The organism is Pseudomonas sp. LS2P72, assembly GCF_054897865.1.
In genome coordinates this window covers 397,724-511,842 of the sequence record NZ_CM142708.1, presented here as the reverse complement: position 1 = coordinate 511,842, position 114,119 = coordinate 397,724, and the positions used below count along the sequence as shown (strand labels likewise).

General features: G+C 58.5%; 97 protein-coding genes, 2 tRNA genes, 4 rRNA genes and 2 pseudogenes (2 of these 105 running past the window's edge). 44 read left to right on the top strand and 61 right to left on the bottom strand.

The features are described 5' to 3' along the window. A protein-coding gene (gene betC, locus ACYZUA_RS02265; RefSeq protein WP_461961925.1) for a choline-sulfatase crosses the window boundary here: on the bottom strand, positions 1-1,389 show its 5' portion. It extends 126 nt beyond the left edge of the window; the window shows 1,389 of its 1,515 coding nt (coding positions 1-1,389); the start codon lies at positions 1,387-1,389; its stop codon lies off the left edge, out of view. Positions 1,390-1,503: 114 nt separating this feature from the next. Between betC and ACYZUA_RS02260 the strand changes: the two genes are divergently transcribed. Then, positions 1,504-2,454, top strand: coding sequence for a choline sulfate utilization transcriptional regulator (locus ACYZUA_RS02260; RefSeq protein ID WP_461961924.1), 951 nt, complete (start codon positions 1,504-1,506; stop codon positions 2,452-2,454). Here ACYZUA_RS02260 and ACYZUA_RS02255 read toward each other — a convergent pair. Further along, complete coding sequence (locus ACYZUA_RS02255) at positions 2,441-3,112, bottom strand: NAD(P)-dependent oxidoreductase (RefSeq protein WP_461961923.1); 672 nt, start codon at positions 3,110-3,112, stop codon at positions 2,441-2,443. The genes ACYZUA_RS02260 and ACYZUA_RS02255 overlap by 14 nt on opposite strands. A gap of 82 nt (positions 3,113-3,194) precedes the next feature. Between ACYZUA_RS02255 and ACYZUA_RS02250 the strand changes: the two genes are divergently transcribed. After that, positions 3,195-3,521 carry a DOPA 4,5-dioxygenase family protein gene (locus ACYZUA_RS02250; RefSeq protein WP_461961922.1) on the top strand — a complete coding sequence of 109 codons (327 nt, stop codon included), beginning with the start codon at positions 3,195-3,197 and terminating at the stop codon, positions 3,519-3,521. A gap of 5 nt (positions 3,522-3,526) precedes the next feature. Here ACYZUA_RS02250 and ACYZUA_RS02245 read toward each other — a convergent pair whose 3' ends face one another. Then, positions 3,527-3,928: a GFA family protein gene (locus ACYZUA_RS02245; RefSeq protein ID WP_461961921.1), complete on the bottom strand. Its 402-nt coding sequence runs from the start codon at positions 3,926-3,928 to the stop codon at positions 3,527-3,529. A 318-nt stretch (positions 3,929-4,246) separates the two neighbouring features. Here ACYZUA_RS02245 and ACYZUA_RS02240 point away from each other — a divergent pair, with 318 nt between their 5' ends. Both ACYZUA_RS02240 and ACYZUA_RS02235 read left to right on the top strand, forming a co-directional pair. Beyond that, positions 4,247-5,554 (top strand): CitMHS family transporter, encoded by a 1,308-nt coding sequence (locus ACYZUA_RS02240; RefSeq protein ID WP_461961920.1) that lies wholly within the window; start codon positions 4,247-4,249, stop codon positions 5,552-5,554. Between the two features lie 85 nt (positions 5,555-5,639). Next, a complete protein-coding gene (locus tag ACYZUA_RS02235; RefSeq protein ID WP_461961919.1) occupies positions 5,640-6,407 on the top strand; it encodes a TerC family protein in 768 nt (255 codons plus the stop codon). A gap of 150 nt (positions 6,408-6,557) precedes the next feature. Here ACYZUA_RS02235 and ACYZUA_RS02230 read toward each other — a convergent pair whose 3' ends face one another. Then, positions 6,558-6,806 carry a DUF6124 family protein gene (locus ACYZUA_RS02230; protein ID WP_461961918.1) on the bottom strand — a complete coding sequence of 83 codons (249 nt, stop codon included), beginning with the start codon at positions 6,804-6,806 and terminating at the stop codon, positions 6,558-6,560. Between the two features lie 423 nt (positions 6,807-7,229). Here ACYZUA_RS02230 and ACYZUA_RS02225 point away from each other — a divergent pair. The 4 genes and pseudogenes from ACYZUA_RS02225 to ACYZUA_RS02210 all read left to right on the top strand — a co-directional run. Continuing rightward, a pseudogene (locus ACYZUA_RS02225) lies at positions 7,230-7,343 on the top strand (PAAR domain-containing protein); the annotation flags it as partial. A gap of 303 nt (positions 7,344-7,646) precedes the next feature. Then, positions 7,647-9,305 (top strand): Na/Pi cotransporter family protein, encoded by a 1,659-nt coding sequence (locus tag ACYZUA_RS02220; protein ID WP_461961917.1) that lies wholly within the window; start codon positions 7,647-7,649, stop codon positions 9,303-9,305. Positions 9,306-9,500: 195 nt separating this feature from the next. Next, entirely contained in the window at positions 9,501-10,877 is a 1,377-nt protein-coding gene (locus tag ACYZUA_RS02215) for a M16 family metallopeptidase (protein ID WP_461961916.1), read from the top strand. A gap of 292 nt (positions 10,878-11,169) precedes the next feature. Beyond that, positions 11,170-12,219, top strand: coding sequence for a DUF5924 family protein (locus tag ACYZUA_RS02210; RefSeq protein ID WP_461961915.1), 1,050 nt, complete (start codon positions 11,170-11,172; stop codon positions 12,217-12,219). A gap of 118 nt (positions 12,220-12,337) precedes the next feature. Here ACYZUA_RS02210 and ACYZUA_RS02205 read toward each other — a convergent pair whose 3' ends face one another. From ACYZUA_RS02205 to ACYZUA_RS02190, 4 genes are all read right to left on the bottom strand, one after another. Then, positions 12,338-13,567 carry a nucleoside recognition domain-containing protein gene (locus tag ACYZUA_RS02205; protein WP_461961914.1) on the bottom strand — a complete coding sequence of 410 codons (1,230 nt, stop codon included), beginning with the start codon at positions 13,565-13,567 and terminating at the stop codon, positions 12,338-12,340. A gap of 128 nt (positions 13,568-13,695) precedes the next feature. Further along, positions 13,696-15,027, bottom strand: coding sequence for a glutamate/aspartate:proton symporter GltP (gltP, locus tag ACYZUA_RS02200; protein ID WP_461961913.1), 1,332 nt, complete (start codon positions 15,025-15,027; stop codon positions 13,696-13,698). 779 nt (positions 15,028-15,806) lie between these two features. After that, a complete protein-coding gene (locus ACYZUA_RS02195) occupies positions 15,807-15,971 on the bottom strand; it encodes a DUF1328 domain-containing protein (protein ID WP_150657806.1) in 165 nt (54 codons plus the stop codon). Positions 15,972-16,046: 75 nt separating this feature from the next. Beyond that, the gene (locus ACYZUA_RS02190) at positions 16,047-16,334 is read right to left on the bottom strand and encodes a hypothetical protein (RefSeq protein WP_461961912.1); all 288 of its coding nucleotides are present in this window, start codon (positions 16,332-16,334) and stop codon (positions 16,047-16,049) included. A gap of 436 nt (positions 16,335-16,770) precedes the next feature. Here ACYZUA_RS02190 and algB point away from each other — a divergent pair, with 436 nt between their 5' ends. Beyond that, the gene (gene algB, locus ACYZUA_RS02185; protein ID WP_461961911.1) at positions 16,771-18,117 is read left to right on the top strand and encodes a sigma-54-dependent response regulator transcription factor AlgB; all 1,347 of its coding nucleotides are present in this window, start codon (positions 16,771-16,773) and stop codon (positions 18,115-18,117) included. Positions 18,118-18,127: 10 nt separating this feature from the next. Then, positions 18,128-19,918: an ATP-binding protein gene (locus ACYZUA_RS02180; protein WP_461961910.1), complete on the top strand. Its 1,791-nt coding sequence runs from the start codon at positions 18,128-18,130 to the stop codon at positions 19,916-19,918. A gap of 12 nt (positions 19,919-19,930) precedes the next feature. Here ACYZUA_RS02180 and ACYZUA_RS02175 read toward each other — a convergent pair whose 3' ends face one another. The 7 genes from ACYZUA_RS02175 to ACYZUA_RS02145 all read right to left on the bottom strand — a co-directional run bounded on the left by ACYZUA_RS02175 (position 19,931) and on the right by ACYZUA_RS02145 (position 27,258). Beyond that, complete coding sequence (locus ACYZUA_RS02175; protein WP_461961909.1) at positions 19,931-21,544, bottom strand: EAL domain-containing protein; 1,614 nt, start codon at positions 21,542-21,544, stop codon at positions 19,931-19,933. Positions 21,545-21,618: 74 nt separating this feature from the next. After that, positions 21,619-22,398, bottom strand: a complete 780-nt coding sequence (locus ACYZUA_RS02170) for an N-acetylmuramoyl-L-alanine amidase (RefSeq protein ID WP_461961908.1) — start codon at positions 22,396-22,398, stop codon at positions 21,619-21,621. A gap of 101 nt (positions 22,399-22,499) precedes the next feature. Beyond that, positions 22,500-24,578, bottom strand: a complete 2,079-nt coding sequence (locus ACYZUA_RS02165) for a GGDEF domain-containing protein (RefSeq protein WP_461961907.1) — start codon at positions 24,576-24,578, stop codon at positions 22,500-22,502. Continuing rightward, positions 24,575-25,453 (bottom strand): endonuclease/exonuclease/phosphatase family protein, encoded by an 879-nt coding sequence (locus ACYZUA_RS02160; RefSeq protein ID WP_461961906.1) that lies wholly within the window; start codon positions 25,451-25,453, stop codon positions 24,575-24,577. The genes ACYZUA_RS02165 and ACYZUA_RS02160 overlap by 4 nt, the downstream gene beginning before the upstream one ends. A 14-nt stretch (positions 25,454-25,467) precedes the next feature. Continuing rightward, the gene (locus ACYZUA_RS02155) at positions 25,468-26,109 is read right to left on the bottom strand and encodes a thiol:disulfide interchange protein DsbA/DsbL (RefSeq protein WP_461961905.1); all 642 of its coding nucleotides are present in this window, start codon (positions 26,107-26,109) and stop codon (positions 25,468-25,470) included. Between the two features lie 200 nt (positions 26,110-26,309). Then, positions 26,310-26,921, bottom strand: coding sequence for a c-type cytochrome (locus ACYZUA_RS02150; protein ID WP_074872296.1), 612 nt, complete (start codon positions 26,919-26,921; stop codon positions 26,310-26,312). Positions 26,922-26,967: 46 nt separating this feature from the next. Next, positions 26,968-27,258: a c-type cytochrome gene (locus tag ACYZUA_RS02145; protein ID WP_008156007.1), complete on the bottom strand. Its 291-nt coding sequence runs from the start codon at positions 27,256-27,258 to the stop codon at positions 26,968-26,970. Positions 27,259-27,449: 191 nt separating this feature from the next. Between ACYZUA_RS02145 and yihA the strand changes: the two genes are divergently transcribed. Next, positions 27,450-28,091 (top strand): ribosome biogenesis GTP-binding protein YihA/YsxC, encoded by a 642-nt coding sequence (gene yihA / locus ACYZUA_RS02140; protein WP_046044882.1) that lies wholly within the window; start codon positions 27,450-27,452, stop codon positions 28,089-28,091. A 302-nt stretch (positions 28,092-28,393) separates the two neighbouring features. Here yihA and polA read toward each other — a convergent pair whose 3' ends face one another. Next, on the bottom strand, positions 28,394-31,165 hold the full coding sequence (gene polA, locus ACYZUA_RS02135; RefSeq protein WP_461961904.1) for a DNA polymerase I: 2,772 nt from the start codon (positions 31,163-31,165) through the stop codon (positions 28,394-28,396). Positions 31,166-31,239: 74 nt separating this feature from the next. Between polA and ACYZUA_RS02130 the strand changes: the two genes are divergently transcribed. Further along, entirely contained in the window at positions 31,240-31,530 is a 291-nt protein-coding gene (locus ACYZUA_RS02130; protein ID WP_461961903.1) for a DUF2782 domain-containing protein, read from the top strand. A gap of 58 nt (positions 31,531-31,588) precedes the next feature. Then, on the top strand, positions 31,589-32,539 hold the full coding sequence (locus ACYZUA_RS02125; protein ID WP_461961902.1) for a homoserine kinase: 951 nt from the start codon (positions 31,589-31,591) through the stop codon (positions 32,537-32,539). Between the two features lie 116 nt (positions 32,540-32,655). Here the strand turns inward: ACYZUA_RS02125 and ACYZUA_RS02120 are convergent, their stop codons facing one another. Next, positions 32,656-33,576, bottom strand: coding sequence for a zinc ABC transporter substrate-binding protein (locus ACYZUA_RS02120; protein ID WP_461961901.1), 921 nt, complete (start codon positions 33,574-33,576; stop codon positions 32,656-32,658). Positions 33,577-33,641: 65 nt separating this feature from the next. On the opposite strand from ACYZUA_RS02120, the gene zur reads away from it, so the two are divergent. Genes zur through ACYZUA_RS02100 form a run of 4 tightly spaced genes read left to right on the top strand, consistent with a single transcriptional unit; the run spans position 33,642 to position 36,444 of the window. After that, positions 33,642-34,124, top strand: coding sequence for a zinc uptake transcriptional repressor Zur (gene zur / locus ACYZUA_RS02115; protein WP_461961900.1), 483 nt, complete (start codon positions 33,642-33,644; stop codon positions 34,122-34,124). Then, positions 34,124-34,909 carry a zinc ABC transporter ATP-binding protein ZnuC gene (znuC, locus tag ACYZUA_RS02110; RefSeq protein ID WP_461961899.1) on the top strand — a complete coding sequence of 262 codons (786 nt, stop codon included), beginning with the start codon at positions 34,124-34,126 and terminating at the stop codon, positions 34,907-34,909. Before zur ends, znuC begins: the two co-directional genes overlap by 1 nt. Continuing rightward, a complete protein-coding gene (gene znuB, locus ACYZUA_RS02105) occupies positions 34,902-35,690 on the top strand; it encodes a zinc ABC transporter permease subunit ZnuB (RefSeq protein ID WP_461961898.1) in 789 nt (262 codons plus the stop codon). Before znuC ends, znuB begins: the two co-directional genes overlap by 8 nt. 37 nt (positions 35,691-35,727) lie before the next feature. Beyond that, positions 35,728-36,444, top strand: coding sequence for a PA5502 family lipoprotein (locus tag ACYZUA_RS02100; RefSeq protein WP_461961897.1), 717 nt, complete (start codon positions 35,728-35,730; stop codon positions 36,442-36,444). Positions 36,445-36,566: 122 nt separating this feature from the next. On the opposite strand, the gene katE is transcribed toward ACYZUA_RS02100, so the two are convergent. Continuing rightward, a complete protein-coding gene (katE, locus tag ACYZUA_RS02095; protein ID WP_461961896.1) occupies positions 36,567-38,705 on the bottom strand; it encodes a catalase HPII in 2,139 nt (712 codons plus the stop codon). Positions 38,706-38,968: 263 nt separating this feature from the next. On the opposite strand from katE, the gene ACYZUA_RS02090 reads away from it, so the two are divergent. The 3 genes from ACYZUA_RS02090 to ACYZUA_RS02080 all read left to right on the top strand — a co-directional run bounded on the left by ACYZUA_RS02090 (position 38,969) and on the right by ACYZUA_RS02080 (position 41,503). Beyond that, positions 38,969-39,976 (top strand): methionine ABC transporter ATP-binding protein, encoded by a 1,008-nt coding sequence (locus tag ACYZUA_RS02090; RefSeq protein ID WP_461961895.1) that lies wholly within the window; start codon positions 38,969-38,971, stop codon positions 39,974-39,976. Beyond that, the gene (locus ACYZUA_RS02085) at positions 39,976-40,650 is read left to right on the top strand and encodes a methionine ABC transporter permease (protein WP_461961894.1); all 675 of its coding nucleotides are present in this window, start codon (positions 39,976-39,978) and stop codon (positions 40,648-40,650) included. Before ACYZUA_RS02090 ends, ACYZUA_RS02085 begins: the two co-directional genes overlap by 1 nt. A 79-nt stretch (positions 40,651-40,729) precedes the next feature. Further along, a complete protein-coding gene (locus ACYZUA_RS02080) occupies positions 40,730-41,503 on the top strand; it encodes a MetQ/NlpA family ABC transporter substrate-binding protein (RefSeq protein ID WP_461961893.1) in 774 nt (257 codons plus the stop codon). A gap of 181 nt (positions 41,504-41,684) precedes the next feature. On the opposite strand, the gene ACYZUA_RS02075 is transcribed toward ACYZUA_RS02080, so the two are convergent. The 5 genes from ACYZUA_RS02075 to ACYZUA_RS02055 are packed head-to-tail and all read right to left on the bottom strand — an operon-like array spanning position 41,685 to position 45,593. Then, positions 41,685-42,320, bottom strand: coding sequence for an SCO family protein (locus ACYZUA_RS02075; protein WP_461961892.1), 636 nt, complete (start codon positions 42,318-42,320; stop codon positions 41,685-41,687). After that, complete coding sequence (gene cyoE, locus ACYZUA_RS02070) at positions 42,317-43,216, bottom strand: heme o synthase (protein ID WP_461961891.1); 900 nt, start codon at positions 43,214-43,216, stop codon at positions 42,317-42,319. The genes ACYZUA_RS02075 and cyoE overlap by 4 nt, the downstream gene beginning before the upstream one ends. Beyond that, the gene (locus ACYZUA_RS02065; protein WP_461961890.1) at positions 43,204-44,283 is read right to left on the bottom strand and encodes a COX15/CtaA family protein; all 1,080 of its coding nucleotides are present in this window, start codon (positions 44,281-44,283) and stop codon (positions 43,204-43,206) included. Before ACYZUA_RS02065 ends, cyoE begins: the two co-directional genes overlap by 13 nt. A gap of 10 nt (positions 44,284-44,293) precedes the next feature. Beyond that, on the bottom strand, positions 44,294-44,887 hold the full coding sequence (locus tag ACYZUA_RS02060) for a hypothetical protein (RefSeq protein ID WP_461961889.1): 594 nt from the start codon (positions 44,885-44,887) through the stop codon (positions 44,294-44,296). Next, on the bottom strand, positions 44,853-45,593 hold the full coding sequence (locus tag ACYZUA_RS02055) for an SURF1 family protein (RefSeq protein ID WP_461961888.1): 741 nt from the start codon (positions 45,591-45,593) through the stop codon (positions 44,853-44,855). The genes ACYZUA_RS02060 and ACYZUA_RS02055 overlap by 35 nt, the downstream gene beginning before the upstream one ends. A 71-nt stretch (positions 45,594-45,664) precedes the next feature. Here ACYZUA_RS02055 and ACYZUA_RS02050 point away from each other — a divergent pair, with 71 nt between their 5' ends. Further along, positions 45,665-45,868 carry a twin transmembrane helix small protein gene (locus tag ACYZUA_RS02050; RefSeq protein ID WP_008152470.1) on the top strand — a complete coding sequence of 68 codons (204 nt, stop codon included), beginning with the start codon at positions 45,665-45,667 and terminating at the stop codon, positions 45,866-45,868. Between the two features lie 17 nt (positions 45,869-45,885). Here the strand turns inward: ACYZUA_RS02050 and ACYZUA_RS02045 are convergent, their stop codons facing one another. The 4 genes from ACYZUA_RS02045 to coxB all read right to left on the bottom strand — a co-directional run bounded on the left by ACYZUA_RS02045 (position 45,886) and on the right by coxB (position 50,270). Continuing rightward, positions 45,886-46,773, bottom strand: a complete 888-nt coding sequence (locus tag ACYZUA_RS02045) for a cytochrome c oxidase subunit 3 (RefSeq protein WP_461961887.1) — start codon at positions 46,771-46,773, stop codon at positions 45,886-45,888. A gap of 25 nt (positions 46,774-46,798) precedes the next feature. Continuing rightward, positions 46,799-47,350, bottom strand: coding sequence for a cytochrome c oxidase assembly protein (locus tag ACYZUA_RS02040; RefSeq protein WP_150765455.1), 552 nt, complete (start codon positions 47,348-47,350; stop codon positions 46,799-46,801). A 117-nt stretch (positions 47,351-47,467) separates the two neighbouring features. After that, on the bottom strand, positions 47,468-49,060 hold the full coding sequence (gene ctaD / locus ACYZUA_RS02035; RefSeq protein ID WP_461961886.1) for a cytochrome c oxidase subunit I: 1,593 nt from the start codon (positions 49,058-49,060) through the stop codon (positions 47,468-47,470). Between the two features lie 82 nt (positions 49,061-49,142). Then, entirely contained in the window at positions 49,143-50,270 is a 1,128-nt protein-coding gene (gene coxB / locus ACYZUA_RS02030) for a cytochrome c oxidase subunit II (RefSeq protein WP_461961885.1), read from the bottom strand. Between the two features lie 371 nt (positions 50,271-50,641). On the opposite strand from coxB, the gene ACYZUA_RS02025 reads away from it, so the two are divergent. Next, positions 50,642-51,292, top strand: coding sequence for a hypothetical protein (locus ACYZUA_RS02025; RefSeq protein WP_461961884.1), 651 nt, complete (start codon positions 50,642-50,644; stop codon positions 51,290-51,292). Between the two features lie 120 nt (positions 51,293-51,412). On the opposite strand, the gene ACYZUA_RS02020 is transcribed toward ACYZUA_RS02025, so the two are convergent. From ACYZUA_RS02020 to ACYZUA_RS02010, 3 genes are all read right to left on the bottom strand, one after another. Beyond that, entirely contained in the window at positions 51,413-52,939 is a 1,527-nt protein-coding gene (locus tag ACYZUA_RS02020) for a SulP family inorganic anion transporter (protein ID WP_461961883.1), read from the bottom strand. Positions 52,940-53,185: 246 nt separating this feature from the next. After that, positions 53,186-53,917: a carbonic anhydrase gene (locus ACYZUA_RS02015; RefSeq protein ID WP_347804245.1), complete on the bottom strand. Its 732-nt coding sequence runs from the start codon at positions 53,915-53,917 to the stop codon at positions 53,186-53,188. A 243-nt stretch (positions 53,918-54,160) separates the two neighbouring features. Continuing rightward, positions 54,161-55,219 carry a PA0069 family radical SAM protein gene (locus ACYZUA_RS02010; RefSeq protein ID WP_461961882.1) on the bottom strand — a complete coding sequence of 353 codons (1,059 nt, stop codon included), beginning with the start codon at positions 55,217-55,219 and terminating at the stop codon, positions 54,161-54,163. Positions 55,220-55,445: 226 nt separating this feature from the next. On the opposite strand from ACYZUA_RS02010, the gene ACYZUA_RS02005 reads away from it, so the two are divergent. Further along, on the top strand, positions 55,446-55,751 hold the full coding sequence (locus tag ACYZUA_RS02005) for a hypothetical protein (RefSeq protein WP_461961881.1): 306 nt from the start codon (positions 55,446-55,448) through the stop codon (positions 55,749-55,751). A 100-nt stretch (positions 55,752-55,851) separates the two neighbouring features. On the opposite strand, the gene ACYZUA_RS02000 is transcribed toward ACYZUA_RS02005, so the two are convergent. From ACYZUA_RS02000 to ACYZUA_RS01990, 3 genes are read right to left on the bottom strand one after another with little or no spacing between them, the layout of a single operon-like run. Further along, a complete protein-coding gene (locus ACYZUA_RS02000) occupies positions 55,852-57,153 on the bottom strand; it encodes a c-type cytochrome (RefSeq protein WP_461961880.1) in 1,302 nt (433 codons plus the stop codon). 12 nt (positions 57,154-57,165) lie between these two features. Next, positions 57,166-58,950, bottom strand: coding sequence for a GMC family oxidoreductase (locus tag ACYZUA_RS01995; RefSeq protein ID WP_461961879.1), 1,785 nt, complete (start codon positions 58,948-58,950; stop codon positions 57,166-57,168). A gap of 2 nt (positions 58,951-58,952) precedes the next feature. Then, entirely contained in the window at positions 58,953-59,693 is a 741-nt protein-coding gene (locus tag ACYZUA_RS01990) for a gluconate 2-dehydrogenase subunit 3 family protein (RefSeq protein WP_461961878.1), read from the bottom strand. Between the two features lie 298 nt (positions 59,694-59,991). Between ACYZUA_RS01990 and ACYZUA_RS01985 the strand changes: the two genes are divergently transcribed. Beyond that, the gene (locus tag ACYZUA_RS01985) at positions 59,992-60,636 is read left to right on the top strand and encodes a phosphatase domain-containing protein (RefSeq protein WP_461961877.1); all 645 of its coding nucleotides are present in this window, start codon (positions 59,992-59,994) and stop codon (positions 60,634-60,636) included. A gap of 8 nt (positions 60,637-60,644) precedes the next feature. On the opposite strand, the gene ACYZUA_RS01980 is transcribed toward ACYZUA_RS01985, so the two are convergent. The 3 genes from ACYZUA_RS01980 to prlC all read right to left on the bottom strand — a co-directional run bounded on the left by ACYZUA_RS01980 (position 60,645) and on the right by prlC (position 65,161). Next, positions 60,645-62,687 carry a M3 family metallopeptidase gene (locus tag ACYZUA_RS01980; RefSeq protein ID WP_461961876.1) on the bottom strand — a complete coding sequence of 681 codons (2,043 nt, stop codon included), beginning with the start codon at positions 62,685-62,687 and terminating at the stop codon, positions 60,645-60,647. A 111-nt stretch (positions 62,688-62,798) separates the two neighbouring features. Beyond that, a complete protein-coding gene (locus ACYZUA_RS01975; RefSeq protein ID WP_461961875.1) occupies positions 62,799-63,086 on the bottom strand; it encodes a YheV family putative zinc ribbon protein in 288 nt (95 codons plus the stop codon). Then, on the bottom strand, positions 63,083-65,161 hold the full coding sequence (gene prlC, locus ACYZUA_RS01970) for an oligopeptidase A (protein WP_461961874.1): 2,079 nt from the start codon (positions 65,159-65,161) through the stop codon (positions 63,083-63,085). Before prlC ends, ACYZUA_RS01975 begins: the two co-directional genes overlap by 4 nt. A 62-nt stretch (positions 65,162-65,223) precedes the next feature. Between prlC and ACYZUA_RS01965 the strand changes: the two genes are divergently transcribed. The 3 genes from ACYZUA_RS01965 to ACYZUA_RS01955 all read left to right on the top strand — a co-directional run bounded on the left by ACYZUA_RS01965 (position 65,224) and on the right by ACYZUA_RS01955 (position 67,103). Continuing rightward, positions 65,224-65,769 (top strand): gamma carbonic anhydrase family protein, encoded by a 546-nt coding sequence (locus ACYZUA_RS01965; RefSeq protein ID WP_415758460.1) that lies wholly within the window; start codon positions 65,224-65,226, stop codon positions 65,767-65,769. A gap of 26 nt (positions 65,770-65,795) precedes the next feature. Then, entirely contained in the window at positions 65,796-66,446 is a 651-nt protein-coding gene (locus ACYZUA_RS01960) for an HAD family hydrolase (RefSeq protein WP_461961873.1), read from the top strand. 198 nt (positions 66,447-66,644) lie between these two features. Then, the gene (locus ACYZUA_RS01955; protein WP_461961872.1) at positions 66,645-67,103 is read left to right on the top strand and encodes an REP-associated tyrosine transposase; all 459 of its coding nucleotides are present in this window, start codon (positions 66,645-66,647) and stop codon (positions 67,101-67,103) included. A gap of 119 nt (positions 67,104-67,222) precedes the next feature. Here ACYZUA_RS01955 and ACYZUA_RS01950 read toward each other — a convergent pair whose 3' ends face one another. Next, a complete protein-coding gene (locus ACYZUA_RS01950) occupies positions 67,223-68,311 on the bottom strand; it encodes an aminopeptidase (RefSeq protein ID WP_461961871.1) in 1,089 nt (362 codons plus the stop codon). Between the two features lie 59 nt (positions 68,312-68,370). Here ACYZUA_RS01950 and ACYZUA_RS01945 point away from each other — a divergent pair, with 59 nt between their 5' ends. Beyond that, positions 68,371-68,793 (top strand): PA0061/PA0062 family lipoprotein, encoded by a 423-nt coding sequence (locus tag ACYZUA_RS01945; RefSeq protein ID WP_461961870.1) that lies wholly within the window; start codon positions 68,371-68,373, stop codon positions 68,791-68,793. 40 nt (positions 68,794-68,833) lie between these two features. Then, entirely contained in the window at positions 68,834-69,256 is a 423-nt protein-coding gene (locus ACYZUA_RS01940; protein WP_461961869.1) for a PA0061/PA0062 family lipoprotein, read from the top strand. A gap of 6 nt (positions 69,257-69,262) precedes the next feature. On the opposite strand, the gene ACYZUA_RS01935 is transcribed toward ACYZUA_RS01940, so the two are convergent. Beyond that, the gene (locus ACYZUA_RS01935; protein WP_258698414.1) at positions 69,263-69,496 is read right to left on the bottom strand and encodes a DUF1161 domain-containing protein; all 234 of its coding nucleotides are present in this window, start codon (positions 69,494-69,496) and stop codon (positions 69,263-69,265) included. A 156-nt stretch (positions 69,497-69,652) separates the two neighbouring features. Then, complete coding sequence (locus ACYZUA_RS01930) at positions 69,653-70,084, bottom strand: OsmC family protein (RefSeq protein ID WP_461961868.1); 432 nt, start codon at positions 70,082-70,084, stop codon at positions 69,653-69,655. 241 nt (positions 70,085-70,325) lie between these two features. Here ACYZUA_RS01930 and ACYZUA_RS01925 point away from each other — a divergent pair, with 241 nt between their 5' ends. Further along, positions 70,326-71,327 carry an LLM class flavin-dependent oxidoreductase gene (locus tag ACYZUA_RS01925; RefSeq protein WP_046044846.1) on the top strand — a complete coding sequence of 334 codons (1,002 nt, stop codon included), beginning with the start codon at positions 70,326-70,328 and terminating at the stop codon, positions 71,325-71,327. A 68-nt stretch (positions 71,328-71,395) separates the two neighbouring features. On the opposite strand, the gene ACYZUA_RS01920 is transcribed toward ACYZUA_RS01925, so the two are convergent. Together ACYZUA_RS01920 and ACYZUA_RS01915 are read right to left on the bottom strand one after the other, a co-directional pair. Beyond that, complete coding sequence (locus ACYZUA_RS01920) at positions 71,396-71,617, bottom strand: DUF1161 domain-containing protein (RefSeq protein WP_461961867.1); 222 nt, start codon at positions 71,615-71,617, stop codon at positions 71,396-71,398. 122 nt (positions 71,618-71,739) lie between these two features. After that, entirely contained in the window at positions 71,740-71,955 is a 216-nt protein-coding gene (locus ACYZUA_RS01915; protein WP_008027736.1) for a dodecin, read from the bottom strand. A 155-nt stretch (positions 71,956-72,110) separates the two neighbouring features. On the opposite strand from ACYZUA_RS01915, the gene ACYZUA_RS01910 reads away from it, so the two are divergent. Continuing rightward, on the top strand, positions 72,111-72,437 hold the full coding sequence (locus ACYZUA_RS01910; RefSeq protein WP_074872366.1) for an ElaB/YgaM/YqjD family protein: 327 nt from the start codon (positions 72,111-72,113) through the stop codon (positions 72,435-72,437). On the opposite strand, the gene ACYZUA_RS01905 is transcribed toward ACYZUA_RS01910, so the two are convergent. Beyond that, a complete protein-coding gene (locus ACYZUA_RS01905; RefSeq protein WP_461961866.1) occupies positions 72,434-73,327 on the bottom strand; it encodes a LysR family transcriptional regulator in 894 nt (297 codons plus the stop codon). The two genes, ACYZUA_RS01910 and ACYZUA_RS01905, sit on opposite strands and share 4 nt — an antisense overlap. Positions 73,328-73,453: 126 nt before the next feature. Here ACYZUA_RS01905 and trpB point away from each other — a divergent pair, with 126 nt between their 5' ends. Next, positions 73,454-74,689 carry a tryptophan synthase subunit beta gene (gene trpB / locus ACYZUA_RS01900; RefSeq protein ID WP_461961865.1) on the top strand — a complete coding sequence of 412 codons (1,236 nt, stop codon included), beginning with the start codon at positions 73,454-73,456 and terminating at the stop codon, positions 74,687-74,689. Further along, entirely contained in the window at positions 74,689-75,501 is an 813-nt protein-coding gene (trpA, locus tag ACYZUA_RS01895) for a tryptophan synthase subunit alpha (protein WP_461961864.1), read from the top strand. The genes trpB and trpA overlap by 1 nt, the downstream gene beginning before the upstream one ends. A 182-nt stretch (positions 75,502-75,683) precedes the next feature. Here the strand turns inward: trpA and ACYZUA_RS01890 are convergent, their stop codons facing one another. The 11 genes from ACYZUA_RS01890 to ACYZUA_RS01840 all read right to left on the bottom strand — a co-directional run bounded on the left by ACYZUA_RS01890 (position 75,684) and on the right by ACYZUA_RS01840 (position 85,787). Next, positions 75,684-77,645, bottom strand: coding sequence for a DUF7844 domain-containing protein (locus ACYZUA_RS01890; RefSeq protein ID WP_461961863.1), 1,962 nt, complete (start codon positions 77,643-77,645; stop codon positions 75,684-75,686). Continuing rightward, positions 77,642-77,962: a DUF2388 domain-containing protein gene (locus tag ACYZUA_RS01885; RefSeq protein WP_461961862.1), complete on the bottom strand. Its 321-nt coding sequence runs from the start codon at positions 77,960-77,962 to the stop codon at positions 77,642-77,644. Before ACYZUA_RS01885 ends, ACYZUA_RS01890 begins: the two co-directional genes overlap by 4 nt. Positions 77,963-77,989: 27 nt before the next feature. Then, positions 77,990-78,307, bottom strand: coding sequence for a DUF2388 domain-containing protein (locus tag ACYZUA_RS01880; protein ID WP_461961861.1), 318 nt, complete (start codon positions 78,305-78,307; stop codon positions 77,990-77,992). A 107-nt stretch (positions 78,308-78,414) separates the two neighbouring features. Further along, a complete protein-coding gene (locus tag ACYZUA_RS01875; RefSeq protein WP_461961860.1) occupies positions 78,415-78,732 on the bottom strand; it encodes a DUF2388 domain-containing protein in 318 nt (105 codons plus the stop codon). A gap of 144 nt (positions 78,733-78,876) precedes the next feature. Continuing rightward, positions 78,877-79,086 (bottom strand): DUF1127 domain-containing protein, encoded by a 210-nt coding sequence (locus ACYZUA_RS01870; RefSeq protein WP_461961859.1) that lies wholly within the window; start codon positions 79,084-79,086, stop codon positions 78,877-78,879. A 259-nt stretch (positions 79,087-79,345) separates the two neighbouring features. Next, complete coding sequence (locus ACYZUA_RS01865) at positions 79,346-79,561, bottom strand: DUF1127 domain-containing protein (RefSeq protein WP_008154465.1); 216 nt, start codon at positions 79,559-79,561, stop codon at positions 79,346-79,348. 319 nt (positions 79,562-79,880) lie between these two features. After that, positions 79,881-81,374 carry an acetyl-CoA hydrolase/transferase family protein gene (locus ACYZUA_RS01860; protein ID WP_461961858.1) on the bottom strand — a complete coding sequence of 498 codons (1,494 nt, stop codon included), beginning with the start codon at positions 81,372-81,374 and terminating at the stop codon, positions 79,881-79,883. A 180-nt stretch (positions 81,375-81,554) separates the two neighbouring features. After that, positions 81,555-82,991, bottom strand: coding sequence for an NAD(P)(+) transhydrogenase (Re/Si-specific) subunit beta (locus ACYZUA_RS01855; protein WP_461961857.1), 1,437 nt, complete (start codon positions 82,989-82,991; stop codon positions 81,555-81,557). Next, complete coding sequence (locus ACYZUA_RS01850; protein WP_165888010.1) at positions 82,991-83,314, bottom strand: NAD(P) transhydrogenase subunit alpha part 2; 324 nt, start codon at positions 83,312-83,314, stop codon at positions 82,991-82,993. Before ACYZUA_RS01850 ends, ACYZUA_RS01855 begins: the two co-directional genes overlap by 1 nt. A gap of 15 nt (positions 83,315-83,329) precedes the next feature. Beyond that, positions 83,330-84,451, bottom strand: coding sequence for a Re/Si-specific NAD(P)(+) transhydrogenase subunit alpha (locus tag ACYZUA_RS01845; protein WP_461961856.1), 1,122 nt, complete (start codon positions 84,449-84,451; stop codon positions 83,330-83,332). 436 nt (positions 84,452-84,887) lie between these two features. After that, the gene (locus ACYZUA_RS01840) at positions 84,888-85,787 is read right to left on the bottom strand and encodes a LysR family transcriptional regulator (RefSeq protein WP_461961855.1); all 900 of its coding nucleotides are present in this window, start codon (positions 85,785-85,787) and stop codon (positions 84,888-84,890) included. 157 nt (positions 85,788-85,944) lie between these two features. Between ACYZUA_RS01840 and ACYZUA_RS01835 the strand changes: the two genes are divergently transcribed. The 8 genes from ACYZUA_RS01835 (at position 85,945) to rrf (ACYZUA_RS01800) (ending at position 94,432) form a co-directional block, all read left to right on the top strand. Next, positions 85,945-87,126, top strand: coding sequence for an acyl-CoA dehydrogenase (locus ACYZUA_RS01835; RefSeq protein WP_461961854.1), 1,182 nt, complete (start codon positions 85,945-85,947; stop codon positions 87,124-87,126). Between the two features lie 13 nt (positions 87,127-87,139). Continuing rightward, the gene (locus ACYZUA_RS01830) at positions 87,140-88,360 is read left to right on the top strand and encodes a CaiB/BaiF CoA transferase family protein (RefSeq protein ID WP_461961853.1); all 1,221 of its coding nucleotides are present in this window, start codon (positions 87,140-87,142) and stop codon (positions 88,358-88,360) included. A gap of 641 nt (positions 88,361-89,001) precedes the next feature. Continuing rightward, positions 89,002-90,540, top strand: a 16S ribosomal RNA gene (locus tag ACYZUA_RS01825). An 84-nt stretch (positions 90,541-90,624) separates the two neighbouring features. Further along, positions 90,625-90,701, top strand: a tRNA-Ile gene (locus ACYZUA_RS01820). Positions 90,702-90,728: 27 nt separating this feature from the next. After that, a tRNA-Ala gene (locus ACYZUA_RS01815) sits at positions 90,729-90,804 on the top strand. 249 nt (positions 90,805-91,053) lie between these two features. After that, a 23S ribosomal RNA gene (locus ACYZUA_RS01810) occupies positions 91,054-93,945 on the top strand. 149 nt (positions 93,946-94,094) lie between these two features. Continuing rightward, positions 94,095-94,210, top strand: a 5S ribosomal RNA gene (rrf, locus tag ACYZUA_RS01805). 106 nt (positions 94,211-94,316) lie between these two features. Then, positions 94,317-94,432 (top strand): 5S ribosomal RNA (rrf, locus tag ACYZUA_RS01800). The 16S, 23S and 5S rRNA genes sit together here with 2 tRNA genes alongside, the layout of an rRNA operon. Before the next feature lie 245 nt (positions 94,433-94,677). Here rrf (ACYZUA_RS01800) and ACYZUA_RS01795 read toward each other — a convergent pair. Beyond that, positions 94,678-94,749: pseudogene (locus ACYZUA_RS01795) on the bottom strand (sigma-70 family RNA polymerase sigma factor); the annotation flags it as partial. A gap of 225 nt (positions 94,750-94,974) precedes the next feature. On the opposite strand from ACYZUA_RS01795, the gene ACYZUA_RS01790 reads away from it, so the two are divergent. Further along, complete coding sequence (locus tag ACYZUA_RS01790) at positions 94,975-96,855, top strand: methyl-accepting chemotaxis protein (RefSeq protein WP_461961852.1); 1,881 nt, start codon at positions 94,975-94,977, stop codon at positions 96,853-96,855. 170 nt (positions 96,856-97,025) lie between these two features. Here ACYZUA_RS01790 and ACYZUA_RS01785 read toward each other — a convergent pair whose 3' ends face one another. From ACYZUA_RS01785 to ACYZUA_RS01765, 5 genes are all read right to left on the bottom strand, one after another. Next, complete coding sequence (locus tag ACYZUA_RS01785) at positions 97,026-97,493, bottom strand: SRPBCC family protein (protein WP_461961851.1); 468 nt, start codon at positions 97,491-97,493, stop codon at positions 97,026-97,028. 31 nt (positions 97,494-97,524) lie between these two features. Continuing rightward, positions 97,525-100,941 (bottom strand): amino acid adenylation domain-containing protein, encoded by a 3,417-nt coding sequence (locus ACYZUA_RS01780; RefSeq protein ID WP_461961850.1) that lies wholly within the window; start codon positions 100,939-100,941, stop codon positions 97,525-97,527. Between the two features lie 13 nt (positions 100,942-100,954). Next, on the bottom strand, positions 100,955-101,884 hold the full coding sequence (locus ACYZUA_RS01775; RefSeq protein ID WP_461961849.1) for a diiron oxygenase: 930 nt from the start codon (positions 101,882-101,884) through the stop codon (positions 100,955-100,957). Further along, complete coding sequence (locus ACYZUA_RS01770; protein ID WP_461961848.1) at positions 101,881-102,657, bottom strand: DUF3050 domain-containing protein; 777 nt, start codon at positions 102,655-102,657, stop codon at positions 101,881-101,883. Before ACYZUA_RS01770 ends, ACYZUA_RS01775 begins: the two co-directional genes overlap by 4 nt. A gap of 677 nt (positions 102,658-103,334) precedes the next feature. Beyond that, positions 103,335-104,045 (bottom strand): GntR family transcriptional regulator, encoded by a 711-nt coding sequence (locus ACYZUA_RS01765; RefSeq protein ID WP_461961847.1) that lies wholly within the window; start codon positions 104,043-104,045, stop codon positions 103,335-103,337. Positions 104,046-104,276: 231 nt separating this feature from the next. Between ACYZUA_RS01765 and lapG the strand changes: the two genes are divergently transcribed. Then, positions 104,277-104,969, top strand: a complete 693-nt coding sequence (lapG, locus tag ACYZUA_RS01760) for a cysteine protease LapG (protein WP_461961846.1) — start codon at positions 104,277-104,279, stop codon at positions 104,967-104,969. A gap of 14 nt (positions 104,970-104,983) precedes the next feature. Beyond that, positions 104,984-106,930 carry a cyclic di-GMP receptor LapD gene (gene lapD, locus ACYZUA_RS01755; protein ID WP_461961845.1) on the top strand — a complete coding sequence of 649 codons (1,947 nt, stop codon included), beginning with the start codon at positions 104,984-104,986 and terminating at the stop codon, positions 106,928-106,930. A gap of 146 nt (positions 106,931-107,076) precedes the next feature. Here the strand turns inward: lapD and ACYZUA_RS01750 are convergent, their stop codons facing one another. Beyond that, positions 107,077-107,415 carry a tryptophan synthase subunit beta gene (locus ACYZUA_RS01750; RefSeq protein WP_309675899.1) on the bottom strand — a complete coding sequence of 113 codons (339 nt, stop codon included), beginning with the start codon at positions 107,413-107,415 and terminating at the stop codon, positions 107,077-107,079. A 148-nt stretch (positions 107,416-107,563) separates the two neighbouring features. Continuing rightward, on the bottom strand, positions 107,564-114,119 hold the 3' portion of the coding sequence (locus ACYZUA_RS01745; protein ID WP_461961844.1) for a retention module-containing protein. It continues 5,327 nt past the right edge of the window; 6,556 of the gene's 11,883 nt are visible here — the last part of the coding sequence; its start codon lies off the right edge, out of view; it ends in the stop codon at positions 107,564-107,566.

The window sequence follows — 114,119 nt, the reverse complement described above, 5'->3', positions numbered from 1 at the left end:
GAGGGTTAACGCCTCGGCGACAAAACGTCGGCGCCGTTGGCTGGCGAGCACTTGTTGATGAATCGCCGGGATATCCCATTTGGTCCGGGCTTCAGCGAGAAATTCATCGAAAAGCGGCCGATGTTGTGGCGATTGGCTGAGTTCTTCCAGTTCGCGTGGGTCGTTGTTTACATCGAAGAGTAGGCAAGGGTCGTCTTCGCTGTAGATGAATTTGTAGGCGCCGCGACGAATCATCATCAGCGGGCTGATGGTGCCTTCAGCCATGTACTCGCCGAAGACCTCGTCATGACCGCCCTGCCCTTGCAGGTGCGAGACCAGTGAGCGGCCATCCAGCGGCAATCCAGGCTCCAGTGACCCGCCGGCCAGTTCGACGAAGGTTGGCAACAGATCGGCAGTCGAGACCGCCGCGCTGACCCGGCCTGCCCCGAATTGCCCCGGCGCACTGATCAACAACGGCACGCGGGCGGCCATTTCGTACCAGTGCATTTTGTACCAGAGCCCACGCTCGCCGAGCATGTCGCCGTGGTCGCCGGAGAAAACGATGATGGTGTCATCGATCAGACCGGTTTCCTCGAGTGTTTGCAGGAGTTTGCCGACGTTGCTGTCGATATAGCTGCACGCACCGAAGTACGCCCGGCGCGCATCGCGAATCTTATCCACAGGCAACGGTTTGTCCCATAGGTCGTAAACCTTGAGCAAACGCTGGGAATGCGGATCAAGTTCGGTCTGCGCCGGGGTTTTAGGCAACGGGATGTCGGCGTCGTCGTACATATCCCAGAAAGCCTTGGGAATGGTGTACGGGTCGTGTGGGTGAGTCATCGAAACGGTGAGGCAGAACGGCTGGTCGCCGTCCTCACGGATGTGATCGAACAAGTACTGCTGGGCCTTGAACACCACCTCTTCGTCGAAATCCAGCTGATTGGTGCGCACGCACGGCCCGGCTTGCAGCACTGAAGACATGTTGTGAAACCAGGTTGGACGCACGTCTGGCTCGTCCCAGTTCACAGACCAGCCGTAATCGGCCGGGTAGATGTCGCTGGTCAGGCGTTCTTCATAGCCGTGCAGTTGATCCGGGCCGCAGAAATGCATCTTGCCCGACAGTGCGGTGCGGTAGCCGAGTCGACGCAGGTAGTGGGCATAAGTCGGTACATCGGCGGGGAAATCGGCCGCGTTGTCGTAGGCGCCGATCTTGCTCGGCAACTGACCGCTGACCAGGGTAAAACGCGACGGCGCGCACAGTGGGCTGTTGCAGTACGCGGCGTCGAACACCACGCCATCGGCGGCGAGGCGGCTGAGATTCGGCAGTTTGATGGGCGAAGGGCCGTAGAACGGCAACATTGGCGCAGCCATCTGATCGGCCATGATGAAAAGAATATTCTTGCGCTTCATGTGATCGCGGCATTCCATAGTGAATATTTATGCGAGAGTGCTGCGATCGAGCATGTAGCCCATGCAATTTGTGGTAAAGCCCATGCGCGGCAATGACTAGGATAAGCACAGCTTATGTATGACGCCCTTGGTGATTTGTCTCTGGATTTGCTTCGCGCCTTTGAAGCGGCGGCCCGTCAGCGCAGCTTTACGGCGGCCGCGGTGGAGCTTGGCACCACGCAACCGGCCATCAGCCAGCAGATCAAACGGTTGGAAGAACAACTCGGGACGCGGCTGTTCGACCGGATCTATCGCGGCATCGAACTGACCGAGGCCGGGACGATCCTGTTTGAGCAGGTTCAGCTCGGATTGCAGAACATCGATGCAGGATTGAGCGCTATCAGCGCACAGCACCAGCACGAGGTGTTGCAGGTCGCCACCGATTTCGCTTTTGCCGCGTATTGGCTGATGCCGCGCCTGCACCGCTTTCATGCTGCCAATCCCCAAGTGGACGTCAGCCTGGTCACCAGCGAACGCAGCCTCAACATGCTGCGCACCGATATTGATGTGGCGGTGTTGTTTGGTGATGGCCGATTCAAACAGGGCGAAAGCCATTGGCTGTTCAGCGAAGAAGTCTTTCCGGTGTGCAGCCCGCTGCTGTTGAAGGATCGTCCCCTGCCCTTGCCGGCCCAATCACTGCTCGAGTTCCCGCTGCTGCACCTTCGAGGCGAAAACAGCAGCAACTGGTTCGACTGGAGCGGCGTGTTTCGGGAGTTGGGGATCGCTTCGGCACCTGCGCCCGGGCAATTGCGCTTCGACAATTACACGCTGTTGATTCAAGCGGCGATTGGCGGCCAGGGCGTGGCGATTGGCTGGCGGCACCTTGTGGATAACTTGCTGGCGCAAGGTTTGTTGTGCCGACCGATTGCGCAAACGGTGATTTCCAGGCTCGGCTATTACGTGGTCCTGCCCCAGCGAAAACGGCGTGGTGCGCTGATTCAGCAGTTTGTGGACTGGTTGATGGCTGAGCAGGCCAGCAGTGCGCAATCGTTGAATGGCCTGCCGCTGCCGTCTATCGCGGTGTAGCGTCGGTCGCGACGAAGGTCACGTGCTCACCGACATGCAGGTTCAACCGCAACTCATCGGCGATTCCGACCGCCACCCGGCTCAACCGTTCAAGCGGTTCGGCGAGGCCTGGCTCCAGGCTACTGCTGACGTGGCTGAAATGCTCGATGGTCAGCCCGGGCACCCCGCGCGGCGCATTCACCAGCGTCCAGTGCAAAGTGCTGCTTTGCAGGGCCTCGCGGATTTCTTCGGCGGCGTGGCGTTGCAGTTGATCTTCTATCTCCGGATCGTCCAGTGCCTCGAAATCTCCGACCAGAAACAGCCGGGCAATCCCCGAGTCCTGCATACCATCGATCAGCGCATCCACCGCCAACACTTGCTCCACCGGGCCGGGCACGATGGATTTTTCCACATGCTCGCTGTTCATCGGCAACCCGGGTGCATCCAGCAGACAAATCACCGCCGAACACCCGGCGACGCTCTGCTTGACCCGCTTGGCGTCGAACAAATCGCCGGCCTTGGTCCGCAATCCCGGGCGCGGCGCGAGGGCCGTCAGGTCATCGAGAATCGCGATCACTTCATGTTGGCGCCGTAGCATTTCAGCCATCAGCGCACTGCCCAGGCTACTCATGGCACCATAAAGCACCACTTTCACCACCGGGGTTTCGGCATTTTTCATGGCCGTGCTCCGTTCTTCCTATCTCTATGGCGTGTGACCTGTGGGAAACGGCGCCGGTTCGATTCGGTTCAGAGGGTTTCAAATGCAGCGGATCAAGGGCTATCACGCCCATGTCTACTTCGACGCCAACACCCTTCCCCAGGCGCGAGCCTTGTGTGAGCAGGCGGCGCAATTGTTTCCAGTGAAGATGGGCCGCGTCCATGAACGCCCGGTGGGACCGCACCCGGACTGGAGCTGCCAGTTGGCTTTCGAGCCGCAATACATCGGCGACGTACTGCCCTGGCTTGCGCTCAACCGCAAGGGTTTGGTGGTATTCCTGCACCCGGACACTGGCAATGACCTGCTCGACCACACCGAGCATGCCATCTGGATGGGCGCGATTCGGCCACTGGATCTGTCTATTTTTTGATCAGCTCACAAGTGTTCCTCGGCTTCGCCCGGCAAATGTTCGTCCAGATGCAGCCAAGGCAGCCGGTTGTCAGTCCAGATATGCCTTTCGGCGGGTGCGTGCTCGGGATGATCGAGGGTGGCGATGGTCACGTCGATGCTGTCCGGGCTCAGGTGCGTGACCAGCGCCAGTTGCGCCCCACAGTTTGAACAGAAATACCGCATGCAGGTTGTTGAAGAGTCGTACTGCGCCGGCGTCCCTTTCACCCATTCAAAGGCTGACGCGAGCACGGTGATCCAGGTGGTCACGATTCCGCCGCTGACCCGTCGGCAAATCGAACAATGACAGTGGGCGATGTCGTGCAAAGGCCCGCTGAATTGATAGCGCAGATGTCCGCAATGGCAGCCGCCCGTGTGAATTTCGGCCATGTTTTGTCCTCCTGCCCTGTATTCAGGGGCTTTGAACCCGTCCGACGACCGGTTGCACATCTGGTCAATGCTTTCATCCGCGAAAGCTGGGTGAAAGCTTCCCCGATTAGGATCGCCCCACTTCCGGCAACAGACCGGTCGGCCAATGCCAGTGTTTTATCGCTCGCACAGCCCATTTAACAACAACAATGGTGATCCTGATGTCCTCTTCTACCCGCCGCTTCGCTGTCACTCCGCCCATACGTCTCGTGCTTCCCGTTCTGCGCTGACCCACCCGGTTCGCCCATTCCCTAGCCGCGCTATGCCTGGAGTATTCCCATGCTGACTTTCCTTGGCTTTGCCATGGTCATCACGTTCATGTTCCTGATCATGACCAAGCGCCTTTCCGCGCTGATCGCTCTGATCATCATCCCGATCCTGTTCGCGCTGTTCGGTGGTTTTGCGCCGAAGATCGGCCCGATGATGCTCGAAGGCATCACCAAGCTCGCACCGACCGGTGTGATGCTGATGTTCGCCATTCTGTACTTCGCCCTGATGATCGACTCCGGCCTGTTCGACCCGGCCGTGCGCAAGATCCTCAAACTGGTCAAGGGCGACCCGTTGAAAGTTTCGGTCGGCACCGCCGTACTGGCGCTCGTCGTCTCCCTCGATGGTGACGGCGCGACCACTTACATGATCTGCGTGGCCGCCATGCTGCCGCTCTACGCCCGTATCGGCATGAGCCCGCGAATCATGGCCGGCCTGATCATCCTCGCCGGTGGCGTGATGAACATGACGCCATGGGGCGGCCCCACCGCTCGTGCCGCCAGTGCGCTGCATGTGGACCCGTCCGACATCTTCGTGCCGATGATCCCGGCCATGGCCGCCGGCGTGGTGGCGATCCTGGTTATCGCCTACTTCTACGGCAAGCGTGAGCGTGCGCGTCTGGGTGAACTGCACCTGGTGGGCGATGAAATCGATCACAGCGAAATCAGCGTTTCGCAATTCCCGGATGCCCGTCGTCCGAAGTTGATCTGGTTCAACGGCGCCCTGACCCTGGGCCTGATGTGCACCCTGGTCGCCGGTCTGTTGCCGCTGCCGGTGCTGTTCATGGTGGCGTTCAGTATTGCGATGATCGTCAACTACCCGTGCCTGCAACAGCAGAAGGACCGCGTCGCGGCCCACGCCGGTAGCGTGCTGGCGGTGGTCGGTTTGATCTTTGCGGCCGGCATCTTCACCGGTATCCTGACCGGCACCGGCATGGTCGATGCGATGTCGAAAAGCCTGTTGGCGGTCATCCCGGACTTCCTCGGCCCGTACCTGGCGGTGATCACTGCATTGGTGAGCATGCCGTTCACATTTTTCATGTCGAACGATGCATTTTATTACGGCGTGTTACCGGTACTTGCGGAAGCTGCCAGCCATTACGGTATAACCGCGGTTGAAATGGCACGTGCCTCGATCGTCGGTCAGCCCGTCCACTTGCTGAGCCCGCTGGTACCATCGACCTATCTGTTGGTGGCCCTGGCCGGTATCGACTTCGGTGATCACCAGCGTTTCACCCTGAAGTGGGCAGTGCTGGTTTGCATGTGCATACTGGTCGCCGCCTTGCTGATGGGGATTTTTCCGCTGTTCAGCACTCTATAAGCCCAAGACTTACCATGACGGGTCCAGGCTTTGTTGTTTGAAGCCCGGGCCCTTCGTGGTTTAACACTCGCACAAAGGAATACACATGGAATGGCTGACCAACCCTGAAATCTGGGTTGCCTTCTTCACCCTGACCGCCCTGGAAATCGTCCTGGGTATCGATAACATCATCATGATTTCGATCCTGGTCAGCCGCATGCCCAAGCACATGCAACAGCGCACCCGGATTTTCGGCCTGGCGCTGGCCATGATCACGCGGATCCTGTTGCTGCTGTCGATCACCTGGGTCATGCGCCTTACCGCCGACCTGTTCGAAGTGTTCGGCCAGGGTATTTCCGGGCGTGACCTGATCCTGTTCTTCGGTGGTCTGTTCCTGCTGTGGAAGAGCTCGCAAGAGATGTACCACGCGCTGGAAGGCGAAGATGAGACCCACGAGGAACCGACCGCCAAGGGTGGCAGCTTCCTGTACACCATCATCCAGATTGCGATTATCGACATCGTGTTCTCCCTGGACTCGGTGATCACCGCCGTGGGTATGGTTTCCCATGTGCCGGTCATGGTCGCTGCGATCATCGTCGCCGTACTGGTGATGATGCTGGCGGCTGGCACCATCAGCGAATTCATCGACAAGCACCCGTCGCTGAAAATGCTGGCGCTGTCGTTCCTGTTGCTGGTCGGTACCGTGTTGATTGCCGAGTCCTTCGAAGTGCATTTGCCAAAAGGCTACGTGTACTTCGCCATGGCGTTCTCGCTGGCGGTGGAAGCGATCAACATCAAGATGCGCACCGCAATGATGAAAAAGAAGAAGCAGCAAGACCCAGTGAAACTGCGCAAGGACGTTCCGGGTCAGTAACCCGAAGCTGTGCACTGGCTGGTGTCAGCCAGTGCACAAAACCTGTGGGAGCGAGCCTGCTCGCGATAGCGGCCTGTCAGTCAGCATCAATGTTGAATGTGACGGCCCCATCGCGAGCAGGCTCGCTCCCACATTTTTTTTGCTCTGTGATTACCCTGGCGGATCGAGGTTATCCAGCACTCGATTCACCGCCAATTCCCCCAACATGATGCTTTGCTGAATCCCCAGCAGGGTGTTGCGCTGAGAACCTTCCAGAAAACCGGCAAAATCACTGGCCATGACACTGGCTGACGCCAACGATTCGCAGGCGTGAGCGAGCAGGGTTTCGTTGTCGACCTTGGGGTTGATGAGGAAGATGGTGCTGGGTTTTCGCGGTGGGTTGGGTGTGACTTTGAACATAGGGACTTTCTCCAGTATGGCCGCAACCCGTTCGCTACTAATACGAAAGGGTGGCAGCTGTGCACAGGTTAGTAGACCGGCAAAGTCACCTAAAACACCCGGCGCGCCCGAGGGCGCCCTATGCACAGCCACCATCAAGCGCAGGCGGATACCTGACTGGATGACGCTTGTACAACCGAGATGACTGGCCGGACTACTAAACCCGATCACTGATGGGCAGTGACGGGAGCCAAGTTACCGACGAGCCTCTAGGCGCACAAGCCGGCGGATTCTGGCGTAACCGTAGGCAACGGCGCAAGGCGTTGTAGCCTCCGAGAAGTAACTCTGGGTGTCATTAAACATGTGTCGCAAAGCGCGTGAATCACACCAACGCAATTGAAGAATTAGCCGACAGTTCTTTCCAAAGGTTGACGCACAGGGTTCCCGACCACCTGCCCTCTCCCCGGTCACGGCACCAACCCGATTGCCAGCGGCTCACCCGATGTCTTTTTCAACGGTCTCGCCGCCGCTCGGGGTCGTGAAATCAGACGATGCGGTGTTTCAGGAAGACCGCAAACTCCGATTTTACGACTGCTTCGCAGCCGAACGCAGGCTTCGCCAGCTGCTACAAGGTTTGCGTTGCGGCTGAAATGGTTTAACTGATCGGCATTAGGGCTTGCGAGCCCCTTTTTCCTCGACGCATCAACCTGTTTTCATGACAGTTTTGTTTCAATCGCTTCTTTAGCTGTGCGATGCTGGCGCGCAGACCGTTAGCCAACTACAGCTTAAGTACAGAACGTAGAAGAACGCGCGGCACCGTCAACTTGCCCCTTTGGGGCGCTACCACCACAGGGGGCCTGCATGCTCACCCTGCTCAATTTGTTATCTGCCGTGGCCTTGTTGATTTGGGGCACGCACATCGTCCGAACCGGCATTCTGCGGGTCTACGGTTCCAACCTGCGCCATGTGATTGGCCGGAACATGTCCAAGCGCTGGCTGGCGTTCGTCTCGGGGATCGTCGTGACGGCGATGGTCCAGAGCAGCAACGCCACCGCCATGCTCGTCACCTCCTTTGTCGGTCAGGGTCTGATGGCGCTGACCCCGGCCCTGGCGACCATGCTCGGGGCCGACGTCGGTACCGCGCTGATGGCGCGGGTGCTGACCCTCGACTTGTCGTGGCTGTCGCCTCTGCTGATCTTTCTTGGGGTGATTTTCTTCCTGTCGCGCAAACAGACCCGGGTCGGACAGATGGGCCGGGTCAGTATCGGACTGGGGCTGATCATTCTGGCGCTGCAACTGATCGTCGAATCCGCCGCGCCGATTACTCAGGCACAAGGTGTGAAAGTGATTTTCGCCTCGCTGACCGGCGACATCCTGCTGGATGCCTTGGTCGGCGCGTTGTTCGCAATGGTTTCCTACTCCAGCCTGGCCGCCGTCCTGCTGACCGCGACCCTGGCCGGTGCCGCAGTCATCAGCCTGCCCGTGGCCATCGGCCTGGTGATCGGCGCCAACATCGGCAGCGGCATCCTCGCCTTCCTCAGCACCAGCATGCAGAACGCCGCCGGCCGCCAGGTGGCGTTGGGCAGCTTGCTGTACAAGTTGATCGGCCTGTTGCTGATCATCCCGGTACTCGACCCGTTGGTGCATTGGATCGACAGTCTGGACTTCAGCCCTCAGGAAATGGTCATCGGCTTTCACTTGCTCTACAACACCGCGCGCTGCCTGATCTTGCTGCCAAGTGTCGGACCGATGGCCAGGTTCTGTGCGTGGGTGCTGCCGGAGCGCCCGCAACTCAACGGCACTGCAAAACCGCGGCATCTTGATCCAACAGCGCTGGTCACGCCCAGCCTGGCGCTGGCCAATGCCGCCCGGGAAACCCTGCGCATCGGCGACCTGATCGACAACATGCTCGAGGCCATGCTCGACGTGCTGAACGGCAATCAAACCGCCGTTACCCAGGAAATGCGGCGTCTGACCGATGATGTGGAATCGCTCTACGGTGCGATCAAGCTGTATCTGGCGCAAATGCCCCGCGAAGACCTCAGTGAGCAGGACAGTCGGCGCTGGGCGGAAATCATCGAGCTGGCGATCAACCTCAAGCTCGCCAGCGACCTTATCGAACGCATGCTGCGCAAAGTCCAGCAGCAGAAAACCTCGCAGCGCCGGTCTTTTTCCGAGGTCGGCCTGGAAGAGTTGGCGGGGCTGCACAGTCAGTTGATTTCCAACCTGCGCCTCGGGTTGTCAGTGTTCCTCAGTGCCGACAAGGAAAGTGCCCGCCAGTTACTGCGTGAGAAACGTCGCTTCCGCGCACAGGAACGGCGCCTGGCCCATGCTCACGTCAGCCGATTGCAACGTAAGATCGTGCAGAGTATCGAGACCAGCTCGTTACACCTTGAGTTGATTGCCGACATGAAGCGTCTGAATTCGCTGTTTTGCAGCAGCGCCTATGTGGTGCTGGAAACTTCCGACACCGGCGCGCTGGCGGTCGACGAATTCGCTGACATCACACATTCACCTTGAACGTCTGGCAGAGTGGTCAGTCAGTAACATTGATTCAGCATGAACGCCGCCTTCGCGAGCAGGCTCCCTCCCACAGTGGATCTTCGGTGTAATCGGAAATGGTGTCCGACTCAGATCACCTGTGGGAGCGAGCCTGCTCGCGAAGGCGGCCTGGCTGACGACACGGATCTCCGATTGGTTGCCTGGAAGCTTGCTATGCGTTGTTTGTTGTTCGCTTGTCTGTTGTTTGGCTCATTCCCTTCATTTGCCCTGGATCGCTTTCAGATTGAGGGCTATACGCTGCCCAATGGCCTGCAATTGCTGCTCAAACCCGGCACCGAGCGCGGGCATGTGGCGATTCGTCTGGTGGTCGGCGTCGGCATCGATGATTTCAGTTGCGCCGACAAGGAGCTGCCGCACCTGCTTGAGCACTTGCTGTTCAGCGGCATCGACGCCACTGGCGAGGGCGGGCTGGAAGAACGCATGCAGGCCCTGGGTGGCGAGTGGAACGCTTACACCAGCAATGCCGACACCACGTTCGTCATCGAAGCACCGGCGAAAAACCAGCGCAAGGTCCTCGAGCTGCTGCTGGCGCTGCTGACCCAGACCCGAATCGACGACAACGCCATCAACGCCGCCAAACAAGTGGTCGAGCGCGAAGATGGCGGCCATTACTCGCACCTGCAACGCTGGCTGGATCGCCAGGATCTTGGCCACACGGCGAGTAATCAGCTGGCGGTGGAGCTGGGCCTCAAATGCCCCGAGCGGCCTGAGGTCGATCACCTGACCCGCGAACAAGTGGAGACGGTACGCAAGGCCTGGTACGCGCCCAATAACATGACCCTGATCGTCGTCGGCGACCTCGACCGCTTGCTGCCGGCCTATCTGGAACGGTCTTATGGCGCGCTTGAAGCGGTTGACCCGACCGATCACCTGCCCCTGCCGGCGATCCAGGCCAGTGCTGCGCATGAGCGCACCCTGAGTCACGATTTTGTTGGCGGCAGTGCCAAGTTGCATTGGCTGGTGCCAGAGCCGGTGCTTGAAGATCAGCACGACGAAACCTTCGACTTGCTAAAGGACTATCTGGACTGGGCGCTCTACCGCCAATTGCGCCTGGCCCATGGCTTGTCCTACGGGCCTTCGGCCGAGCGCGAGGTGTTTGGCGGCGTGGGCTTCATGAGTCTGAACGCAGACCTTGAGCGCGACGACGTGCCCGAGGCCGAGCAGGTGCTGGATGATCTGAAGGCCGGGTTGCTCAAGGACGGTCTCAATGCCGACACCTTCAACCGTCTCAAGCAGGTTGCCATCGCTCGCCAGGCCTGGGCCGTGCAAGGCAACAGCGCGTTGGCCGATTATTACTGGAGCGCCCTTGGGGACTACGAGGAAGGCCGTTTCGCCAACCCGACCAAGGAACTGCAAGGGGTGACGCTGGAGGAAGCAAACAAGGCGATGCGTGAATTGCTGATGCAGCCGGGCTACCTGCGGATCGAACAGCCGTTGATCAGTGATGATCAGTTGATGTGGGCGATTGCCGGGGTGTTCGGGTTGCTTGTACTCAGCCTGTTGGCTTGGCGCGTCCATCGCCGAAAGTGAGTTGTCCCTATGGCGAGGGAGCTTTTGTGGTGAGGGGATTTATCCCCGTTCGGCTGCGCAGCAGTCGCAAAACCAGTCGATGCGGTGTGCCAGAAAAAACAGGGTCGCCCATTTTTGGGGCCGCTTCGCAGCCCAACGGGGATAAATCCCCTCGCCACAGAAATCCCCTCACCACAGTAAGATTTCCAATCCGGGTTTTGTGTTTGGCCAAAGTGACCGGCACCCTCGCCACGCCGACCTCTCGGCGGTTACCCTGTCGAGGATTTTTCCCACGACTATTGCGAACCGCCGAATGCCGACTCTGACCCTATACGTTCAGCGCATCCTGGATTTGATGAAGCGCTACCCAGGGGTCATTGCGCTCGGCGGTTTCATTTCCGGGGTCGGCAGCTTCATTCTGGTGGATCGCCAGCAAGGTCTGGCGACCTGGATCACCACCATCATGCTGATCAGCTGGATCTGGCTGATGCTGGAAAACAGCCTCACCAAGCTGTTCGCCAGAATCTTCAAACGCGAAATCCCCAAACCTCTGCTGCGCTACGCCACGCAGATGATCCACCAGGAAAGTCTGTTCTTCGTCTTGCCGTTCTTTTTTATCACCACCACCTGGAACAGCGGCCAGCTGTTCTTCACCGGGCTATTGGGCATTGCCGCACTGATTTCCATCATCGACCCGCTCTACTACAAATGGCTGGCCCCCCGGCGCTGGGCGTTCCTGGCACTGCACACACTGACGCTGTTCGCTGCACTGCTGACTGCCCTGCCCGTCATCCTGCACCTGACCACCGCTCAGAGTTTCAAACTGGCCCTGGGCACCGCCGTCGTGCTGTCGTTCCCGAGTCTGGCGTCGATCTTCCCGATTCGTACCGTGCGCAACGCGCTGGCGATTCTCAGTATTACGCTGGGCATCGGCGCGCTCGGTTGGGTGCTGCGATCCTGGGTGCCGCCGGCGACCCTGTGGATGACCGACGTGGCGATCAGCACGCAAATGCAGGACCGCACACCTGGCAAGAGTCTGGAAGAAGTTAGCGCCGAGCAGATTCGCGGAGGTGGGCTGTACGCGTACACCGCGATCAATGCCCCGCGAGGTCTGGCCGAACGGATTTATCACGTCTGGATGTTCAACGGTAAAGAAGTCGACCGTATCCCGCTGGATATCAACGGGGGGCGCAAGGAAGGCTATCGGGCCTGGACCCACAAGCAGAATTTCCCCGGTAACCCCGCGGGTAAGTGGCAGGTTCGGGTGCTGACCGAAGATGGCCAGGTCATCGGTGTGTTGCGCTTCGTGGTAAAGGACAACAAGCCGGCGGCTGCCGCAAAGTCACCGCCACTGAGGCCTTGAAGACCTACACAAACCCAATGCGGGAGCGAGCCTGCTCGCGATGGCGGTTTAACAGCCAACAGAATTGTTGAATGTGCCGACCTCATCGCGAGCAGGCTCGCTCCCACAGGGTTTTTGGTTAGCCGAAGAACCAGTAACAAACGCCGATCGCGCCGAGAACGCCCGCAAGCTCCGCCAGCAATGCGCAACCCACCGCATGCCGCGCCCGCTGGATCCCCACCGCGCCGAAGTACACTGCCAATACATAGAACGTCGTTTCGGTACTGCCCTGAATCGTCGCCGCCACCAGTGCCGGGAAGCTGTCCACGCCGGACGTTTTCATGGTTTCAATCAGCATCGCCCGGGCGGCACTGCCGGAGAACGGCTTGACCATGGCGGTCGGCAGCGCATCGACGAAGCGCGTGTCCCAACCGGCCCATTCCACCAGATGCCGAATCCCGTCCAGGCCAAAGTCCAGCGCTCCGGATGCCCGCAGCACGCCGACGGCACACAGCATCGCCACCAGATACGGCAGCAGGTTCTTGGCCACGTCGAAGCCTTCTTTGGCGCCTTCGACGAACGCTTCGTACACCTTCACCTTACGCAGCGCGCCGATCACCAGAAACAACATGATCAGCCCGAACAGCGTCACGTTGCCGAGGATCGATGACAGACCGGCCAGAGCGGTCGCTGAGAGCGTCGCCAGCAGCGCCATGAACGCACCGAGGGCGAGGGCACCGGGAATCAGGTACGCGAGCACCACCGGGTCCCACAGGCGCAGACGCTGCATGAACGCCACCGACAGCAGGCCGACCAATGTCGAGCAACTGGTGGCGAGCAGGATTGGCAGGAACACCAGGGTCGGATCGGGCGCACCTTGCTGGGCGCGGTACATGAAGATCGTCACCGGCAGCAGGGTCAGGGAAGAGGCGTTGAGCACCAGAAAGAGGATCTGCGCGTTGCTGGCGATGGTGTCGCTGGGGTTGAGCTCTTGCAGCGCCTTCATGGCTTTAAGGCCGATCGGCGTGGCGGCGTTGTCCAGGCCCAGACCGTTGGCGGCGAAGTTCAGCGTGATCAGGCCGATGGCTGGGTGCCCGGCCGGCACTCCCGGCATCAGCCGCAGGAACAACGGGCCCAGCGCTCTGGCCAGCCACTCGACGATCCCGGCTTTCTCGGCAATCCGCAGAAAGCCCAGCCAGAGCGTCAGGGTGCCGAACAACAGGACCATGACTTCGACCGACAACTTGGCCATGGCGAAAATACTTTCGACCATCGCCGCGAAGATCCCGGCGTTACCGCCGATCAGCCATTGCGCCAGTGCCGAAACGGCAGCCACGATGAAGAAGCTTAGCCACAGGCCGTTGAGCATCAGTTAAATCCCCCAAAGAATGCGGCGAATGATAGCGGGGTAGCCAGAAACGACAAACCCCGGATTTCTCCGGGGTTTGTTTGTGTGGCTTGCTCGGGTCACTGTGGGAGCCAGGCCAGGGTTTTGCATTAGTTGCTGGAAGCTTCACTCACCGGCAATTTTTCCTTGCTGCGCCAGTGCGGCAGGGAGTTCCAGTAGCGCTGGCCCTTGGCGTCGTCGTACATGCCTTCCCAGCGGGAGATGACCAGCACGGCCAAGGCATTGCCGATCACGTTCAGTGCGGTACGGGCCATGTCCATGATGCGGTCGACACCGGCGATGAACGCCAGTCCTTCGAGCGGAATACCCACGCTGCCCAAGGTGGCCAGCAGCACCACAAAGGACACACCCGGTACGCCGGCGATGCCTTTGGAGGTGACCATCAGGGTCAGCACCAGCAGCAATTGCTGGCTGATCGACAGGTCGATGCCGTAGAGCTGGGCAATAAAGATCGCCGCGATGCTCTGGTACAGGGTCGAACCGTCGAGGTTGAACGAGTAGCCGGTCGGTACCACGAAGCTGCAAATGGCTTTCGGCGCGCCGTAGGCTTCCATCTTCTCGATCACGCGCGGCAGCACGGTTTCGGAACTGGCGGTGGAGTAGGCCAGCACCAGCTCATCCTTGAAGATGCGCATCAGCTTGATCACCGAGAAGCCGAACAGGCGAGCGATCAGGCCCAGCACCACGAAGGCGAAGAAGGCGATGGCGACGTAAACCAGGATCACCAGTTTGGCCAGCGGTATCAGAGAGGCGAAGCCGAAGTTGGCTACGGTCACCGCGATCAGTGCGAAAACGCCGATCGGGGCGTAGTTCATGATCATGTGAGTGACTTTGAACATGCTTTCCGACACGCCCTGGAACATCTTCACCAGCGGCTCGCGCAGGTCCGATTGCAGGCTCGACAGACCGAGGCCGAACAATACGGAGAAGAAGATGATCGGCAGCATCTCGCCGCGGGCCATGGCCGCGAAGATGTTCGACGGGATCAGGTTGAGGATGGTTTCGATGAACGCATGTTCATGCTGAACCTCGGCGGCAGTGGCCTGGTACTTGGAAATATCCACGGTACCCAGGGTGCTCATGTCGATGCCGGTGCCCGGATGGAACACGTTGGCCAGCATCAGACCGACCACGATGGCGATGGTGGTGACGATCTCGAAGTAGATGATGGTCTTCAGCCCGATACGCCCGAGCTTCTTCGCGTCGCCGACGCCTGCAATACCGACGATCAAGGAGGAGATCACGATCGGAATCACAATCATCTTGATCAGACGGATAAAGATATCGCCTGCTGGTTGCAGGACGTTGCTGATCCACCAGGCTTTTTCGGCACTGAAATGGTTGAGCAGCGCACCGATTGCAATCCCCAATACCAGACCGATGAGGATCTGCCAGGCGAGGCTAAGCTTTGCCTTCTTCATATCTTTACCCTTACTTGCGTTTGACTCAGGCAGATGCATGCAAGAACTGGAACGCTTGTGGCGAAAAAGTCTTGTGCCTCTACCCCCGTATAAGGTGCCCCGGAGCGCTTGTTATCGGCTCTCTGGCAGGCGAAAAAAGGCGCAACTATTCAGATGCAAGGAAGCGACGTCTAATGCCGTAAACGCCTACCCTATGCCGAATCGGCATGAGCTTTTTTAACTGAAACTCGCGTCCCAAACGGTTCGAATACGACATTTCGGCAGGCATAAGTGCCGTGAACCGGCCATCGCAGAGGAGGTTGGTTGTTTTTTGAGCAAGGGGATATGGGCTAAAACTTGGGAAAAAGCCTACGTTTAAGCGCGAAAATTCTCGGTCTTGGAGCCGCCGTTTTCTCGATATACGGTCACCAAAGAAACACCGCGAAATGGTTTTGCGAGGAATTAATGGAAACGGCGAGCAGAACGCTCTAAGACAACGCTTTGCGCTGAGGAGCACTTCGCAAGTCCGCCGATCCATGAGCGACCGACGAACTTGCGCAGCTTCTGCCTGACCTGGCCCTTGCGCAGGTACTCCCTGTACCCGTAGGTCACTCCGCCCCTGAAACAGGCAGAACGTCCCGGCCCCTTGATCATGCGTCTACCGTCCTCCGGTAGCGCAGTGGAAAGAAGCCATGCTGCTTCTTTCATGTTACGAATTCAGTATCAGTGTGGATCATTCTTGCATGGCACTGCCGCCCGGAAGCAGGGCGGCTGCCAGTGTTTTAACAAAACGCTCATGTTCACCCTCGGCCGCGACGGCTAAAGAAGAAGGAAGCAATGAACATCACCAGGAACACGACAAAGAGAATCTTGGCGATACCCGTGGCGGTGCCCGCGATACCACCGAAGCCCAGTACTGCAGCAATGATGGCAATGATCAAGAATGTGATTGCCCAGCTCAACATGGTGATTCTCCTTACGCTTCTATTTAGAGATGTTGCTTCTTTTCCCGGCGCCTCGAACGCGCCAAGTTCATGTGTTTAGAACACCCAACGTTCCTGGCGAGGCATCTCATCCGCAGGCTGAGCCTGATCGACGTCCACCATTCGCAATGGGGGGCTGTCAGCCTGGTTACTGCTGGCCGCGCTGAAATGGGTTTGGGTCGGGTGTTGAATCGACAAGCGTGGTGCTTCTTGCTGCAGGTTCTGCTCCCAACGCTGAAACTGCTGGCCGGCGATCAAGGTGATCAATAGCGCCAGAACAGCAAACAGACCTTGCTGGATATGCAGTGGCGAGATACGCAACTGGGCGGCACGTTGGCGACTCATCCTGAAGCTCCTCCCACTCTGTGGTGATCTGGTCAGAGGCAACATGCTTGAATGCCCCGGTTAATCAGACCATTGCAGCCTGCATGCCAGCTTTTAATGATAAAAATATCCAATAAAATCAATTGGTTATTGATGCTGTAGAAATCGTTTCGGACGCATCCTGCACGATGGTCGTTTTGAAGTCGTGCGTAATGCACGATGGATTTGTAGGAACTTTCAATATTTTTGAATTGCGAGGAGGGCGTGGATGTCACAAGGGGACACTGGCGAGCGCCTTCGAACCGGCTATCTGATAAAAAAACAACAAAATCAGGCGATTAGCCGTAGGGTGAAGAGAGAGCTACGCTGCTGTAGCTGGAATCGACCAGAATAAACCATGCAACTTGCCCGATTATTCCGGGACTAACCAAGATCATTCTTTAAGGAGCGTAGGAAAATGGAGTCAGCCACTAAGCATCAAGGCCGCATTCTGCTGGTGGACGATGAGTCCGCCATCCTGCGTACTTTCCGTTATTGCCTCGAAGACGAAGGCTATACCGTCGCTACCGCCAACAGTGCCGCCCAGGCTGATGCACTGCTCCAGCGTCAAGTCTTCGACCTGTGCTTTCTCGACTTGCGCCTGGGTGAAGACAATGGCCTCGATGTGCTGGCCCAAATGCGCATTCAGGCGCCGTGGATGAGGGTGGTGATCGTCACCGCTCATTCCGCCGTGGACACGGCGGTCGATGCCATTCAGGCCGGTGCCGCCGACTATCTGGTCAAACCTTGCAGCCCCGACCAATTGCGCCTGGCCACCGCCAAGCAGCTGGAAGTGCGGCAACTGTCGGCACGTCTGGAAGCCCTTGAAGGCGAAGTGCGCAAACCCAAGGATGGCCTGGACTCTCACAGCCCGGCGATGAAAGTCGTGCTCGAAACCGCCCGCCAGGTGGCCAGCACCGATGCCAATATTTTGATTCTCGGCGAGTCCGGTACCGGTAAAGGCGAACTGTCCCAAGCCATCCACGGCTGGAGTAAGCGCGCAAAGAAATCCTGCATCACGATCAACTGCCCGTCCCTGACGGCCGAACTCATGGAAAGCGAACTCTTCGGCCATAGCCGTGGCGCGTTCACCGGGGCCAGCGAAAGTACCCTGGGTCGGGTCAATCAGGCTGACGGAGGGACCCTGTTTCTTGACGAGATCGGCGATTTTCCGTTGGTTTTGCAACCTAAACTGCTGCGTTTCATCCAGGATAAAGAATACGAACGGGTGGGCGACCCGGTCACCCGCCGCGCCGATGTGCGCATCCTCGCGGCCACTAACCAGAACCTCGAAGACATGGTCCGCGATGGCCGTTTCCGCGAAGATTTGCTCTACCGCCTGAACGTGATCACCTTGCACCTGCCACCACTGCGCGAGCGCAGGGAGGACATTCTGACCCTGGCCGATCGCTTTCTGGCCCGTTTTGTCAAGGAATACGCGCGTCCGGCTCGAGGCTTCAGTGACGAAGCACGTGAAGCGCTGCTCAGCTACCGCTGGCCGGGGAACATTCGTGAACTGCGCAACGTTGTGGAGCGGGCAAGCATCATTTGTCCACAGGAGCGGGTCGAGATCAGTCACCTGGGCATGGCTGAAACCCCGGTCAACAACGCGCCTCGCATCGGCGCTGCGCTGAGCCTTGATGAATTGGAAAAAGCCCACATCGGAGCGGTCCTCGCCACTGCAGATACGCTGGACCAGGCTGCCAAGACCTTGGGCATCGATGCCTCGACGTTGTACCGAAAACGCAAGCAGTACAACTTGTGAGCTGTCTCCGATGAGACTGGCGATGAAGTTGCGCACGCGGCTGTTTCTGAGCATTTCTGCACTGATCACCGTGGCGTTGCTTGGGCTGTTGCTCGGGCTGGTCAGCGTGATGCAGATGGCGAGTAGCCAGGAAGCGCTGATTCGCAACAATTTCGTCACGCTCGACCTGGGACTGAAATTGCGTCAGACCTTGGGCGATCAGCTGATGATCATGCTCAGCGAGAAGCCGGATCCTGCAGCGTTCGAGGCGTCCAAGCAGCATTATTTCCAGTTGCTTGACGACGGCATTGTCCATGCCCGGGCTGGCGATGAGCGCCAGTTCGGTTTCGAAAAGGCCAAGACTGACTACCTGAGTTTTCTGCAGGCGTACGACTTGTCAGGTGACTCGACACAGGTGTTGAGTGGCAACAAAGAACTCACCGAAAAATTCAATGTGCTACTCAAAGGTTTGATCGTCGAGCAACAGCGTGCTCTGGATAACATCAATGCCACCGAACGGCAGGTTCGGGAGAGGGCGCTGCTGGTTGCCGGCCTGCTCGGGTTGGTGGGGCTGTCGGTGCTGATCATCGGCTTCATCACCGCCCACGCTATCGCTCGGCGTTTTGGTGAGCCGATCGAGGCCCTGGTCCAAGCGGCGGACAATATCGGCCAAGGCAATTTCGAAGTGACGCTACCGATTTCCTCGGCCGTGGAAATGAACCAACTGACCAAGCGCTTCGGGATCATGGCGGAGGCGCTGCGTGAGCATCAGGCCACCAATATCGATGAACTGCTCGCAGGCCAGCAGCGTTTGCAGGCCGTGCTCGACAGCATCGACGATGGGCTGTTGATGATTGATCGCGATGGCCGTTTGGAACACCTCAACCCGGTGGCGCAGCGTCAGTTGGGGTGGGACAGCGATCGTCTCGGTCAAGGTCTGGGTACGGCGCTTGAGCGTCCCGAACTCGACGATCAACTGCAACTGGTGCTGCGCGGCGGCACCCTGGAGCGGGCGCCTGAGGACCTGAGTATCGAGGTCGACGGTGAGTCGCGGTTGCTGACCTTCAGTCTGACGCCGGTCAGCCATACACAGGGTCATATTCTCGGCGCCGTGATGGTGCTGCATGACGTCACCGAACAGCGGGCGTTCGAGCGGGTGCGTAGCGAGTTCGTGCTGCGCGCCTCCCATGAATTGCGAACGCCGGTTACCGGAATGCATATGGCATTCGGCCTGTTTCGCGAGCGCGCGCACTTTGCCAAGGACTCGCGTGAAGCAGATCTGCTGGACACGGTGAATGAAGAGATGCAGCGCTTGATGCAGTTGATCAACGACCTGCTGAACTTCTCCCGCTACCAGAACGGATTGCAGAAACTCACATTGGCGCCGTGCTCCATCGAGGATTTGCTGGAGCAGGCCCGGGCACGTTTTACCGGGCCAGCAGAAGAGCAGGGCATCGACCTGCAAGTGGAAGTGCAAGGGCCATTGCCGCGATTGCAGGCCGATCAGCCGCAGCTGGACCGGGTGCTCGATAACCTGATCGACAACGCGTTGCGCCACACCGCTTCCGGCGGGCAAATACGTTTGCAGGCTCGACGCCATGGGGAGCGAGTGATTATCAGCGTCGAGGACAACGGCGAAGGTATTGCCTATGGCCAGCAGGGGCGGATTTTCGAACCCTTTGTACAGGTCGGTCGCAAGAAGGGCGGTGCCGGACTCGGTCTGGCACTGTGCAAGGAAATCGTGCAGTTGCACGGCGGTCGGATGGGTGTTTATTCGCGGCCGGGGCAAGGTACTCAGTTTTATATGGCGCTGTCGGTTTAAGCCGCAACAGCTTCAGGCTTCGTCATCGAGGCGTCGGGCAGCCAATCGGCGACCGCGGGTAATCAGCTCGATGAACTGCACCGCACTCAACGCACGGGCGAATAGCCAACCCTGACCGAACTTCACGCCTTCACTGCTCAGAAGCGCCGCCTGGGATTCAAGTTCGATGCCCTCGGCAATCACCTTGAGTTGCAGGGCCTGGGCCATGTGAATGATGTGCGGGGCGACACCGCTACTTGCCGCGTCATGACCCAGTGCATCGATAAACGCCTTGTCGATTTTCAGGCAATCGACTGGCAGGGTTTGCAGATAGGCGAGGCTGCAATAGCCGGTGCCAAAGTCATCAATCAGCACTTGATGCCCGACATCTCGCAAGGCTTGCAGGTTTTCCCGGGCTACCACGACATCAATCAATCCCCGCTCGGTGACTTCAAAGGCAATTTGCTTTGCTGCGACCCGGTGCAAGGTCAGCAGTCGGGCCATTACCTGACCGATACGCGGCACCATGACGTCGCAGGCCGCCAGATTGACCGAGATGTACAGTTGCGGATTGGCCCGTAACAACTGACCCAACTGCTCAAGCAGGCGTTGCAGGACGAAGTCGGTCATCTGGCGGATCTGGCCGGTGTTCTCTGCCATCGGAATAAACAGGTCGGGGCTGGTCAGGGTGCCGTCCGGCCGTCGCCAGCGCAGCAAGGCTTCTGCCCCGACACAGTTGCGGCTGTCGAGGTCAAAGATCGGTTGATACAGCACCTGCAATTCGCCTCGTCGTATGGCGCCACTCAGTTCGGCGTCCAGCGACTGTCGCTGGCGCACCAGTAAAAGCACCAGAAAACCCACGCATAAGGCGAGTGCCAGGCTGGCCGGCAGCAACCACCACCAGACTGCGGGCACATGCATACCGGTTCGCGGGCTGATCAGCACCAATTGGTATTCCGGATTGTTGGTGGGCATGCGGTAAATCAAGCGGGAATGCGTCACTTGTAGCGCGTCGAGGCTTTTCGGGGGCCAGGGTTCGGTGGGTGGCCAGGCCTGCGAGACACCCAGTACCGGAATCGCGCGGGTACCGTGGTCGAGCACCACCAGCAGGCTGCTTCCCGGTGGCAAGTCGACCATGTCGGTCAAATGCCCGCGAGACGTCGCGACACGAAAATTGCCGCGTCCGAGCATCAGCGCGGCGCGGTTTTCATCGGGTTCGGTGGTGGTGTTCAGCCAGTAACTGTAGGTCGGCCCCTCGATGTCTGGCGGCCTTATCATCGACAGCCCTTCCTGGCGGGGGCGGTTGGAACAGATCCGCGAGGCGTCCATATAAGCGGCTTCGTAAACGAAACGGTAATTGAAGCTGACCTGTTGCAAGGTCGCGATCATTTCGTCATCGCAGCCGCGTAACGGCTGGGCTTCCAGGTCGTCGAGACTTTCACGCAACTGTCCAAAAAGTTGCTCCAGACGAGCAAGGAAGCGCTCGCCCTGAGCATTCATTTCTTTGCTTTCGCTTTGCTCGACCTGATGCATGGCCACGAACAGGCTGCCGGCCATTAGAAGTGTCGCGCTCAAGGCAGCAGCCAGCATCGCCAAAAACCAAGGGCGAAAGAACCAACTACGAAGTGTCTCTCGAGCAACAGTCATAGGAATATCCGAAGAATTACCAATGAGTTATAGCTGCTGATTGGAAAAAAGCCCTGACCGTCGGGCGGGCGTCATTATTTTGTCTGGTTCAGGACTTGTAGAAGCGCCGCGGTTTGCGCATCCGGTGTGCCATCGAAACGTGTCGGTCGGAAATGCAGCTGGAAGGCCGCAATCACATGACGTGTCGCAACATCCAGTTCGCCGGTTTGCGGGGTGGGATAACCCGCGCGGGCCAGCTGTGCCTGAAACCAGCTGATGGTTGGCAGTTGTAATTCGAACTGTGCTTGCTGGCGCGTTACGGCCTGCTCGTTCGGCCAGATTCCCAGGCCTTCGGCAGCCAGACGCTTCCAGGGGAACAGCGGTCCCGGATCAAGCTTGCGCATCGGGGCGATGTCGCTGTGGCCGATGATATTGCGGGGGTTGATGGCGTAACGCTTACCGATGTCCTTGAGCAGGACGATCAGGGATTGGACCTGATCTTCGCTATAGGGGTACCAAAGGCGCCCGGTCGGGGTGTCTATAAACCCCGGATTGACGATTTCAATGCCAATGGAGCTGGAGTTCAACCAGGTCCGGCCTTGCCATTCGCTTTCCCCGGCATGCCAGGCTCGAAGGTTTTCATCCATCAACTTATAGATGGTGGCGCCCTTGTCGTCGCCAATCAGGTAATGGCTGCTGACGTCGCCATGGGTCAGCAGTTGCAGCGAGCGCTCCAGTGACGCGGAGGTGTAATGCACCACCACGAACTGAATGCGGCTGTCGTAATTGGCTGAAGGATGACGGGTATCGAACCGGGGACCGCTGGCACAACCGGCCAACAGAATCAGCGAGACGATGAAAGATAGATATTTCATGGCAGGGCAATACACGCAAGACAGTAATGCAACAGTGTAACGTACTGCCTTGCGCTCAGACGGCCCATGCGAAGTTTTAAACAAAATGGAACAATTGACCGTCAGCCCAATACTACTTGGTTACGGCCCGCATGTTTCGCGCGATATAGCGCCTGATCGGCTCTTTTAAGGACCAGATCGCTATGTTCGCCGGGTTTGAATGCGGTCAGGCCCATGGAAATGGTGATGGTGACTGGCTCGCCCTTGAAGTGGAAAGGGCAGGCTTCGATCGAGGCGCGCAGCTTTTCCAGCAGTTTCGCACCAGCAGATGGCACTGTGTCTGGCATCAACAGGACAAACTCCTCACCGCCGAACCGGGCAATGAAATCAGTCCCGCGCAGGCGCTTGCATAACACGCTGGCGATGATTTTCAGTACTTTGTCGCCCGCCAGGTGACCATAGTTATCGTTGATGCGTTTGAAATGGTCGAGGTCAAGCATTGCCAGCAACAGGGTGTTGCCGTGTTGTTGCCATTGGTTGATTTCGTGATCCAGCCGTTCGCTCCAGGCTGCCCGGTTAGGCAGGCCGGTGAGCGGGTCGATCAAGGCTTTCTGACGCTGTTCTTCAAGATGCTCGCGGTAGCCCAGGGCTTCCTGCTCCATGTGCGCAACGCGTTCGGCCAGACCATGAAGGCGTGCTGCGACTTCCTGTTCACGCTCGTTACGCTGCTTCTGGTGCTGGTCCATGGTGCCGAGCAGGCCTTCCAGATGGTTTTCCAGGACGTGCTTGAGATCGTCCAGGTCGGCGGCTTCCTGCATGCTGCTCTGCAAGCCGTCGACCTGCTCGCGGATCTGCGTGTCCATCTCGCGTGCGGCGGAACGGTTGTCGGCGTGGCCTTCGCTGGCGGCTTGCAAGTTGCTTTGGAACGACTCGAGGCGTTCATTCAGCTGTTGCAAGTAGGCTTCGAATTCATGCTGGCCACTGTCGGTGATTGCCAGCATCAAGGTTGCCAGATCGTCGAGGATTGGCAGCAGTTCGTACCAATTCAAACCGTTTTGCAGGCGATCACGCATCGCTTCGGCTTGCGGACGATGACGCTCGGGCAGCGTCAGGTCGTCGAGCAGGCCCAGTAACGTGTCTTCGATGTGCTTGGCCACCGAGCTGTAGGACGGCTCGGGTGAGTCCGGCAGGGAGTAGAGAACATCCGGCTGGGATTGTTCAGTGTCTAAGGCGGCCAACACCTCGGCCATGGCCGGGGGCAACGGCAGGCTGTCGAGATAGACCATCGGGGTCAGTTCGTCGGGATTGATTGCCGGTTGAGCCTGTATTTCTGGCTTGAAGATTGATGGAGTGGGTTCTTCTGGATGTTCTATGTCTGGCTGCGGTTGCGTCTCTGGAGTCTGGGTGCGTGCTCGCTCCGGCTCAAGCACCTGCGGGACAAACGCTACAACTGCAGGAGAAGACGCTGCTGCGGGCGGAGCCTTGATTGTCGGTGGTTCGGAAGCAGTCGCTGGCGCGGTAACGTGTGCGGCCGCCACTTGTGACTTAATGATTTTTGGCGCGAGATCGACGGTTATCTGTGATGTCTCGGCATGAGGCACAACAATCGCTTCGGCATGCTGCAGGGTGGGCGTCGGGACAGCGCCGGAGGCAGCCTGTGATGCCGCTTCATCCGCTTCACGGCTACCAAACAGTCGCTGCAGCAAACCTGGGCGGCCGGGTTCTGCCGGGTTTTCTAGCTGATTCAGGGCTTTGCCTTGCAGACCGCTCAGTTCACTGAGCAACAACGGAATTTCGCGCGCCTGCCCGACCCTTGCATCCAGATGCTTGGCGAAGTTTTTCAGCGGCCGGCTGACTTCGCGGGGCAGCGGTAATGTTTGCAGCTGCGAGACCAGCGCGGTCAATGCAGCGCTGGTCTGATTGACCCGGGTTTCCCGGCGTTGTTCGGAGTCGAGCACGGCTTTTTCCAGCCGCGGAAGCAGGGCGGCCAGGCCGGCGTCCATGTCGTCGGTGCGTACGACTTCACGCATTTCCTTCATGCATTGGTCAACGACGCGGTCGGTGCCCTCGGCGGCCAGCGTGCTGCGCACCAGGCCACGACGCAGCAGGTCGAGCCGGGCGTCCCATCGACGTTCGAGCTTTTCCTGTTGTTCGATGCTTTTGAGGTATTTCTCTTTCCAGCGCTGTGCTTCGTCGCTCATTCATGGGATCCGCGAGGGGCAGGACTCAACGCGGGCAATGCATCGGCCGTGAGCGAACCCGGCAGACGAATCTCTACCGCGACCGGCAGGTGATCGGAAATGGGTTGTGCCAGCACCTCGACCTTTTCAAGGGTCAGGGTGGGGCTCAGCAGAATATGGTCCAGACAGCGCTGCGGGCGCCAGCTAGGGAACGTCGCTTCCAGTTGCGGCGCGAGCAGGCCGAGGTCACGCAACGGGGAGTTTTGCAGCAAATCACTGGCATGGGTATTCATGTCCCCCATCAGCACCTGGTGTTTATAGCCACCGATCAACTCGCGGATGTAAGCCAGTTGCATGCTGCGGGCGCGAGCGCCCAGCGCCAGGTGCATCATGACCACCACCAGCGCCTCAGGACCTTCGCCAAAGCGCACCAGAATAGCTCCGCGACCCTTGGGCCCCGGTAGCGGATGATCTTCAATCGCCCATGGGCGCAGGCGGCTGAGCACACCATTGCTGTGCTGGCCGAGGCGTCCGAGATTGCGATTGAGTTGTTGATACCAGTAGGGGAATGCGCCGAGCTGGGCCAGGTGTTCGACCTGGTTGACGTAGCCTGATCGCAAGCTGCCGCCATCGGCTTCCTGCAAGGCGACCAGATCGAAGTCGCCCAGCAGATTGCCGATCTTTTGCAGATTGTCGGCACGCCCGGTGTGCGGCAACAGATGCTGCCAGCCCCGGGTCAGGTAGTGGTGATAGCGCGCGGTACTGATGCCGACCTGGATATTGAAACTGAGCAAGCGCAGACGACTGTCTGCGGGCAGGCCCGTCGATTCCAGATGATGTTCGTTGACCCGCGGATCATGCAGGCCAACGACGCGTTCAGTGCCCCAGCGGCGCATGGCAGTCGCCGCGCTTAGTTGGCAGCAGCCTTGTTAGCCGCTCGCTCTTTGTCGATCAGCTTGTCGGCCAGTTGCAATGCTTGCTCGGCGCCGCCGGCAGAGCCCACGTCGAAGCGATACTTGCCGTTGACGACCATGGTTGGAACGCCGGAGATTTCATACTTCTTGGCCAGTTCGCGGGCTTTGTTGATTTGGCCCTTGATTGCGAAGGAGTTGTAGGTGGCCAGGAACTTGTCCTTGTCGATGCCCTGGGTGGCGACGAACTCGGCCATCTCTTCAGGCGTGGTCAGGCGCTTTTTTTCGACCTGGATCGCTTCGAACACCGCCGAGTGAACCTTGTTTTCGACGCCCATGGCTTCAAGGGTCAGAAACATCTGACCGTGAAGGTCCCAAGCGCCACCAAACATGGCCGGAATACGCACGAAATTTACATCGGAAGGTAGTTTCTCAACCCATGGATTGATCACGGGCTCGAAAGAGTAGCAGTGCGGGCAGCCGTACCAGAACAGCTCCACCACTTCGATCTTGCCAGGCACAGCTACCGGGACGGGATTGGTCAGTTCGACATAAGGCGCTGCGGGTGTTTCGGCAGCTTGGGCGGTCACGCCGAACAGGCTGGCAGCGACGAGTGCGGCGCTGATGATCAGATTACGCATGCTTTACTCCTGGACAATTTTGGTCGCCTCGCGCGACCTGTTTTTAGACAGGTCCTGGCGGGCTTGAGTTCTGTAGTGTAACGGCAGCGGCCACAAAAAAGGGCGGCCAAAGCCACCCTTTTTATGCTTGCATCGACGGATTAATCGAGCGTTAACATTGCGGGAGGTCTACACCTCGCGCAACGCCCGATTCGTCGGTCTTAGTGCAGACCTTGAATGTAGCTGGACACCGCTGCGATATCTTCGTCGCTCAGCTTTTTGGAGATGCTCTGCATCGGCTTGGTGTCGCCATCGTTGGTGCGGCCGGCTTCTTCCTTGCGGAAGTCGGTCAGTTGCTTGGCGATGTATTGAGCGTGTTGGCCGCCAAGGTGCGGGAAGCCGGCAGCAGCGTTGCCCTTGCCGTCTGGAGAGTGGCAACCGGTGCAGGCTGGCAGGCCTTTGGCCAGATCGCCGCCGCGGAACAGTGCTTCACCGCGAGAAACGACTTTCGGGTCGGCGGCGCCAACGCTGCCTTTCTGGCTGGCGAAGTAGGCGGAGATATCGGCCAGGTCCTGATCGCTCAGGTTGGTCAGCAGGCCGGTCATTTCCAGTACCGTGCGTTTGCCGGACTTGATGTCGTGTAGCTGCTTGTTCAGATAACGCTCGCCCTGGCCTGCCAGTTTCGGAAAGTTAGGCGCCATACTGTTGCCATCCGGGCCATGACAGGCGCCACATACTGCGGCTTTCGCCTGACCAGCAGTCGCATCACCTGCAGCATGGGCAATGCCGGAGATCCCCACGGTCAACAGCAGACTCACGATCAATTTGTTCATCAGCTAATCCAACTACGGCTAAGGGTTAAAGAGTTATGGACCGGGATCACTCGCTCATCCACTGGATGATTGCTTGGTAATCCTCGGCACTGCAGTCCATGCACAAACCACGCGGCGGCATCGCCTTGAAACCCTGGGTCACGTGTTGCACCAGCGTCTCCATACCTTTCGCCAACCTCGGCGTCCAAGCTTCCTGATCGCCCTTTTTGGGCGCCATGGGTAGTTGGCCGGAATGACAGGCACCACAAACACGGTTGTACACAGCTTCCGGATCCTGTGTAGCCTGAGCGCTGTAAAGCGGCATCAAGACACCGGCAGCTAGCAGCCATTTCGTCATAAAACGACCTTTTCAGGGTTGAGAGCGTTCTGCGTTCTAGTGCGCAATCAAGGTCAATCGCTCTCGTGAACTTCATCCTACGCTGGGACAAAGCGCACACAAAATCTGCGGCATTATATACTGGCGTCACTGAAACGGAAACGACACTGCTCGCCGCGTCCATTCCCGGCGCCGCCCACATCGGAAATCCCATGCAACTCAAGAACCCCATCCTCGGCCTGTGCCAACAGTCCACCTTCATGCTCAGCGCTGCCAAAGTCGATCAATGTCCCGACGACGAAGGCTTTGAAGTGGCTTTCGCCGGGCGTTCCAACGCCGGCAAGTCCAGTGCGCTGAACACCCTGACGCACGCCAGCCTTGCGCGGACCTCGAAAACTCCGGGTCGCACACAGCTCTTGAACTTCTTCAAGCTAGACGATGATCGTCGTCTGGTCGACCTGCCGGGGTACGGTTACGCGAAAGTGCCTATCCCGTTGAAGCTGCACTGGCAGCGTCACCTGGAAGCCTATCTGGGTGGTCGGGAGAGTTTGAAGGGGCTGATTTTGATGATGGACATCCGTCATCCAATGACCGACTTCGACCTGCTGATGCTCGACTGGGCTGTCGCCAGCGGCATGCCGATGCACATTTTGCTGACCAAAGCCGACAAGCTGACCTACGGCGCGGCGAAAAACGTCCTGCTCAAGGTTCAGGCAGACATCCGCAAGGGTTGGGGAGATGCGATCAGCATCCAGCTGTTTTCGGCGCCAAAACGCATGGGCCTGGAAGACGCCTACACTGTACTGGCGGGCTGGATGGAACTGGCGGACAAGGGCGCCGAGCTCGCGGAGTAAGCTCATTTACACAAACTGCGGGCAAAAAAAACCCCGGACTTCTTATGGGGAGGGGGAAGTTCCGGGGTTCAAGTTCCGGACCGCTAGGGCGGGGTCCAGATATCTGCCAACACTTAACACAACATTAGGAGCATCGAAGGGCTTCACCACCCATTCAGTAACTCTGAGTGGCGATTCAGGCGATTAGTTCAGAATTTTTTAAAAAGCCTTTGGAATAGGCCTTCGGATTTTCCGAACTATAGAGCCCTTCGGTCTTTCTGCCGCGGCACTATGCCGCAGCAGAAAACGCCTTTTCAGACGGCTCAGTGAGCCTCATCCCAGTTATTTCCTACACCAACCTCGACCAACAGCGGCACATCAAGCTTCGCTGCGTCGCTCATATGCGCGCGAATTTCATCGCGGACCTGGTCGACCAAATCCTCACGCACTTCCAGAACCAGTTCATCGTGCACCTGCAGGATGACTTTGGCGTCGAGGCCTGAGGCTGTCAGCCAGCTATCCACGGCAATCATGGCTTTCTTGATGATGTCCGCCGCGGTGCCTTGCATCGGGGCGTTGATCGCCGTGCGTTCGGCACCTTTGCGCAGGGCCGGGTTTTTCGCGTTGATTTCCGGCAGGTACAGGCGACGACCGAAGATGGTTTCGACGAAACCTTGTTCAGCGGCCTGGGCGCGGGTGCGCTCCATGTATTCCAGCACGCCTGGGTAACGGGCGAAGTAACGGTCGATGTAGGCCTGGGATTGCTTGCGATCAACACCAATCTGTTTGGCCAGGCCAAACGCGCTCATGCCGTAGATCAAACCGAAGTTGATCGCCTTGGCACTGCGCCGTTGGTCAGTGGTGACGTCTGCCAGTTCAACCCCGAAGACTTCGGCAGCGGTGGCTTTGTGCACGTCCAGATCGTTGCGGAACGCGTGCAGCAACCCTTCGTCCTTGGCCAGGTGAGCCATGATCCGCAGTTCGATTTGCGAGTAGTCCGCTGCCAGCAACTTGTAGCCTTTTGGCGCGACGAATGCCTGACGAATCCGACGCCCTTCAGCGGTGCGGATCGGAATGTTCTGCAGGTTTGGATCACTGGACGACAAACGCCCGGTCGCCGCGACAGCCTGATGATAAGAGGTATGAATTCGCCCGGTGCGCGGGTTGATCTGCTCTGGCAGGCGATCGGTGTAGGTGCTTTTCAGCTTGCTCATCGAGCGGTACTGCATCAGCACTTTTGGCAGCGGGAAGTCCTGTTCAGCCAGTTCGGCCAGCACGGCTTCGGCGGTGGACGCCTGGCCCTTGGCGGTTTTGCTGAGGATCGGCAGGCCGAGTTTTTCGTACAGGATCACGCCCAATTGCTTCGGCGAGCCGAGGTTGAATTCTTCTCCGGCGATGGCGAACGCCTCACGCTCGAGGGCGACCATTTTCTCGCCCAGCTCAACGCTCTGAATGCCCAGCAGGTTGGCATCGACCAGCGCGCCTTGGCGTTCGATCCGTGCCAGAACCGGCACCAGCGGCATTTCGATTTCGCTCAGGACCTTGCTCAGGCTCGGGATGGCATCGAGCTTTTCCAGCAGGGTTTGATGCAGGCGCAGCGTCACGTCGGCGTCTTCGGCGGCGTAAGGCCCGGCCAGTTCCAGGGAGATCTGGTCAAATGTCAGCTGTTTGGCACCCTTGCCGGCGATGTCCTGAAAACTGGTAGTGGTGTGGTTCAGGTACTTGAGCGCCAGGCTGTCCATGTCGTGACGGGTTGCGGTGGAGTCCAGCACGTAGGATTCGAGCATCGTGTCGAAGGCGACGCCTTGGACGGTGATGCCGCAGCTCTGATCGCCACCGATGGCGCAGTTGGCCAGAATGTTCATGTCGAACTTGGCGTGCTGGCCAACCTTGAGTTTGCTCGGGTCTTCCAGGATGGGCTTCAACGCGCGCAGCACGGTGTCGCGATCGAGTTGATCCGGCACGCCCATGTAGGAATGGGTCAGCGGGATGTAGGCCGCTTCGTTGGCTTGTACAGCAAAAGACAGGCCCACCAGTTGCGCCTGCTGCGCATCGATGCCAGTGGTTTCGGTATCGAAGGCAATTAGCTTGGCGTCTCTGAGCTTCTTCAGCCACAGGTCGAAATCAGCCTGGGTGAGGATGGTGGTGTACTTGAGTTCGGTGTCGACAGCCGCTTCTTCAGCCACCGGAGCGACGACTTCCTGACCCGAACGCTTGGCGTCGCGCTGGTTCTCTTCGAACCAGCTCTTGAACTCCAGCAGGGTATAGAGCTCGGCGAGTTTGTCGTGATCCGGCTTGCCCATTTGCAGGTCGTCGAGGCCGATATCCAGTGGCACGTCGATCTTGATGGTTGCCAATTGATAGGAGAGAAACGCCATCTCCTTGTGCTCTTCGAGCTTGGCCGGCAGGGTTTTGGCCCCGCGAATCGGCAGGGTCGGGACGATGTCGAGCTGCGCATAGAGCTCGGTCAGGCCACCGTTGACGCCGACCAACAGGCCGGAAGCGGTCTTCGGACCAATGCCCGGAACGCCCGGAATGTTGTCGGAAGAATCGCCCATGAGTGCCAGGTAATCGATGATCTGCTCGGGAGCGACGCCGAATTTCTCCTTCACGCCCTCCACGTCCAGCGCGCTACCGGTCATGGTGTTGACCAAGGTAATGTGGCCGTCGACCAGCTGCGCCATGTCCTTGTCGCCGGTGGAGATCACCACCGGACGGTCGGCCGCCGCACTGCTGCGGGCCAGGGTGCCGATCACGTCATCGGCTTCGACGCCTTCGACGCACAGGAGCGGGAAGCCCAGGGCGATCACGCTCTGGTGCAGCGGCTCGATCTGAACACGCATGTCGTCGGGCATGCTCGGGCGGTTGGCCTTGTATTCGGCAAACATTTCGTCCCGGAATGTCCCGCCCTTGGCGTCGAACACCACGGCGAACGGACTGTCCGGGTACTGCTTGCGCAGACTCTTGAGCATGTTCAGCACGCCTTTGACCGCACCGGTCGGCAGACCTTTGGAGGTGGTCAGCGGCGGAAGGGCGTGAAAGGCGCGGTACAGGTAAGAAGAACCGTCCACCAGGACGAGGGGGGCTTGGCTCATGAGCAGGATCAACCTTTTCGGCGGGTCCGGCGCTAGAATAGCGGGACCGTTGACGACAAAGGGACAAGGTTATCATGCGCACACTAAATCGCTTGCTGCTGGCTGGCCTGTTTGCAATCGCTCCAATAGCCGTCATGGCGGCGGACGATGCACCGTCGTCAGACCCGGACGTCACCATTCGCACGGAAGGGGATAAAACCATCCAGGAGTACCGTCAAAACGGTTTCCTGTATGCGATCAAGGTCACACCGAAGGGCGCCCCGCCGTATTTTCTGGTGCGCGCGGACGGGACCGATGCAAACTTCATCCGCTCGGATCAGCCGGATATGCTGATTCCGTCGTGGAAGATCTTTGAGTGGAAGTAGTTTCTTAATTTCAATCGGCGCTGGCTCAAGCAGCGGCGCCCGTACTGGCAGTTCAAACATGTCTGTGTTCACCCCGCTGGCTCGGCCCGAGCTGGAAACCTTTCTCGCCCCTTACGGGCTCGGCCGCCTGCTTGATTTCCAGGGGATTGCCGCTGGTAGCGAAAACACCAATTTCTTCATCAGCCTGGAGCAGGGCGAATTTGTCCTGACCCTGATTGAGCGTGGCCCGGTTCAGGAAATGCCGTTCTTCATAGAACTGCTCGACGTGCTACACGACGCTGACCTGCCAGTGCCTTATGCCTTGCGCACCACCGACGGCGTCGCCTTGCGCGAACTGGCCGGCAAACCTGCGCTGTTGCAGCCACGTCTGGCCGGCAAGCACATCAAGGAAGCCAATGCGCAGCATTGCGCTCAGGTGGGCGAGTTGCTCGGTCATCTGCACCTTGCGACCCAGGCCAACATGATCAAGCGCAAGACCGATCGCGGCCTGGACTGGATGCTGGAAGAGGGCACGCAGTTGCTGTCGCACCTCAATGCCGAACAAAGCGATCTGCTGCAACGGGCGCTGGACGAAATCACACAGCAGAAGACGAAAATTCTGGCGCTGCCACGAGCCAATATCCACGCCGACCTGTTCCGCGATAACGCGATGTTCGAAGGCACGCACCTGACCGGGTTGATCGACTTCTACAACGCGTGTTCGGGGCCGATGCTCTACGACGTGGCGATTGCCTTGAACGACTGGTGTTCGGACGAGAGCGGGTTGATCGACGGGCCGCGGGCGAGGGCGTTGCTTGGCGCTTATGCAGCGCTGCGACCGTTCACAGCGGCCGAGGCGGAGTTGTGGCCGACCATGTTGCGGGTGGCGTGTGTGCGGTTCTGGTTGTCGCGGTTGATCGCCGCCGAGTCGTTTGCCGGGCAGGACGTGCTGATTCACGATCCGATGGAGTTTCAGCAGCGTCTGGCGCAGCGGCAACACGTCAGTACTCATTTGCCTTTCGCGCTCTAAAAGCTTCGCGAGCAGGCTCGCTCCCACAGGGGATCTTTAGTGGACACAAATCTGTGTTCGCATTGATCAATGTGGGAGCGAGCCTGCTCGCGAATGGAGCGACACAAATGTCCGGGTTACAACGACTCCAGGCATCCCGCCAAATCATTCCCCAACTTCTCCAGCACCTGCTCATACCCCTGAGCGGTCGCTGGTGTGTACCCGCCTAGTGCGTCCAGTTCCGCCAGCTTCACCGGCAGACCGGCTACCAGGGTTTCCGCCAGGCGCGGACGCAGCGGCGGTTCGCTGAATACGCAGGTTTTGCCGACTTCCTGCAAGCGAGTGCGCATCGCCGCGACGTGCTGGGCGCCGGGCTGGACCTCGGCGGCGACGCTGAATACGCCGGCGTGCTTGAGGCCGTAGGCGTCTTCAAAGTAGTCGAAGGCCTCGTGGAACACGAAGTACGGTTTGCCCGCGATGCCGGCCAGACGCGCCTTCAAGCGAAGATCCATGGCATCCAGACGCTCATCGAACGCCTTGAGGTTGCTCTGATAACGCGCGGCATTGGCTGGATCGGCTGCGCTCAGGTCTGCGGCCATTTTTGTGGCGATGACGCGGGCGTTGACCGGCGAAAGCCACAAGTGCGCGTCCACGCTACCGGGGCGGTGATCGTGATCATGTTCGTCGGCTTCTTCAGTGTGAGAGGAGCTATCTTCGGCGAAATGGCGCAGTTTCAGCCCCGGCAAATCCTGCACCGCAACGCTGGGCAGCGTACGCCCATTGAGCACGCGAGGCAGGAAGCCTTCCATGCTCGGACCGATCCAGTACACCAGATCCACCGATTGCACCTTCCGTACGTCGGAGGGGCGCAAGGCATAGTTATGAGGCGAGGCCCCGGGCGGCAGCAAGACTTCCGGAATCGCCACGCCGTCCTGCACCGCAGCGGCGATCAGCTGCAGAGGCTTGATACTGGTGAGGACTTTGACTTCGGCGTGAGCTGAACTGATCAGTAGAAAACTTGCGACAAATGCGACAAAGATAGAAAAAAGTCGGGACACGATGACCACTCGAAGAGGCGAGAACGGGTAACATAATAACGTCTCTCACAAAACTCGTCGCGCTCATGCCTAAAACACCGATTGCCAGCCGTCCCCACGACCACTCTCATTGCGTTCATAGCGCATTGTCAGAGGCTGATGCCTTGTGCGCACGTCAAGGCCTGCGCCTGACCGCCTTGCGCCGGCGGGTGCTGGAACTGGTATGGCAAAGCCACAAACCGTTGGGTGCCTACGACATTCTCGCGGTGCTCAGCGAGCAGGACGGCCGCCGTGCGGCGCCGCCGACCGTGTACCGTGCGCTGGATTTCCTGCTGGAAAACGGCCTGGTGCACCGCATCTCCTCTTTGAACGCCTTCGTCGGCTGTAATCACCCGGAGCACGCGCACCAAGGCCAGTTCCTGATTTGCCGCGAATGCCACGCCGCCATCGAGCTCGAACAGAAATCCATCAGTGACGCGATCATCAATAGCGCCAAGGACGTCGGATTTGTCGTCGAGGGCCAGACCGTTGAAGTGGTCGGCCTCTGCTCGGGTTGCCAGGGGGTTTGATGAGCAACGCGCTGATTCGCCTCGAGCAGGTTGCCGTCACCTTTGCCGGGCAAAACGTGCTGGATAACATCGAGCTGAGTGTCGAACCGGGGCAGATCGTCACCCTGATCGGCCCTAACGGCGCCGGTAAGACCACGCTGGTGCGCGCTGTACTCGGTCTGTTGAAACCGGACAGCGGCAGCGTGTGGCGCAAGCCGAAACTGCGGGTTGGTTACATGCCGCAAAAACTTCACGTCGATCCGACGCTGCCGCTGTCGGTGCTGCGCTTCTTGCGTCTGGTGCCGGGCGTGGACCGCGCCATGGCCTTGGCGGCACTCAAGGAAGTCGGCGCCGAACAGGTGATCGACAGCCCGGTGCAAAGTGTTTCCGGTGGCGAAATGCAGCGGGTGCTGCTGGCCCGGGCATTGCTGCGTGAACCGGAACTGCTGGTGCTCGACGAACCTGTGCAAGGCGTCGATGTGGCCGGTCAAGCCGAACTCTACAGCCTGATCACACGATTGCGCGACCGCCACGGTTGCGGCGTGCTGATGGTGTCCCACGACCTGCATCTGGTGATGAGCACCACCGACCAGGTGGTCTGCCTCAACCGTCACGTCTGCTGCTCCGGGCACCCTGAGCAGGTCAGCGGTGATCCGGCTTTCGTCGAGCTGTTCGGAAAGAACGCACAAAGCCTGGCGATTTATCACCACCATCATGACCACGCCCATGACTTGCATGGCTCGGTGGTCAGCGCGGCCCCGTCGGCCCCTACCCACGTTCACGGAGATGGCTGCAAGCATGGCTGATTTTCTGCTCTACGCCCTGCTTGCAGGTCTGGCCCTGGCATTGGTCGCGGGCCCGCTGGGTTCGTTCGTGGTCTGGCGACGCATGGCCTATTTCGGCGACACCCTTTCGCATGCCGCGCTGCTCGGCGTGGCGCTGGGTTTTTTGCTGGATGTCAGCCCGACCGTTGCGGTCACCGTCGGCTGCCTGCTGTTGGCGGTGTTGCTGGTGACCTTGCAACAGCGCCAACCGCTGGCGTCCGACACGCTGTTGGGAATTCTCGCACCGAGCACGCTCTCTTTGGGTCTGGTCGTACTAAGCTTCATGCACGAAGTGCGGATCGACCTGATGGCTTATCTGTTCGGCGACTTGCTGGCGATCAGCCCGACCGATCTGGCCTGGATACTCGGCGGCAGCGCGGCCGTTCTGGCTTTGTTGGTGGCGTTGTGGCGGCCAATGCTGGCAATCACGGTGCATGAAGAGTTGGCAAGGGTTGAAGGGCTGCCGGTGGCGGCGTTGCGCTTGACCCTGATGTTGCTGATCGCTGTGGTGATCGCGGTGGCGATGAAAATCGTCGGTGTGTTGCTGATTACGTCTTTGCTGATCATCCCGGCGGCTGCGGCACAACGTCACGCCCGCTCACCGGAGCAGATGGCACTGGGCGCGAGCCTGCTGGGTATGCTCGCGGTCTGTGGCGGGCTGGCGCTGTCGTGGTTCAAGGACACCCCGGCGGGCCCATCGATTGTTGTGACGGCCGCCGCACTGTTTTTGCTGAGTTTTGTCCTGCCCCGTCGAGGGGTGTAGACTTGCTCGTTTTTTGCGCAAATAGAGAGTCGCAGGAATGAAGCCGTTCCCCTCACGTTATCTGCTCCTTGTCGCATTTTCGCTGCTACTGGGCGCTTGTCAAAGCACGCCACCGCCGGCCACCGAGGCTACCGGTGCACGGGCCACGGCCATCGCACAGCTGCAACAAAGCCTGGCCAGCAGCGAACTGGCGACTGCCGAAGATCAACTGGCTGCCTTGCAGGCCGAGTCGCCCAACGATCAATCCCTTGAGCAATACCAGCGGCAACTGGCCGAAGCCTATCTGCGCCGCAGCCAGATCGTGTTGCAAAAAGGCGATGTGAATGCCGCTGCGACTGCGCTGAGCCGCGCCCGGGCGTTGATGCCCAAGGCTCCGGCGCTGACCGGTGGGGTCAACAACGCCATCGTTGATGCTCGCAAAGCTGAACTGGATAGAGCCGAAGCTGCGCTCATGGCTGCTGAAGCCAAGCCACAGGCCAAGGTCATTGATCCGACGGCTGAAAGCACCACGGTTGCGTTGAACCTGACTGATATGTCCAAGCTTCGTCGTCAACTGGATGCGATCGCCGCCGATGTGGTGAATTACCAGTGCGACGTGAGCATTCAGGCGCCACGCACCCAGGACTTCCCTTGGTTGACCACGTTGCTGACAAAGCGGGTGAAGAAACTCGATGCGGATTTTGATCTAAATCTGGAGAAGCAGATTCTGCGCAACGTGCCTGCGCAGATGGTTTTGAGCCCTCGCAAGCCTTAAAAAGCATCGCGGGCAAGCCATGCTCCTACAGGGTCGGTGACGTTCATTGATTATGTGAACGACTTAAAACCTGTAGGAGCATGGCTTGCCCGCGATGGCGTCCTCTCTATCTACACAAAACCTTAAGCCGGAATCGCCTTGGCCTTAGGCTCCCTGTCCCACACCCGATGCTGCCCGATCGCGGCAAAAAACGGTTTGATCACACCCGCATCCGCCCCCACGATCAACCCTGCATCAGCCTCCAGTTTCAACACATCCAGCAACTGTTTGGCCTCGCCCTGCAGCGCAATTGCCTTCAAGTGCTTGTACGCCTCCAACAGGTAATGCAGCGCCACACCGTCGGTGCTCAACGCATTGATCGACGCCGCGCCACCGGGCACAAACACCGCATCGAACGCCACCGAAGGCAAGCCTTCCATTGATGCATCGACCGGCAGCGTCTTGCCATCGACGGTGGTCACTGGAGCAGACGTCGGGCCGAGCAGTTTGGCGTGCGCACCTTCGGCCTTTAGCGCGGTCTTCATGGCATCAATCGCTGCGCCATCGACGCCATTGGCTGCCAGGATTGCTACTTTGCGGGTTTTGATATTCGCCGGCAGCAAATTGGCCTGACTCAAGGCCGGCGAGCGGTCCGGAGTGGTATTGGGTACTTCGACCGTCCCGGCTATGGGTGCTGGCAACCCCAGGTTCTGCGCCACGCGTTTAGCCAGTTCCAGATCGATGTTGGCCAGAATCTCATTCACCTGGCGGGCGCGGATAAACTCCCGCTCAACCTTGCCCAGCTCGAAACTGTAAGCCGAGATGATGTGCTCCTGCTCGTGCTTGCTCATGCTGTGGAAAAACAGTCGCGCCTGGGAAAAGTGGTCGCTGAAGGATTCGCTGCGCTGACGGATCTTGTTGGCGTCAATGCGCTCTGGATAACTTTCAAAGCCACCATCCTGGGCTGCCGGCGGCGTTTCTTTCGGCCAGCCGCTATCAATGGAGTTCGGCTCGTAGGACGCGCGACCCTTGTCGATGGTGGTGCGATGCAGCGCATCCCGTTGACCATTATGGAACGGTGCCACCGGGCGGTTGATCGGGATCTCGTGAAAGTTCGGCCCGCCAAGTCGGCTGAGCTGCGTATCGGTGTAGGAAAACAGTCGACCTTGTAGCAATGGATCGTTGGAAAAGTCGATCCCCGGCACGATATGCCCAGGGCAGAAGGCGACTTGTTCGGTTTCGGCGAAGAAGTTGTCGGGGTTGCGGTTGAGGGTCATTTTGCCCAACGGGGTGATCGGCACCAGTTCTTCCGGGATCAGCTTGGTCGGGTCGAGGATGTCGAAGTCGAATTTATGTTCGTTCTCCTCCTCGATGATCTGTACCCCCAGTTCCCACTCCGGGTAGTCGCCCATTTCGATCGATTCCCAGAGATCGCGACGGTGGAAATCCGTGTCTTTACCGGCGAGTTTCTGCGCTTCATCCCACACCAGCGAACAGGTCCCGGCCGTGGGGCGCCAGTGGAACTTGACGAAGCGCGATTTACCTTCGGCGTTGATCAGGCGGAAAGTGTGTACGCCGAAGCCTTGCATGCTGCGCAGGCTTTTCGGGATCGCCCGGTCGGACATCGCCCAGATAACCATGTGCGCTGATTCGGGTTGCAGGGAGACGAAGTCCCAGAACGTGTCATGGGCCGAACCGCCAGTCGGTATCTCATTGTGCGGTTCGGGTTTTACCGCATGCACGAAGTCGGGGAACTTGATCGCATCCTGAATGAAGAACACCGGCATGTTGTTGCCCACCAGGTCGAAGTTGCCTTCGTCGGTGAAAAACTTCACCGCGAAACCTCGTACGTCCCGCACGGTATCGCCCGACCCGCGAGGGCCCTGCACCGTGGAGAAGCGGACGAAGACCGGGGTTTTTTTGCTTGGGTCTTGCAGGAATCCGGCCTTGGTCAGCACGGAATGGGTTTCATAGCTCTGAAAGTAGCCGTGAGCACCAGTGCCGCGGGCGTGGACGATGCGCTCAGGAATGCGTTCATGGTCAAAGTGCGTGATCTTTTCACGCATGATGAAATCTTCCAGCAACGATGGCCCGCGGGCGCCGGCTTTCAACGTGTTCTGGTTGTCCGAGACTTTCACGCCCTGGTTGGTACGCAGGGCCTGTTCTGTGGCGTCGGAGCGAAATTGCTCCAGGCTGTCGAGCTTGGTATTGGTGTTACCGCGGTCCGGGGTATCGGTTCCGGCCAGTGCGCTTTTGGTTGCGGCAGGCTTTTTAGTACTCATCAGACAAAACTCCTCGTTGCGATTCCCGCCGTAGCCAGGACTCTTGAGCAATACCCTTGGCAAGGGCCGAGGGCGTTTTCGAGTTGCCTAATTAGTGACTGATGACGATTTGCGCCGTTCCTTTTTTCTAACCTTTGATCGCGTTATTGCCAAATGGAAGGTTGAATGCGGAATAAATGCTAATAACCTCTATACGGACAGGCTAAAATGCGCGCCCGGCTAACCGCTGATCCTTTTCCAACGCGCCCCACAAGGTTCGCTACGTGATCGAGTTTCAAAACGTCCACAAAACTTACCGCGTCGCCGGTAAGGATGTTCCCGCGCTGCATCCGACCAGTCTGACGATTGAGAACGGTCAGGTCTTCGGTCTGATCGGCCATTCCGGTGCGGGAAAAAGTACCCTGCTGCGTCTGATCAATCGCCTGGAAGAGTCCAGTGGCGGCAAGATATTCGTCGACGGCGAAGAAGTCACCGCGCTCGACGCCAACAGCCTGCGGCGCTTCCGTCAGCAAGTCGGGATGATTTTCCAGCACTTCAACTTGCTGGCCTCCAAGACCGTGGCCGACAACGTCGCGCTGCCACTGACCCTGGCCGGTGAACTGTCGCGCAGCGAGATCGACCGACGTGTGGCCGAATTGCTCAAGCGGGTCGGCCTGTCCGACCACGCCAAGAAGTACCCGGCACAGTTGTCCGGTGGCCAGAAACAGCGCGTCGGCATTGCCCGCGCCCTGGCGACCAAGCCGAAAATCCTGCTGTGCGACGAAGCCACCAGCGCGCTGGACCCGCAGACCACCGCGTCGGTCCTGCAATTGCTGGCCGAGATCAATCGCGAGCTGAAGCTGACCATCGTCTTGATCACCCACGAGATGGACGTGATCCGCCGGGTTTGCGATCAGGTCGCGGTGATGGACGCTGGCATGATCGTCGAGCAAGGTTCGGTGGCCGAGGTGTTCCTGCATCCGAAGCACCCGACCACCAAGCGCTTCGTGCAAGAAGACGAGCAGATCGACGAAAGCGAACAGCGCGACGACTTCGCTCATGTGCCCGGCCGCATCGTGCGTCTGACCTTCCAGGGCGAAGCGACCTACGCACCGCTACTGGGCACCGTCGCTCGCGAAACGGGTGTGGACTACAGCATCCTGGCCGGTCGTATCGACCGCATTAAAGACGTGCCCTACGGGCAGTTGACCCTTGCCGTTACCGGTGGCGACATGGAAGCGGCGTTCGCCCGCTTCACCGCAGCTGACGTTCACATGGAGGTCCTGCGCTAATGGAAGTCCTGGCAAGTTTCTTCGTCAATATCGACTGGTACGAAATCTGGCTGGCCACCGGCGATACCTTTCTGATGCTCTTCGGTTCGCTGTTGTTCACCGTTTTGCTCGGCCTGCCCCTGGGCGTGCTGTTGTTTCTCTGCAGCCCGCGTCAGTTGCTGGAAGCCAAAGGCGTCTACGCGATGCTGTCGCTGATGGTGAACATCCTGCGTTCGCTGCCGTTCATCATTCTGCTGATTGTGATGATTCCGTTCACCGTGTTGATCACCGGTACATCCCTCGGTGTCGCCGGTGCGATTCCGCCGCTGGTGGTGGGTGCTACGCCATTCTTCGCGCGACTGGTGGAAACCGCCCTGCGTGAAGTGGATCGCGGCATCATCGAGGCGACCCAGGCCATGGGCGCGACGACACGGCAGATCATCACCAATGCCTTGCTGCCGGAAGCCCGCCCGGGCATCTTCGCGGCGATTACAGTGACAGCCATTACACTGGTGTCCTACACGGCGATGGCGGGTGTGGTCGGCGCGGGTGGTTTGGGCGACCTGGCGATCCGTTTCGGTTACCAGCGTTTCCAGCCTGATGTGATGGTCGTGACGGTGATGTTGCTGCTGGTGATCGTTCAGGTTCTGCAAACCGTTGGCGACAAGTTGGTTGTGCATTTTTCCAGAAAATAAAGCGTTCACGTCAATAAGTCATGAGCCGGCCATTCGCTGGCAGGCGCCGGAGACCGGCGCCGCACAAGGAGTTAGCTGAATGAAAAAACTACTCGTCGCGTTCGCAGCCGTTGCAGCGTTCTCTGCTCAGGCCAATGAAACCCTGACCGTCGCGGCCACCCCGGTTCCTCACGCAGAAATCCTCGAATTCGTGAAGCCGGCCCTGGCCAAAGAAGGCGTGGACCTGAAGGTCAAAGTCTTCACCGACTACATCCAGCCGAACGTGCAGGTGGCCGAGAAACGTCTGGACGCCAACTTCTTCCAGCACCAACCGTACCTCGATGAATTCAACAAGGCCAAGGGCACTAACCTGGTGGCCGTTGCCGGTGTGCACCTGGAACCGCTGGGCGCTTACTCCAGCAAGTACAAAGCACTGACCGAGTTGCCCGGCGGCGCCAACGTGGTTATCCCGAACGACGCCACCAACGGCGGCCGTGCGCTGTTGCTGCTGGCGAAGGCTGGCCTGATCAAGTTGAAGGATTCGAACAACATCCTCGCGACCATCAAGGACATCACCGAGAACACCAAGGACCTGAAGTTCCGTGAACTGGAAGCCGCGACCATCCCGCGCGTGCTGACCCAGGTCGACCTGGCGCTGATCAACACCAACTACGCGCTGGAAGCCAAGCTTGATCCGTCCAAGGACGCGCTGGTCATCGAAGGCAACGACTCGCCTTACGTGAACATCCTCGTTGCCCGTCCAGACGACAAGGACACCGAAGCGATGAAGAAGCTGATTGCTGCCCTGCACAGCCCGGAAGTGAAAGCCTTCATCCTCGAGAAGTACAAAGGCGCGGTATTGCCGGCGTTCTGATCTGACAGCAATAAAAAAAACGGGGACGCATTGATTGCGTCCCCGTTTTTTTATGCCTGGAATACGGACCACTGTGGGAGCGAGCCTGCTCGCGATTGCGGTGGGTCAGTCAACTTAGATGTCAGGTGTGATGGCCCCATCGCGAGCAGGCTCGCTCCCACAAGGGTTATGCGGTGTTTACTTATTCGCGCTTGAGCATCACCGGCAACTGTGCCACCAGTTTCACGTTGTTCAATGGCGCCCGAATGAACCCTCGCTGCGTACCGTCCGGTCCGATCACCGCCAGGTTGCCGCTGTGGTCGACGGTGTAGTTCGGCTTGCTGGTGTCCGCCGGAATGAACGGAATACTCACCGCGTTAGCCAGTTTCTGAATGTCTTCCACCGACGAAGCCGTCAGCCCTTGGAACTGCGGATCGAAGTAGCCCAGGTACTGCTTGAGCTGTTGGGGCGTGTCGCGATTCGGGTCGACGCTGACCAGAATGATCTGCAACTTGGCCACAGCCTCTGGCGGCAGTTCGCTTTTGATCTGGCGCAACTGGGCGAGGGTGGTCGGGCAGATGTCCGGGCAGAAGGTGTAGCCGAAGAACAGCAGCGACCATTTGTCTTTCAGCTCGTTGACCGCCACTGGTTTGCCGTCCTGGTCGGTCATTGTCACGGCCGGCAGGTTGCGACTTTGCGGTAGCAGAATGATCCCGGCATCGATCAGAGCGGTCGGGTCTCCCTGGCCTTTTCCGGACAGCACTTTGTTGATGGTCAGGCCCAGGACCAGCGCGATCAGGGCAACGAGGATGAAGATGGTTTTCTGGGTTCGAGTCATAGGTTCAACAGTAAGTAGTGGTCTACGAGCAGCGCGATAAACAGCAGGAACAAGTAATAAATAGAGTACTTGAACGTGTTGATCGCCGCGTGCGGCCGAGTGCCACGGTACAGCACGATGGCCCATTGCAGAAACCTCGCGCCAAGTCCCAGCGCGCAAATCAGGTAGAGCACGCCGCTCATGTGGATCACGTACGGCATCAGGCTCACGGCCAGCAGCGCGAAGGTATAAAGCAGGATATGAACTTTGGTGTAGTGCTCGCCATGGGTCACCGGCAGCATCGGGATGTCAGCCTTGGCGTATTCCTCTTTGCGGTGAATGGCCAGCGCCCAGAAGTGCGGCGGGGTCCAGGCGAAGATGATCAGCACCAGCAACAGTGGTTCGGCGCTGACGTGGCCGGTGGCGGCGGTCCAGCCGAGCAGCGGCGGGGCGGCGCCGGCCAGTCCGCCGATGACGATATTTTGCGGCGTCGCGCGTTTCAGGAAACCGGTGTAGACCAGCGCATAGCCGAGCAGCGAGGCCAGGGTCAGCCATGCGGTCAGCGGATTGGTGAAGGCCAGCAGTATGGCTTGCCCAAGCACCGCCAATACCAAGGCAAATGTCAGCGCGGCCGCTGGCGATACTCGGCCTTCGGCCAAGGGACGTTTGTGCGTGCGGGCCATCACCGCATCGATGCGTCGGTCCACCACATGATTAACGGCTGCCGCACCACCGGCACACAAGGCGATCCCCAGATTGCCGAACACCAGCACCGTCCACGGCACCCCGGCGCGGGTCGCGAGGAACATGCCGACCAGCGAGGTGATGAGCATCAGCACCACCACTTTCGGCTTGGTCAGCTCCAGGTAGTCACGCCAGATCGCCTGACTGTGACGTGCGCCGATCAGAGTCGCCATGGCATCTCTCCTTTTATTGTTATGGGCCCGGCTGAGTGTTTACGCGGGCTGAACCGCCAGCGTGCAGGGGGTTGCTGCTTGACCCGAACCAGACTGGTTCGCGCGTGATAATTGACCAGCACCATCGTCAGCAACAGTGCTGCGCCGCCCGCGTTATGCGCGACGGCCACTGGCAGTGGCAGGTGAAACAGCACATTGCTGATGCCGAGGGTGATTTGCGCGGCGAGTGCGATCAGCACCATCCCGGCCAGGCGCGTCATGCCGACGACTTTCAGTTGCCACGCCAACCCGAGCAGTACCAGGGTCACCAGCAAAGCGCCGATGCGGTGAGTCAGATGAATCGCGGTACGGGCATCGCTGTCCAGTTGCCCGCCGAGGTAATTGGGGCCGATGTGTTGGGTCAGGTGAAAGCCGTTGGCGAAGTCCGCGGGCGGCAGCCATTGCCCATGACAGGTCGGGAAGTCGATACAGGCCACCGCCGCGTAGTTGGAACTGACCCAACCACCCAAGGCAATTTGCAGAATCACCAGCAGCAACCCGGCGGTCGCCCAGTACTGCAAACGCCGTGGTACGGTCAGCGCCGGCAACACGCCGGACAATCGCAACGTCAGCAAAAACAGCAGGCTCAACGTCGCAAAGCCGCCGAGCAAATGCCCGGTGACCACTTGCGGCCAGAGCTTGAGCGTCACCGTCCACATGCCAAATGCCGCTTGGGCAATCACCACTGCCAGCAAAAACAACGGCAACTTCACTGGCTGCCCCGGGTGACGACGATGAACCCATGCGCGGCCGGCCAATACCGAGATCAGCAGCCCCAGCGCGCCGGCGAAGTAGCGGTGAACCATCTCGTTCCAGCCCTTATGGGCTTCGACGGGAGCGTCGGGAAAATGCAGTTCGGCATGGGCCAATTGAACTTCGCTTTGCGGCACGCTGATAAAGCCATAGCAACCCGGCCAGTCCGGGCAACCGAGCCCGGCGTGAGTCAGGCGGGTGTAGGCGCCGAGCAACACCACAATCAGTGCCAGCAAGGTGGCAAACAGCGCGAGGCGAAATCCAGGTTTGGCCATGACGATGCCCTTATCCGATGTTCGACAGTTTCAGCAAATGGCGCAGGTCGTTGAGCAGATCCTTACCCTTCACCGTCGGGTCGTAGCGCAGCACCAGATTGCCATGCGGATCGATGATCCACAGCTGTGGCACTGACTGGTCGCCGGCGGTCTTATGGAAGTCGGTCAAATTCAGTGGATAATGCTGCAATTGAGGATACTCGCGCGTCAGCTTGGCGTCGTATTCGCTGCTCAGCGGTTGTGCCGCGGCCAAGGCATGACTGGCGCGCCCGGCATCACGGCCGAGGCCGATCTGGATCTGCCGCGCCAGGTACACCAGTTGCTGGCAGTCCACCGAGCAATCCTTGGGCGCGGTCACCAGTATCTGCCAACGATCCTCCTGCGCCTGCACGCCGAGGTCGGCGCGGGTCTGGCCGTTGCCGATCAGTTCGCCGTGATAGCTGCGACCTTCCGGCACCCAGAACTGCAATTTGTACATGCCGGTGGCGAGGATCATCGGACCGATCACCCCAAGCAGGATCAGCAGCAACTGCAAGCGACCCTTGCGCCGACTCGCGGGCGTTTTCGCCTCAGACATGCTGGGTGGATTCATGGCCGCTCCCATGGTGTTTCTCCTTTGCGTTGTGCCAGCCGAGATAGAGATAGAGGCCGAACAGGGCGATCGACATGGCGAACCACTGCACGGCATAAGCCAGGTGTTTTTCCGGTCCCATGGCGACTACCGGCCAGTCAGCCTGGTAAGTCGCGGGACCGCTTTCTGCGCGTAATTCGTAGGCAAAACCTTCGCGATCCAGCGTCGTCCAGAGCCTGGCCGGTTCGACCGCGGTGATCAGTTGCGGCCAGGTCGTGGTGTTCGGGTCGGCGTGCAACTGGAAAGTGGCGCCGGGGGAGACGTAGACCCAGGCAACGAGGCTCAAGGCCTGAGCCGGTGTGGTGAATTGCGGTGGGGTGCGGCGATCCGGCCACGGCAGCCAGCCGCGATTGACCAGCAGCCAGAGCCCGGTCGCCTGATCCTGAAATGGTTGCAGCAGTTCGACGCCAACCTTGCCGTCGCGCTGACGGTTATCCAGCAACAGGCTGTGTGCGGCATCGAACTGGCCGTGCAGGTGAACCCGGCGGAAGGCCGGATCTGCGGTGTGTTGCAGCTCGGTGCTGGCCATCGGCTCAGCGGCACGGCGCTCGGTGTAGCTTTGCAGCAGCGCGCTTTTCTCTGCGCCCCGGCTCAATTGCCAGAACCCGAGTGACACCAGCATGGGCAACAACATCGCGACCACCAGGGTCGGCACGATGCCCGGCCGGAAACGCTTCATGGCGTCGCCAGAAAGTCGCTAGTCGCGATAGCTATACTCAAGTGCATCGCCTTTCCCCCCGGAGTCTCACCATGCTCAAAGCAGCCATCGTCCTGATGCTGATTGCCACGGTTGTCAGCCTGTTCAGCGGCCTGTTTTTTCTGGTCAAGGACGACAGCAGCTCAAACCGCCTCGTCATTGCCTTGAGTGTTCGTGTTGCGCTGGCCGCCATTACCGTCGGCTTGATTGCCTGGGGATTTTTCAGCGGCCAGTTGGTGTCGCACGTGCCCTGGTAGCTCTTTAAGTCAGAGCCTCAGAGCACGTAGACGAAAACGAATAGCCCGATCCACACCACGTCCACGAAGTGCCAGTACCAACTCGCGGCCTCAAATCCGAATTGGTGATCGGCATCGAAATGCCCGCGCATGACCCGCATCAGCATTACAAACAGGATGATGGTGCCCATGGTCACGTGGGCGCCGTGGAAGCCGGTGAGCATGAAGAAGGTCGCGCCGTAGATCCCGGAACCCAGGGTCAGGCCCAGTTCCTTGTAAGCGTGGATGTACTCTTCGGCCTGGAAGCCGAGGAACGCGCAACCGAGCAATACGGTCAGCGCCAGCCAGATTTTCAGTGCGCCGCGATGGCCCTTTTTCAAGGCGTGGTGGGCGATGGTCACGGTGACGCTGGAACTCACCAGCAGCACGGTATTGAGCAGCGGCAGGCCCCACGGGCTGATGACATCCTTGGGGGCGGGAAAGAGTTTCGGGTCCGGGTTATTCAGCAACGGCCAGGTGAATTCGAACGTCGGCCAGAGCATGTGGGCGAGGCCTTTGGCCCCTTCACCCCCGAGCGCCGGGCCGGAAATGGTTCTCACATAAAACAGCGCGCCGAAGAACGCGATGAAGAACATCACCTCCGAGAAGATGAACCAGCTCATGCCCCAGCGGAACGAGCGATCCATCTGTGCGCTGTACAACCCCTGGCGGCTTTCCTTGATCACCGTACCGAACCAGCCGAACAGCATGTAGGCCAGCAGCAGGCTGCCGACGAAAAAGATCAGCGGGCCGTGGGATTCCGGCCGCGCCGCCTTCAGGTCGTTGAACCAGGTGGCCAGACCGAGCACGGTGACGAACATGCCGACCGTGGCAATGATCGGCCATTTGCTCTGGGCCGGAACGTAATAATGTTCATGAGTTGCCATTTATTGTTCTCCTTATCGGGCACGCTCAGCCGCCAGTATTTACAGCCACCGGTGGATGTCGGGCGGTGATATCGAACAGCGTGTAAGACAGCGTCAGGTGCTTCACATCCTTGGGCATGTCACGGTCAACGATGAAACGTACCGGCATCTCGATCCGTTGACCGGGCTGCAGCACTTGCTGGGTAAAGCAGAAACATTCGGTCTTGTGGAAGTACGCCGCCGCCGCGCTGGGCGCGATGCTCGGAACCGCCTGGGCACTCATCGGGCGATCGGTCGGGTTATGGGCGATGAAAATCATCTCGTTCACCGCCCCCGGATTCGCCGTCAGCTCATCGCTCTTGGGGTAGAAATCCCAGGACATGTCGGCGGAATTGGTCGACAGAAACTGCACGCGGACCTGCCGCGAGGTGTCGACCGTTTGTTCGCCCTCGTACTGCCCGCCGGTCTTGCCGTTGATGCCGAACGCCTTGCACATCACGTCGTAGATCGGCACCAGGGCAAACCCGAAGACAAACATCGCCACCACCACCAACAGCAGACGCGTGACCAGCTTCTTCAACGAAATTGAGTCAGCCACGGTGCAAGCCCTCCACACAAAAACCTGTGGGAGTGAGCCTGCTCGCGATGGCGGTGTGTCTGACACACCGCATCGAACCCATCGCGAGCAGGCTCACTCCCACAAAGGCCAGGCGTTTCATTTCACTTCCGGCGGCGTAGTGAAGGTGTGATACGGCGCCGGTGACGGGATGCTCCATTCCAGACCCTCAGCCCCATCCCACGGTTTGGCCGGTGCTGGCTCGCCGCCGCGGATGGTCTTGATCACGATGAACAGGAAGAAGATCTGCGTGGCGCCGAACATGAACGCGCCGATCGACGACACCATGTTGAAGTCGGCGAATTGCAGGCTGTAGTCGGGAATCCGCCGCGGCATGCCCGCCAGCCCCACGAAGTGCATCGGGAAGAACGCCATGTTCATGCCGATGAACGAGAGCCAGAAGTGCAGCTTGCCGAGGGTTTCGTCGTACATGTGGCCGGTCCATTTCGGCAGCCAGTAGTAGGCCGAGGCGAAGATCCCGAAGATCGCCCCCGGTACCAGTACGTAGTGGAAGTGCGCGACCACAAAGTAGGTGTCCTGGTACTGGAAGTCCGCCGGGGCGATGGCCAGCATCAACCCGGAGAACCCGCCGATGGAAAACAGGATCACGAACGCCACCGCAAACAGCATCGGTGTCTCGAAAGTCAGCGAGCCTTGCCACATGGTGCTGGCCCAGTTGAACACCTTCACTCCGGTCGGCACCGCGATCAGCAACGTGGCGTACATGAAGAACAACTCGCCCACCAACGGAATGCCGACCACGAACATGTGGTGCGCCCAGACGATGAACGACAGGAACGCGATACTCGCCGTCGCATAGACCATCGAGGTGTAGCCGAACAGCGGCTTGCGTGAGAAGGCCGGAATGATCGAGCTGACGGCACCGAAGGCCGGCAGGATCATGATGTACACCTCGGGGTGACCGAAGAACCAGAACACGTGCTGGAACAACACCGGGTCACCGCCACCGGCGGCACTGAAGAAGCTGGTGCCGAAGTGGATGTCCATCAGCATCATCGTCACGCAGCCGGCCAGTACCGGCATCACCGCGATCAGAAGGAACGCGGTAATCAGCCAGGTCCAGACGAACAGTGGCATTTTCATCAGCGTCATGCCGGGGGCGCGCAGGTTGAGGATGGTGGCGATCACGTTGATCGCGCCCATGATCGAACTGATCCCCATCAAGTGGATGGCGAAGATGAAGAACGTCACGCTTTCCGGCGCGTAAGTCGTCGACAGCGGGGCGTAGAACGTCCAGCCGAAGTTCGGTCCACCGCCGGGGGTGAACAGGGTCGATACCAGCAGAATGAACGCCGCCGGCAATAGCCAGAAGCTGAAGTTGTTCATCCGTGGCAAGGCCATGTCCGGCGCGCCGATCATCAACGGGATCATCCAGTTGGCGAGGCCGACGAACGCCGGCATCACCGCACCGAACACCATCACCAGACCGTGCATGGTGGTCATCTGGTTGAAGAACTCCGGCTGGACGATTTGCAGTCCCGGCTGGAACAGCTCGGCACGAATCACCATCGCAAACGAGCCGCCGAGCAAGAACATGGAGAACGCGAACCACAGGTACAGCGTGCCGATATCCTTGTGGTTGGTGGTCAGCACCCAGCGCATCAGGCCTTTGGCGGGGCCGTGGGCGTGGGCGGTGCCGGTATGAACATGGTCATCGACGACAGCAGTCATGTCCTGTCTCCTGCAAACAGATGGGCTGGGCAGGCCGGGGCGCGATGCCCCGACGGGTTCCTTACGTGCGCAATAGACCGGGTCATTTGCTTTCCGCCTGTTTCAGCTCCAGCACTTCTTTAGGGGTGACCATGTCGCCCTTGTTGTTGCCCCAGGCGTTACGTTCGTAGGTCACGACCGCTGCGATATCGACTTCCGAGAGCTGCTTGCCGAATGCCGCCATTGAGGTGCCAGGCTTGCCGTGGAAGACGATGTTCAGGTGATCCTTGATCGGGCCGGTGGCGATTTTCGAACCCTTGAGTGCCGGGAACATCGGCGGCAAGCCCTGACCTTCGGCCTGGTGACAGGCCACGCAGGTGGTTTGATAGACCTTGTCGCCGCGCTCCTTGAGTTCGTCGAGGGTCCATTCCTTGCTGCTCAGCTCTTTGAGCTGCAGGGCTTCAGCCTTGCGCTCGGCCAGCCATTTTTCGTAATCGGCCTTTTCCTTGACCTCGACCACGATCGGCATGAAGCCGTGATCCTTGCCGCACAACTCGGCACACTGGCCACGGTAAATGCCCGGCTTGTCGACGCGGGTCCAGGCTTCGTTGACGAACCCCGGGATCGCATCGCGCTTGACCGCAAAGGCCGGCACCCACCAGGAGTGGATGACGTCGGCGGAGGTCACCAGGAAGCGCACCTTGGCGCCGATCGGCAGCACCAAAGGTTTATCGACCTCAAGCAAGTAGTGCTCGGTCTTCGCTTCCTTGTTGTTGATCTGATCGGCGGGCGTGGTCAGGTTGCTGAAGAACTCAACGTCCTGGCCCAGGTATTTGTAGTGCCACTTCCACTGATAGCCGGTGACCTGGATATCGATATCCGGCTCACTGGCGTCGTACATCTTGATCAGGGTTGCAGTCGCAGGGACCGCCATGGCCACCAGGATCAGGAAGGGCACGATGGTCCAGAGGATTTCAACGGTGGTGCTTTCATGAAATTTTGCGGCCACCTGCCCGGTCGAGCGGCGGTGGAGAATCATCGACCAGAACATGGCGCCGAAGACGATGATGCCGATCACTACACAGATCCAGAAAATGGTCATGTGCAGGTCAAATACTGCGTGACTGATTTCAGTCGCTCCCGGCGCCATATTCACAGCCCATTCGGCGTGTGCCGGACTGAAAATCGACCACAACAGGAGGCCCATCCAGACGTGTGGATGTCGCATCATTGCGGGTTCCCCTTATCGTTCTTTTTATCCCGCCGGCTTTCACCTGCGGCAAGGGAGCGGCTTTTTCAGACTACGAACTTGAATCGCCGAGCCTTGCTGCGTGTGCAGTCGGGCGTCATCAGCTAACTCCATTCCCACCCGAGTATAGACAGCGACTGCCACCTCGCAATGTGAGGGCGTAAATCATCTGAAACAGGTGGGACTTGCGTTCCAGGGCACGAATGGAGAAGGATGCAGGCGAGTGGTGGCAAACCGATATAACTTTGATGTCTCAAGGATGAAATAATTATGACAAATGCGTCTTAGCATTTTTCGTATGCCAGCTAAGTTATGTCTTCCCTATTTCATTGCCTTTGTTCCCTGGAGTTTTCATGAACACCGCCGCATTGCGCGAGCAGATCCAAAAAGCCCAACAACACGAAGCCGAGACCGGCTTGCTGACTCGTCAGTTGGAAACACAACTGCCACACCTTCACTCCGCCATCCAATTGCCGGAGGTCGACGCCAACGGCGTGATGACGCGTTTTGTGGCCGCGTATATAGAGCAAGTGCCGGACCTGCTGGACGCAGCCAATGAAGTCGCCAGGGAAGCGGGTATCGAATCACAGATCAAACCGGTGCTGAAAATCGCCGAGCAGTTCTTTCTCCAGCCGCCGGCGATCATGGCCGGTCACGTTGGTCTGGACAGTCTGCTGGACGAAGCCTATCTGGCGCACCGCCTGGTCGAAGAGGTCAATGACCTGTACATCAAGCATTTTGGCCAGCCATTGATCCCCTTGGACATGACTGTTGCCAACCTGATTGCCCACCAACTGATCGGCGAGGAGTTCGCCAATCAACTGGATGAGGCGGTGCATCACGCCGTGGACGAGATGCTCAATGAAGACAGTTTCGCGCTGGAGTCCGTTGAGGCCTACCGCGAGAAACTCAACAGCCCGGACACCGGCGCTGCGTGGAAGCGCTGGCCGTGCCTGTCACGCCAGCTGGGCGTAGGCCTGGAGCTGGATCAGCCAGCGGCTTGATCCATTGATCAACACAATTCCCCTGTAGGAGCGAGCCTGCTCGCGATGGCAATTGTTCATTCAACATTGATGTTGATTGACACACCGCTATCGCGAGCAGGCTCGCTCCCACAATGTTTTCTATGCAGCCGAACCTACTCCGCTTGTGGTCCGCAATCGTCCTTCCAGCCTGCGTTTCAACCCCCGCGCTTCAATCAACAGTTTTGATCCCTTGGCCGCATTGGCCCGTCCCCATTCCTCCAGCAATTCCAGACACGAGTGATCGATGTAGCTCAGGTTATTGAGCGGCACATGTACCGTCGCGCCTGCTGGAATGGTCCCCAGCACCTGGGTCAGCGCCGGCACTTTGAGAAAGGTTGCTGCACCTATCAATCGCAGCTCCATTTCGCCGTCCTGGGGCAGATCGATCAGGCTGATTTTCAGTCGCGAAGCCTTCCAGGCCAGTTTGGCCAGGGTCAGGCCGAAGCCGATCAGCACGCCGGTCAGCAGGTCGGTGAAGATGATTGCCAGGGCGGTCGCCGCGTAGGTGAACATCGGCATTCGGCCATAACGGCCCAGACCACGGAAGGCCTTGAGGTCGACCAGTTTGAAGCCGGTGTAAACCAGAACGCCCGCCAGGCTCGCCACCGGGATGCTTTGCAGCACGCTGGACAGCAGCAACACGAAAGCCAGCAGCCACAGGCCATGGAAGATCGACGACAGTCGCGTGGTGGCGCCGGCCTGGACGTTGGCCGAACTGCGCACGATCACGCCGGTCATCGGCAGCGCGCCAAGTAAACCGCAGAGCATGTTGCCGACGCCTTGAGCCGACAATTCCCGGTCGAAGTCCGAGCGCTGGCCACTGTGCATGCGGTCGACCGCGGCGGCCGAGAGCAGGGTTTCGGCGCTGGCGATAAACGCCACGGCAAATGCGGCAATGAGCAGGGTCGGGTCAGCCAGGTTGAGCAAATCTGCGGGTTTCAGCCAGTCGATGGCTTCCGCCAGGTTGGCCGGGACTTCCACTCGTTTGACCTGCAAGGCGAGCACCAGACTGGCAACGGTCGTCAGGCCTACACCCAGCAGTGCGCCAGGAATGAAGCGCAGGGAATGGGGGCGGAATTTCTCCCACAACCACATCACAGCAATCGTCGACAACCCGAGCAAACCGGCTTGCCAACCCAAGGACGGCAAGGCCTGCACGACGGCAGCCGGGAAGGCTGCCAGGTTATCCAGCCCGGAAGGCTTGGGCACGGCGTCGAGCATCACATGCACCTGTGACAACACGATCAGCACGCCAATCCCGGCGAGCATGCCGTACACCACGGCCGGCGCCGTGACCCGAAACCAGCAGCCCAGCTTCAAACGCCCGGCCACCAGTTGCAGAAAACCGGCCAGCAGCAGGATAGGCCCGAGCATGTCGATGCCGTGTTGGCGTACCAGTTCGAACACCAGAACAGCCAAACCGGCCGCCGGGCCGCTGACTTGCAATGGCGAACCGGCAAGCCAGCCCACCACCAGGCCACCGATGATCCCGGTGATCAAGCCTTTGGACGGCGGCAGCCCCGAGGCGATGGCGATGCCCATGCACAAGGGCAGGGCGACGAGAAACACAACCACGGAGGCCAGCAACTCCCGTGGCAGAACAGCTTTAAGTTGAGCAGCACGCATGGTGACTCTCCCGAAGTTTTCTTCAGGCGTGGCGAAGCCGGGCTGCTTGATCAGCAGCCTCGGCTAAACCACACAATGATCGGGTGTCCTGTCTCGCAAATACTGTTCATTTTTGACGGCGCCTGTTGCCGTCATGCTGCGTTGCCGCTCCTCGCCATAGCGGGCTATGACTCGTCGCGGCGCCTTGCCTGACGACAACAGTCACTCGTCAAAAAAGAACGTATTTGTGAGACAGGACACTAGGATTTAGAAGCGCGCTTTGGGCGTCGCCACCGGGATCGGATGGCTGCCATCGAGCGGCAGGAAACAACCCTTGTCCGCGTCGTAAGCTCTGATTTCGCTGGTTTCGATGTTGTAGATCCAACCATGGATAAACAACTGACCGTTGGCCATGCGCGAGGCAACCGACGGGTGCGTGCGCAAATGTTGCAGCTGGGCGATCACATTCTCCTCGGTGAGGACGTGCATGCTTTCGTTTTCGTCAGCGCAATGGCAGTTGTCCTGGACCATGGTTTTTGCCACTTCGGCATGACGCAACCAGGCTTTGACCGTTGGCATTTTTTCCAGGCTTTGCGGGTTGAGCACTGCGCGCATCGCGCCACAGTCAGAGTGCCCACAGATGATGATGTGTTGCACGCCGAGGGCCAGAACGGCGTATTCGATTGCCGTGGAAACACCGCCGTTCATTTGCCCATAAGGCGGCACAACGTTGCCGACGTTACGGGTGACGAACAGGTCGCCGGGGGCGCTTTGGGTGATCAGCTCAGGAACGATGCGCGAATCGGCGCAGGCGATGAACATCGCTCTGGGGCTCTGGGCCGTGGCGAGTTTTTTGAAGAGTTCTTCCTGCTGTGGAAAAACCTCGTGATGAAAATGCAAAAAACCGTCAACGATATGCTGCAGCGCTGCATCGGCGGTTTCCGCCTCCGGTTGGGCTGAAGCCGACGCAGCCAACGGCTGTTTATCCTTGTCACTCATGATTCATCCTCTTTGGCGGAGTCAGGGAATTTTCCCGTTTTGTCCGGTGTGAAGCCAGTGGCTGTTTAAAAAACATCCAGGCCGAGAATCTCGACCTATCAGTCACTCGATGAACAAGGTAGCGGCCGAAACTTAACTCAAACTGAATAAAAGGCTCTAGAACGTGTGTTACAGGTCACAAAAAGTGTGACCGGCGTAGTGGCAAAGTGCATTTCACCTTACTCAACCATAGGCCAATTGTCTTCAAATCAACGACATCTGGCGACCCGGCGGACAGAAGGCTTCGCAGTCCAGATTGAAACCTTCCCGACGATTGAGCCCCAGGCGTTTGATGGTTTTGGTAAAACGTTGCGCCAGCAGATCGGCAAACGGCCCTTCGCCACGCATCCTGGCACCGAAGCGACTGTCGTAGAGCTCGCCACCACGGCTCTGACGAATCAGGCTCAACACATGAGCGGCACGCTGAGGATAGTGGGCCGCCAGCCATTCTCCGAACAGCGGTGCAACTTCCAGTGGCAAGCGCAGCATCATGTAGGCCGCACTTTGCGCCCCCGCGGCATGCGCTTCGGTGAGCAGGCTTTCGAGTTCGCTGTCGTTGATCATCGGAATCATCGGCGAGCACAGAACGCCCACCGGAATTCCCGCTTCACGCATCACGCGGATCGCCCGCAACCGAGCCTTGGGTGCAGCAGCGCGCGGTTCGAGGATGCGTTTGAGCTCGTCGTCCAGGGTGGTGAGGCTGACCATCACCGCCACGAGCCTTTGCTCGGCGAGTTCGACCAGCAGGTCCAGATCCCGAAGAATCAGCGAGCCCTTGGTAATAATGGTCACGGGATGGCGATAGCGCAGCAGCACTTCGAGGGTTTTGCGGGTAATTTTGTGTTCGCGTTCGATCGGTTGATAAGGGTCCGTATTGGAACCCAGATTGATCGGCGCACATTGATAGCCGCGCTTGGACAGTTGTTCTTCCAGCACATCGGCGGCGTTAGTCTTGGCGATCAGTTTGGTTTCGAAGTCCAACCCAGGCGACATGTCCCAATAAGCGTGGCTGGGACGCGCGTAGCAATAGATGCAGCCGTGCTCGCAGCCGCGATAGGGATTGATCGAACGATCAAAGGGCAAGTCCGGCGAGTTGTTGCGAGTGATGATGGTTTTCGCCGTTTCGATGCGCACCTCGGTGCCTTGGGTGATCGGCGCTTCCTGATACCAGCCGTCATCCTCGGCCACCGAGCGATTCGGCGCGAAACGGTTGTGCGGGTTGGTTGCGGTGCCGCGACCGCGAGGTGGCAAGGGAGTAGGCATCGAGAAGGTCCTTTAGCTGTATATTCATACAGTACAGGGGCTCGGCGGAATCGACCAGTGCCGTTCGGCGCTTGATCATTCGTAGAACAACTTCGCTGTTTGTTTTACGGTCAGGTTGAATATTCGTCACTATGAGATACATATAACGAGTAGCGGGGTTGTGAGATATCAGTAATATCCGTTGCACACGAAGTTGTCGTGTTCAACTATTAAATGGAATTAATCAATGTCGAATTACAATCAGCGTGGTGTTTTTTTGCAACTGATGCGAGCGTCTGTTGTTAGTCCAAAAGAAGTCCGGGTTTCCATGCAGTTTGCACTAGAGGAAGAGGGTTACGATCCGGAAAACCGTGCGGTCACTTACGCTCTGCTGGATACGAGCACCCGCGAGGCCGTATCGAACGATGGCGGCATGACGTTCACCATGGGGGCCGCCCGTGCTGATGTGGACGGTGATGGTGACATCGACGCACAAGACAAGGCCGTCCTGCTGGCCTTGGCGAGTGCCTATTCGAAGATCGTCAATCCGTAATCTCGATTGAATGCATGCGGTCGGTAACTATTAAATACACGGTAAGTTGTAACTAAACCTAAAAAGCGGTATGGAGTTTCCATGCCGCTTTTTTATTTATTTAATGAGTCGTCGCTTGGCCGATGTCATCATTTGAAGTCGTTTTCATATCGTCTTCCCTTAACGCCATTACATCATTGGCTTTAACAGTGGCCCCTTCATTCCCCCAACTAGTGGCAATGAAACTCACCACATCCGCTACTTCCTGATCCGACAAGCGCCAGGCGAATCCCGGCATGGTAAAGGTCGAAGGGGCCGTGTGAGTCGCAGGCAGCGTACCGCCCTTGAGTACGATGTGAATCAGCGATGTCGGATCCTCCGACTGCAACACCGGGTTGCCCGCCAGTGCCGGGAACACTTTGGTGTAGCCATGGCCATCGGTACGGTGACAGGCCGCGCAGTTGTCGATGTACACCGAAGCGCCGGGCTTGCTGTCGTCCCCGTTCCACAGCGCCTGTGCGACCTGTTTGTCGTACTGGTGCGGCTGATCGTCGGGATCATTCGCCGGCAAGGACTTGAGGTAACGGGCAATCGCGGTCAGATCGTTGTCGGTCATGTATTGCATGCTGTGTGTCACCACATCACTCATGCCACCAAACACCGCGCTGCGATCACTGCGACCGGTCTTGAGGAACTGCACCAGTTGTTCTTCGTTCCAGCTGCCGAGGCCGTCTTTGTGATCGCCGCGCAGACTTTTCGCGATCCAGCCTTCAAGCGGCGCACTGCCTGACAGAAATGCACTGCCTTCACCGGCACTCAGGGCTTTTTCCTGCATGGTCAGGGCACGTGGCGTGTGGCACGCGCCGCAATGTCCGAGTCCTTCCACCAGATAAGCCCCACGACTGACCACCGCATCTTCACCGGGTGCCGCTTTGTAGTCCGCCACGGCCGGGGCGAACATCAAGCGCCAGCCCGCAAGCGGCCAGCGCATGCTCAATGGCCAGGGAATATCGCTGGCCTTGTTCTCCTGAGCGACAGGCGCCACGCCGTGCATGAAGTACGCGTACAAGGCGTTCATGTCGGCCCCGTTGACACTGGCGTAGGACGGATACGGCATGGCCGGGTACAACGTACTACCGTTTTTGGCGACGCCATGCCGGACTGCTTTGTCGAAATCCTCAAAGCTGTAGTCGCCCAGCCCGGTTTTATCCGGCGTGATATTGGTGGAATAGATCGTCCCGATCGGCGTTTCCATCGGCAAACCACCGGCGAACGGCTTGCCGTCCTTGGCGGTGTGGCAGGCCACGCAGTCACCCGCGCGGGCGAGGTACTCGCCTTGTTTGATCAGGTTTTGATCGATTTCAGCGGCGTTGATCGAGCCGCAACCGAGCAGCGCCAGGGTCGCGATAACAAGTGCTTTCATGGTTATCGCTCCTTAAGCCTGAACCAGCGGGCCGGGGTTTTTCAGGTACTGCTCGCGGATCGCCCGGGCAGACCAGTAGGTCAACGCTGCCACCAGGCCGGTAGGGTTGTAGCCCAGGCCTTGTGGGAAAGCTGACGCTCCCGGGACGAAAACGTTGTGTACGTCCCAGCTCTGCAAGTAACGGTTCAGAGCGCTGGTTTTCGGGTCGGTGCCCATGATCGCGCCACCGTTAAGGTGGGTGGTCTGGTAAGACGCGGTGTTGAAGTGATCGCCAACCTTCTTGCCCAGCACGGCGATGGCCTTGGGGCTCATCGCTTCGGCGATCTTGCCCATTTTCTCGACCATGAAGCGGTTCATCTTGATGTCGTTTTCCTGCCAGTCGAAGGTCATCCGCAACAGTGGCAAGCCGTAGGCATCGCGGTACACCGGGTCCAGATCGAGGTAATTACCGCGGTAGGATTGATGCGCGCCGTGGGCATCCATCGACACTTGATGGGTGTAGTAATCGGCGGTGGCACGTTTCCAGGCACTGCCCCAGGCCGGGGTGCCCGGCGGGTTGGAGGTGCCTGCGATCGGTCGGCTGCCTGCCTGGTTGACCCACATCGGCGAGCCGCCGACGAAGCCATGGGGCCCGTGATCGAAGTTGTCGGCGTTAAAGTCATCCACCGCCACGCCGTTACCGCCGGCACCAATAAAGTTATTGGTGTGGGTGTCTTTGTCGAAGTAGGCCTTGATGGTGGCCATGTTCTGGTAGGCGAAGTTCTTGCCGACCACGCCTTCGCCGCTGATCGGGTCGTACGGCTTGCCGATACCCGAAAGCAACATCAGTCGCACATTGTGGAACTGGAAGGCACCGAGGATCACCAGATCTGCCGGCTGCTCGATTTCCCGGCCCTGGCCGTCGATGTAGGTCACGCCTGTCGCCTTGCTCTTGGTGCTGTCGAGATTGACCCGCAGTACGTGGGAGTTGGGCCGCAACTCGAAATTGGGCAGCGGTTTGAGCGCTGGCAGAATGTTTACGTTCGGCGATGCCTTGGAATACATGTAGCAGACATAGCCGCTGCAAAAACCGCAGAAGTTGCACGGGCCCATCTGTGCGCCGTAAGGGTTGGTGTAGGGGCCTGACGTATTGGCCGAGGGCAGGTTGTAGGGGTTGTAACCCACTGCGGTGGCCGCTTTCTGAAACAGCTGTGCGGAAACAGTGTTCTTCTGCGATTCCAGCGGGAAATGATTCGAACGGTCCGGCGCGTACGGGTTACCGCCCTTGCCTTCGCCGACCAGCTGACCCTTCACCGTCCACGCCTGCCCCGACGTGCCGAAGACTTTCTCGGCGTAATCGAAAAACGGTTCCAGCTCTTCATAGCTGACACCGAAGTCCTGGATGGTCATGTCCTTGGGGATGAAGCTTTTGCCGTAGCGTTCTTCGTAGTGGCTGCGCATGCGCAACTCGATCGGGTCGACCCGAAAGTGCACGCCGGACCAGTGCAAACCGGCGCCGCCGACTCCATTGCCGGGCAGGAAGGCGCCCAGTTGGCGGTTCGGCAGCGCGATGTCATTCACGCTATGGCGAATGGTCACGGTCTCTTTGGAAATGTCCTGGAAGAGTTTTTTCCGCACGCTGTAGGTGAGTTCGTCGATCACCTGGGGATAGTTGCCGTCGGGGTAAGTGTCCTGCATCGGCCCGCGCTCCAGCGCCAGCACATTCAGGCCGGCCTCTGTCAGCTCCTTGGCCATGATCGCGCCCGTCCAGCCAAAACCGACGATCACTGCATCGACCTTCTTCATTACCGTTGCCATGCTTACGCCCTCTCGCCGCGAATCGAAACTGCCGGGAAGGGGTATTGCTCGTTGCGTTCCACCCAATCCATGAAATCGGCGCGGGCGCCGGGGAAGCCGATCATGGTCCAGCCGACCATACCTTTGTTGCCACCGTGAATCGGGTCGCAGAAGAACCCTTCTTTGGTGTTTTGCAGCATCAGGTTGAAGAAAATCTTCGCTGGGACACTGTCGAACTGAGGTTTTCCGGCCTCGAGTTGCTTGAGCAAATCGTCTCGGGTAGCGCTGTCTTGCTCAGCAAATACTTTACCGTTGAATGCTTTCGACCAAGCATCCGTGGCGGCGATGCCCAGGCGATAAATCTCTTTGGGCACCAGTTTGCTCTGCCAGCCCATTTCCGGAGCAGCGTCTGCGTTGAACGGTCCCTGCATGAACCACAGCGCACCGGCCGCGTAAGGCGTGTTCATCTGGCGGTCGATGTATTCGGGCACACCGGCTTCCAGGGCGCCTGGCCCTTGGGCATCGCTCGGAATCAGCTGGGCGACAGCCGCCTGGATGAACGTCCATTCTTCGGCGGTGAAGTAGCTGGGTTCATAGGTGCTGGTGATGACCGGCGCTTTGCCGGCATTGGCCGGAGCTGCTTCGGGCGCGGCCATCAGGACCGTGCTGCCCAGACCGGTGCTGGCAATGGTGACCACCGGGATCAAGGTCAGGGATTTGCGCAAAAACTCACGCCGCGGGTTGTCTCGATCTTGATCGGACATAGGGTGGCACCTCATCAGGCATAGCGGTTTTTCAGCCGTCTCGCAGGACGACTTTTCGTTTTGGTACCGATGCAGATCGCCACCAAGTGGGGAGCAAGAGGGCGCATCGGTAATATGAAGAAACAAATGGTAGCAGGCTAAGCATAAAGATGAACCGATTCAGCTAAAAAACCTCGGTTTTGCCACGAGGCGGTCGGTCGATTCACGATTCTTTGACAGACGGGTCACAGGCCTTTGACTGCTCGTGGTTGAAGCTGAGCGTCATCTTCCCGATTCTTTCTGAATGGTCACCCCGAGCATGTCTCTACCGCGTTGTATCCCAGCGATTTGCCTGTCGCTGGCCGCACTTTTGAACCTGACGCTGGCCTTTGCCGACGACAGTGCGTTGCCCCGACCTGCGGAGTGGGCTCAATCAGTCGAGGTGCAATACAACCTTTTCAATATGTCCCCGACGCTCTATCGCAGTGCATTGCCCGACAGCGGTGCGGTGCCGTTACTGGAAAAGCTCAAGGTCGGGACGGTTATCACGTTTCTGCCCGAGTCGGACTCCAGTTGGTTGTCGACGCCAGGGATCGCACAGGTACAGCTGCCCTATCGCACCAACCATGTGGATGACGCGGATGTACTCAAAGTCCTTCGTACTATCCAGACTGCCGAAGCCAAGGGGCCGGTGCTGATGCACTGCAAACATGGTTCGGACCGCACGGGCTTGATGGCGGCCATGTACCGGGTCGTGTTGCAAGGCTGGAGCAAGGAAGACGCCCTGAACGAAATGACCCAGGGCGGCTTTGGTGACAGCACTCATTTCAAGGAAGGCGTCCGCTACATGATGCAGGTCGATGTCGACAAGCTCCGCACCGCGCTGGCCAACGGTGATTGCAGCACGAGCCCGTTCGCCAGTTGTTCGATGAAGAGCTGGTTCAAATCGGCCCATGTCGAATAACCGTTGCCTCAGCGGGCAACGGCCTCTGACGAAAGCGCGAACAGATCTTCGGCGATCGGCCGTTCAAGAAACGCTTCCAGGGCGGTCAGCAAGGAGCGCGAATCGCCCGGAGAAAAAGACGCCTCGCGAAAGGCTCGCCCTGTTTGCGCATTGAAGACCCAATCCTGACGGAATCGCTTGAAGGCTTCGATGGCCAATACGCCTGACCAGGTGTAGGCGTAAACGGAGGCTGCGTAACCGGTCACCATGTAGTCAAAGCTGTTTGCGAACCGACAATAAGACGGCAGTTGCACGTGGGGAACCTCCCGCTGAACGTCTTCGAATATTTGCTGGGTGCTACGACCATCGCCTTGGCTGTGGTGCGCGTCGAAATCGAACATTGCACCCGTCAGCAAGAGTGCGGTTTGTCGGCTGGTCTGGGTTTCGAGGGCTGCCAGTGCTGCGTCTACCCGCGCCTCGGTCAAACGTTCACCGCTTTGGTGGTGGGCACCCAGCCATAATAGAAACTCCCGTGACAGGCACCACTGCTCGAATACTTGCCCGGCGAACTCCACCGTATCGCGCCCCAGTTGGGAAATGCCGGAAAGGTTGTGATGCGGCGAACTCGTCAGCACGTGTTGCAGACAATGACCGAACTCATGAAAAAGCACCCGCAGATCCTCGTGCTCAAGCAGGCACGGATGGCCGTCGACCCCAGGCGTGAAGTTGCAGTGCAGATCGGCAATCGGCAGCGCTACGCGGCCTTCGGCGGTTATTCGTCGGTTTCGCAGTGTGCCGGTCCAGGCGTAATCCGGAGCTTCTTTGCGGTGGAACGGGTCAAGATAGATATGCCCGATGGTCTGACCATGCTCGCTGATCTCAAGCAGGCGCACGTCGTTATGCCAGCGACTGAATTCAGCTTGCTCGAGGATCCGGATCCCGAACAGGCGTTCGCAGAACAAGCAGAGTCGTCGCAAGGTGCCGTCCAGGGGAAAATAGTCGCGCAGATTCTTCAGGGCATCAGGGAAATGATGGTGGCGCAGTTGTTCAGCGAGAAATTCGTGGTCCCAGGCGTGTACTTCAGAGATGCCCCGTTCGAGCGCAAACTCTTGCAGCTCCTTTGAATCCCGTGCAAGGGGCGGTGTGTTCAATGCCACTTGCCGACGCAGGAAACTACGAACTTGATGGGTGGACTCGGCCGCTGCGGTGGCCAGACGCAGTTGCGCGAAATTATCGAAACCTAGCAGTTCGGCTTTCTGGTGGCGCAGCGAAAGCAGCAACGTCAGTACAGGATCATTATCGAACTCGTCGGCATGCGGGCCTTGATCGGACGCGCGCGTGGAGTACGCCACGAAATACTCCTCTCGCAATGCCCGATTTTCGGCATGCCTCATGATTTGCTGGTAGGTGTTGTGGTCCAGGGGAATCAGCCAGCCGTCATGTCCTGCCCCTTTGGCCAGGCGCATCAGACGATCTTTTACGGTGGGGTATAAACCTTCCAGTACCGCAACGTCATCGACGTGCTTGGTCCATGCAGCGTTGGCGCTTTTCAGATGGATGAGAAACAGCTCTTCGAGCCGATCGATGTCGAGGTTCAACCGGGCCAACTGTTCCCGTTGTGCCAGTGGCAAGTCGATTCCCGACAATTGAAATTTGCGCAGAATCTTGGCCAGTGCGGCCTTGCGCGGTTCATCGAAGTTGAGGGCGATCGAACTGTTCGCCAACCGCTGGTATGCATCAAACAACGGACGATTGCGCATTCTTTCGGATCGGTACTGCGCCCCAGCGTCGTTGCATGCGGCAGTTGCCGTGCTCCAGGCGGTATCGTTGTGTTTCGCCATCGACAGGATCTGGATGATGCCCAAAGCCTCGCCCAGGCGCGCATCGATTTCATCGATGGCCAGAACCAGGTCATCCCAATTGGGGAATACGGATTGGCTGGTGATGGTTTCGGCAATGACCTGCCGGTTGTCGGTAATGATGGCTGTGATTGCCGGCACGAGGTGTTCGGTGCGGACCTCCGACCAGGGCGGCAGGTCCCAGGCCTGTAAAAGCGGATTGGTATCGGGCATGGCGTCTTCCTTGAGTAGAGGCTGAATTCGGTCAGCCTATAAAGGAAGCGCAGGGGAAAGGCGTTAGATAGTTACCACCTCCACACCGCCAGGTGTGGAGGTGGCAGTGACTCAATGTTGCTCGTCAGGCTTTTTCTTCAGCTTCGGGTTCGGGAAAAACTGCACGGCCTGAACCTTGGCGTCGGGCGCCTTCAGCGCCGAAATGTTGACCCGCGTGCCTAATTCCTTGGGCACGGACAGGCCTTGTTCATTCAGCGTGTCCGAATAACCGCAGGCCACGCACTCGCGGTGCGGGACGTCGTCTTCGCTCCACATCATCAATTTGTCCGGTTCGCTGCACGCCGGGCAGACCGCCCCGGCGATAAAGCGTTTTTTCGTCTTCACAGGCCCCTCGCTCATGCTGCCGCGACCTCACTCAGGCCGCTGTGGCGCAAGAGTGCGTCAATCGACGGCGGGCGTCCGCGGAAGTCGACGAACAGCACCATCGGTTCCTGGGAGCCACCGCGTGCCAGGATCGCTTCGCGGAAGGCGCGGCCGGTCTCGGCGTTGAGCACGCCTTCTTCTTCGAATTTTGAGAAGGCATCCGCCGACAGCACTTCCGCCCATTTGTAGCTGTAGTAGCCCGCCGCATAACCGCCGGCGAAGATGTGCGCAAAGCTGTTCGGGAAACGGTTGTAGGCGGGTGGACGCATGACCGAGACCTCGTCGCGCACACCTTCAAGTACCTGCGCCACGCTACGGCCGTCACCGTGAGTGGCGTGCAGGTCAAAGTCGAACAGCGAGAACTCCAGCTGACGGACCATCATCAGGCCGGACTGGAAGTTCTTCGCCGCGAGCATTTTCTCCAGCAGGTCCTGAGGCAGTGGTTCGCCGGTTTCGTAGTGACCGGAAATCAGCGCCAGACCTTCCGGCTCCCAGCACCAGTTCTCCATGAACTGGCTTGGCAGCTCGACCGCATCCCAGGCCACGCCGTTGATGCCGGATACGCCGGCGTGTTCAACGCGGGTCAACAGGTGGTGCAGGCCGTGGCCGAATTCGTGGAACAGGGTGGTCACTTCATCGTGGGTCAGCAGGGCTGGTTTGCCGCTGTCGGCCGGGGTGAAGTTGCACACCAGGTTCGCCACCGGACTTTGCAATACGCCGCTGATCGTGCGGCGACGGTCACGGGCACCGTCCATCCAGGCACCGCCACGCTTGTTGGCGCGGGCGTAGAGGTCGAAGAAGAAGCGGCCGACGTGCTGGCCGTTTTCCTTGATTTCGAACAGGCGAACATCTGGGTGCCAGGTGTCGAAGCCTTTCTGCTCGGCGATTTCGATGCCGTACAGACGCTGGACGATAGCAAACAGACCGCCCAGCACTTTGTCGATCGGGAAGTAAGCGCGAAGGGTTTCCTGGGCGACGCTGTAGCGCTGTTCGCGAAGTTTTTCACCGTAAAAACCGCTGTCCCAGCTTTGCAGGTCAGGGCAGCCTTGTTCGGCGGCGTAGGCCTTGAGCTGTTCCAGATCCAGGGCGGCAAACGGCTTGCTGCGCTTGGCCAGATCGCGCAGGAAACTCAGCACCTGATCGCTGGATTCGGCCATTTTGGTGGCCAGGCTCAGCTCCGAGAAGCTGGCGAAGCCCAAGAGTTTTGCAAGTTCCTGACGCAGGTCGAGGATTTCTTCCATGACCGGGCCGTTATCGTTCTGACCGGCATTCGGGCCTTGGTCCGACGCACGGGTGCAGTAGGCGGCGTAGACTTCTTCGCGCAGAGCGCGGTCGTGGGCGTAGGTCATCACCGCGTAGTAGCTCGGGAATTCCAGGGTGATCAGGAAGCCTTCCAGGCCTTTGGCCTGTGCCGCCGCGGCCATTTGCGCCTTGGCCGAATCGGTCAGGCCGGCGAGTGAAGCTTCGTCAGTGACGTGCTTGGTCCAGGCCTGAGTGGCGTCGAGCAGTTGGTTGGAGAAGCGGCTGCCCAGCTCCGACAATTTGCTCTGCACTTCGGCGTATCGTTTTTGTTCGGCTTCCGGCAGGTCGATACCCGACAGACGGAAGTCACGCAGGGAGTGTTCCAGGATAGTTTTCTGCGCCACCTCGAAACCGGCAGCTTCGGGACTGTTAGCCAGCGCTTCGAACGCCTCGAACAACTCGCGGTTCTGGCCCAGTTCGGTGGAGTAGGCGCTCAAGGCCGGCAGGCAGGACTCGTAGGCTTCGCGCAATTCGGCGCTGTTGCACACGGCATTCAGGTGGCTGACCGGGCTCCAGGCCGCGCCCAGTCGATCATTCAGCTCGTCCATCGCCAACACCAGGCCGGCCCAGGTCGGTTGTTTGCCCTGGGTTTTGAGGATCTCGATAATGGCGGCGCGGTTGTCAGCCAGGATTTGTTCGATGGCCGGTTGCACGTGTTCGGCACGGATCGCCGAGAACGGCGGCAGGTCGTAGGACTGCAAAAGAGGGTTGTTCACGCTCACGGTTGGCACCTTGGCTGGAAGAAACATTGCGCCATCTTAATTACAATCGACGCTCACCGCAGCTATCAGCAAAAGAGAGAGAGCCTATCGTGACCCTTCGCAAGTATCAAAACCACACGCCGCTACTGGGCAAAGGCGCCTTTGTCGACGGTTCGGCGGTGGTGATCGGCGACGTTGAAATCGGCGAAGACAGCTCGGTCTGGCCTCTGACGGTGATTCGTGGCGACATGCACCGCATCCGTATCGGCGCGCGTACCAGCGTGCAGGACGGCTGTGTGCTGCACATCACCCATGCCGGGCCGTTCAATCCCGATGGCTTTCCGTTGCTGATTGGCGACGATGTGACCATCGCGCATAAAGTCATGCTCCACGGCTGCACTGTGGGCAATCGGATTCTGATCGGCATGGGTAGCATCGTCATGGACGGTGCGGTGGTCGAGGACGACGTGATTATCGGGGCTGGCAGCCTGGTGCCCCCGGGTAAACGCCTGGAAAGCGGCTTCCTTTATGTGGGCAGCCCGGTGAAGCAGGTTCGGCCACTGACTGACAAGGAAAAAGCCTTTTTCACCTACAGCGCGGCGAACTACGTGAAGCTCAAGAATTTGCATCTGGCCGAAGGCTACGACCAGCTCTGACCCTGCGCCCTTATTCAGGATTCAACATGCATTACCAAACCGTATTGTTCGACCTCGATGGCACCCTGACCGATCCACGCGAGGGCATCACCCGTTCGATCCAGTTCGCCTTGAGCAAACTGGGCATCGATGAACCTGACCTGACCAAACTTGAACACTTTATCGGCCCGCCGTTGTTGCAGGCGTTCATGCAGTTCTACGACTTCGACGAGCCCAAGGCCTGGGAAGCGGTGAGCTACTATCGCGAACGCTTCAAGGTCACCGGCCTGTACGAGAACCGCGTATTCGACGGCGTCACACCATTGCTGGAAACCCTCGGCGGGCAAGGGCGACAGCTGTACATCGCGACGTCAAAGCCGTGGATTTTTGCCCGGGAAATTGCCCGGCACTTCGACTTCGCCAAGCACTTCAAAGTGATCTACGGCAGCGAGCTGGATGGAACCCGGACCAACAAAGTCGAGCTGATCGCCCACTTGATGGCCGAAGAAGGCCTGGACCCGGCCAACACCCTGATGATCGGCGATCGTAAACACGATCTGATCGGCGCGCGCAGTAACGGACTGGATGCGGCGGCGGTGGGTTACGGTTTTGGCAGTCTGGAAGAGTTGAGTGCAGAAGCCCCGGCTTATCACTTCGAGACGCTGGAAGAGCTGCATCAGGCGTTTTTGCAGCGCTAATTAAACCGCCATCGCGAGCGAGCTTTGCTCCTACGGGGGCGCGTCGTGCCCACCATTGCGACTTGACGAGAATCTGTAGGAGCAAGGCTTGCCCGCGATGGCGCCTTTGCCGACACATCCTGAGCAACTGTTTTACCACCCATTCTCTTTTGCCGTTCTAGCCTCTCTGACTCAGGCCACGATCAAGGAGGATCATCAATGCCAAGCCAGCATCATGCCCACCGACTACGCTCCGGACGTTACTCAGAGGAGGGGCAAATCTATTTGCTGACAGCCGTCGTCCGAAACCGTCAGCCTGTTTTTTCCAGTTTTCAAACGGGTCGATTAGTAGTCGATGCATTTCAAAAGGCGCAACAAGAGCAATTCGCCACCTCATTGGCCTGGGTTGTCATGCCTGATCATTTCCATTGGCTTATCGAACTTCAAAACATTCCCTTGCCGACACTGATGGCCCGCACGAAATCACGCACAACGGTCACATTAAATCGGGCGCTTCAGAGAGAAGGTCCGATTTGGCAGCCGGGATTCCACGATCGCGCCATTCGCAAAGTAGAAGATCTACAGGCGGTTGCGCGATACATCGTCGCCAATCCATTACGCGCGGGCTTGGTCGAGAAGGTAGGGGATTATCCGCTATGGGATGCTATTTGGTTGTGAGCCAACGCTAGCGACTACTTGCGGACGCCATCGCGGGCAAGCCTTGCTCCTACAGGAACCGCGTATTTCCTGTAGGAGCAAGCGGTGCGGCGATCCGACTTGCCCGCGATGGCGGCAGTTCAGTCGACGGAGATCTTATCTACTAGTGCTTTCAACGCCGCCTTGCGCTCCACAACCGGCAACGCGCCGAGCTTCTCGACCGATGCATAAAACTTCACCCAATCCCCGCCCACCTGCCTGAACAATGCCGCAAACGCCGGCACCCATTGGTCGTACAGCCCAAATGGCAACAGGCGGGCATTGTTCATCGGCGCATTGATCCACGCGTCATAGCGTTTGTCCCCAGCCCATTGGCTGTCGCGCAGTTGCCGGTATTCACCCCGCAATCGTTCGAACTCGTCGGCTTTGCGCTGGCGCATCTGGTCGTCGGGCAGGGGCAGGGTGTACAGCCGTTCAAGTCGCGTGCGGGTATCCAGAACCAATTGAATGAACTGGTCCCGTTGCTGCAACTGCGCGCCGCTGCTTGGCGCCAGGCCGCGGAATGCACGCCATTGGCGGGTGCCTTCCTGCTCGACGAAGGTGGCGAAAGACTCATTGAACTCGGTGTCGTCCTTCACATAAACACGTTGATGCGCCAGTTCATGGAAGATCAGCGTGGCCAATCGTTCGTCACCCCAGGCCATCATCGAACTGATAATCGGATCGTTGAACCAGCCGAGCGTCGAATAAGCCTCGACGCCGCCGATCGACACGTCCATACCTTGCAATCGTTGCAGCGCAGCTTCACCACGGGCCGCGTTCTGACTGTAGTAACCGCGATAGGCAACGCAACCGGCGATCGGGAAGCAATGGTTGTGGGGTGTCAGGGAAAATTCCGGCGTGGCAAACACGTTCCAGACTACGAACGGCCGGCCAATGTCGGCGTACATACGGTAACTCTGGTTATCCGGCAGCTGCAGTTGCTGGCTGGCGAACGTGCGGGCCTTTTGCGATTGAGTCAGGTGCGCACGCAATAGCGGATCGCGACCGGGGTCGGCAATCACTCTGGAAACCGGCTCGCGTGCCCGCAGCAATTGCAGCTGACCACTGGCCAATTGGCCGTAATAGCTGACGCCGGCGCAACCGTTAAGAAACAAAAACAGCACACCCGGAAACAAAATGCGTAAAACGCGATCAAGTAACCCAAGGCTTGGAAGCGGCCTGATCAAAATGAATCATCCTTGGAGAGTCTGCCCGCAAGACTATCCCGCCTGACTGGAGCTCCGCTATGCGCACGTTGATGCTGACAGGAAGCCTGTTGATGCTGACAGGTTGTGCTGGATTCGGATTACCCCCCCATGATCCGTCTCAAGCGTGGATCGACCTGGATTCGAAGCAGGAAGACACCGCGCTGCAAGCGCTGGAAGTCGACGACAAGGCCGCCACCGACAAGCGCTATTTCGAGGTTCAGCCCGGTAGCCATGAGTTGACGGTTCGTTACCAATTCCCGGTCGCACCCACCAACATCGGCCCAGACGCCGAGCCGCTATGGCGTGACTGCCAGCTAAACGTGAAATTCAACGACTTCAATGCCGGCGAGCGGTATCAGCTGAAAGCGGGGAATATTGGTTTTCGGCCGTGGGCAAAGCTCTATGATCAGCAGCGAAAAGTGATTGGCCAGGGTGTACCGGCAGGCTGCCAACGCACCTGATCGGCGTTATTCTAAGGGACTGGTCCTTGAGAAAATCATCATGCGCAGGTTTACGCTGTTACTTGCTGCAAGCATTGTTGCTGGCTGCCAGAGTCCGTTGCCAGCGGTTAATCCGCAGATGGCCTGGGTCGAGTTTTCTACGCCATTCCCCAACGATAAATTGCTGATGGCCGAACGCCTGGACGATCAGCGGTTGCGCGACGGGCGTTTTTTCCAGGTCACCCCCGGTAGCCATGAGCTGATTGTTCGATTCGACTTTGAAGTGCCTGGTGGTGGGGGCCTGGGCATAATGAACGGCCCCTCGGAACGCTTGTGCTACCTGACCATCAACTACGATCATTTCGAAGCCGGCCAGCGTTATGTGCTCGAAGGTCGTTCGATAGCGTTCACCCCCGGCGCCCGGTTGTACAACGCCAAGCGTGAAATCGTCGCGGAAGATCGAGAGTCCTATTGCCTCATGTGAGGTGAATCAGCGGTCGTTCTTCTGGTAGATGATTTTCTTCGTGCCGCCTTCGCACGAGCCAACGACCATATTCTGATCGTGTACTTCGTCGTTGGTGACGATTTCCAGCGTGTAGGACGAGACGTTATTGGCCTGAATCTTGGCTTCAATCTCGGCCTTGAGTTCTTCACAGGATTTCGGTGCCGCCAGGGCCGATGTGGCCAGCGCGCAACAGATAACCGCCAAGGCAAAACGTTTCATGGTTGAGGCTCCTTTGAGGCAGCGCGCACGGTAATGCGCTTTAGCTGCTGTCAGTTATTCGACCACAATCTCGCCAGCCAGGTGTTGTTTCAGCGCAAAAAAGAACGCAGCCCGCCGAGGCTGCGATCTTTTATCGGGGATCGCGATAACCCGCTATCAGCCGAGCAACGTTGCATCCAGACTGATTTTCGCATTCAGCACTTTGGAAACCGGGCAGCCTTCTTTGGCTTTATTGCTCAATTCCTCAAATTGAGCCTGAGTCGCCCCAGGAATCTTCGCTTTGAGGATCAATTTCACTGCCGTGATCGCGAATCCGCCGTCCACCTGGTCCAGGGTGACTTCGGCATTGGTATCGATGCTGTCAGCCTTGAGACCGGCATCGCCGAGAATCATCGAAAACGCCATGGAGAAGCAGCCCGCGTGCGCTGCGCCGATCAGCTCTTCCGGATTGGTGCCCTTGCCGCCTTCGAAACGGGCCTTGAAGCCGTACGGCGCGTCTCTAAGGACACCGGTTTCCGTGGAAATCGAGCCGATGCCGGTTTTCAGGTCACCTTCCCAATGAGCCGATGCTTTCTTCGTAATAGCCATGTCTGCCTCCTCAAGATCCGGCGCGAAGCGTCGCGCCTTAGTGGTTTTCGGTTGCTAGGGTTCTGAGGACAGACCGTGGTGCAAAGTTCACCTCATCTGATCGGTCCTCTTATTTCGTAGGAATTTTGGCTCTGCCATTGAAACTCGGGTATATGCCCTCATTGCATGAATCACGCTTATAGATTCGGCAGGTTTTCGTTTGTAAGAAAAAACCTGCGCCCTCAATTGGAGAAGCAGGCTTATGAAACGACTGTCCGATATCAAGTTCTCGACCCTCGATCTGGTGCCCGTGCGGGAGAACGGCAGCGCGGCCCAGTCGCTGCGCAATTCCCTGGACCTGGCGCAGCACGTCGAAAAATTCGGCTACAACCGTTTCTGGGTTGCCGAACACCACAACATGGATGGCATTGCGAGTTCGGCGACTTCGGTACTGCTTGGCTACCTGGCTGGCGGCACCTCGACCATTCGTGTTGGCTCGGGCGGTGTGATGCTGCCAAACCACGCGCCGCTGGTGATCGCCGAGCAGTTCGGCACGCTCGAAAGCCTGTACCCGGGCCGGATCGACCTGGGCCTGGGCCGTGCACCCGGCTCCGACCAGATGACCGCCCGCGCTTTGCGTCGTGAACGCTCCGGCAGCGCCGACGATTTCCCGGAAGACGTGGCGGAGCTGATGCGCTACCTCGGCCCGCGCACCCCGGACCAGCGGATCATCGCAATGCCAGGCACCGGCACTAACGTCCCGGTCTGGCTGCTGGGCTCCAGCCTTTTCAGTGCACAACTGGCGGGTGAACGCGGTTTGCCCTACGCCTTCGCTTCACATTTCGCACCGCGCTTCATGCATGAGGCCATTCGCGTCTACCGCAATCACTTCAAGCCTTCAGCAATATTGGATAAGCCCTACGTAATGCTCGGTGTGCCCTTGGTGGCTGCCGACACCGACGAGCAGGCCGATTATCTGGCGACCTCGGTCTATCAGCGCATCCTGGCGTTGATGCGTGGCCAGAGCCTGGTGCAACGTCCGCCGGTAAAAACCATGGACGGCCTGTGGCTGCCTCATGAGAAAGAGGCGGTCGGCGATTTCCTTGGTCTGGCGATGGTCGGCAGTCCGCAGAAAATCCGCGCCAAACTGGAAGTGCTGATCGAGCAGACCCAGGCGGACGAGCTGATTTTTACCTGCGACCTGTATGAACATGCCGATCGCGTGCATTCCTATGAGCTGCTGGCCCAGGTCATGAAGGGCTGACGCTCAAATAGCGAGCGTAAAAAAGCCGACGTCATTGCGTCGGCTGTTTCATATGCGCAGGAATCAGCCTACTTCGTATAGACGATTACCTTGGAGCCTTTTTCACAGGTGCCGACGACTTTCCCGCCAGCAGCGGTGCCTTTATCAACGATTTCAAGTGTATAACCAGCAATGCCTTTGGCATCCAGTTTCGCGGCGATTTCGGCTTTTAGCACTTCGCACGACTTGCCCTGGGCCAGAGCTGTTCCCGCAAGGCTCAACAAACCTACCGCCAAAATAAAATTCTTCATCGGTCGCATTCCCTGGTCGGGTCAATAGGGGCACCCAGCAATCAGCCGGGTGTAAATGTGTAGCGCTTTGCCATTCCCTATGGCGCTCGGCCAGCGCGCAATTTCCGAAGATTAGCTCAAACTCAGCTACTGGCAATCCGGAACCCGACTTTGAGCGTCACCTGAAAGTGCGCTGCCTTACCGTCCTTGATGTGCCCGCGGGTTTCGGTCACTTCAAACCATTCCATATATTTTAGGCTTTTGCTGGCCTCGGCCAGTGCGTTGTTGATGGCGTCTTCAATGCTGCTGGTGGACGAACCGACGAGTTCGACTTTCTTGTAGGTGTGATGGTCAGTCATGGCGTTCTCCTCAGGGTGTGAAATACAGCCTAGCAGTGATTTTTCGTATTACTTCTGTCGGCCAATCCGAAGTGGAAGTTCAGATTTACTGCACTTTCTCGAACCCCTGAAGTCCCAACCAACACACGCAACTCAATCAATGCAGGAGAGCCACCATGGCCAACACCTCTTTACGTAAAGCCTCATTGCAAAGCATGGAAGCCGAGATCGAGAGTCTGCTGAAGTCTTTGGAAAACCTGAAGGACGACGCCTCGGACGAGTCGCGTAAAACCCTTAAAGTCTTGAAAAGCAACGCCGAGAACGCGCTGAAGCATTCGCGCCATCTGCTCAGCGATGCGTACGAAGAAGTCAAAGTCAAAACCCGTGAAACCGGGATTGCCACGCGGGACTACGCCCAGGAACACCCTTGGACGACAGCGGGTGTGGCCGTCGGTGCATTGGGTCTGCTCGCGGCTTATCTGCTGTTCAAACGCGGTGACTAATCCGTCTGGCGCAGCTCGTTTTTGAGCCACTGCGCCAGTTGCCGAGCGCGGCCGTCCGCGGCGCGCTTGGGTAGCCACAACGCCAGTTGCGCCGGGGTTTCACTGAAGCCCCATGGCGCAACCAGGCGACCGGCCTTCAAATCCTCGGCCACCAGCGGCTCGGGCGCAATCGCCACTCCCAGGCCGGCTACTGCAGCCTCCAGCAAATAATACAAATGCTCGAAACCCTGTCCGTACTTCAGCGCTTTGGCGTCGAGGTCGCTTTGCTGTGCCCAGCTTGGCCAAGCCTGAGGGCGTGAGGTGGTGTGCAGCAATGGCTCGTTCAGCAGCGCTGCGGGCGGTGCGTTTTGCAGTCGTTCGAAGCCGGCGAATCGCGGGCTCATGACCGGGCCGATCCGTTCGCTCGCCAACTCATAGACTTGCATGTCCGCTGGCCACGGTGGTTCGGCAAACACCAGCAAGGCGTCCAGTCCCGGGCGGCGTGGATCGAGATCACCCTCGCCAGCCGACAGGTGCAGGCGCAGGTCCGGCAGGTCGGTATTCAGCCGTCCCAACCTCGGAATAAACCAGCGTGCCAACAAGCTGCCCGAGCAACCCAGTACGAACGGTGCATCGGCGGTGCTTTGGGTCAGCTCTGCACAAACAGTCCGCAAGCGCTCGAACGCCTCGCCGCTGGCATCGCGCAAACGAATGCCGGCATCTGTGAGTTTAAGGCCGCGGCCTTCCTTGATGAACAGGCTCAAGCCCAGGTGTTCTTCAAGCACCTTGAGTTGCCGACTGACCGCGCCATGGGTGACGTGCAGCTGTTCAGCCGCCTTGCTGACGCTGTTCAGGCGGGCAGTCGCTTCGAAGGCCCGAAGGGCATTCAGGGGGGGAAGGTCATGGCTCATGAGATCTGTGAGGTTTCCTGACAGGTTGCAGCGATCTTATCGGTTTTCAGCCTGAGGCGTCAGGGGTAGAGTGAAGCCCACTCTCTCTTCAAAAGCATCAACCCACGCATTCCACTGGAGCGACCCATGACCCAGACTAATCTGCGCAACGGCCCCGACGCCAACGGCCTGTTTGGCGCGTTCGGCGGCCGTTACGTCGCCGAAACCCTGATGCCGTTGATTCTCGATCTGGCCCGTGAATACGAATTGGCCAAGGATGATCCTGCATTCAAAGAAGAATTGGCCTACTTCCAGCGCGACTACGTGGGTCGTCCAAGTCCACTGTACTTTGCCGAACGTCTGACAGAGTTTTGCGGCGGCGCGAAGATTTACCTCAAGCGCGAAGAGCTGAACCACACCGGCGCGCACAAGATCAACAACTGCATCGGCCAGATTCTGCTGGCGCGGCGCATGGGCAAGAAACGCATCATCGCCGAGACCGGCGCTGGCATGCACGGCGTGGCGACCGCCACCGTGGCTGCACGTTTTGGCCTCGATTGCGTGATTTACATGGGCACCACTGACATCGAGCGTCAGCAGGCCAACGTATTTCGCATGAAGCTGCTGGGCGCCGAAGTGATCCCGGTCGTGGCCGGTACCGGCACCCTGAAAGATGCGATGAACGAAGCCCTGCGTGACTGGGTGACCAACGTCGACAGCACCTTCTACCTGATCGGCACTGTGGCCGGTCCGCACCCTTATCCTGCGATGGTTCGCGACTTTCAGGCCGTTATCGGCAAAGAAACCCGTACTCAACTGCAAGACCAGGAAGGTCGTCTGCCGGATAGCCTGGTGGCGTGCATCGGTGGCGGCTCCAACGCTATGGGCCTGTTCCACCCGTTCCTCGACGACAAAAGCGTCGAGATCATCGGCGTTGAAGCTGCCGGCTACGGTATTGAAACCGGCAAGCACGCGGCCAGCCTGAACGGCGGCGTACCGGGCGTACTGCACGGCAACCGTACCTTCCTGCTGCAGGACGACGATGGCCAGATCATCGACGCTCACTCGATCTCTGCCGGTCTCGACTATCCAGGCATCGGCCCGGAACACGCCTGGTTGCATGACATCGGCCGCGTCCAGTACACCTCGGTAACCGACGACGAAGCCCTCGACGCGTTCCACAAATGCTGCCGCCTGGAAGGGATTATTCCTGCACTGGAAAGCGCCCATGCACTGGCCGAAGTGTTCAAACGCGCACCGAGCCTGCCAAAAAATCACCTGATGGTGGTCAACCTGTCCGGTCGTGGCGACAAAGACATGCAAACCGTGATGCACCATATGGAACACTCTCAGCAAGAGCAATCCAAGCAGGAGAAACACTGATGAGCCGCCTGCAAACGCGTTTTGCCGAACTCAAGGAACAGAATCGTGCCGCCCTGGTGACCTTCGTGACCGCTGGCGACCCGAGCTATGACACCTCGCTGGCGATCCTCAAAGGCCTGCCTGGCGCCGGTGCCGACGTGATCGAGTTGGGCATGCCCTTCACCGATCCGATGGCCGATGGCCCGGCAATTCAGTTGGCCAACATCCGCGCCCTCGGCGCCAAGCAGAACCTGGCGAAAACCCTGCAAATGGTTCGCGAGTTCCGTGAAGGCAATACCGAGACGCCGCTGGTGCTGATGGGTTACTTCAACCCGATCCACATGTACGGCGTGCCGCGCTTCATTGCCGACGCCAAAGAGGCCGGCGTTGACGGTTTGATCGTGGTCGACTTGCCGCCGGAGCATAACGGCGAACTGTGCGACCCGGCCCAGGCTGCCGGCCTGGACTTCATCCGTCTGACCACCCCGACGACTGATGATGTGCGCCTGCCGACTGTCCTGAACGGCAGCTCAGGCTTCGTCTATTACGTGTCTGTCGCCGGTGTGACCGGTGCGGGCGCGGCGACGCTGGAGCATGTAGAAGAAGCGGTTGCGCGTCTGCGTCGCCATACCGATCTGCCGATCAGCATCGGTTTCGGTATTCGTACACCGGATCAAGCGGCGTCCATCGCGCGTCTGGCTGATGGCGTGGTGGTGGGTTCGGCGTTGATCGATCACATCGCCAATGCGTCGACTCCGGATCAGGCAGTTGATGGTGTGTTGAGCCTTTGCTCGGCGCTGGCAGACGGCGTGCGTAAAGCCCGCGTCAGCTGAAGGTAAAGTTCCTGATACAGACGAATTAGAGCCTCGCGGCACAGACTAAACAGCAAGACCGAGGGCTTCAGGACTACGTTCTGAAGCCCTTTTTTGCTGTATGTGCAGTGAGGAAAGGCCTGATGAAAATGCCGAACCGAACGCAGCCTTCGGCAGCTGCTACAAGTCCTGCGGTGTTTCTATCATGGCAACTCCAACCCGCCCGCAGCCTTGTGCAACTTTCTCAGATGCTCGCCAACCTGCTTCATGTTGGCTTCATTGGCGGCCATCTCGGCTGCACGGCTCGGATCGAGCAGCGCTCTCACTTCCTTGTCCAGATCGCCTGTCAGCGCCTGAAGCTGTTTCTGCCGCAGGCTGCTTTCCGATTCCAGACGCTGCCACTCACTTGGCTGCGGCAATCCATAGCCACCGGTGCCAAGCAGCTCTGCCGGACGGCTGAGGAAGCCGCTATTGGCAAGAATTTGCTGCAAGGTCGCGTTAGCCTTGTCCATGCCGCCGTTCTTCAGTTCCCGAGCGCCCAGATAGCGCTGCTTTACTTCGTCCTGGGCCAGCACCAATTGTTGGCGGAAGGCTGCCTGCTCCAGTAACAGTAATGCTGCGCTGGTGCGCAAATCGGCTTGGTCGATCCATTGCCGGCGCTCTTCAGCTTTCAATGCGAGCCAGTCTTCGACCTTTTCCTGCTTGATCGGCAAGTGCTTCTTCAGCACTTCGAACATCGCTTGATAACGATCGCGGAAGGAGTCGAATCGATAGCCCAGACGCAGCGCCTCACGAGGATCATCCAGCACGCTGGTGTCCGCCAGTCCGCGGCCCTTGAGCACCTCCAGCAAACCGTTGGGCATGATGCTGTCCAACCCGACCAGTTTTGTATTGTTGGTGCTGCTACGCAGTAACTTCAGGCCCTCTACAGCGCAGTTGTTGGACAGGAAGAAGTAGTTGCCGTCGTAACTCCAGTGCATTTCGGCGGCGTGCTCCACCACGTCTTCGATCTCGTTGCGCGACAGGTTCAGCGGCACCGAAGCCAGACTGCGCAGTTCGGTCTTGGTGTATTCGTCGATCACCTGTGCCAGCGGCAGGACAAACAGGCGCGACGGGTATTTGCCCACCAATCCGTCCCAACTCGACAACTGCACGTCACCGACGAAGGCGCGGTAGGACAACACCAGGTGCTGATCCAGATCGAGTCGACAATCCGGCCCACGTGGTCGGCCGGGAGCACAGATCACCAACCGCAACATGCTGTGACCCCAGCGGCTGACCCAATTCTGGTTGGCTTCAGCCAGCAGATAGTCGACGGCGTAGACCCGTTCCGGATCGACCTGGCCCAGTGGTGTTTTGGCAAAATCATTGCCGGCATTGAGGAAGGAGAAGGATTTGCCGCAGGTGTCTTTAGCGGCGGGCGCCCAGCCGAAATGTTCTTTGTAGTAGCGATACAGCGCAGGACGGCGACAGGCGTAGGCCGGATCGAGAAGGAAATATTCCATGTTGACCGCGACGAACTCCTTGGGGCTGCTCGTTTCGTAAATGTCCGGGCTGCGGGCAATTTGCCGGTTGTGCTGTTCGCGCTCGCCACGACGGCCGACATACTGTGGCCAGCCAGCGAGGTCGAGCAGACGCGGGTCATCACTGAGGGTAAAGCGTCGGTCGACCTGGCCGCGGCATTCATCCGGAATGCCAATCAGCCCTGAGCTGCTGTTGCGCCGGGTGCAGCGCTGAATCAGCGTGCGCTCCGCGTCTGGCCACAGGCGCGAGCGGTCATAGATGTGGGTGAGTTCGTGCAGCACCGTGGCAAGCATTTCGCGGCGCACGGTGCCATGGGGACGATAAGTCTTTTTGGTCGCGGCGCTGCCGTCAGTGAGGCTGGCAAGCAGGTTGCGGTTCAGATCGAGCTCGGACACCAGCGACGCCTGGCCGTAAGCGTTGCTCGGCATGTCATCGGTCCAGCCGACGTCGATGCGTCGGTCGAGCTGCTCGATGAACCGCGGCGGCAGCGCCTGCATGGCTTCATCGAGCAACGCCTGACTGGCCTGTTGTTGAGCGGGGCTGAGGCCTTCGGTTTTAAGCCTTAATTGCAAGTCAGCCTGGGCCGTGTTGCCGAGCAGCAACATGACCCCTGCCAACAGCCAGGCGCCTGGCGACCTCACAGTGCGAGGATGGCTTCGGCGAGAACCTGGTCACTGGCGTCGCGGGCTTCCGGTACGCGGGTGCGCAGCGTGTTGAAGGCCGCTTCCAGGTGCGCGCCACGAATCTCGCCATCGCTGGCGACGAAACTGGCCGCATCGTCGTGGGCTTCACGAACGATCTTCGAGTCACGGATGGACGTCGTGGTATCGGAAGTGAAATCAAGCGTGCGTTGGGTGGCATTGATGAGGATATTACTGGTGGCGACCAGAGTGTGCGCCTGGGCCACATCGGCCAACAACAGAAGGCCAAGGGCGGCAACAATCAGAGGGCTACGCATGGAACGACTCCGCAAGAACAAGGATAACTATTGGACGAGAATTGCCTGCGCCAGTTCAAGGTCGCTGGCATGAAGTTTTGGCTGGGTCCGGCGCAGATAAATCAGGGCGGACTCCAGTTGTGCTCCTCGCAGTTGACCGTCACTGGCGATGAACGCCGCAGCGTCATCGTGTGCCGCGACTAGCAGCTTACGGTCGAAGGGGGCGGAGGTCACCATGCTTGAGGCGTAGCCGGTAGCCACGATGCCTTGTGTAGAGAGATTGAAGGCGTCATAGGCATGGGCGGAGCCCACCCAGCAGATGGCCACGAAAAGCGGAAAGATCAACAGATTTGAAAGAAAACGCATGAGACTCGATAGCTGAAGACGAGTCGCAAGGCTAGCGCAACGCCCGGTCTAGAGCCAGCGCCGAAACATTGGGACACGGCGGGCGTGTCCCACGTCAGTGATGACGCTTAGATAGTCAGTATGGCTTGCGCCAGTTGTGCGTCAGTCGCGTTCAGCTGAGGTGCCTGGTGGCGAATATGGTCGAGTGCGCTTTCCAGTTTCACGCCACGAATGGCGCCTTCGCTGGCCACGAAGCTGGCAGCATCGTCACGGGCGGCGCGCACGATTTTGTCATCGCGAAAGGAAGAGGTGATATCTGAGGTCGCATCGGACGTGGCCTTGAGCGCGCCGACGACGGCGTCGGTGGTCACGATAAAGCTCGTGGCGTGGGAATTGGCGGCCACGGCAAGCAGGGCTGCAGCGCTGAGCAGACGAAGACGGGACATGGTGAAACTCCTTTGGGAAAACCGATTGAGAGATGGCGCAGTGTCTGTTGATTCAGACGCCAGTCGTGCAGCGTTCGCCACGTTCCATCTGAATATAGGCCTATGAGTATCGGTTCGCACAGTCCCGTCTGTTCAAGCAGGAAGCTAACGCCAGAATGGTGTGTCCAATTCGTTGAGACGATCCGCCTGGCTGATGTTCAGGTCTGAGAGTTGCCGGTCATCAAGTTGGCCCAGTAAACGCCGGGTTCGAGCCCTTTCAAGGCTGTGGGCGAGGCCTCTCAGCAATCTACGAAACCAAAGGAAACGAGGCGTTGATTGAGGAATGGAAACGGAAACATGCAGTAAGTGATTCATGGCGCGGTCCTTTTGCTGGCAGTTCGGGATTTCATGGTGATCCCGTCCTTTCTTCCTCAACAGACACACTGCACTGAAATTGTACTGGTTCAGTTGTTTAGATAGTAAAACTGTACCTGTTAAGCGAGAGCTCTACTGTATGACCCATTTTTAAGGGTCCAAAACGACAAAACCCGTCGGGGTTTCCCACGACGGGCTTTGTTTTTTCAATTTGGAGTGCTGGCGGTGGACCCGGTGGGTCAGAGCCAGCGACGCTAACTTAGCGCCAGAACGGCTTGCTCAGCTCTTCGTAGCGTTGTGCTTCGCTAATCCCTGCGTCAGCCAGCAGACGCGAATCCAGACGAGCCAGTTGATGGCGGCTGGAGATGCGGCGCTGCCACAGCATCAGGTTGGCGAGAACGCGAAGAGGCGTGGAAGCCTGGGTTTTTACAGCGTTGTCTTCGAAAAACAGCTCGGAACTGAGTGTACGTTCCATGGTTGACATCCTTCCGCTTATGGCGGGATTAGGTAGTGGTTTAACTGATGCCAATGATCCTCTCGTTTGGCCAGTCTCTCTAGATACAGTTCACTTGTATTGTGAGGGACCAGTTAACTGTTAAAGGGTGGTGTACTGGTCAAAATTGAGGCAACTGTACTTGTATGCACTAAAATCGTGCGTTTTTGCTTGATTGACTTGAAAAGGTAGGCAGTTACGGTAGGAAAAGACCGGTACAGCAGTACAGTTTTATTCAGGATTTGGGCTGGCAATAGCAAGCTGACGAAACTGTGTTTGCGTCAGCTGCTATCTGTACCAATTACACCGCGAGCATCCGCCCGGTTTCTTCCAGGTTTATGTGCCAGCTCAGGGCGTCACGCAGGATATGCGGCGTGTGCCCGCCGAGTGCACAAGCGGCTGTGAAGTAGTCATCCAGGGCCTGGCGATAGTCCGGGTGCACGCAGTTGTCGATGATGACCCGAGCGCGTTCTCGCGGCGCCAGGCCACGCAAGTCCGCCAGACCGATCTCGGTGACGAGGATGTCGACGTCATGCTCAGTGTGATCAACGTGGCTGACCATCGGCACCACGCTGGAGATCGCGCCGCCCTTGGCGATCGACTTGGTTACGAAGATCGCCAAATGCGCATTGCGCGCAAAGTCGCCCGAGCCGCCGATGCCGTTCATCATCCGCGTGCCGCAGATGTGGGTGGAGTTGACGTTGCCGTACAAGTCGAACTCAAGCGCCGTGTTGATGCCGATGATGCCGAGCCGGCGCACCACTTCCGGGTGGTTGGAGATTTCTTGCGGGCGCAGGACCAGTTTGTCCTTGTAGCGCTCAAGGTTGCCGAAAACATCGGTGTTGCGACGGCTCGACAAGGTGATCGAGCTGCCCGAAGCAAAGCTCAGCTTGCCGGCGTCGATCAGGTCGAAGGTCGAGTCCTGAAGCACTTCGGAATACATCGTCAGGTCTTCGAACGGCGAGTCGATCAACCCGCACATCACCGAGTTGGCGATGTTGCCAATCCCGGCTTGCAGCGGGCCGAGCTTGTTGGTCATGCGCCCGGCAGCCACTTCCTGCTTGAAGAAGTCGATCAGGTGGTCGGCAATGACTTGGGTATCAACGTCCGGCGGCAGTACGGTGGACGGTGAGTCGGATTGATTGGTGATCACGATAGCGACGATCTTTTCCGGCGGGATCGGGATGGCCGTGCTGCCAATGCGATCGTCGACCTTTACCAGTGGAATCGGTGTGCGGGTCGGCCGATAGGTCGGGATATAGATGTCGTGCAGGCCTTCGAGATTCGGGTTGTGCGCCAGGTTGATCTCGACGATCACCTGTTTGGCGAAAATCGCGAAGCTGGCCGAGTTGCCCACCGACGTGGTCGGCACGATATGGCCCTGCTCGGTGATCGCCACGGCTTCAATCACCGCGATGTCCGGCAGCTTGAGTTGCTGATTGCGCAGCGACTCCACGGTTTCCGACAGATGCTGGTCAATGAACATTACTTCGCCGGCGTTAATGGCTTTGCGCAGAGTGCTGTCGACCTGGAAGGGCATGCGTCGTGACAATACGCCAGCTTCGGTGAGCTGTTTATCGAGGTCGTTGCCCAGGCTGGCGCCGGTCATCAGCGTGATTTTCAGCGGGGTGATTTTGGCGCGCTCGGCCAATGCGTGGGGCACGGCTTTGGCTTCGCCGGCGCGAGTGAAACCACTCATGCCGACGGTCATGCCGTCCTCAATCAGAGCGGCAGCGTCAGCGGCGCTCATCACTTTATCCAACAACGAAGGCAAGCGAATACGATCACGGTACATGGATTGTTATCTCGGGCAACGAAAGCAAGGTGTGCAGTCTAGTGACTTCAAAAAAATTTCTCCCGCTACCATGGTCGAATGCAGAGCCCCGATTTAGAGCCTTCGGTCGGTTTTTAGCGGGCAATAAAAAACCCCAGCCTACTAAAGGCTGAGGTTTTGAGTATTGCGCTGGAGCAGGTTTTACTCGACGGCTTTGACCATGTCTTCGATGACCTTCTTCGCGTCGCCGAAGACCATCATGGTTTTGTCGAGGTAGAACAGTTCGTTGTCCAGGCCGGCATAGCCGCTGGCCATCGAGCGCTTGTTGACGATCACGGTCTTGGCTTTGTAAGCCTCGAGGATCGGCATGCCGGCAATCGGCGATTTCGGATCGTTCTTCGCCGCCGGGTTGACCACATCGTTGGCGCCAAGTACCAGCACCACGTCGGTCTGACCGAACTCGGAGTTGATGTCTTCCATCTCGAACACTTGCTCGTAAGGCACTTCGGCCTCGGCCAGCAGGACGTTCATGTGGCCAGGCATCCGCCCGGCGACCGGGTGGATCGCAAACTTCACCGTGACACCACGGTGAGTCAGCTTCTCCGCCAGTTCCATCAGCGAGTGCTGGGCCCGTGCCACCGCCAGGCCATAGCCCGGCACGATGATCACGGTGTCGGCGTTGGTCAGCAGGAACGCGGCGTCATCGGACGAGCCGGACTTCACCGGACGCGCTTCCTTGGCGCCAGCGGGGCCTGCGGCTTCCGTTGCACCGCCGAAACCGCCGAGCAGGACGTTGAAGAACGAGCGGTTCATCGCTTTGCACATGATGTACGAGAGGATTGCACCGGACGAGCCCACCAGCGAACCGGCGATGATCAGCATCGAGTTGTTCAGCGAGAAGCCGATACCCGCGGCTGCCCAACCGGAATAGCTGTTGAGCATCGACACCACCACCGGCATATCGGCACCGCCGATCGGGATGATGATCAGCACGCCCATCACGAAGGCCAGGGCCAGCATCAGGGCGAAGGCGCCGAGGTTGCCGGTCAGCATGAAAGTGATGCCCAGGCCGAGCGTCGCCAGGCCCAACACCAGGTTCAACTTGTGTTGACCGCTGAACTGTACCGGTGCGCCCTGAAACAGACGGAACTTGTACTTGCCCGACAGCTTGCCGAAGGCGATCACCGAACCGGAGAAGGTGATGGCACCAATCGCTGCGCCAAGGAACAGCTCCATGCGGTTACCGGCCGGAATCGAATCACCCAGTTGCTTGACGATGCCCAGCGACTGCGGCTCAACAACAGCAGCAATCGCAATAAACACCGCGGCCAGACCGATCATGCTGTGCATGAAGGCGACCAGTTCCGGCATCTTGGTCATTTCAACGCGTTTGGCCATGATCGAACCGGCCGTGCCGCCGACCAGCAAGCCGACGATCACGTAGCCGATCCCGGCGGTGGCAAGCTCTGCGCCGAGCTTATAGATGAGGCCCACGGTGGTCAGGATGGCCAGCGCCATGCCAAGCATGCCGAACAGGTTGCCGCGCCGCGACGTGGTCGGGTGCGACAGGCCTTTGAGGGCCTGGATGAAACAGATCGACGCGATCAAGTAGAGCGTCGTGACGAGATTCATGCTCATTACTTAGGCGCCTCTTCTTTTATTGCTTTCGGGGCTTTTTTCTTGAACATCTCAAGCATCCTGCGGGTAACCAGGAAGCCACCAAATACGTTCACCGCTGCCAGAGCCACCGCCAGGGTGCCCATGGTTTTGCCCAGAGGTGTGACGGTCAACGCCGCGGCCAGCATGGCGCCGACGATCACGATCGCCGAGATCGCGTTGGTCACCGCCATCAAAGGCGTGTGCAGCGCAGGTGTAACGTTCCAGACCACGTGATAACCGACATAAATCGCCAGCACGAAGATGATCAGGTTGTAGATACCGGGGGAGATAAGCTCTTCCATCGTCTGAATCCCTGCTTAGGCGTTTTTGCGGATGACTTGGCCGTCGCGGCACATCAGGCACGCGGCGACGATGTCGTCTTCGAGGTTGATCTCGAACTGGCCTTCCTTGTTGAAGACCAGCTTCAGGAAGTCCAGCAAGTTGCGCGCGTACAGGGCCGAAGCGTCTGCCGCGACGGCGCCGGCCAGGTTGGTCGGGCCGCAAATGATCACGCCATTCTCGACCACCACCTGATCGGCCACAGTCAGCGGGCAGTTGCCGCCCTGGGCTGCCGCGAGGTCGATGACCACCGAGCCCGGCTTCATCTGCGCCACGGTTTCCGCGCTCAACAGCGTCGGCGCCTTGCGGCCCGGGATCAGTGCGGTGGTGATCACGATGTCAGCCTGCTTGGCGCGCTCGTGCACGGCCGCAGCCTGACGCTGCATCCAGCTGGCCGGCATCGGGCGGGCGTAACCGCCGACACCAACGGCGCATTCGCGCTCTTCATCGGTTTCGTAAGGTACGTCGACGAACTTGGCGCCGAGGGATTCGATCTGCTCCTTCACCGCAGGACGCACGTCAGAGGCTTCGATCACCGCACCCAGACGTTTCGCCGTGGCGATGGCCTGCAAACCGGCTACACCCGCGCCGAGAATCAGCACGCGCGCCGCTTTCACGGTACCCGCCGCGGTCATCAACATCGGGATGAAGCGAGGATAGTGGTGAGCGGCCAGCAACACGGCTTTATAGCCGGCGATGTTGGCTTGGGAGGACAGCACATCCAGGCTCTGAGCGCGGGAGGTGCGTGGTGCGGCCTCCAGTGCGAAAGCGGTAATGCCGCACTCAGCCAGCTTGGCAATGGTTTCATTGCTGAACGGGTTGAGCATGCCCACCACAACGGTGCCGCTTTTAATCAGCGTCAGTTCGCTGTCGCTGGGGGCGACCACCTTGAGAATCAGCTCGGCACCCAACGCATCGTTGGCGCTGCCAATTATTGCGCCTGCCGCTTCATAGGCACTGTCGACAACGCTGGCATTAATGCCGGCGCCGCTTTGCACAGTGACCTTATGACCCTGGCCGATCAGCTTCTTGATGGTTTCCGGGGTTGCAGCAACCCGTGTTTCACCGGTCTGGGTTTCGAGAGGAACACCAATGTGCACGTCAAATCTCCTGCGTGATCTTATTGAGTAAACCCAGGCACTTCGGATGGTGCGGCTGGGGGCGGCCGATCAGCACGATCCCGCCAAATCAGGGCGGGGCGCGGCATTTTGCAGGCGAACTTAGTGCCCTTCAAGGGTTTATGACGGGTGACGGAAAATTAACTACAAGTCACCCCGTGACCGAATGTCGCAACTGACCGGTTCAATCCCTTGCAGGCCGTGCCTTGTAAGGATTCTTGTAAAAATTGAAGAATTTACGCATCGGTCAGGTGAATGAGTCGTTATTGCTCCGCAATAGAGGCTCAAGGCCACGTTTTCAGGCCCTTGTGGGACGTTTGTACTGCTTGCCGGTACAGTATTCGAATATGCGACAAATACTTATATCTGTAGTGCTTTTGTTTTGCTGACTACGTGGTCAGCTAATGGCGCAAAGCCTTTATCCTTCTAGGCTGTAGCTCTGTGCCTGATTGATCAACCAATCGCGAAATGCCCTTAAAGAGGCCGATTCGACCTTTCGCTCGGGAATCATCAAGTAATACGCCTTGATGCTTGATAACGCTTGGGCGTTGGCAATGACCAGGCGCTTCTCGGCCAGTTCACGTTGAATCAGGAACGGTGGAATCAGCGCGATTCCCATATCGTGCATGGCCGCTTGGGCAAGCATGGAGAATAGCTCGTAGCGCGGCCCTGTCATGTCGCGAGGGATATTAAGGTTTTGGGAGTTGAACCACTGACGCCATGCATAAGGGCGGGTGGTTTGCTGCAACAGGGGCAATTCGGCGATGTCGCCGGGAGACAGGTTTGTCTTTTTCCCCATGAGGTTGGGGCTGCACACCGGCATCGGATTTTCGCCCATCAGCCTGTGGGATTCGGTACCCGACCAGTCCGCGTCGCCAAAATAGATCGCGGCATCGAAATCGGTGTCGGCAAACAGGAAGGGGCGCGTTCGGTTGGTGAGGTTGACCGTCACTTCCGGGTGTTTTTGCTGGAAGTCCTTGAGTCGTGGCAACAGCCATTGAGTGCCGAAGGTTGGAACCACCGCCAGCTCAATCACGTTGGCGCCTTGCTGACCCATCACTGACAAGGTGTCGCGCTCAACCGCATCAAGTTGGGTGGCCACCCGGCGGCTGTAGGAAAGGCCGGCCTCCGTCAGCTTGACCCCACGTCGCGAGCGTCGGAACAGTTCTACGCTGAGGAACTCCTCAAGGCTGGCGATCTGTCGGCAAATGGCGCCCTGAGTGAGCGAAAGCTCCTGAGCTGCCTTGGTAAAACTTTCATGGCGAGCTGCCGCTTCAAAGCTGATCAGCGCCGTTGTGCTGGGGATTTTCCTGCGCATGTACGTCAACCTCACTAATGCATCGCATAAAAGCTATTTTGCGATGTTTCGGAGTGAGAAATTAGCACAACAGTATGCAAAATCCTCGTTTGCCGTAACGCCGAACCCGGCCTAGGATCAGCCCACGTTATTTGACCCGATTCGAGAGGACACACTCATGGGCGGCAAAGCTAGCTTCAACTGGATCGATTCCCTGCTGCTGGATCAACAGCTCACCGAAGAAGAGCGCATGATTCGCGACACCGCTGAGCAATTCGCTCAGCAGAAGCTCGCACCGCGTGTTCTCGAAGCTTTCCGCCATGAAAAGACCGATCCGGCAATCTTCCGCGAGATGGGTGAAATCGGCCTGTTGGGCGCGACCATCCCCGAGCAATATGGTGGCAGCGGCCTGAACTACGTCAGTTACGGCCTGATAGCCCGTGAAGTCGAGCGCGTCGACTCCGGCTACCGCTCGATGATGAGCGTGCAATCCTCGCTGGTGATGGTGCCGATCAATGAATTCGGTACCGAAGCCCAGAAGCAGAAGTACCTGCCGAAACTGGCGTCGGGTGAGTGGATTGGTTGTTTCGGTCTGACCGAGCCTAACCACGGTTCCGACCCGGGCGCGATGATTACTCGTGCACGCAAAGTCGAAGGCGGCTACAGCCTGACCGGCAACAAGATGTGGATCACCAACAGCCCGATCGCCGATGTGTTCGTGGTCTGGGGCAAGGACGATGCCGGCGACATCCGTGGCTTCGTTCTGGAGAAGGGCTGGAAAGGCCTGAGTGCTCCTGCAATTCACGGCAAGGTTGGCCTGCGTGCATCCATCACCGGCGAAATCGTCATGGACAACGTGTTTGTCCCTGAAGAGAACATCTTCCCGGATGTCCGTGGCTTGAAAGGCCCTTTTACTTGCCTCAACTCGGCACGTTACGGTATTTCCTGGGGCGCGCTGGGCGCGGCCGAATTTTGCTGGCACACCGCTCGCCAATACACCCTGGATCGCCAGCAGTTCGGCCGTCCATTGGCCGCCACTCAGCTGATCCAGAAGAAGCTGGCCGACATGCAGACTGAAATCACCCTGGCGCTGCAAGGTTGCCTGCGTCTGGGTCGTATGAAAGATGAAGGTACTGCGGCCGTCGAGATCACTTCGATGATGAAGCGCAACTCCTGCGGCAAGTCCCTGGACATTGCTCGCATGGCGCGTGACATGCTGGGCGGTAATGGTATTTCCGATGAGTTCGGTGTTGCTCGCCACTTGGTCAACCTGGAAGTGGTGAATACCTACGAAGGTACGCATGACGTCCACGCTCTGATCCTCGGTCGTGCGCAGACTGGCATCCAGGCGTTCTATTAATAGGAGAACGGCCATGGGCGCGCTTTCGCATCTACGGGTACTGGATTTATCGCGGGTGCTGGCCGGGCCTTGGGCGGGGCAGATCCTTGCTGACCTTGGCGCCGAAGTGATCAAGGTTGAGCGCCCCGGTAATGGCGATGACACCCGCGCCTGGGGGCCTCCCTTCCTAAAAGACGCTTATGGCGAGAACACCAGCGAGGCCGCCTATTATTTGTCGGCCAATCGCAACAAGCAATCGGTCACCATCGACTTCACCCGGCCTGAAGGGCAGAAGCTGGTGCGTGATCTGGCGGCGAAGTCGGACATCCTGATCGAGAATTTCAAGGTCGGTGGGCTGGCGGCATATGGTTTGGACTATGAGTCTCTAAAGGCGATCAATCCGAATCTGATCTATTGCTCGATTACCGGGTTTGGCCAGACTGGTCCTTACGCCAAGCGCGCGGGTTATGACTTCATGATCCAGGGGCTGGGCGGCCTGATGAGTCTGACGGGGCGGCCCGAAGGGGATGAGGGTGCCGGGCCGGTGAAAGTCGGCGTGGCGCTGACGGACATTTTGACCGGTCTCTATTCGACCGTGGCGATCCTGGCAGCGCTTGCGCATCGGGAGCATGACGGTGGCGGTCAGCATATTGATATGGCGCTGCTGGATGTTCAGGTGGCTTGTCTGGCTAACCAGGCAATGAATTACCTGACTACGGGCAATGCTCCGAAGCGCCTGGGTAATGCTCATCCGAATATCGTGCCTTATCAGGACTTTCCTACGGCGGATGGAGACTTCATCCTAACCGTAGGTAATGACGGGCAGTTCCGCAAGTTTGCTGAAGTGGCTGGTCAGCCGCAGTGGGCAGATGATCCACGTTTTGCGACCAACAAGTTGCGGGTGGCGAATCGTGCGGTGCTGATTCCGCTCATTCGCCAGGCGACTGTGTTCAAGACGACTGCTGAGTGGGTGCTGCAGCTGGAGCAAGCAGGTGTGCCGTGCGGGCCGATCAATGATCTGGCTCAGATGTTTGCGGATCCTCAGGTTAAGGCGCGCGGGTTGGCGATCGAGCTGCCCCATGTGCTGGCCGGGATGGTGCCGCAGGTGGCGAGTCCGATTCGACTGTCCGAAACTCCTGTGGAGTATCGCAATGCGCCTCCTCTATTAGGGGAGCATACGCTGGAGGTTCTGCAGCGGGTGCTGGGTCTGGATGCGGGCGTTGTGGCTGCATTCAAAGAGGCTGGGGTGCTCTGAGGGTTTCTTCTATATAGAGGGAGTGGTTTTACTCTCCTATATAGAAAGGAAACGGGCTGTTTTCGGCGTTCTGCAATTGATTGATAGAAAAGCGCAATTAAAGGTTGACGGCAAATGCTGGAAGTCTATAATTCGCCCCACTTCCGGCGCAGTCGAAACGGAAAACTCCTTGGTAAACAATGAGTTACGCAGTTTTCGACAGCGAGTTGCTTCAGGTCATCGAAGTCCAGAAGGAGTTGATTGAGCGAGGTTGTTTGGCTCTTTTGATGATTCGATCTTCTCGGTCGAAAGCGGAACAAAAGAGGTGTTGACAGCAGCGAGTAACGCTGTAGAATTCGCCTCCCGCTAACGAGAGATCGCAAGCGCAAGTGGTTGAAGTTGCAAAGGAAACTTTGAAAACTTCGAAAAATAACCGCTTGACAGCAACAGAGGCTGCTGTAGAATGCGCGCCTCGGTTGAGACGAAAGATCTTAACCAACCGCTCTTTAACAACTGAATCAAGCAATTCGTGTGGGTGCTTGTGGGGTCAGACTGATAGTCAACAAGATTATCAGCATCACAAGTTACTCCGCGAGAAATCAAAGATGTAACCAACGATTGCTGAGCCAAGTTTAGGGTTTCTTAAAAACCCAAAGATGTTTGAACTGAAGAGTTTGATCATGGCTCAGATTGAACGCTGGCGGCAGGCCTAACACATGCAAGTCGAGCGGCAGCACGGGTACTTGTACCTGGTGGCGAGCGGCGGACGGGTGAGTAATGCCTAGGAATCTGCCTGGTAGTGGGGGATAACGCTCGGAAACGGACGCTAATACCGCATACGTCCTACGGGAGAAAGCAGGGGACCTTCGGGCCTTGCGCTATCAGATGAGCCTAGGTCGGATTAGCTAGTTGGTGAGGTAATGGCTCACCAAGGCGACGATCCGTAACTGGTCTGAGAGGATGATCAGTCACACTGGAACTGAGACACGGTCCAGACTCCTACGGGAGGCAGCAGTGGGGAATATTGGACAATGGGCGAAAGCCTGATCCAGCCATGCCGCGTGTGTGAAGAAGGTCTTCGGATTGTAAAGCACTTTAAGTTGGGAGGAAGGGCATTAACCTAATACGTTAGTGTTTTGACGTTACCGACAGAATAAGCACCGGCTAACTCTGTGCCAGCAGCCGCGGTAATACAGAGGGTGCAAGCGTTAATCGGAATTACTGGGCGTAAAGCGCGCGTAGGTGGTTTGTTAAGTTGGATGTGAAATCCCCGGGCTCAACCTGGGAACTGCATTCAAAACTGACAAGCTAGAGTATGGTAGAGGGTGGTGGAATTTCCTGTGTAGCGGTGAAATGCGTAGATATAGGAAGGAACACCAGTGGCGAAGGCGACCACCTGGACTGATACTGACACTGAGGTGCGAAAGCGTGGGGAGCAAACAGGATTAGATACCCTGGTAGTCCACGCCGTAAACGATGTCAACTAGCCGTTGGGAGCCTTGAGCTCTTAGTGGCGCAGCTAACGCATTAAGTTGACCGCCTGGGGAGTACGGCCGCAAGGTTAAAACTCAAATGAATTGACGGGGGCCCGCACAAGCGGTGGAGCATGTGGTTTAATTCGAAGCAACGCGAAGAACCTTACCAGGCCTTGACATCCAATGAATCTGCTAGAGATAGCGGAGTGCCTTCGGGAACATTGAGACAGGTGCTGCATGGCTGTCGTCAGCTCGTGTCGTGAGATGTTGGGTTAAGTCCCGTAACGAGCGCAACCCTTGTCCTTAGTTACCAGCACGTAATGGTGGGCACTCTAAGGAGACTGCCGGTGACAAACCGGAGGAAGGTGGGGATGACGTCAAGTCATCATGGCCCTTACGGCCTGGGCTACACACGTGCTACAATGGTCGGTACAGAGGGTTGCCAAGCCGCGAGGTGGAGCTAATCCCAGAAAACCGATCGTAGTCCGGATCGCAGTCTGCAACTCGACTGCGTGAAGTCGGAATCGCTAGTAATCGCGAATCAGAATGTCGCGGTGAATACGTTCCCGGGCCTTGTACACACCGCCCGTCACACCATGGGAGTGGGTTGCACCAGAAGTAGCTAGTCTAACCTTCGGGAGGACGGTTACCACGGTGTGATTCATGACTGGGGTGAAGTCGTAACAAGGTAGCCGTAGGGGAACCTGCGGCTGGATCACCTCCTTAATCGACGACATCAGCTGCTCCATAAGCTCCCACACGAATTGCTTGATTCATTGAAGAAGACGATAAAAGAAGCAGCCCGAAATTGGGTCTGTAGCTCAGTTGGTTAGAGCGCACCCCTGATAAGGGTGAGGTCGGCAGTTCGAATCTGCCCAGACCCACCAATTTTGTGTGGGAACCTGTAGCAATACGGGGCCATAGCTCAGCTGGGAGAGCGCCTGCCTTGCACGCAGGAGGTCAACGGTTCGATCCCGTTTGGCTCCACCACTACTGCTTCTGTTTGTTGAAAGCTTAGAAATGAGCATTCCATCGTGATGATGGTGAATGTTGATTTCTAGTCTTTGGCTAGATCGTTCTTTAAAAATTTGGGTATGTGATAGAAAGATAGACTGAACGTTACTTTCACTGGTAACGGATCAGGCTAAGGTAAAATTTGTGAGTTGCTCTGTATGAGCAAGAATCGAATTTTCGGCGAATGTCGTCTTCACAGTATAACCAGATTGCTTGGGGTTATATGGTCAAGTGAAGAAGCGCATACGGTGGATGCCTTGGCAGTCAGAGGCGATGAAAGACGTGGTAGCCTGCGAAAAGCTTCGGGGAGTCGGCAAACAGACTTTGATCCGGAGATGTCTGAATGGGGGAACCCAGCCATCATAAGATGGTTATCTTAAGCTGAATACATAGGCTTAAGAGGCGAACCAGGGGAACTGAAACATCTAAGTACCCTGAGGAAAAGAAATCAACCGAGATTCCCTTAGTAGTGGCGAGCGAACGGGGACTAGCCCTTAAGTGGCTTTGAGATTAGCGGAACGCTCTGGAAAGTGCGGCCATAGTGGGTGATAGCCCTGTACGCGAAAATCTCTTGGTCATGAAATCGAGTAGGACGGAGCACGAGAAACTTTGTCTGAATATGGGGGGACCATCCTCCAAGGCTAAATACTACTGACTGACCGATAGTGAACTAGTACCGTGAGGGAAAGGCGAAAAGAACCCCGGAGAGGGGAGTGAAATAGATCCTGAAACCGTATGCGTACAAGCAGTGGGAGCCCACTTTGTTGGGTGACTGCGTACCTTTTGTATAATGGGTCAGCGACTTATTTTCAGTGGCGAGCTTAACCGAATAGGGGAGGCGTAGCGAAAGCGAGTCTTAATAGGGCGTCTAGTCGCTGGGAATAGACCCGAAACCGGGCGATCTATCCATGGGCAGGTTGAAGGTTGGGTAACACTAACTGGAGGACCGAACCGACTACCGTTGAAAAGTTAGCGGATGACCTGTGGATCGGAGTGAAAGGCTAATCAAGCTCGGAGATAGCTGGTTCTCCTCGAAAGCTATTTAGGTAGCGCCTCATGTATCACTGTAGGGGGTAGAGCACTGTTTCGGCTAGGGGGTCATCCCGACTTACCAAACCGATGCAAACTCCGAATACCTACAAGTGCCGAGCATGGGAGACACACGGCGGGTGCTAACGTCCGTCGTGAAAAGGGAAACAACCCAGACCGTCAGCTAAGGTCCCAAAGTTATGGTTAAGTGGGAAACGATGTGGGAAGGCTTAGACAGCTAGGAGGTTGGCTTAGAAGCAGCCACCCTTTAAAGAAAGCGTAATAGCTCACTAGTCGAGTCGGCCTGCGCGGAAGATGTAACGGGGCTCAAACCATACACCGAAGCTACGGGTATCACTTAGGTGATGCGGTAGAGGAGCGTTCTGTAAGCCTGTGAAGGTGAGTTGAGAAGCTTGCTGGAGGTATCAGAAGTGCGAATGCTGACATGAGTAACGACAATGGGTGTGAAAAACACCCACGCCGAAAGACCAAGGTTTCCTGCGCAACGTTAATCGACGCAGGGTTAGTCGGTCCCTAAGGCGAGGCTGAAAAGCGTAGTCGATGGAAAACAGGTTAATATTCCTGTACTTCTGGTTATTGCGATGGAGGGACGGAGAAGGCTAGGCCAGCTTGGCGTTGGTTGTCCAAGTTTAAGGTGGTAGGCTGGAATCTTAGGTAAATCCGGGATTCTAAGGCCGAGAGCTGATGACGAGTTACCCTTTGGGTGACGAAGTGGTTGATGCCATGCTTCCAAGAAAAGCTTCTAAGCTTCAGGTAACCAGGAACCGTACCCCAAACCGACACAGGTGGTTGGGTAGAGAATACCAAGGCGCTTGAGAGAACTCGGGTGAAGGAACTAGGCAAAATGGCACCGTAACTTCGGGAGAAGGTGCGCCGGTGAGGGTGAAGCATTTACTGCGTAAGCCCATGCCGGTCGAAGATACCAGGCCGCTGCGACTGTTTATTAAAAACACAGCACTCTGCAAACACGAAAGTGGACGTATAGGGTGTGACGCCTGCCCGGTGCCGGAAGGTTAATTGATGGGGTTAGCTAACGCGAAGCTCTTGATCGAAGCCCCGGTAAACGGCGGCCGTAACTATAACGGTCCTAAGGTAGCGAAATTCCTTGTCGGGTAAGTTCCGACCTGCACGAATGGCGTAACGATGGCGGCGCTGTCTCCACCCGAGACTCAGTGAAATTGAAATCGCTGTGAAGATGCAGTGTATCCGCGGCTAGACGGAAAGACCCCGTGAACCTTTACTATAGCTTTGCACTGGACTTTGAATTTGCTTGTGTAGGATAGGTGGGAGGCTTTGAAGCGTGGACGCCAGTTCGCGTGGAGCCAACCTTGAAATACCACCCTGGCAACTTTGAGGTTCTAACTCAGGTCCGTTATCCGGATCGAGGACAGTGTATGGTGGGTAGTTTGACTGGGGCGGTCTCCTCCTAAAGAGTAACGGAGGAGTACGAAGGTGCGCTCAGACCGGTCGGAAATCGGTCGTAGAGTATAAAGGCAAAAGCGCGCTTGACTGCGAGACAGACACGTCGAGCAGGTACGAAAGTAGGTCTTAGTGATCCGGTGGTTCTGTATGGAAGGGCCATCGCTCAACGGATAAAAGGTACTCCGGGGATAACAGGCTGATACCGCCCAAGAGTTCATATCGACGGCGGTGTTTGGCACCTCGATGTCGGCTCATCACATCCTGGGGCTGAAGCCGGTCCCAAGGGTATGGCTGTTCGCCATTTAAAGTGGTACGCGAGCTGGGTTTAGAACGTCGTGAGACAGTTCGGTCCCTATCTGCCGTGGACGTTTGAGATTTGAGAGGGGCTGCTCCTAGTACGAGAGGACCGGAGTGGACGAACCTCTGGTGTTCCGGTTGTCACGCCAGTGGCATTGCCGGGTAGCTATGTTCGGAATAGATAACCGCTGAAAGCATCTAAGCGGGAAACTAGCCTCAAGATGAGATCTCACTGGGACCTTGAGTCCCCTGAAGGGCCGTCGAAGACTACGACGTTGATAGGTTGGGTGTGTAAGCGCTGTGAGGCGTTGAGCTAACCAATACTAATTGCCCGTGAGGCTTGACCATATAACACCCAAGCAATTTGCGTCGAAAGGCCAGATTGCGGTGTGTGAAGACGAAACGACCGAAAGTTCGAGAGATTCACAAAACACCCGCTGTCACATACCCGATTTGCTGAAGCGAGGCCAGCTGGCCACGACTCGGTACCCGAATTTCTTGACGACCATAGAGCATTGGAACCACCTGATCCCATCCCGAACTCAGCAGTGAAACGATGCATCGCCGATGGTAGTGTGGGGTTTCCCCATGTGAGAGTAGGTCATCGTCAAGATTAAATTCCGAAACCCCTATCTGCGTATGCAGGTAGGGGTTTTGTTTTAGTAGAAGTCACCCATTTTGCTGGCACGTTACGCTGTAACGGGCTGGTCACAGAATTTCTTGACGACCATAGAGCATTGGAACCACCTGATCCCATCCCGAACTCAGCAGTGAAACGATGCATCGCCGATGGTAGTGTGGGGTTTCCCCATGTGAGAGTAGGTCATCGTCAAGATTAAATTCCGAAACCCCTGTCTGCTAACGCAGACAGGGGTTTTGTCGTTCTGGGCTCGCTAAACGCTCAGGAACGTCAGTTGTATGTTCCCACGGAGACGACAAAGCCAGCCCCCGGATTCAGGCGCTGCTTTGTTGGAATGACGAGGGATTAGTACTGGTAGCTTACCGTCGCGGCGACATTGTGTTCTTCGCCCAACTAGCAGAAATTCAGACTGGCACATGAGGCCACATAGGACCCACGGGCGTTCGCAGAAAGGCGCGGGGAGCCTTGAGTTGCAGGCGTTCGGTTCTGTGCAGCAGACGCACATAACCGTCATCACACAAAGACTGAGCAGGCGCTCTGGCACACCGTTCGGCGGGTATCTGACAGGAATGTCGACCATTTCGTACAAACGCCTAAGTTTTCTCCGGTTTGTGCCGACAGCCTGATGAGACATGCGTGCACCAAAGTAGAGCGGCCACAGAGCCCTGCCTGCGCTGTTACATGGAATGTTGCAACCCGGAACGCATCCCCACTTTTTGCATAAGAAGTCCCATGAAATGAATCTCAAATTCAGTCATAAAATCCTTCTGGCCGCCTCCGGCGTCGTGGTGCTGGCATTTGCGTTGTTCACTTTGTACAACGACTATCTGCAGCGAAACACCATCCGTCAAAACCTTGAATCGAGCGTCCAGCAGGCCGGCGATCTGACCGCCAGCAGCGTGCTGAACTGGATGAGCGGTCGCGTGCTGGTGCTGGAAAACCTCGCGCAAAACGTCGCCCATCAAGGCGCCAATGCCGACCTCCCTGGGTTGGTCAGTCAACCGGCCCTGACCTCGAACTTCCAGTTCACCTACGTGGGCCAGGCCAACGGTGTATTCACTCAGCGCCCGGACGCGAAGATGCCTGATGGCTACGATCCGCGTCAGCGTCCCTGGTACAAACAGGCCGTGGCTGCCGACAAGACCATGCTGACCCCGCCTTACATGGCTGCCGTCGGCGGGCTGGTGGTGACCATCGCCCTGCCGGTGAAAAAGAACGGCGAGTTGCTCGGCGTGGTCGGCGGCGACCTGAGCCTGGAAACCCTGGTGAAGATCATCAATTCGGTGGACTTCGGTGGCATCGGCCACGCATTCCTGGTCAGCGCCGACGGTCAGGTGATCGTCAGCCCGGACAAAGACCAGGTGATGAAAAACCTGAAAGACATCTACCCGAACGCCGGTGTGCGCATCGAGAAGGGCAATCAGGAAGTCACCCTGAACAAGCAGGACCGTATCCTTTCGTTCACGCCGGTCAGTGGTTTGCCGAATGCCGAGTGGTACATCGGTCTGTCGATCGACAAGGACAAGGCCTACGCACCCCTCAGCCAGTTCCGCACTTCTGCGCTGATCGCGATGTTCATCGCCGTGACGGCCATTGCCGTGCTGCTGAGCCTGCTGATCAACGTGCTGATGCGCCCGCTGACCACCATGAGCCGTGCGATGCAGGACATCGCTCAAGGCGAGGGCGACCTGACCCGACGTCTGGCTGTGGAAAGCAAAGACGAGTTCGGTGAGCTGGGCGGTTCTTTCAATCAGTTCGTGGAGCGAATTCACGCGTCGATTTCCGAAGTGTCGTCGGCCACCCGCCAGGTTCACGACCTGTCGCAGAGGGTGATGGCTTCGTCCAACGCCTCGATCGTCGGTTCCGACGAGCAAAGCGCCCGCACCAACAGTGTGGCCGCGGCGATCAACCAGTTGGGCGCCGCCACCCAGGAAATCGCCCGCAACGCCGCCGATGCTTCCCAGCACGCCAGCGGCGCGAGCGAGCAGGCTGATGACGGTCGTCAGGTGGTGGAGAAAACCATTCTGGCGATGACCGAGTTGTCGCAGAAAATCAGCCTGTCCTGCACGCAGATCGAAACCCTGAACGCCAGCACCGACAACATCGGGCACATTCTGGATGTGATCAAAGGCATCTCCCAGCAGACCAACTTGCTCGCGCTCAACGCGGCCATCGAAGCGGCCCGTGCTGGTGAAGCCGGTCGTGGTTTTGCGGTGGTGGCGGACGAGGTGCGTAACCTCGCCCATCGTACTCAGGAATCGGCGGAGGAGATCCACAAAATGATCACCTCGCTGCAGATCGGTTCTCGTGAAGCGGTGACGACCATGAACGCCAGTCAGGTCTCCAGCGAACAGAGCGTCGAAGTGGCGAACCAGGCCGGTCTGCGACTGGTCAGCGTGACCCAGCGCATCGGCGAAATCGACGGCATGAACCAGTCGGTGGCCGCGGCGACCGAAGAGCAGACGGCAGTCGTGGAAACCCTCAACGTCGACGTTAACCAGATCAACCTGCTGAACCAGCAGAGCGTGGCCAACCTCAATGAAACGTTGAAGGATTGCGATGCGTTGTCCCTGCAGGCGAACCGGTTGAAGCAGTTGGTCGACAGCTTCAAAATCTGATTCCGGTCAGTTGGACCGCGTTATCGTTCAATCGGGAGCAGGTCGAATCGTCGCACCGTCGCTCCCACATGGGATTTTCTGTGATCACAACATTTGTGAGCGACTGAAAACCCCTGTGGGAGTGAGCCTGCTCGCGATAGCGGTGGATTAGTCACCGCTGAACCAAAGCCTTACGCAAACAGCTTCAGCACATTGCTCATCGAGTCATCGGCAAAGCCCTGAACGAAATCCGTGAACCCCGGCAACGCCTCCACGCCGCCCTGCGCGGGTTCGGCGATGATGGTCCAGGTCGCTCGGGATTTGCCCGCGCCCAGCGGTTCGACACTCATCGCCGCCCACAAATTGGCCACGCCCAAGGTGTTGTAAATCGTGGTCCAGGTCATGTTCAGCGCCTGGTCATCCCGGGAGTTGAGTTGCTCGACCACCAGGTTGCCGTCCTTGAAGAATTTCTTGCGCAGGGATGACACGCCTTCGCCGGTCATCTCGATGTGCGACAGCGCCGGAATGAATTGATCGAAGCCGGCAAAGTTACCGACCACTGCCCAGACCTTCCTGGCATCGGCCGGCACTTCCACCGAGGACACCACGTGGCAGCCTTGAGGATTTTTGATCAGGGTATCGGGTTGCAGAGTGCTCATGGTCTTGCTCCATTCTTGGGGTTGGGTTGAATCAGATGAAGTTGATTTCTTTCAGGTAGTCGCAGCCGCGCCGCAGCAGTGCCGGGGATTTTTCCGGGTAATGCGCGCCCATCTGCCGCACGCCCGCCTGGGCGTTGGCGTGGCCGATCATTGAGATGTCGCCGATGTCTTCCTCGAAGCCGTTGAGGTAGAAACCGAGCACGCCGAACAACGCGTTGTCGCTGTCGACCCGGCCCAGTTGCTGCTGCCAGTCGGCGACGCTGACCATGGAAAACTCCCGCCCCGCCTCACGGAATGACGCGACGTAGTTGTCCCAGCTCAGAGGCTCGGGGTTGTGCAGGTTGAACACCGCTTTTTCGGATGAATAACGGCTGGCATGGAAGGCGATGAACCGAGCGAGAAAGTCCACCGGCATCAGGTCGAAATTCAGCGCGAATTCCGGTACCTGACCGAGCTGGATCGAACCTTTGAGCATCAGCATCAAGCGATTCTTGTGCGGCTGGCAGACACCGGTGAGGCTGTTGAAACTGATGTTGCCGGGGCGATAAAGATTGACCCGTACGCCACGTTCGCGAGCGCGTTCGAGGATCCGCTCACCGACCCATTTGGACAGGTTGTAGCCGTTCTTGATGTAGATCGGCGGGGTTTGCGCGGCGGGCAATTCCAGTACCCGGCCATCGGCGGCAATCGTGCTGGAAGCCGAGAGTGTCGAGACGAAGTTGAAAATCTTTTTGCTGCGTCCTTCGCACAGCCGAAGGCACTCGAAAATCGGCTCGACGTTGTCCCGCGCCAGCGACTCGTAATCGAGTACGTGATTGACGTTGGCGGCGTTGTGCACCAACGCGCCGAACTGCCGATCCAGTCGCTCGTAAACATCTGCTTCGAGCCCCAATGACGGACGCGTGATGTCCGCCGCATAAACCCGCACCCGACTCAGGTCCAGATGCTCCAGACGGTTTTCCCGCAACGCATGGGCAAACCGCTCGGCCGCCGATTGCCCACCGCCATCGCGCACCAGGCAGGCGACTTCGCTGGCGCCCCAGGCGAGCAACGCTTCGACGATGTGCACGCCGACAAAGCTGTTGGCGCCGGTGACGATCACCTTGTGTACATCGCCCATGCGGTTGATTGGCAACGGCTGGATATCCAGCTCACGGAAAGCATCGGCCAAGGCTTTTTCGCTCAATACCTCTTCGGTGCCGGTGCCGCGCACCAAGGTCGCCAACTTGGCGATGGTCGGCAATTCGATGAAGCGGTTGATCGAAATGCTGCGACCGAACTCCTCACGCAAACGCAACAGCATGCGCGACAGCAGGATCGAGTGACCGCCCAGATTGAAGAAGCTTTCATCGGTGGAAATATCGCTGGCCGGAAGCTCCAGCAACTCGGCCCAGATATCCAGCAACAGCGCCTCATCGGCACTGACGGGTAAGCGTCGCAGCGTGCTTTCGGAGACATTCACGGGCATCGCCAACAGCGCCTTGCGATCGACCTTGCCGTTGCTGGCGAACGGCATGCTCGGCAGTTCGGTCCATGCTGTGGGCTGCATGTAATCCGGCAGAAACTGCATTGAGTGAGCTTTCAGCGCTTCGCGAGCGGTGCCGGGTTGATCCTCCTGAGGCTGCGCGAGGAAAGCCAGAATCCGGCGCTGGCTGTCGATAACCACTGCCACCTGGCGGTACAACTGACTGTCGCGCAGGCAGCGTTCGATCTCTTCCGGCTCGACCCGGAAGCCGCGAATCTTCACCTGATTGTCGCGTCGCCCGCACAGCTCAATGCCGTCGCAGGTCCACTTCGCCATGTCACCGGTGCGGTAGGCGCGCAGGCTCTGGCCACTCGGCAGGCTCAGGTTCAGATAACGTTCGGCGGTCTGCTGCGGGTTGTTCAGGTAGCCCAGGCACACCCCAGGCCCGACGATGTACAACTCACCGACAGTCTGTTCGGCCACTGGTTGAAAATCCTCATCGAGAATCAGCACCTGACTGTTGGCGATAGGCGCGCCGAGGGTGCGGTTGCTGTCGCCGGTGCGCAGTTGCCGCGCGGTGATCAACACCGTCGCTTCGGTCGGTCCATAGAGGTTGTAGAGGTTGCCCTGACGGGTGAGCTGCTCGATGACATAGGGTTCGCAGACATCGCCGCCGGTCATCACGTGATCGAGGCATTGCAATTGATCCAGCGGCAGGATGCTTAACAACGCCGGCGGCAAAAAGGCGTGGCTCAGTTGTTGATGGCGGATCAGCTCGACCAGTTGCAACGGATCGCGGCGCTGATCGTCGCCGGGCACGATCAGCTCGGCGCCCTGGAGCAGGGTCGGGAAGATATCGATCAGCGATGAGTCGAAACTCAACGACGAAAACTGCAGCACCCGGCTCTGTTCGGTCAGTTGCACATAGTCGGCATACCACGCGGTGAAGTGCGCGAGGTTGGCCTGGCTGAGCAATACGCCTTTGGGATGGCCGGTGGTGCCCGAGGTGTAGAGCGCCATGCACGGCGCCTCTGGATCGGGTCGTTGGCGCATCAAGGGTTGATCGAGATCCACGTCACCGATGTCGATGCGGCTGATGTCGAGTCCCGGCATATGGGCAGCGAGTGGATGCTCACCGTCATGCAGCAACAACACTGCTCCGGCGTTTTCCAGAATGTACTGCTGACGTTGCAAGGGATGGCTCGGTTCCAGCGGCAGGTACACCGCGCCACTGCCAAGAATCGCCAGAATCCCCGCATACAATGCGCTGCATTTTGGCAGGCAGATCCCGATCACCAACGGCCCGTGATGCTGAGCAAGCAATGGCTGCAAACGCTGCTGGATGGCGCGGCTGTGGGCGTACAAATGCCGATAGCTCAGGGACGTGCCGGCAATGTTCAGCGCGGGTCGTTCGGCACATTGGATGAAGCGCCGCTCAAGGCGCTCGATCATCGGGATTTGGCTGAGCGCCAGCAGCGCGGGTGCCGCCGTGAGGTTGAGCCGATGGAAAAACGCGAGGCTCTCCAAATAGAGCAGATTTTCCACGTGCTTGAAGCAAGCGGGAGCCGCAGGCTCGGCCAGCAAAAAATAGTCGGCATCGCGAGAGAAACGGCTGACCAGCAGCGCCACATGCTCGACCAGTTCCGCCACAACCTGCAGGCGCAATGCCTGACCGTTGCCCGAAGGTTCATCGATGATCGGCACGCGAGTGAACAGCGTTGAACCGTACGTGCACAACAGGTCCAGCGGCGGCAGGCCAGAAACCCCAGGCACGCCGATACCCAGTTGCAGCGTCAGTCGCGGTGCTTCGCCGATGTCTCGAACAGGCAGGCTGGCGTCGTCGATCAGCAAATCAGCGTTACCCAACGGCTGCTCGTCGACGGCTGTCAGGCGCATCAGAGAATGACCGTGTTGTTCAAGTTCCAGCGCCAGGTCGGTCAAGGCCTGGCTGTGTCCAATGAGCAGAATGTCGAGACGTCTCATGATGGGCTCCTCGTTAAACCAGGTAATCGCTGAGGGCGTCTTGCACGCACGGCGAATCGAGCAGCGAACTGCTGCGGAAAAACCGCACGATGTTGGCGACCAGCGGGTGATGGCGATTGATCGGGAAGGCCAGCCCCGACACTTCGCTCTTGAGTGCGCGGCGTGCGTCATCGCTGATCTGCAAGGATTCGATCAGCCGGAAGTCGAAGGACTTCTGGATGTCGTTGGTCAGGTAATGGCCGATGAACACCGGCAGGATGTGCGCGATGCAGCGGCGGTCGTCTTCGCTCGCGGTGTGCCAGTAGATGCGCACCAGCCGCGCCCAGAATCCGGAGTGGCGACCTTCGTCGAGCAGGTGGTCGGCCATCAGGCCCTTGATCGACTGCTTGACCGTGTCGTCCTTGGCGAACGCCGCGACATCGCCGGTCACGGTGTTCTCGGCGATGGCCACGCAGATCAATTCCACGGCGCTGCGCAGGTGTTCCGGCGCGAGCGCCACGGCCGCTGGAATGGCTCGGCTGAGTTCGATTTCATCCGGCAGTTCGATGGGCGTGATGCCGGTCATGGCGACGGTCTGTTGCATGAAGTCCATCGCCACGAGTGCGTGGTAATCCTCGTCCACCACCACGGTCATGGCGTCGTAGCGGCAGGCGAACGGAAAGGCCACGGCGAAGCGATTCTTGGCGATGCTGCGGGCGGTCTTGTCGACGATTTCGGTTTCGAAAATCACCACGTCATTGATGAATTTGTAGAGCGTCTGCACCAGCGCAAAGTCGCGTTGCTCCGGGCATTCGCGCAGGAAGGTTTCGCTCAGCACCAACGGTTGGCGGCTCAACGGATAGATCAGTTTGTCGTCGTTCTCCAGCACGCGCCGGGGGCGGGTGCGGATGGTCGCGCGACTTTCCCAGGCGTCGGCGAAGGATTGGTAGTCAGCGGCGTTCATGCGCTCACCTCAGGCATAGGTTCGCTCATGCTCAGGCGCAGGCCGTCCCACAAGGCGATGCGACTTTCAACGGCGGCGATGGCGCTGGCGTAGACGTCTTCCTCGCGTTGCGGATCGCCATTGACCAGTCGGGCAAGGAGTTTTTCAGCGGCGGGGCCGTGGTCTTCGGAATCGACTTCGATGTGCCGTTCGAGGTAGTAACGGAAGGTCGGCGCCTGTTCGATGCCGATGCCCCAGTCATCAAGGATTCGCTGGAACATCTGCGGGATGACGCTCTCGCGACCATGCAGAAATGCCGCCGCAACGCTGTGCCCCGGCGCATGCAACGCGGTATGCAATGTGTTGCGCACGAACTGCGCTGCCGCCGGATCGACGTCCACGCTTTGCAGTGCCACGTCGTAACTCACGCCTTCTTTTTGCAGCGCGACGAAGCGTTCGACCACCGCCGTGCTGGCGCCAACTTCGCGCATGGCATCCAGGTACAACTCGAAATGGCTGTAGTGACCGTGAGCCGGACGATCATCGGACTCCTCACCCAGCACGATCTCGTTGATCAAACGCGCCGCCTGCGGATCTCGCGGTGGCAGCCAGGGCAGCTGGACGCAGGTCAGTTCCTGTTGCAGGCGTTTGGTCAGTGACATGAAATCCCATACCGCAAACACATGGGTTTCCATGAAACGTTGCAATACCGACATTGAGTTGATTTCAGAAAAGATCGGATGAGCACTAAGTTCTGCTTTCTTCTGGGTGAGACGGTCTTTAGTCGTTTTCATGGGCGAGCCTATAAGTGAATTGGATATACCGTTGGGTTTGAATGAATAAGCGATCGTTAGTTAACGCTTTCTGCTGGCGAGCAGAGGCCTCAAGCGAATTGATATGGGTAAGTTGCAATACGTCGTTAAGTGACGGTCTGGCGCCAGCATTCAAGGCGGCGGAGAAAAACTAATACATGAATAAAGTGTCGGGCAAGTTATTTTTAACTTATTTTAAAGTTTAACTTTCTTGTGCGCGACAAGTTCCAATAAAACTTTTAATTTGAGTTTTATTTGGATGTAGTTACTCCTTCCGGCTTATATAAGTCAGAATTAAAATGAAGAGTGAATGCCTCACTCGAAGCAACTTTCTAATTGAGTCGTTGAAGTGAATTGAGGGGGTGGAAGTTGGCTGGGATCAACGCCGGTTCTTCCTTTCCCGTGGCAAGACTCCTTCCGTAGGTTCTTGGTGCGGGGACTGCTCCGCTCGTGCGGTGCGTCGCCCGTTCATTATTTGTTGGCAGCCCAAGAGTGAGCGTAAATCACGACAGCCGCTATCACCGGCGCGTCATCGATTCGCAGTCATTACTTGGTTTGAGAGGGGTCAATCGAAGGCAGGGCTTTTGAGAGGGGCACAGCGCCGCGCGGCAAGCGAGAACGAGCAGTTCGATCTGCTCGCTCAGGCTTGCCGGCGCGGTTTACTTAGAGGTTTTCTTGTTCCGCGCTTCGGGGCTGTTGAGGTAGCGTGTGATGACCTCAACGCCCCGGTTGAGGTGTTGTTCGAGCAACTTCACCGCGCGCTCGACGTCCCGGTCTTCGACGGCCAGCAACAGCGCCCGGTGGTCTTCCTGGGACAGTTTGCCCAGGCCCATGGCTTCCAGGTTGAAGCGCAGGAAACGCTCCTCTTCGTTCAGTCCGTCTTCCACCAGCCTCAATAGCCGTTGGTTCGGCGCCTTGCAGTACAGCGCCATGTGGAAAAGCCGATTGAGCCGGCCGATTTCGGTGTAGTTGTTTTGCGTTTCCAGTTCGTCGATGTAGCGGGCAGCCTGTTCGAGATCCTCATTAACCAGTAACGGGATCGACAGGCGTAGCGCTTCGGATTCCAGCAGGATCCGCAGCGAGTAGGTTTCCACGGCATCGCCCTGAACCAGCGGTGCAACCACTGCCCCTTTATGGGCGATGACGTTGAGCAGCGCCTGAGCTTCGAGCTGGCGCAAGGCTTCGCGCACCGGCATGCGGCTGACACCGAAAAGATCAGCCAAATCTTGCTGGCGCAGGGCGGTGCCGCAGGGTATGCGACCGTCGAGAATGGCCGAACGCAGGGTTTCTTCGATCACCGAGCGTGCCAGATGAGCGGGAATTGGCCCGTTGACCTTGATGCTGTTCAGAGGATTGGGCTTCTGTGTCACAACTACGCACCCTGTTTGACTGAAATAAATTTGGATCCAAGGGGACACTAGTGACTGCCTGACAGGTTGTCAAACGGACAAAAGGTCGCCCTGACGTGGCCGCGATGTTTTTAATGACACCTGCCATACAAAGTTTAGCGCGCCAGCAGTGATCTCATCGTGCCATTGTCTTTTACCGGGCTAACCTGCACCATCGACCGCTTTCCACCTGCCTGACCTGGATGCCTCGCATTGGCGGTATGTTTCGCGATCCCTCGGACTTTGCGCTGGCTGTGCTGCGCGTTGCTGCTGGCCGGCGTTATGCTGGGCGGGCTGCATGCCGATTGGGATTTTTCGCTGATCAGCCGTCGCGCGCAGGCATTGTACGGGCCATTGGGCGAAGGGCAGCCACGCATTGATGCCTGGCAGCACTTATTGGTCACGCAAAAGCAGGTCGGCGAGCTGGAACAGCTGAAAGTGGTCAATCAGTTCTTCAACAAACAGATGCGTTACGAGGAAGACGTCGACCTGTGGCACGAGGTCGATTATTGGGAAACACCCATCGAGGCCCTGTGGAAGGGCGCCGGCGATTGCGAAGATTACGCGATCGCCAAGTATTTCAGCCTGCGTCATCTTGGCGTCGCCAGTGACAAGTTACGCATCACTTACGTCAAGGCCTTGCGCCTGAATCGGGCGCACATGGTATTGACCTACTACTCAAGCCCCGAGGCCATGCCGCTGGTACTCGACAGCCTGATCGATGCGATCAAACCGGCCAGCCAACGAACCGATTTGCTGCCGGTGTACTCTTTCAATGCCGAAGGGTTGTGGTTGCCGGGCGCCAAGGGCAATAAGAAAGTCGGTGACACCAAACGCCTGTCTCGTTGGCAGGATGTGTTGAAGAAAATGCAGGCCGAAGGTTTCCCGGTCGAGACGACTAACTAGGAGCACGCGCTCAGATGTCCTTGTTCAAACAGCTGTTGATCGCTATCTGTCTGTTCCTGGTGATCGCCTTCACCGGTAGCTTCGTGGTCAGCCTGGAAAGCTCACGCACCCAATACGTCAACCAGTTGCGCTCCCACGCCCAGGATGCCGCGACCGCATTGGCGCTGTCCCTGACACCGAACATCGACGACCCGGCGATGGTCGAGTTGCTGGTCAGTTCGATCTTCGACAGCGGTTATTACGCGAGCATCCGCGTGGTCGACCTCAAGACCGATCAGGCCATCGTCGAGCGCAGCGGAATTCCCGCGGTGAACGACGTGCCGGACTGGTTCGTCAAAATGATCGGGCTGGAAGCGGCCGGTGGTGATGCCCTTGTCAGCCGTGGCTGGGAGCAAGCGGCGCGGGTCGAGGTGGTCAGCCATCCGATGTTCGCGTTGGCGAAACTTTGGCAGAGCGCGCTGGGCAGTCTTGGCTGGTTGCTGATATGCGGTGCGGTGAGCGCGGTGCTGGGTGCGCTGTTGTTGCGCCGGCAACTGAAACCGCTGGATTACATGGTCAAGCAATCCCACGCCATCGCTCGTCGCGAATTCCTCAGCCTGCCGCAACTGCCGCGCACGCCGGAACTGCGCCGCGTGGTGCAGGCCATGAATCAGATGGTCGAGAAGCTTAAAGCACTGTTCCAGGAACAGGCCGAGCGCAGTGAAAAGCTGCGGGCCGAGTCCTATCAGGACAACCTGACGGGGCTGGCCAACCGTCGTTATTTCGAAATGCAACTGAACGCCCGAGTGAGCAATCCGGAGCAGGCGAGTTCCGGTTATTTGCTGCTATTGCGGGTCAGGGACCTGGCCGGGTTGAACCAGCGGTTGGGCGGTCAACGTACTGACCAGTTGTTGAAAGCGGTGGGCGAGCAGTTGTCCCGAGAGTGCGCCAAATACCCGGAAACCCTGAACCTCGTGACGCGGATTCGCGGCGGTGAGTTCGCCGTGCTGGCGCCGGGGCTGGTGCGCGAAGAAGCGCTGCAACTGGCGCAGAACCTCGACAGTGGCTTGGCGAGCCTGCACGCGACGGGCGCCACCGACGTGGCCTCGGTGGCCTCGATCGGGCTGGCGCCGTTTGTTTATGGCGACTCCCCGCAAGCGGTGCTGGGGCTGGGCGATCAGGCGTTGGCTCAGGCGGAAACCCAGGGCGATTCGAGCTGGGTTTGCCTGGATCACAGCGCGTCGGCCAGCGTCGGCGACGACCATCATGCCTGGCACAACTTACTGGAACAGGCGTTGAACGAGCAGCGTTTCGAGCTGTATTTCCAGCCGGTGGTGGCCGCCCAGGACACGCAGTTGGTGCTGCATTACAAGGTGCTGTCGCGTTTGATCGACGACGAGGGCCAGACCATTCCCGCCGGGCGCTTCCTGCCGTGGCTCGAGCGCTTTGGCTGGACCGCGCGGTTGGACCGGCTGATGTTGGAGCGGGTACTTGAGCAGATGGCCGACCATACAGAGTCGCTGGCGCTGAACCTGTCTTCAGCGACGCTGGCCGATCCACAGGCATTGAATAAAGTCTTCGACATCCTGCGTCAGCATTCGGATCTCGGGGAGCGATTGACCCTGGAAATCGGTGAGGAGCAGTTGCCGGAGCAAGCCATACTGGAAGAACTGACGCGACGTCTGCACGAACTCGGGTTCTCCCTGAGCCTGCAACGCTTTGGCGGGCGCTTCAGCATGATCGGCAACCTGGCGCGGCTTGGGTTGGCGTATCTGAAGATCGACGGCAGTTACATCCGGGCGATTGATCAGGAGAGCGACAAGCGCCTGTTCATCGAGGCGATTCAGCGTGCGGCGCACAGCATCGATTTGCCGCTGATTGCCGAGCGGGTCGAGACGGAAGGGGAGTTGATGGTGATTCGTGAGATGGGGTTGTATGGGGTTCAGGGGCAGTTGTTTGGTGAGCCGAAGCCTTGGAAGTAATGCGTCGTCGGTGATGCCGCCATCGCGAGCAGGCTCGCTCCCACAGGGGATTCGGTTGTACGCACAATTGCGGTACGACGCATAACCAATGTGGGAGCGAGCCTGCTCGCGATGGCGTCGGTACAGACAACAACAATGACGGGGCCTTAGATCAACCCCGTCTCATCATCATCGATCAATTGACTCAACCCGCCCAACGCTTCACGGGCCTGGTTGCGGTCCATCAGCTTGGCTTGTGCGGCCGGCGGCAGGTCGGTGACGCGGATCACGCCTTTGCTGGTCAACACCTGGATCAAGTCGTCGAGTACCCGGATCATTTCCAGGTCGCTCTGCTTGAGTTGTTTGAGGCTGGTTTCCACTACTTCATTGGCATACCAGGCCTGGATTTCATGGTGGTCGGCCGGCAGTGTTTCCGTGGCCTCGGCGTAGGCCGTGGCTTCCACGCGCACTAACTGACCTTGCGCATCGCGTTGCACGTAGAACATTGAACATCCCTCGGAAATGGACCCGCGTCATGCTTTCAGCAGCATAGGCCAACTGGACGCGAGTATGCGGTGCGGCGACGAAATCGTCACCGGGGTGTTGGGAGCAAACGTGACGGCCGCCCCTTAAGGGCGGCCGTTTTTCGTTGGATCAGCTGTTGTTGTGATCGATTTTGATGGTCGGGTCACTGCCGGCAATCAACGAGTTGATGTTGGCGCTGGACCAGTTGTTGCCTTCCAGCTTGATCGTCACATCGGGTTGCGCCGCTGCGGCGTCGGCACCGTTGAACTTGCCGGCGGAGCTGACTTGCAGGGACGAAACGCCATCCACGGTGGTGATCTTCAGGAAGTTGTCGATGGTGCTGCCGGTTTCACCCTGCAGCAGATCGCGCAGGTCGATGCGATCACCTTCACTGGCCTTGAAGTCCTTGATCACGTCGCTGCCAGTGTCGCCAGCTTTCCAGACGAAGGTGTCGCCACCCAAGCCGCCGATCAGCGTGTCGTTGCCAGTGCCACCGAGGAGGGTGTCATTGCCGGCACCACCGTCCAGCGCATCTGTGCCAGTGCCACCGATGAGGAAGTCATCGCCGGCCTCACCGTTCAGCAAATCGTTGCCAGTGCCACCGAGCAGGATGTCGTTGCCGTTGCCGCCGTAGAGTTTGTCGTTACCGCCCTGCCCGAAGATGATGTCGTTACCAGCACCACCCAACAGCGTATCGTCACCATCGTGGGCGCCAGACACATCGAACGTGGAGTAGTGCTCGGTGACGTACTGGTGCACGTTACTTGAGGTGACTTTGTTGGTTTCGATGCCGGTTTCCTTACCGACAAAAGCCTGCAGCGCGGTGTAGCCCTCACCCGTCACGCCAGTGAAGCTCACCAGATCGCCGAAGATGATGTCGTTGCCATCGCCGCCGTTGATAGTGTCCTTGCCTGGAAGGGTCGCTTCGCTGTGGCCGAGAATTGCGTTGGCCAAATCTTCCGGGTTGATATTGGCCAGCGGTTTTCCATCGGTGGTGTTATACGGTGCGAGGTCGCTTACCGAGACATCCCTGTTCACGCCAATGGCTTGTACCTTGGAGTTTGCGGCAGCAAACAACGCGAACGCGGTTGCCGCATTACTCGCACTGGTGCTGTCGACAGAGCCGTTGCCTGCGTAATCCGACAGTTCATAGGTGCCGTCACCTTGGGCGTGAACTTGCAGGCTGTAGCCCTTGGCGCTGTACTTGTCCGACGACCAGTTGCCGTTCGATTTTTCGCTCCATTTGTACAAAGCCCCCGAGGAATCAACTACCACGCGACTCTCACCACCGATAACCATCCTGAACTCGGTCCCTGGCGTGTAGGAGCCTTGCTTCAACACGTCGTCGAGGTAGAGGTCCTTAACGCTATTGGAGTTGAACTCGACGACCACCGGATTGGTTTGTTCTTCTTGCGTATAAGCGGTCGGCTCACCATCGGTGATGAAGTAGGTGAGGTTGATCGCATTGGGGTTGCTCAGCGCGTCAGGCCCTTTGAACCAGTTCGCGGTGGTTTTAAACACGTCTTCGTAGTTGGTGTAACCACCAGACTGCATGCTGTTGAGGACCCCCTTCAATAGGTCCAGAGCGCCCGCTTTCGACAGATCGATCGAAATCGATTTGTTGACCTGTGTATCGAAGTCCACGAGGAATACTTTCACTGTGCCAGCGCTCGAGTTTTGCGAGGTGGCGCTGGCGATCAGCGAGGTGAACACCGCTATCAGGGAATTCTTCGCCGACGTTACGGAGGAAGCGCTCATGCTGCCCGAGCTGTCGACCATGAACGCGATGTTGTAATTCTGGCCCGGTATGACCGTCAGGCCGCCGATATCTGCCACTACGATGTCATTGCCATCGGTGCCACCGACATTGTCGTTTCCTGCGGTACCAGTGATCGGGTTATAGACCGCCGGATTAATCGTGATCGGAATCTGAATCGAACTGCTGGCCGAATCACCCTGGCTTTCGGTCGAGACTGCCGTAACTGTCAGCGTGTTGGTACCGGTGGCGTACGGTGCCGGGGTGTAGCTCAACTTGCTCACATCCCAGCCGCTGAGGTTGGCGACAGCGTTACCGGTCGTGCCGGTAAAGGTGTGCGTGCCGTCGGTCAGGGTCGCACCTGGCGGGATGCCGCCGATCGTGGTGATGGTCTTGGTTTCAGAACCATCAGTGTCCGGCGACGTTACCTTCAAGCCCAACGCAATGCTGCTGTTCTCGGCCACCTGAGAAGTGGTGGCGGTCACGATCGGTGCATCTGCGACCGCGGTCACACTGATATCCAGGGTGGTGCTTGAACCGGTGTTGGTGGTGTAGGTCACGGTCGGAACCTTGCCGCTCCAATTGCTGGCCGGAGTGAAGGTGTAAGCCCCGTTCGCCGCAAGTACCAAGGTGCCCATGTTGGCGATGGTCGCCGTGGCGCCTGCTATGTACTCGGTACCACCCACCGTGAACTTGGCCACGCTGAGGGCGTTATCCACATCGCGGTCGTTAGTCAGTACGTTACCGGTGGCAATCTTGTCCTCGCGAACTGTGTTGAGGTCAGCAGTCATCACGATCGGGTCAGCAACCGGGGTAACGCTGATGTTCAGCGTACTGCTCGAGCCGGTGTTGGTGGTGTATGTCACCTGTGGAACGTTGCCATTCCAATCGGCAGCCGGCTTGAAGGTGTAATCGCCATTGCTGGCGATGATCAGCGTTCCGACACCGTTAATGGTCGCGGTCTGGCCCGCCGTGAAGCTGCCGTTGACCCCGGTCACGTTGAAGCTGGTAACGCTAAGGACGTTATCGACATCGCTGTCGTTGCCCAGCACGTTGCCGGTCGCGTTGTGGTCTTCGTCGACGGTGATTTTGTCCGCCTGCAGCACGCTGGCGTCATTGACGGCACCGACGTGCACCACCAACGGCAGCGAGGTGCTGGCACTTGCGGCATCGCCGTCTTTGGCGGTGGCCGTGACGGTCAGGGGAATGTCGCCATTGAAGTTCGTCGGCGGTGTCAGCTTGAGCGTGGACAGGTTCCATCCAGTAATGTCCACCGATGTCGAGCCGTCGGCAGCATTGAAGGTGTGGGTGCCGTCGGTAAGTCTGGAACCCGCCGGCAAGCCGTTCAGTGTGAGAGTGAGTGTTTCCGAACCATCGACGTCATTGGTGTGGGCCTGGATGGTCGACAACAGGATCGCGTGGTCTTCAAGGCCCGAGTTGAGCACCTGACTGACATTGATGTTATCCAGCAGGCCGCCCAGGCTGTTGCTGTCGCCGGCGCGGAACTCGAGCTTCTGGCTGCCATCGGCGGTGACCGGAATGTCAAAGCTGTAGTGCTGCATGCCGGGGGTGGAAGTGTTCAGGGTGCCAATGAGTTGGCCGCCCCAATACACATTGATCAGCGAATTATCCACACCCGCACGCGGCGCATAGTCGAACGACACGTTATAGGTGCTGCCGGCCTTGGCATCGATTGTGGTGTAGAGGTTGCTCGCATCGCCGGCGTTGCGCTCCAGTTCAATGACCTGGTTATTGGCGCCCGCACCATAGACGCTGGCCTTGCCGATTTCGACCATGCCACCGCTGTTGTCGGTGTGCCATACGCCGTTGCCGAGCTTGCTGACATTGACGTCGCCATGACCGCTGTTCAGAGCGACTTCCTGGAAATCGGTCGAGACGACCCTGCCGCCACCGGTCAGTGACAGGCTTGGGGTATCGGTTACTGGCGCGACGACAATGGTGCCGGTTGCCGAAGACGCGGAGGGCATGCCCTGGTTGTCGGTCGAGTTGTAAGTGAAGTTGGTGGTGCCACTCCAGTCGCCGGTGGGCTTGAAGTAAACCGTTGCCCCGTTGGCGGTTGCGGAGATCACGCTGCTGGTGGTCAACGCGATGGTCCCGGCGGCGTCAGCGTAAAACACACCATTGGCCGGCAGGCTGGTCAGGCTGAAATGGCCGACGCTGCCGTCGACGTCATTGCCGCCGAGCTGCACAGCAATCAATTGATCTTCATTACCAGTGACCGAGGTAGTACTGACGGTCGGAGCGTCGTTGACCGGGTTGACCGTGATGTTCAGCGTGCTGGTGGAGTTGGTGTTGGTGGTGTAACTGACTGGCGGCACCGCGCCGTTGTAGTTGGTGACCGGGGTGAAGCTGTAGTCGCCGTTGGCGGCGATGGTCACAGTGCCTACGCCGGCGATCGTTGCGACTTGACCGGCGGTGAAGGAGCCGTTCACACCGGCGACAGTGAAGCCGGTCACGCTCAGGGTGTTATCGACGTCGCTGTCATTAGTCAGCACGTTGCCGGTCGCGACGCTGTCTTCGGCGACGGTTTGGGCATCGGCGGTCAGCACGCTCGCGTCATCGACCGGGGTGACGCTCAGGTCCAGCGTGCTGGTCGCGCCGGTATTGGTGGTGTAGCTGACTTGCGGCACGGCGCCGTTGTAGTTGGTGACCGGGGTGAAGCTGTAGTCGCCGTTGGTGGCGATAGTCACTGTGCCGACGCCAGCGATCGTTGCAACTTGACCGGCAGTAAAGGAACCCGTCACACCAGCGACAGTAAAGGTCGCAACACTCAAGGTGTTATCGACATCGCTGTCGTTGCTCAGCACGTTGCCGGTCGCTGTAGCGTCTTCGGCGATGGTGTTGCTATCAGCGGTCAGCACGCTCGCGTCATCGACCGGGGTGACGCTCAGGTCCAGGGTGCTGGTGGCGCCGGTGTTGGTGGTGTAGCTGATCTGCGGAGCGGTGCCATTCCAGTTCGCCGTCGGGGTGAAACTGTAGTCGCCGTTGGTGGCAATGGTCAGCGTGCCAATGCCGACGATGGTCGCCGTCTGGCCGGCGGTGAAGCTGCCAGTCACGCCTTGTACGGTGAAGGTCGCCACACTCAGGGGGTTATCCACATCGCTGTCATTGCTCAGCACGTTGCCGGTGGCGACGCTGTCTTCGGCGATGGTTTGGGCATCGGCGGTCAGGACGCTCACGTCGTCGACCGGGGTGACGCTCAGGTCCAGGGTGCTGGTGGCGCCGGTGTTGGTGATGTAGCTGACTTGCGGTACGGCGCCGTTGTAGTTGGTGACCGGGGTGAAGCTGTAGTCGCCATTGGTACCGATAGTCAACGTACCGACATTTTCAATGGTCGCGGTCTGGCCGGCGGTGAAGCTGCCCGTCACGCCTTGTACGGTGAAGGTCGCGACACTCAGGGTGTTGTCGACATCGCTGTCATTAGTCAGCACGTTGCCGGTGGCAACGGTGTCTTCGGCGACGGTGTTGGCATCGGCGGTCAGCACGCTCGCGTCGTCGACCGGGGTGACGCTCAGGTCCAGGGTGCTGGTGGCGCCGGTGTTGGTGGTGTAACTGACTTGCGGAGCAGTGCCATTCCAGTTCGCCGTCGGGGTGAAACTGTAATTGCCGTTGGTACCGATAGTCAGCGTACCGACATTTTCAATGGTCGCAGTCTGGCCGGCAGTAAAGGAACCGGTGACACCGACGACGGTAAAGGTCGCCACACTCAGGGTGTTATCCACATCGCTGTCATTGCCCAGCACGTTGCCGGTGGCAACGGTGTCTTCGGCGACGGTGTTGCTATCAGCCGTCAGCACGCTTGCGTCATCGACCGGGGTAACGCTCAGGTCCAGGGTACTGGTGGCGCCAGTGTCGGTGGTGTAGCTGACTTGCGGCACCGCGCCGTTGTAGTTGGTGACTGGGGTGAAACTGTAGTCGCCATTGGCGGCAATGGTCACTGTGCCAACGCCAGCGATCGTTGCGACTTGCCCGGCGGTGAAGGAGCCCGTCACGCCAGCGACGGTGAAGGTCGCGACACTCAGGGTGTTATCGACATCGCTGTCATTAGTCAGCACGTTGCCGGTGGCTGTGGCGTCTTCGGCGACGGTGTTGCTATCAACGGTCAGCACGCTCGCGTCATCGACCGGGGTGACGCTCAGGTCCAAGGTGCTGGTCGAGCCAGTGTTGGTGGTGTAGCTGACTTGCGGCACCGCGCCGTTGTAGTTGGTGACCGGGGTAAAGCTGTAGTCGCCATTGGTGCCAATGGTCACCGTGCCAACGCCAGCGATCGTTGCGACTTGACCGGCGGTGAAGGAACCCGTCACGCCAGCGACGGTGAAGGTTGCCACGCTCAGGGTGTCGTCGACATCGCTGTCATTGCTCAGCACGTTGCCGGTGGCGATGCTGTCTTCGGCGATGGTTTGGGCATCGGCGGTCAGCACGCTCGCGTCATCGACCGGGGTAACGCTCAGGTCCAGGGTGCTGGTGGCGCCGGTGTTGGTGGTGTAGCTGACTTGCGGCACGGCGCCGTTGTAGTTGGTGTTCGGGGTGAAGCTGTAGTCGCCATTGGTACCGATAGTCAACGTACCGACATTTTCAATGGTCGCGGTCTGGCCGGCAGTAAAGGAACCGGTGACACCGGCGACGGTGAAGGTTGCCACGCTCAGGGTGTTATCGACATCGCTGTCGTTGCTCAGCACGTTGCCGGTGGCGACGCTGTCTTCGGCGATGGTTTGGGCATCAGCGGTCAGCAGGCTTGCGTCATCGACCGGGGTGACGCTCAGGTCCAGGGTGCTGGTGGCGCCGGTGTTGGTGATGTAGCTGACTTGCGGCACCGCGCCGTTGTAGTTGGTGTTGGGGGTGAAGCTGTAGTCGCCGTTGGCGGCAATGGTCACCGTGCCAACGCCGGCGATCGTTGCGACTTGACCG

What these genes read in the sequence shown, in the direction of transcription:
- ACYZUA_RS02260 (WP_461961924.1), top strand. Translation starts at nt 1,504, where the DNA reads ATGTATGACGCCCTTGGTGATTTGTCTCTGGATTTGCTTCGCGCCTTT.
- ACYZUA_RS02255 (WP_461961923.1), bottom strand. Translation starts at nt 3,112, where the DNA reads ATGAAAAATGCCGAAACCCCGGTGGTGAAAGTGGTGCTTTATGGTGCC.
- ACYZUA_RS02250 (WP_461961922.1), top strand. Translation starts at nt 3,195, where the DNA reads ATGCAGCGGATCAAGGGCTATCACGCCCATGTCTACTTCGACGCCAAC.
- ACYZUA_RS02245 (WP_461961921.1), bottom strand. Translation starts at nt 3,928, where the DNA reads ATGGCCGAAATTCACACGGGCGGCTGCCATTGCGGACATCTGCGCTAT.
- ACYZUA_RS02240 (WP_461961920.1), top strand. Translation starts at nt 4,247, where the DNA reads ATGCTGACTTTCCTTGGCTTTGCCATGGTCATCACGTTCATGTTCCTG.
- ACYZUA_RS02235 (WP_461961919.1), top strand. Translation starts at nt 5,640, where the DNA reads ATGGAATGGCTGACCAACCCTGAAATCTGGGTTGCCTTCTTCACCCTG.
- ACYZUA_RS02230 (WP_461961918.1), bottom strand. Translation starts at nt 6,806, where the DNA reads ATGTTCAAAGTCACACCCAACCCACCGCGAAAACCCAGCACCATCTTC.
- ACYZUA_RS02220 (WP_461961917.1), top strand. Translation starts at nt 7,647, where the DNA reads ATGCTCACCCTGCTCAATTTGTTATCTGCCGTGGCCTTGTTGATTTGG.
- ACYZUA_RS02215 (WP_461961916.1), top strand. Translation starts at nt 9,501, where the DNA reads ATGCGTTGTTTGTTGTTCGCTTGTCTGTTGTTTGGCTCATTCCCTTCA.
- ACYZUA_RS02210 (WP_461961915.1), top strand. Translation starts at nt 11,170, where the DNA reads ATGCCGACTCTGACCCTATACGTTCAGCGCATCCTGGATTTGATGAAG.
- ACYZUA_RS02205 (WP_461961914.1), bottom strand. Translation starts at nt 13,567, where the DNA reads ATGCTCAACGGCCTGTGGCTAAGCTTCTTCATCGTGGCTGCCGTTTCG.
- gltP (WP_461961913.1), bottom strand. Translation starts at nt 15,027, where the DNA reads ATGAAGAAGGCAAAGCTTAGCCTCGCCTGGCAGATCCTCATCGGTCTG.
- ACYZUA_RS02195 (WP_150657806.1), bottom strand. Translation starts at nt 15,971, where the DNA reads ATGTTGAGCTGGGCAATCACATTCTTGATCATTGCCATCATTGCTGCA.
- ACYZUA_RS02190 (WP_461961912.1), bottom strand. Translation starts at nt 16,334, where the DNA reads ATGAGTCGCCAACGTGCCGCCCAGTTGCGTATCTCGCCACTGCATATC.
- algB (WP_461961911.1), top strand. Translation starts at nt 16,771, where the DNA reads ATGGAGTCAGCCACTAAGCATCAAGGCCGCATTCTGCTGGTGGACGAT.
- ACYZUA_RS02180 (WP_461961910.1), top strand. Translation starts at nt 18,128, where the DNA reads ATGAGACTGGCGATGAAGTTGCGCACGCGGCTGTTTCTGAGCATTTCT.
- ACYZUA_RS02175 (WP_461961909.1), bottom strand. Translation starts at nt 21,544, where the DNA reads ATGACTGTTGCTCGAGAGACACTTCGTAGTTGGTTCTTTCGCCCTTGG.
- ACYZUA_RS02170 (WP_461961908.1), bottom strand. Translation starts at nt 22,398, where the DNA reads ATGAAATATCTATCTTTCATCGTCTCGCTGATTCTGTTGGCCGGTTGT.
- ACYZUA_RS02165 (WP_461961907.1), bottom strand. Translation starts at nt 24,578, where the DNA reads ATGAGCGACGAAGCACAGCGCTGGAAAGAGAAATACCTCAAAAGCATC.
- ACYZUA_RS02160 (WP_461961906.1), bottom strand. Translation starts at nt 25,453, where the DNA reads ATGCGCCGCTGGGGCACTGAACGCGTCGTTGGCCTGCATGATCCGCGG.
- ACYZUA_RS02155 (WP_461961905.1), bottom strand. Translation starts at nt 26,109, where the DNA reads ATGCGTAATCTGATCATCAGCGCCGCACTCGTCGCTGCCAGCCTGTTC.
- ACYZUA_RS02150 (WP_074872296.1), bottom strand. Translation starts at nt 26,921, where the DNA reads ATGAACAAATTGATCGTGAGTCTGCTGTTGACCGTGGGGATCTCCGGC.
- ACYZUA_RS02145 (WP_008156007.1), bottom strand. Translation starts at nt 27,258, where the DNA reads ATGACGAAATGGCTGCTAGCTGCCGGTGTCTTGATGCCGCTTTACAGC.
- yihA (WP_046044882.1), top strand. Translation starts at nt 27,450, where the DNA reads ATGCAACTCAAGAACCCCATCCTCGGCCTGTGCCAACAGTCCACCTTC.
- polA (WP_461961904.1), bottom strand. Translation starts at nt 31,165, where the DNA reads ATGAGCCAAGCCCCCCTCGTCCTGGTGGACGGTTCTTCTTACCTGTAC.
- ACYZUA_RS02130 (WP_461961903.1), top strand. Translation starts at nt 31,240, where the DNA reads ATGCGCACACTAAATCGCTTGCTGCTGGCTGGCCTGTTTGCAATCGCT.
- ACYZUA_RS02125 (WP_461961902.1), top strand. Translation starts at nt 31,589, where the DNA reads ATGTCTGTGTTCACCCCGCTGGCTCGGCCCGAGCTGGAAACCTTTCTC.
- zur (WP_461961900.1), top strand. Translation starts at nt 33,642, where the DNA reads ATGCCTAAAACACCGATTGCCAGCCGTCCCCACGACCACTCTCATTGC.
- znuC (WP_461961899.1), top strand. Translation starts at nt 34,124, where the DNA reads ATGAGCAACGCGCTGATTCGCCTCGAGCAGGTTGCCGTCACCTTTGCC.
- znuB (WP_461961898.1), top strand. Translation starts at nt 34,902, where the DNA reads ATGGCTGATTTTCTGCTCTACGCCCTGCTTGCAGGTCTGGCCCTGGCA.
- ACYZUA_RS02100 (WP_461961897.1), top strand. Translation starts at nt 35,728, where the DNA reads ATGAAGCCGTTCCCCTCACGTTATCTGCTCCTTGTCGCATTTTCGCTG.
- katE (WP_461961896.1), bottom strand. Translation starts at nt 38,705, where the DNA reads ATGAGTACTAAAAAGCCTGCCGCAACCAAAAGCGCACTGGCCGGAACC.
- ACYZUA_RS02085 (WP_461961894.1), top strand. Translation starts at nt 39,976, where the DNA reads ATGGAAGTCCTGGCAAGTTTCTTCGTCAATATCGACTGGTACGAAATC.
- ACYZUA_RS02080 (WP_461961893.1), top strand. Translation starts at nt 40,730, where the DNA reads ATGAAAAAACTACTCGTCGCGTTCGCAGCCGTTGCAGCGTTCTCTGCT.
- ACYZUA_RS02075 (WP_461961892.1), bottom strand. Translation starts at nt 42,320, where the DNA reads ATGACTCGAACCCAGAAAACCATCTTCATCCTCGTTGCCCTGATCGCG.
- cyoE (WP_461961891.1), bottom strand. Translation starts at nt 43,216, where the DNA reads ATGGCGACTCTGATCGGCGCACGTCACAGTCAGGCGATCTGGCGTGAC.
- ACYZUA_RS02065 (WP_461961890.1), bottom strand. Translation starts at nt 44,283, where the DNA reads ATGGCCAAACCTGGATTTCGCCTCGCGCTGTTTGCCACCTTGCTGGCA.
- ACYZUA_RS02060 (WP_461961889.1), bottom strand. Translation starts at nt 44,887, where the DNA reads ATGGGAGCGGCCATGAATCCACCCAGCATGTCTGAGGCGAAAACGCCC.
- ACYZUA_RS02055 (WP_461961888.1), bottom strand. Translation starts at nt 45,593, where the DNA reads ATGAAGCGTTTCCGGCCGGGCATCGTGCCGACCCTGGTGGTCGCGATG.
- ACYZUA_RS02050 (WP_008152470.1), top strand. Translation starts at nt 45,665, where the DNA reads ATGCTCAAAGCAGCCATCGTCCTGATGCTGATTGCCACGGTTGTCAGC.
- ACYZUA_RS02045 (WP_461961887.1), bottom strand. Translation starts at nt 46,773, where the DNA reads ATGGCAACTCATGAACATTATTACGTTCCGGCCCAGAGCAAATGGCCG.
- ctaD (WP_461961886.1), bottom strand. Translation starts at nt 49,060, where the DNA reads ATGACTGCTGTCGTCGATGACCATGTTCATACCGGCACCGCCCACGCC.
- coxB (WP_461961885.1), bottom strand. Translation starts at nt 50,270, where the DNA reads ATGATGCGACATCCACACGTCTGGATGGGCCTCCTGTTGTGGTCGATT.
- ACYZUA_RS02025 (WP_461961884.1), top strand. Translation starts at nt 50,642, where the DNA reads ATGAACACCGCCGCATTGCGCGAGCAGATCCAAAAAGCCCAACAACAC.
- ACYZUA_RS02020 (WP_461961883.1), bottom strand. Translation starts at nt 52,939, where the DNA reads ATGCGTGCTGCTCAACTTAAAGCTGTTCTGCCACGGGAGTTGCTGGCC.
- ACYZUA_RS02015 (WP_347804245.1), bottom strand. Translation starts at nt 53,917, where the DNA reads ATGAGTGACAAGGATAAACAGCCGTTGGCTGCGTCGGCTTCAGCCCAA.
- ACYZUA_RS02010 (WP_461961882.1), bottom strand. Translation starts at nt 55,219, where the DNA reads ATGCCTACTCCCTTGCCACCTCGCGGTCGCGGCACCGCAACCAACCCG.
- ACYZUA_RS02005 (WP_461961881.1), top strand. Translation starts at nt 55,446, where the DNA reads ATGTCGAATTACAATCAGCGTGGTGTTTTTTTGCAACTGATGCGAGCG.
- ACYZUA_RS02000 (WP_461961880.1), bottom strand. Translation starts at nt 57,153, where the DNA reads ATGAAAGCACTTGTTATCGCGACCCTGGCGCTGCTCGGTTGCGGCTCG.
- ACYZUA_RS01995 (WP_461961879.1), bottom strand. Translation starts at nt 58,950, where the DNA reads ATGGCAACGGTAATGAAGAAGGTCGATGCAGTGATCGTCGGTTTTGGC.
- ACYZUA_RS01990 (WP_461961878.1), bottom strand. Translation starts at nt 59,693, where the DNA reads ATGTCCGATCAAGATCGAGACAACCCGCGGCGTGAGTTTTTGCGCAAA.
- ACYZUA_RS01985 (WP_461961877.1), top strand. Translation starts at nt 59,992, where the DNA reads ATGTCTCTACCGCGTTGTATCCCAGCGATTTGCCTGTCGCTGGCCGCA.
- ACYZUA_RS01980 (WP_461961876.1), bottom strand. Translation starts at nt 62,687, where the DNA reads ATGCCCGATACCAATCCGCTTTTACAGGCCTGGGACCTGCCGCCCTGG.
- ACYZUA_RS01975 (WP_461961875.1), bottom strand. Translation starts at nt 63,086, where the DNA reads ATGAGCGAGGGGCCTGTGAAGACGAAAAAACGCTTTATCGCCGGGGCG.
- prlC (WP_461961874.1), bottom strand. Translation starts at nt 65,161, where the DNA reads ATGTTTCTTCCAGCCAAGGTGCCAACCGTGAGCGTGAACAACCCTCTT.
- ACYZUA_RS01960 (WP_461961873.1), top strand. Translation starts at nt 65,796, where the DNA reads ATGCATTACCAAACCGTATTGTTCGACCTCGATGGCACCCTGACCGAT.
- ACYZUA_RS01955 (WP_461961872.1), top strand. Translation starts at nt 66,645, where the DNA reads ATGCCAAGCCAGCATCATGCCCACCGACTACGCTCCGGACGTTACTCA.
- ACYZUA_RS01945 (WP_461961870.1), top strand. Translation starts at nt 68,371, where the DNA reads ATGCGCACGTTGATGCTGACAGGAAGCCTGTTGATGCTGACAGGTTGT.
- ACYZUA_RS01940 (WP_461961869.1), top strand. Translation starts at nt 68,834, where the DNA reads ATGCGCAGGTTTACGCTGTTACTTGCTGCAAGCATTGTTGCTGGCTGC.
- ACYZUA_RS01935 (WP_258698414.1), bottom strand. Translation starts at nt 69,496, where the DNA reads ATGAAACGTTTTGCCTTGGCGGTTATCTGTTGCGCGCTGGCCACATCG.
- ACYZUA_RS01930 (WP_461961868.1), bottom strand. Translation starts at nt 70,084, where the DNA reads ATGGCTATTACGAAGAAAGCATCGGCTCATTGGGAAGGTGACCTGAAA.
- ACYZUA_RS01925 (WP_046044846.1), top strand. Translation starts at nt 70,326, where the DNA reads ATGAAACGACTGTCCGATATCAAGTTCTCGACCCTCGATCTGGTGCCC.
- ACYZUA_RS01920 (WP_461961867.1), bottom strand. Translation starts at nt 71,617, where the DNA reads ATGAAGAATTTTATTTTGGCGGTAGGTTTGTTGAGCCTTGCGGGAACA.
- ACYZUA_RS01915 (WP_008027736.1), bottom strand. Translation starts at nt 71,955, where the DNA reads ATGACTGACCATCACACCTACAAGAAAGTCGAACTCGTCGGTTCGTCC.
- ACYZUA_RS01910 (WP_074872366.1), top strand. Translation starts at nt 72,111, where the DNA reads ATGGCCAACACCTCTTTACGTAAAGCCTCATTGCAAAGCATGGAAGCC.
- ACYZUA_RS01905 (WP_461961866.1), bottom strand. Translation starts at nt 73,327, where the DNA reads ATGAGCCATGACCTTCCCCCCCTGAATGCCCTTCGGGCCTTCGAAGCG.
- trpB (WP_461961865.1), top strand. Translation starts at nt 73,454, where the DNA reads ATGACCCAGACTAATCTGCGCAACGGCCCCGACGCCAACGGCCTGTTT.
- trpA (WP_461961864.1), top strand. Translation starts at nt 74,689, where the DNA reads ATGAGCCGCCTGCAAACGCGTTTTGCCGAACTCAAGGAACAGAATCGT.
- ACYZUA_RS01885 (WP_461961862.1), bottom strand. Translation starts at nt 77,962, where the DNA reads ATGCGTAGCCCTCTGATTGTTGCCGCCCTTGGCCTTCTGTTGTTGGCC.
- ACYZUA_RS01880 (WP_461961861.1), bottom strand. Translation starts at nt 78,307, where the DNA reads ATGCGTTTTCTTTCAAATCTGTTGATCTTTCCGCTTTTCGTGGCCATC.
- ACYZUA_RS01875 (WP_461961860.1), bottom strand. Translation starts at nt 78,732, where the DNA reads ATGTCCCGTCTTCGTCTGCTCAGCGCTGCAGCCCTGCTTGCCGTGGCC.
- ACYZUA_RS01870 (WP_461961859.1), bottom strand. Translation starts at nt 79,086, where the DNA reads ATGAATCACTTACTGCATGTTTCCGTTTCCATTCCTCAATCAACGCCT.
- ACYZUA_RS01865 (WP_008154465.1), bottom strand. Translation starts at nt 79,561, where the DNA reads ATGGAACGTACACTCAGTTCCGAGCTGTTTTTCGAAGACAACGCTGTA.
- ACYZUA_RS01860 (WP_461961858.1), bottom strand. Translation starts at nt 81,374, where the DNA reads ATGTACCGTGATCGTATTCGCTTGCCTTCGTTGTTGGATAAAGTGATG.
- ACYZUA_RS01855 (WP_461961857.1), bottom strand. Translation starts at nt 82,991, where the DNA reads ATGAGCATGAATCTCGTCACGACGCTCTACTTGATCGCGTCGATCTGT.
- ACYZUA_RS01850 (WP_165888010.1), bottom strand. Translation starts at nt 83,314, where the DNA reads ATGGAAGAGCTTATCTCCCCCGGTATCTACAACCTGATCATCTTCGTG.
- ACYZUA_RS01840 (WP_461961855.1), bottom strand. Translation starts at nt 85,787, where the DNA reads ATGCGCAGGAAAATCCCCAGCACAACGGCGCTGATCAGCTTTGAAGCG.
- ACYZUA_RS01835 (WP_461961854.1), top strand. Translation starts at nt 85,945, where the DNA reads ATGGGCGGCAAAGCTAGCTTCAACTGGATCGATTCCCTGCTGCTGGAT.
- ACYZUA_RS01830 (WP_461961853.1), top strand. Translation starts at nt 87,140, where the DNA reads ATGGGCGCGCTTTCGCATCTACGGGTACTGGATTTATCGCGGGTGCTG.
- ACYZUA_RS01790 (WP_461961852.1), top strand. Translation starts at nt 94,975, where the DNA reads ATGAATCTCAAATTCAGTCATAAAATCCTTCTGGCCGCCTCCGGCGTC.
- ACYZUA_RS01785 (WP_461961851.1), bottom strand. Translation starts at nt 97,493, where the DNA reads ATGAGCACTCTGCAACCCGATACCCTGATCAAAAATCCTCAAGGCTGC.
- ACYZUA_RS01780 (WP_461961850.1), bottom strand. Translation starts at nt 100,941, where the DNA reads ATGAGACGTCTCGACATTCTGCTCATTGGACACAGCCAGGCCTTGACC.
- ACYZUA_RS01775 (WP_461961849.1), bottom strand. Translation starts at nt 101,884, where the DNA reads ATGAACGCCGCTGACTACCAATCCTTCGCCGACGCCTGGGAAAGTCGC.
- ACYZUA_RS01770 (WP_461961848.1), bottom strand. Translation starts at nt 102,657, where the DNA reads ATGAAAACGACTAAAGACCGTCTCACCCAGAAGAAAGCAGAACTTAGT.
- lapD (WP_461961845.1), top strand. Translation starts at nt 104,984, where the DNA reads ATGTCCTTGTTCAAACAGCTGTTGATCGCTATCTGTCTGTTCCTGGTG.
- ACYZUA_RS01750 (WP_309675899.1), bottom strand. Translation starts at nt 107,415, where the DNA reads ATGTTCTACGTGCAACGCGATGCGCAAGGTCAGTTAGTGCGCGTGGAA.